The organism is Streptomyces sp. NPDC041814 (assembly GCF_055590565.1).
On record NZ_JBVJAM010000012.1, the window covers coordinates 1 to 111,922 of the forward strand.

At 72.9% G+C, this 111,922-nt stretch carries 106 protein-coding genes and 1 pseudogene (1 of these 107 cut by a window edge); 65 read left to right on the forward strand and 42 right to left on the reverse strand.

Annotation, left to right across the window (positions count from 1 at the left end):
* Positions 1 to 202 precede the first annotated feature (202 nt).
* From ACZ6C6_RS27075 to ACZ6C6_RS27085, 3 genes are read left to right on the forward strand one after another with little or no spacing between them, the layout of a single operon-like run.
* Positions 203 to 1,036: an AfsR/SARP family transcriptional regulator gene (locus ACZ6C6_RS27075; protein WP_469206159.1), complete on the forward strand. Its 834-nt coding sequence runs from the start codon at positions 203 to 205 to the stop codon at positions 1,034 to 1,036.
* Positions 1,037 to 1,067: 31 nt separating this feature from the next.
* The gene (locus tag ACZ6C6_RS27080; RefSeq protein WP_469206161.1) at positions 1,068 to 1,709 is read left to right on the forward strand and encodes a ScbR family autoregulator-binding transcription factor; all 642 of its coding nucleotides are present in this window, start codon (positions 1,068 to 1,070) and stop codon (positions 1,707 to 1,709) included.
* A 1-nt stretch (position 1,710) separates the two neighbouring features.
* Positions 1,711 to 2,232: an acyl carrier protein gene (locus ACZ6C6_RS27085; protein ID WP_469206162.1), complete on the forward strand. Its 522-nt coding sequence runs from the start codon at positions 1,711 to 1,713 to the stop codon at positions 2,230 to 2,232.
* Here ACZ6C6_RS27085 and ACZ6C6_RS27090 read toward each other — a convergent pair.
* The gene (locus ACZ6C6_RS27090) at positions 2,214 to 3,173 is read right to left on the reverse strand and encodes an AfsR/SARP family transcriptional regulator (RefSeq protein ID WP_469206165.1); all 960 of its coding nucleotides are present in this window, start codon (positions 3,171 to 3,173) and stop codon (positions 2,214 to 2,216) included. The two genes, ACZ6C6_RS27085 and ACZ6C6_RS27090, sit on opposite strands and share 19 nt — an antisense overlap.
* 305 nt (positions 3,174 to 3,478) lie before the next feature.
* Between ACZ6C6_RS27090 and ACZ6C6_RS27095 the strand changes: the two genes are divergently transcribed.
* The 6 genes from ACZ6C6_RS27095 (at position 3,479) to ACZ6C6_RS27120 (ending at position 8,864) form a co-directional block, all read left to right on the forward strand.
* A complete protein-coding gene (locus tag ACZ6C6_RS27095) occupies positions 3,479 to 4,300 on the forward strand; it encodes an AfsR/SARP family transcriptional regulator (protein ID WP_469206167.1) in 822 nt (273 codons plus the stop codon).
* 84 nt (positions 4,301 to 4,384) lie between these two features.
* On the forward strand, positions 4,385 to 5,140 hold the full coding sequence (locus ACZ6C6_RS27100; RefSeq protein WP_469206169.1) for a thioesterase II family protein: 756 nt from the start codon (positions 4,385 to 4,387) through the stop codon (positions 5,138 to 5,140).
* The gene (locus ACZ6C6_RS27105; RefSeq protein ID WP_469206171.1) at positions 5,137 to 6,402 is read left to right on the forward strand and encodes a beta-ketoacyl-[acyl-carrier-protein] synthase family protein; all 1,266 of its coding nucleotides are present in this window, start codon (positions 5,137 to 5,139) and stop codon (positions 6,400 to 6,402) included. Before ACZ6C6_RS27100 ends, ACZ6C6_RS27105 begins: the two co-directional genes overlap by 4 nt.
* Positions 6,399 to 7,643, forward strand: a complete 1,245-nt coding sequence (locus ACZ6C6_RS27110; RefSeq protein WP_469206173.1) for a beta-ketoacyl synthase N-terminal-like domain-containing protein — start codon at positions 6,399 to 6,401, stop codon at positions 7,641 to 7,643. The genes ACZ6C6_RS27105 and ACZ6C6_RS27110 overlap by 4 nt, the downstream gene beginning before the upstream one ends.
* A 57-nt stretch (positions 7,644 to 7,700) precedes the next feature.
* Positions 7,701 to 7,964: an acyl carrier protein gene (locus ACZ6C6_RS27115; protein WP_469206175.1), complete on the forward strand. Its 264-nt coding sequence runs from the start codon at positions 7,701 to 7,703 to the stop codon at positions 7,962 to 7,964.
* On the forward strand, positions 7,965 to 8,864 hold the full coding sequence (locus tag ACZ6C6_RS27120; RefSeq protein ID WP_469206177.1) for an MBL fold metallo-hydrolase: 900 nt from the start codon (positions 7,965 to 7,967) through the stop codon (positions 8,862 to 8,864).
* Positions 8,865 to 8,879: 15 nt separating this feature from the next.
* Here the strand turns inward: ACZ6C6_RS27120 and ACZ6C6_RS27125 are convergent, their stop codons facing one another.
* The gene (locus ACZ6C6_RS27125) at positions 8,880 to 9,368 is read right to left on the reverse strand and encodes a nuclear transport factor 2 family protein (protein WP_469206179.1); all 489 of its coding nucleotides are present in this window, start codon (positions 9,366 to 9,368) and stop codon (positions 8,880 to 8,882) included.
* 168 nt (positions 9,369 to 9,536) lie between these two features.
* Here ACZ6C6_RS27125 and ACZ6C6_RS27130 point away from each other — a divergent pair, with 168 nt between their 5' ends.
* From ACZ6C6_RS27130 to ACZ6C6_RS27200, 15 genes are all read left to right on the forward strand, one after another.
* The gene (locus tag ACZ6C6_RS27130) at positions 9,537 to 11,111 is read left to right on the forward strand and encodes a class I adenylate-forming enzyme family protein (protein WP_469206181.1); all 1,575 of its coding nucleotides are present in this window, start codon (positions 9,537 to 9,539) and stop codon (positions 11,109 to 11,111) included.
* 40 nt (positions 11,112 to 11,151) lie between these two features.
* A complete protein-coding gene (locus ACZ6C6_RS27135) occupies positions 11,152 to 12,867 on the forward strand; it encodes an FAD-dependent oxidoreductase (protein ID WP_469206183.1) in 1,716 nt (571 codons plus the stop codon).
* On the forward strand, positions 12,864 to 13,658 hold the full coding sequence (locus tag ACZ6C6_RS27140; RefSeq protein WP_469206185.1) for an SDR family NAD(P)-dependent oxidoreductase: 795 nt from the start codon (positions 12,864 to 12,866) through the stop codon (positions 13,656 to 13,658). Before ACZ6C6_RS27135 ends, ACZ6C6_RS27140 begins: the two co-directional genes overlap by 4 nt.
* 62 nt (positions 13,659 to 13,720) lie before the next feature.
* On the forward strand, positions 13,721 to 14,677 hold the full coding sequence (locus ACZ6C6_RS27145) for an aromatase/cyclase (RefSeq protein ID WP_469206187.1): 957 nt from the start codon (positions 13,721 to 13,723) through the stop codon (positions 14,675 to 14,677).
* A 151-nt stretch (positions 14,678 to 14,828) separates the two neighbouring features.
* Positions 14,829 to 16,595, forward strand: a complete 1,767-nt coding sequence (locus ACZ6C6_RS27150; RefSeq protein ID WP_469206189.1) for an acyl-CoA dehydrogenase — start codon at positions 14,829 to 14,831, stop codon at positions 16,593 to 16,595.
* 25 nt (positions 16,596 to 16,620) lie between these two features.
* On the forward strand, positions 16,621 to 17,451 hold the full coding sequence (locus ACZ6C6_RS27155) for a 4'-phosphopantetheinyl transferase family protein (protein WP_469206191.1): 831 nt from the start codon (positions 16,621 to 16,623) through the stop codon (positions 17,449 to 17,451).
* A 279-nt stretch (positions 17,452 to 17,730) separates the two neighbouring features.
* On the forward strand, positions 17,731 to 19,794 hold the full coding sequence (locus tag ACZ6C6_RS27160) for a condensation domain-containing protein (RefSeq protein WP_469206193.1): 2,064 nt from the start codon (positions 17,731 to 17,733) through the stop codon (positions 19,792 to 19,794).
* Between the two features lie 47 nt (positions 19,795 to 19,841).
* The gene (gene metK / locus ACZ6C6_RS27165) at positions 19,842 to 21,053 is read left to right on the forward strand and encodes a methionine adenosyltransferase (protein WP_469206195.1); all 1,212 of its coding nucleotides are present in this window, start codon (positions 19,842 to 19,844) and stop codon (positions 21,051 to 21,053) included.
* A gap of 32 nt (positions 21,054 to 21,085) precedes the next feature.
* Positions 21,086 to 22,069 carry a carbohydrate kinase family protein gene (locus ACZ6C6_RS27170; RefSeq protein WP_469206197.1) on the forward strand — a complete coding sequence of 328 codons (984 nt, stop codon included), beginning with the start codon at positions 21,086 to 21,088 and terminating at the stop codon, positions 22,067 to 22,069.
* Positions 22,066 to 25,539: a methionine synthase gene (gene metH / locus ACZ6C6_RS27175; protein ID WP_469206199.1), complete on the forward strand. Its 3,474-nt coding sequence runs from the start codon at positions 22,066 to 22,068 to the stop codon at positions 25,537 to 25,539. Before ACZ6C6_RS27170 ends, metH begins: the two co-directional genes overlap by 4 nt.
* Positions 25,539 to 26,414: a methylenetetrahydrofolate reductase [NAD(P)H] gene (metF, locus tag ACZ6C6_RS27180; RefSeq protein ID WP_469206200.1), complete on the forward strand. Its 876-nt coding sequence runs from the start codon at positions 25,539 to 25,541 to the stop codon at positions 26,412 to 26,414. Before metH ends, metF begins: the two co-directional genes overlap by 1 nt.
* Positions 26,404 to 27,855: an adenosylhomocysteinase gene (gene ahcY, locus ACZ6C6_RS27185; RefSeq protein ID WP_469206202.1), complete on the forward strand. Its 1,452-nt coding sequence runs from the start codon at positions 26,404 to 26,406 to the stop codon at positions 27,853 to 27,855. The genes metF and ahcY overlap by 11 nt, the downstream gene beginning before the upstream one ends.
* Positions 27,856 to 28,121: 266 nt before the next feature.
* A complete protein-coding gene (locus ACZ6C6_RS27190; protein ID WP_265546711.1) occupies positions 28,122 to 28,931 on the forward strand; it encodes an NmrA family NAD(P)-binding protein in 810 nt (269 codons plus the stop codon).
* 89 nt (positions 28,932 to 29,020) lie between these two features.
* Positions 29,021 to 29,698 carry a hemerythrin domain-containing protein gene (locus tag ACZ6C6_RS27195; RefSeq protein ID WP_469206204.1) on the forward strand — a complete coding sequence of 226 codons (678 nt, stop codon included), beginning with the start codon at positions 29,021 to 29,023 and terminating at the stop codon, positions 29,696 to 29,698.
* Positions 29,695 to 30,222, forward strand: a complete 528-nt coding sequence (locus tag ACZ6C6_RS27200) for an anthrone oxygenase family protein (RefSeq protein ID WP_365687127.1) — start codon at positions 29,695 to 29,697, stop codon at positions 30,220 to 30,222. The genes ACZ6C6_RS27195 and ACZ6C6_RS27200 overlap by 4 nt, the downstream gene beginning before the upstream one ends.
* 89 nt (positions 30,223 to 30,311) lie before the next feature.
* Here ACZ6C6_RS27200 and ACZ6C6_RS27205 read toward each other — a convergent pair whose 3' ends face one another.
* From ACZ6C6_RS27205 to ACZ6C6_RS27225, 5 genes are all read right to left on the reverse strand, one after another.
* Positions 30,312 to 31,160, reverse strand: a complete 849-nt coding sequence (locus ACZ6C6_RS27205) for an alpha/beta fold hydrolase (RefSeq protein ID WP_469206207.1) — start codon at positions 31,158 to 31,160, stop codon at positions 30,312 to 30,314.
* A complete protein-coding gene (locus ACZ6C6_RS27210; RefSeq protein ID WP_469206209.1) occupies positions 31,157 to 31,687 on the reverse strand; it encodes an SRPBCC family protein in 531 nt (176 codons plus the stop codon). The genes ACZ6C6_RS27205 and ACZ6C6_RS27210 overlap by 4 nt, the downstream gene beginning before the upstream one ends.
* A gap of 70 nt (positions 31,688 to 31,757) precedes the next feature.
* Complete coding sequence (locus tag ACZ6C6_RS27215) at positions 31,758 to 33,251, reverse strand: FAD-binding protein (RefSeq protein WP_469206211.1); 1,494 nt, start codon at positions 33,249 to 33,251, stop codon at positions 31,758 to 31,760.
* Positions 33,252 to 33,270: 19 nt separating this feature from the next.
* A complete protein-coding gene (locus ACZ6C6_RS27220; protein WP_469206213.1) occupies positions 33,271 to 34,827 on the reverse strand; it encodes a flavin-containing monooxygenase in 1,557 nt (518 codons plus the stop codon).
* Positions 34,828 to 34,836: 9 nt separating this feature from the next.
* On the reverse strand, positions 34,837 to 35,715 hold the full coding sequence (locus ACZ6C6_RS27225) for a class I SAM-dependent methyltransferase (protein WP_164404286.1): 879 nt from the start codon (positions 35,713 to 35,715) through the stop codon (positions 34,837 to 34,839).
* Between the two features lie 192 nt (positions 35,716 to 35,907).
* Between ACZ6C6_RS27225 and ACZ6C6_RS27230 the strand changes: the two genes are divergently transcribed.
* From ACZ6C6_RS27230 to ACZ6C6_RS27240, 3 genes are read left to right on the forward strand one after another with little or no spacing between them, the layout of a single operon-like run.
* Entirely contained in the window at positions 35,908 to 36,162 is a 255-nt protein-coding gene (locus ACZ6C6_RS27230) for a hypothetical protein (RefSeq protein ID WP_018105947.1), read from the forward strand.
* A gap of 11 nt (positions 36,163 to 36,173) precedes the next feature.
* On the forward strand, positions 36,174 to 37,160 hold the full coding sequence (locus ACZ6C6_RS27235; protein WP_469206216.1) for a 3-oxoacyl-ACP synthase III family protein: 987 nt from the start codon (positions 36,174 to 36,176) through the stop codon (positions 37,158 to 37,160).
* A complete protein-coding gene (locus ACZ6C6_RS27240; RefSeq protein WP_365687118.1) occupies positions 37,157 to 37,912 on the forward strand; it encodes an SDR family NAD(P)-dependent oxidoreductase in 756 nt (251 codons plus the stop codon). Before ACZ6C6_RS27235 ends, ACZ6C6_RS27240 begins: the two co-directional genes overlap by 4 nt.
* 130 nt (positions 37,913 to 38,042) lie before the next feature.
* Here the strand turns inward: ACZ6C6_RS27240 and ACZ6C6_RS27245 are convergent, their stop codons facing one another.
* Complete coding sequence (locus tag ACZ6C6_RS27245; protein ID WP_469206218.1) at positions 38,043 to 38,900, reverse strand: AfsR/SARP family transcriptional regulator; 858 nt, start codon at positions 38,898 to 38,900, stop codon at positions 38,043 to 38,045.
* A gap of 378 nt (positions 38,901 to 39,278) precedes the next feature.
* On the opposite strand from ACZ6C6_RS27245, the gene ACZ6C6_RS27250 reads away from it, so the two are divergent.
* The 11 genes from ACZ6C6_RS27250 to ACZ6C6_RS27300 are packed head-to-tail and all read left to right on the forward strand — an operon-like array spanning position 39,279 to position 49,332.
* Positions 39,279 to 40,496, forward strand: coding sequence for an aminotransferase class I/II-fold pyridoxal phosphate-dependent enzyme (locus ACZ6C6_RS27250; RefSeq protein WP_365687115.1), 1,218 nt, complete (start codon positions 39,279 to 39,281; stop codon positions 40,494 to 40,496).
* Between the two features lie 46 nt (positions 40,497 to 40,542).
* Positions 40,543 to 41,793 carry a beta-ketoacyl-[acyl-carrier-protein] synthase family protein gene (locus ACZ6C6_RS27255; RefSeq protein ID WP_469206220.1) on the forward strand — a complete coding sequence of 417 codons (1,251 nt, stop codon included), beginning with the start codon at positions 40,543 to 40,545 and terminating at the stop codon, positions 41,791 to 41,793.
* A complete protein-coding gene (locus ACZ6C6_RS27260; protein ID WP_469206222.1) occupies positions 41,790 to 42,644 on the forward strand; it encodes a MaoC family dehydratase in 855 nt (284 codons plus the stop codon). Before ACZ6C6_RS27255 ends, ACZ6C6_RS27260 begins: the two co-directional genes overlap by 4 nt.
* A complete protein-coding gene (locus tag ACZ6C6_RS27265; protein WP_469206224.1) occupies positions 42,641 to 44,182 on the forward strand; it encodes an AMP-binding protein in 1,542 nt (513 codons plus the stop codon). Before ACZ6C6_RS27260 ends, ACZ6C6_RS27265 begins: the two co-directional genes overlap by 4 nt.
* Positions 44,179 to 44,436: a phosphopantetheine-binding protein gene (locus tag ACZ6C6_RS27270; RefSeq protein ID WP_164404293.1), complete on the forward strand. Its 258-nt coding sequence runs from the start codon at positions 44,179 to 44,181 to the stop codon at positions 44,434 to 44,436. Before ACZ6C6_RS27265 ends, ACZ6C6_RS27270 begins: the two co-directional genes overlap by 4 nt.
* A 2-nt stretch (positions 44,437 to 44,438) precedes the next feature.
* Entirely contained in the window at positions 44,439 to 45,479 is a 1,041-nt protein-coding gene (locus ACZ6C6_RS27275) for a hypothetical protein (protein WP_469206226.1), read from the forward strand.
* Positions 45,472 to 46,308: a tryptophan synthase subunit alpha gene (trpA, locus tag ACZ6C6_RS27280; protein ID WP_469206228.1), complete on the forward strand. Its 837-nt coding sequence runs from the start codon at positions 45,472 to 45,474 to the stop codon at positions 46,306 to 46,308. The genes ACZ6C6_RS27275 and trpA overlap by 8 nt, the downstream gene beginning before the upstream one ends.
* Before the next feature lie 2 nt (positions 46,309 to 46,310).
* A complete protein-coding gene (locus ACZ6C6_RS27285) occupies positions 46,311 to 46,685 on the forward strand; it encodes an ectoine synthase (protein WP_161209518.1) in 375 nt (124 codons plus the stop codon).
* Positions 46,686 to 46,721: 36 nt separating this feature from the next.
* Positions 46,722 to 47,867, forward strand: coding sequence for an acyl-CoA dehydrogenase family protein (locus ACZ6C6_RS27290; RefSeq protein WP_469206230.1), 1,146 nt, complete (start codon positions 46,722 to 46,724; stop codon positions 47,865 to 47,867).
* The gene (locus ACZ6C6_RS27295; RefSeq protein ID WP_469206232.1) at positions 47,864 to 48,619 is read left to right on the forward strand and encodes a phosphoribosylanthranilate isomerase; all 756 of its coding nucleotides are present in this window, start codon (positions 47,864 to 47,866) and stop codon (positions 48,617 to 48,619) included. Before ACZ6C6_RS27290 ends, ACZ6C6_RS27295 begins: the two co-directional genes overlap by 4 nt.
* Positions 48,616 to 49,332 (forward strand): indole-3-glycerol-phosphate synthase, encoded by a 717-nt coding sequence (locus tag ACZ6C6_RS27300; protein ID WP_469206234.1) that lies wholly within the window; start codon positions 48,616 to 48,618, stop codon positions 49,330 to 49,332. Before ACZ6C6_RS27295 ends, ACZ6C6_RS27300 begins: the two co-directional genes overlap by 4 nt.
* Before the next feature lie 60 nt (positions 49,333 to 49,392).
* Here the strand turns inward: ACZ6C6_RS27300 and ACZ6C6_RS27305 are convergent, their stop codons facing one another.
* The 3 genes from ACZ6C6_RS27305 to ACZ6C6_RS27315 are packed head-to-tail and all read right to left on the reverse strand — an operon-like array spanning position 49,393 to position 52,087.
* Positions 49,393 to 50,028, reverse strand: a complete 636-nt coding sequence (locus ACZ6C6_RS27305; protein ID WP_469206236.1) for a DUF6875 domain-containing protein — start codon at positions 50,026 to 50,028, stop codon at positions 49,393 to 49,395.
* Entirely contained in the window at positions 50,025 to 50,666 is a 642-nt protein-coding gene (locus ACZ6C6_RS27310; protein ID WP_469206238.1) for a hypothetical protein, read from the reverse strand. Before ACZ6C6_RS27310 ends, ACZ6C6_RS27305 begins: the two co-directional genes overlap by 4 nt.
* The gene (locus ACZ6C6_RS27315; RefSeq protein ID WP_469206240.1) at positions 50,663 to 52,087 is read right to left on the reverse strand and encodes a pyridoxal phosphate-dependent decarboxylase family protein; all 1,425 of its coding nucleotides are present in this window, start codon (positions 52,085 to 52,087) and stop codon (positions 50,663 to 50,665) included. Before ACZ6C6_RS27315 ends, ACZ6C6_RS27310 begins: the two co-directional genes overlap by 4 nt.
* Positions 52,088 to 52,347: 260 nt before the next feature.
* Between ACZ6C6_RS27315 and ACZ6C6_RS27320 the strand changes: the two genes are divergently transcribed.
* Entirely contained in the window at positions 52,348 to 53,817 is a 1,470-nt protein-coding gene (locus ACZ6C6_RS27320) for a multicopper oxidase family protein (protein WP_469206242.1), read from the forward strand.
* A gap of 176 nt (positions 53,818 to 53,993) precedes the next feature.
* On the forward strand, positions 53,994 to 54,620 hold the full coding sequence (locus ACZ6C6_RS27325; protein ID WP_469206244.1) for an anthrone oxygenase family protein: 627 nt from the start codon (positions 53,994 to 53,996) through the stop codon (positions 54,618 to 54,620).
* Positions 54,621 to 54,681: 61 nt separating this feature from the next.
* Here the strand turns inward: ACZ6C6_RS27325 and ACZ6C6_RS27330 are convergent, their stop codons facing one another.
* Entirely contained in the window at positions 54,682 to 55,176 is a 495-nt protein-coding gene (locus tag ACZ6C6_RS27330; protein ID WP_469206246.1) for an anthrone oxygenase family protein, read from the reverse strand.
* Positions 55,177 to 55,320: 144 nt separating this feature from the next.
* Between ACZ6C6_RS27330 and ACZ6C6_RS27335 the strand changes: the two genes are divergently transcribed.
* A complete protein-coding gene (locus ACZ6C6_RS27335) occupies positions 55,321 to 55,911 on the forward strand; it encodes an SMI1/KNR4 family protein (RefSeq protein WP_469206248.1) in 591 nt (196 codons plus the stop codon).
* Here ACZ6C6_RS27335 and ACZ6C6_RS27340 read toward each other — a convergent pair.
* Positions 55,901 to 56,437 carry a pyridoxamine 5'-phosphate oxidase family protein gene (locus tag ACZ6C6_RS27340; protein WP_469206250.1) on the reverse strand — a complete coding sequence of 179 codons (537 nt, stop codon included), beginning with the start codon at positions 56,435 to 56,437 and terminating at the stop codon, positions 55,901 to 55,903. The genes ACZ6C6_RS27335 and ACZ6C6_RS27340 overlap by 11 nt on opposite strands.
* 132 nt (positions 56,438 to 56,569) lie before the next feature.
* Between ACZ6C6_RS27340 and ACZ6C6_RS27345 the strand changes: the two genes are divergently transcribed.
* Positions 56,570 to 57,622 (forward strand): phosphotransferase, encoded by a 1,053-nt coding sequence (locus tag ACZ6C6_RS27345; protein ID WP_469206252.1) that lies wholly within the window; start codon positions 56,570 to 56,572, stop codon positions 57,620 to 57,622.
* 99 nt (positions 57,623 to 57,721) lie between these two features.
* A complete protein-coding gene (locus ACZ6C6_RS27350) occupies positions 57,722 to 58,507 on the forward strand; it encodes a VOC family protein (RefSeq protein WP_469206542.1) in 786 nt (261 codons plus the stop codon).
* 192 nt (positions 58,508 to 58,699) lie between these two features.
* On the opposite strand, the gene ACZ6C6_RS27355 is transcribed toward ACZ6C6_RS27350, so the two are convergent.
* The 3 genes from ACZ6C6_RS27355 to ACZ6C6_RS27365 form a co-directional block, all read right to left on the reverse strand.
* Positions 58,700 to 59,110, reverse strand: a complete 411-nt coding sequence (locus ACZ6C6_RS27355) for an SgcJ/EcaC family oxidoreductase (protein ID WP_469206255.1) — start codon at positions 59,108 to 59,110, stop codon at positions 58,700 to 58,702.
* A gap of 18 nt (positions 59,111 to 59,128) precedes the next feature.
* Positions 59,129 to 60,367, reverse strand: coding sequence for an MFS transporter (locus ACZ6C6_RS27360; RefSeq protein ID WP_469206257.1), 1,239 nt, complete (start codon positions 60,365 to 60,367; stop codon positions 59,129 to 59,131).
* Between the two features lie 121 nt (positions 60,368 to 60,488).
* On the reverse strand, positions 60,489 to 61,316 hold the full coding sequence (locus ACZ6C6_RS27365; protein ID WP_469206258.1) for a MerR family transcriptional regulator: 828 nt from the start codon (positions 61,314 to 61,316) through the stop codon (positions 60,489 to 60,491).
* 167 nt (positions 61,317 to 61,483) lie between these two features.
* Here ACZ6C6_RS27365 and ACZ6C6_RS27370 point away from each other — a divergent pair, with 167 nt between their 5' ends.
* Positions 61,484 to 62,416, forward strand: a complete 933-nt coding sequence (locus ACZ6C6_RS27370; protein ID WP_469206260.1) for a LysR family transcriptional regulator — start codon at positions 61,484 to 61,486, stop codon at positions 62,414 to 62,416.
* A gap of 13 nt (positions 62,417 to 62,429) precedes the next feature.
* Here ACZ6C6_RS27370 and ACZ6C6_RS27375 read toward each other — a convergent pair whose 3' ends face one another.
* Together ACZ6C6_RS27375 and ACZ6C6_RS27380 are read right to left on the reverse strand one after the other, a co-directional pair.
* Positions 62,430 to 63,356, reverse strand: coding sequence for a hypothetical protein (locus ACZ6C6_RS27375; protein WP_469206262.1), 927 nt, complete (start codon positions 63,354 to 63,356; stop codon positions 62,430 to 62,432).
* Position 63,357: 1 nt separating this feature from the next.
* Complete coding sequence (locus tag ACZ6C6_RS27380; protein ID WP_469206264.1) at positions 63,358 to 64,728, reverse strand: vWA domain-containing protein; 1,371 nt, start codon at positions 64,726 to 64,728, stop codon at positions 63,358 to 63,360.
* A 346-nt stretch (positions 64,729 to 65,074) separates the two neighbouring features.
* On the opposite strand from ACZ6C6_RS27380, the gene ACZ6C6_RS27385 reads away from it, so the two are divergent.
* The 3 genes from ACZ6C6_RS27385 to ACZ6C6_RS27395 all read left to right on the forward strand — a co-directional run bounded on the left by ACZ6C6_RS27385 (position 65,075) and on the right by ACZ6C6_RS27395 (position 67,230).
* Positions 65,075 to 65,890, forward strand: coding sequence for an alpha/beta fold hydrolase (locus ACZ6C6_RS27385; protein WP_469206266.1), 816 nt, complete (start codon positions 65,075 to 65,077; stop codon positions 65,888 to 65,890).
* Complete coding sequence (locus ACZ6C6_RS27390) at positions 65,883 to 66,536, forward strand: hypothetical protein (protein WP_469206267.1); 654 nt, start codon at positions 65,883 to 65,885, stop codon at positions 66,534 to 66,536. Before ACZ6C6_RS27385 ends, ACZ6C6_RS27390 begins: the two co-directional genes overlap by 8 nt.
* Positions 66,537 to 66,630: 94 nt before the next feature.
* Positions 66,631 to 67,230, forward strand: coding sequence for a hypothetical protein (locus tag ACZ6C6_RS27395; RefSeq protein ID WP_469206269.1), 600 nt, complete (start codon positions 66,631 to 66,633; stop codon positions 67,228 to 67,230).
* A gap of 3 nt (positions 67,231 to 67,233) precedes the next feature.
* On the opposite strand, the gene ACZ6C6_RS27400 is transcribed toward ACZ6C6_RS27395, so the two are convergent.
* Both ACZ6C6_RS27400 and ACZ6C6_RS27405 read right to left on the reverse strand, forming a co-directional pair.
* Positions 67,234 to 68,073, reverse strand: coding sequence for a class I SAM-dependent methyltransferase (locus tag ACZ6C6_RS27400; RefSeq protein WP_469206271.1), 840 nt, complete (start codon positions 68,071 to 68,073; stop codon positions 67,234 to 67,236).
* Between the two features lie 36 nt (positions 68,074 to 68,109).
* A complete protein-coding gene (locus tag ACZ6C6_RS27405) occupies positions 68,110 to 69,252 on the reverse strand; it encodes a serine hydrolase domain-containing protein (RefSeq protein WP_469206273.1) in 1,143 nt (380 codons plus the stop codon).
* 150 nt (positions 69,253 to 69,402) lie between these two features.
* Here ACZ6C6_RS27405 and ACZ6C6_RS27410 point away from each other — a divergent pair, with 150 nt between their 5' ends.
* Complete coding sequence (locus ACZ6C6_RS27410) at positions 69,403 to 70,305, forward strand: NAD(P)/FAD-dependent oxidoreductase (RefSeq protein ID WP_469206275.1); 903 nt, start codon at positions 69,403 to 69,405, stop codon at positions 70,303 to 70,305.
* On the opposite strand, the gene ACZ6C6_RS27415 is transcribed toward ACZ6C6_RS27410, so the two are convergent.
* Both ACZ6C6_RS27415 and ACZ6C6_RS27420 read right to left on the reverse strand, forming a co-directional pair.
* Positions 70,260 to 71,585: an MFS transporter gene (locus ACZ6C6_RS27415; RefSeq protein WP_469206277.1), complete on the reverse strand. Its 1,326-nt coding sequence runs from the start codon at positions 71,583 to 71,585 to the stop codon at positions 70,260 to 70,262. The two genes, ACZ6C6_RS27410 and ACZ6C6_RS27415, sit on opposite strands and share 46 nt — an antisense overlap.
* Entirely contained in the window at positions 71,582 to 72,244 is a 663-nt protein-coding gene (locus ACZ6C6_RS27420) for an ArsR/SmtB family transcription factor (RefSeq protein WP_469206279.1), read from the reverse strand. Before ACZ6C6_RS27420 ends, ACZ6C6_RS27415 begins: the two co-directional genes overlap by 4 nt.
* Before the next feature lie 188 nt (positions 72,245 to 72,432).
* On the opposite strand from ACZ6C6_RS27420, the gene ACZ6C6_RS27425 reads away from it, so the two are divergent.
* Positions 72,433 to 73,626 (forward strand): alpha/beta hydrolase family protein, encoded by a 1,194-nt coding sequence (locus ACZ6C6_RS27425; RefSeq protein WP_469206281.1) that lies wholly within the window; start codon positions 72,433 to 72,435, stop codon positions 73,624 to 73,626.
* 67 nt (positions 73,627 to 73,693) lie between these two features.
* On the opposite strand, the gene ACZ6C6_RS27430 is transcribed toward ACZ6C6_RS27425, so the two are convergent.
* The 6 genes from ACZ6C6_RS27430 to ACZ6C6_RS27455 all read right to left on the reverse strand — a co-directional run bounded on the left by ACZ6C6_RS27430 (position 73,694) and on the right by ACZ6C6_RS27455 (position 77,880).
* Complete coding sequence (locus tag ACZ6C6_RS27430; RefSeq protein WP_469206283.1) at positions 73,694 to 74,161, reverse strand: DUF2871 domain-containing protein; 468 nt, start codon at positions 74,159 to 74,161, stop codon at positions 73,694 to 73,696.
* A gap of 183 nt (positions 74,162 to 74,344) precedes the next feature.
* Positions 74,345 to 74,836: a nucleotidyltransferase domain-containing protein gene (locus ACZ6C6_RS27435; protein WP_469206285.1), complete on the reverse strand. Its 492-nt coding sequence runs from the start codon at positions 74,834 to 74,836 to the stop codon at positions 74,345 to 74,347.
* On the reverse strand, positions 74,833 to 75,594 hold the full coding sequence (locus ACZ6C6_RS27440; protein ID WP_469206287.1) for a histidine phosphatase family protein: 762 nt from the start codon (positions 75,592 to 75,594) through the stop codon (positions 74,833 to 74,835). The genes ACZ6C6_RS27435 and ACZ6C6_RS27440 overlap by 4 nt, the downstream gene beginning before the upstream one ends.
* A 24-nt stretch (positions 75,595 to 75,618) precedes the next feature.
* Positions 75,619 to 76,680 (reverse strand): CU044_5270 family protein, encoded by a 1,062-nt coding sequence (locus ACZ6C6_RS27445; protein WP_469206289.1) that lies wholly within the window; start codon positions 76,678 to 76,680, stop codon positions 75,619 to 75,621.
* Positions 76,677 to 77,309: an RNA polymerase sigma factor gene (locus tag ACZ6C6_RS27450; protein ID WP_469206291.1), complete on the reverse strand. Its 633-nt coding sequence runs from the start codon at positions 77,307 to 77,309 to the stop codon at positions 76,677 to 76,679. Before ACZ6C6_RS27450 ends, ACZ6C6_RS27445 begins: the two co-directional genes overlap by 4 nt.
* 94 nt (positions 77,310 to 77,403) lie before the next feature.
* A complete protein-coding gene (locus ACZ6C6_RS27455; RefSeq protein ID WP_469206293.1) occupies positions 77,404 to 77,880 on the reverse strand; it encodes a nuclear transport factor 2 family protein in 477 nt (158 codons plus the stop codon).
* Positions 77,881 to 77,962: 82 nt separating this feature from the next.
* Here ACZ6C6_RS27455 and ACZ6C6_RS27460 point away from each other — a divergent pair, with 82 nt between their 5' ends.
* Positions 77,963 to 78,436, forward strand: coding sequence for a VOC family protein (locus ACZ6C6_RS27460; protein ID WP_469206295.1), 474 nt, complete (start codon positions 77,963 to 77,965; stop codon positions 78,434 to 78,436).
* A gap of 62 nt (positions 78,437 to 78,498) precedes the next feature.
* Here ACZ6C6_RS27460 and ACZ6C6_RS27465 read toward each other — a convergent pair whose 3' ends face one another.
* Together ACZ6C6_RS27465 and ACZ6C6_RS27470 are read right to left on the reverse strand one after the other, a co-directional pair.
* On the reverse strand, positions 78,499 to 79,446 hold the full coding sequence (locus tag ACZ6C6_RS27465) for an RNA polymerase sigma-70 factor (protein ID WP_469206297.1): 948 nt from the start codon (positions 79,444 to 79,446) through the stop codon (positions 78,499 to 78,501).
* Positions 79,443 to 80,663, reverse strand: coding sequence for an NAD(P)/FAD-dependent oxidoreductase (locus ACZ6C6_RS27470; protein WP_469206299.1), 1,221 nt, complete (start codon positions 80,661 to 80,663; stop codon positions 79,443 to 79,445). The genes ACZ6C6_RS27465 and ACZ6C6_RS27470 overlap by 4 nt, the downstream gene beginning before the upstream one ends.
* A 111-nt stretch (positions 80,664 to 80,774) precedes the next feature.
* Between ACZ6C6_RS27470 and ACZ6C6_RS27475 the strand changes: the two genes are divergently transcribed.
* Both ACZ6C6_RS27475 and ACZ6C6_RS27480 read left to right on the forward strand, forming a co-directional pair.
* Complete coding sequence (locus ACZ6C6_RS27475) at positions 80,775 to 81,374, forward strand: CGNR zinc finger domain-containing protein (protein WP_469206301.1); 600 nt, start codon at positions 80,775 to 80,777, stop codon at positions 81,372 to 81,374.
* A gap of 3 nt (positions 81,375 to 81,377) precedes the next feature.
* Positions 81,378 to 81,773 carry an SRPBCC family protein gene (locus ACZ6C6_RS27480; RefSeq protein ID WP_469206303.1) on the forward strand — a complete coding sequence of 132 codons (396 nt, stop codon included), beginning with the start codon at positions 81,378 to 81,380 and terminating at the stop codon, positions 81,771 to 81,773.
* Positions 81,774 to 81,797: 24 nt separating this feature from the next.
* Here ACZ6C6_RS27480 and ACZ6C6_RS27485 read toward each other — a convergent pair whose 3' ends face one another.
* Entirely contained in the window at positions 81,798 to 83,024 is a 1,227-nt protein-coding gene (locus ACZ6C6_RS27485; RefSeq protein ID WP_469206305.1) for an FAD-dependent monooxygenase, read from the reverse strand.
* A gap of 12 nt (positions 83,025 to 83,036) precedes the next feature.
* Positions 83,037 to 83,861: an alpha/beta fold hydrolase gene (locus ACZ6C6_RS27490; protein WP_469206306.1), complete on the reverse strand. Its 825-nt coding sequence runs from the start codon at positions 83,859 to 83,861 to the stop codon at positions 83,037 to 83,039.
* Positions 83,862 to 83,945: 84 nt separating this feature from the next.
* Between ACZ6C6_RS27490 and ACZ6C6_RS27495 the strand changes: the two genes are divergently transcribed.
* The 3 genes from ACZ6C6_RS27495 (at position 83,946) to ACZ6C6_RS27505 (ending at position 87,208) form a co-directional block, all read left to right on the forward strand.
* Positions 83,946 to 84,776: a helix-turn-helix domain-containing protein gene (locus ACZ6C6_RS27495; protein WP_469206309.1), complete on the forward strand. Its 831-nt coding sequence runs from the start codon at positions 83,946 to 83,948 to the stop codon at positions 84,774 to 84,776.
* 229 nt (positions 84,777 to 85,005) lie between these two features.
* Positions 85,006 to 86,523 (forward strand): ArnT family glycosyltransferase, encoded by a 1,518-nt coding sequence (locus ACZ6C6_RS27500; protein WP_469206311.1) that lies wholly within the window; start codon positions 85,006 to 85,008, stop codon positions 86,521 to 86,523.
* Positions 86,524 to 86,551: 28 nt separating this feature from the next.
* On the forward strand, positions 86,552 to 87,208 hold the full coding sequence (locus ACZ6C6_RS27505; protein WP_469206313.1) for a maleylpyruvate isomerase N-terminal domain-containing protein: 657 nt from the start codon (positions 86,552 to 86,554) through the stop codon (positions 87,206 to 87,208).
* Positions 87,209 to 87,367: 159 nt separating this feature from the next.
* Here ACZ6C6_RS27505 and ACZ6C6_RS27510 read toward each other — a convergent pair whose 3' ends face one another.
* From ACZ6C6_RS27510 to ACZ6C6_RS27525, 4 genes are all read right to left on the reverse strand, one after another.
* Complete coding sequence (locus ACZ6C6_RS27510) at positions 87,368 to 88,363, reverse strand: NAD-dependent epimerase/dehydratase family protein (protein WP_469206315.1); 996 nt, start codon at positions 88,361 to 88,363, stop codon at positions 87,368 to 87,370.
* Positions 88,360 to 89,727: a nucleotide sugar dehydrogenase gene (locus ACZ6C6_RS27515; RefSeq protein WP_469206317.1), complete on the reverse strand. Its 1,368-nt coding sequence runs from the start codon at positions 89,725 to 89,727 to the stop codon at positions 88,360 to 88,362. Before ACZ6C6_RS27515 ends, ACZ6C6_RS27510 begins: the two co-directional genes overlap by 4 nt.
* Before the next feature lie 66 nt (positions 89,728 to 89,793).
* Positions 89,794 to 90,864, reverse strand: a complete 1,071-nt coding sequence (locus tag ACZ6C6_RS27520; protein WP_469206319.1) for a glucose-1-phosphate thymidylyltransferase — start codon at positions 90,862 to 90,864, stop codon at positions 89,794 to 89,796.
* A gap of 151 nt (positions 90,865 to 91,015) precedes the next feature.
* Positions 91,016 to 93,094: an HAD-IIIC family phosphatase gene (locus tag ACZ6C6_RS27525; protein WP_469206321.1), complete on the reverse strand. Its 2,079-nt coding sequence runs from the start codon at positions 93,092 to 93,094 to the stop codon at positions 91,016 to 91,018.
* A gap of 229 nt (positions 93,095 to 93,323) precedes the next feature.
* Between ACZ6C6_RS27525 and ACZ6C6_RS27530 the strand changes: the two genes are divergently transcribed.
* Positions 93,324 to 94,133 (forward strand): thioesterase domain-containing protein, encoded by an 810-nt coding sequence (locus tag ACZ6C6_RS27530; RefSeq protein WP_469206323.1) that lies wholly within the window; start codon positions 93,324 to 93,326, stop codon positions 94,131 to 94,133.
* Here ACZ6C6_RS27530 and ACZ6C6_RS27535 read toward each other — a convergent pair.
* The 5 genes and pseudogenes from ACZ6C6_RS27535 to ACZ6C6_RS27555 all read right to left on the reverse strand — a co-directional run bounded on the left by ACZ6C6_RS27535 (position 94,111) and on the right by ACZ6C6_RS27555 (position 97,779).
* On the reverse strand, positions 94,111 to 95,307 hold the full coding sequence (locus ACZ6C6_RS27535) for a glycosyltransferase family 4 protein (protein WP_469206325.1): 1,197 nt from the start codon (positions 95,305 to 95,307) through the stop codon (positions 94,111 to 94,113). The genes ACZ6C6_RS27530 and ACZ6C6_RS27535 overlap by 23 nt on opposite strands.
* On the reverse strand, positions 95,292 to 96,512 hold the full coding sequence (locus tag ACZ6C6_RS27540) for a glycosyltransferase (protein ID WP_469206327.1): 1,221 nt from the start codon (positions 96,510 to 96,512) through the stop codon (positions 95,292 to 95,294). The genes ACZ6C6_RS27535 and ACZ6C6_RS27540 overlap by 16 nt, the downstream gene beginning before the upstream one ends.
* Positions 96,509 to 96,736 (reverse strand): acyl carrier protein, encoded by a 228-nt coding sequence (locus ACZ6C6_RS27545; protein WP_469206544.1) that lies wholly within the window; start codon positions 96,734 to 96,736, stop codon positions 96,509 to 96,511. Before ACZ6C6_RS27545 ends, ACZ6C6_RS27540 begins: the two co-directional genes overlap by 4 nt.
* A 30-nt stretch (positions 96,737 to 96,766) precedes the next feature.
* Positions 96,767 to 97,189, reverse strand: a pseudogene (locus ACZ6C6_RS27550) (pyridoxamine 5'-phosphate oxidase family protein); the annotation flags it as partial.
* Positions 97,190 to 97,215: 26 nt separating this feature from the next.
* The gene (locus ACZ6C6_RS27555; protein ID WP_469206329.1) at positions 97,216 to 97,779 is read right to left on the reverse strand and encodes a dTDP-4-dehydrorhamnose 3,5-epimerase family protein; all 564 of its coding nucleotides are present in this window, start codon (positions 97,777 to 97,779) and stop codon (positions 97,216 to 97,218) included.
* A 305-nt stretch (positions 97,780 to 98,084) separates the two neighbouring features.
* Between ACZ6C6_RS27555 and ACZ6C6_RS27560 the strand changes: the two genes are divergently transcribed.
* From ACZ6C6_RS27560 to ACZ6C6_RS27600, 9 genes are all read left to right on the forward strand, one after another.
* Entirely contained in the window at positions 98,085 to 102,299 is a 4,215-nt protein-coding gene (locus ACZ6C6_RS27560; protein ID WP_469206331.1) for a glycoside hydrolase family 38 N-terminal domain-containing protein, read from the forward strand.
* Positions 102,300 to 102,310: 11 nt separating this feature from the next.
* Positions 102,311 to 103,864, forward strand: a complete 1,554-nt coding sequence (locus tag ACZ6C6_RS27565; protein ID WP_469206333.1) for an MFS transporter — start codon at positions 102,311 to 102,313, stop codon at positions 103,862 to 103,864.
* Positions 103,865 to 103,875: 11 nt separating this feature from the next.
* On the forward strand, positions 103,876 to 105,213 hold the full coding sequence (locus tag ACZ6C6_RS27570) for a nucleotide disphospho-sugar-binding domain-containing protein (protein ID WP_469206335.1): 1,338 nt from the start codon (positions 103,876 to 103,878) through the stop codon (positions 105,211 to 105,213).
* Positions 105,214 to 105,258: 45 nt separating this feature from the next.
* Positions 105,259 to 106,641, forward strand: a complete 1,383-nt coding sequence (locus ACZ6C6_RS27575) for a condensation domain-containing protein (RefSeq protein WP_469206337.1) — start codon at positions 105,259 to 105,261, stop codon at positions 106,639 to 106,641.
* Positions 106,638 to 107,531, forward strand: a complete 894-nt coding sequence (locus tag ACZ6C6_RS27580) for a formylglycine-generating enzyme family protein (protein ID WP_469206339.1) — start codon at positions 106,638 to 106,640, stop codon at positions 107,529 to 107,531. The genes ACZ6C6_RS27575 and ACZ6C6_RS27580 overlap by 4 nt, the downstream gene beginning before the upstream one ends.
* 16 nt (positions 107,532 to 107,547) lie before the next feature.
* A complete protein-coding gene (locus ACZ6C6_RS27585; RefSeq protein WP_469206341.1) occupies positions 107,548 to 107,814 on the forward strand; it encodes a MoaD/ThiS family protein in 267 nt (88 codons plus the stop codon).
* Between the two features lie 103 nt (positions 107,815 to 107,917).
* Positions 107,918 to 109,261, forward strand: coding sequence for an FAD-dependent oxidoreductase (locus ACZ6C6_RS27590; RefSeq protein ID WP_469206546.1), 1,344 nt, complete (start codon positions 107,918 to 107,920; stop codon positions 109,259 to 109,261).
* 31 nt (positions 109,262 to 109,292) lie between these two features.
* A complete protein-coding gene (locus ACZ6C6_RS27595; RefSeq protein WP_469206343.1) occupies positions 109,293 to 110,450 on the forward strand; it encodes an epoxide hydrolase family protein in 1,158 nt (385 codons plus the stop codon).
* 126 nt (positions 110,451 to 110,576) lie between these two features.
* Entirely contained in the window at positions 110,577 to 110,963 is a 387-nt protein-coding gene (locus tag ACZ6C6_RS27600) for a YciI family protein (protein WP_469206345.1), read from the forward strand.
* Here the strand turns inward: ACZ6C6_RS27600 and ACZ6C6_RS27605 are convergent.
* On the reverse strand, positions 110,960 to 111,922 hold the 3' portion of the coding sequence (locus ACZ6C6_RS27605; RefSeq protein ID WP_469206347.1) for a hypothetical protein. Its footprint extends 390 nt past the window's final position; only the last 963 of its 1,353 coding nucleotides appear in the window; its start codon lies off the right edge, out of view; the stop codon is at positions 110,960 to 110,962. The genes ACZ6C6_RS27600 and ACZ6C6_RS27605 overlap by 4 nt on opposite strands.

Here is a 111,922-nt window from a genome sequence, read left to right on the forward strand (position 1 = left end):
CGAGACGCGCGAGGTCCTGATCGCCTCGCTCGCGATGCTCCGCACCAAGCACGCCGACCTGCCGGCCCGCAAGCACGGCAACCCCCCGCAGTAGAGGCTTCCTGGATCTCCCTTGTAAACAGGGCACGCGGTTTGGTATTGACAAACCGCGTGCCCTGTTTTTAGCTTCGCTGATGAGGCATGCGTGAAAAGGGGGAGCACCATGGACATCGAAGTACTGGGCGCGCTGGTCGTCACCGAGGGCGGGATCTCGGTCGCCCCGACGGCGCCGAAGGCCCGGCAGGTGCTGGCGCTCCTGGCCGTGCACGCCGACCGTGTCGTCTCCGTGCCCGACCTGATCGAGGAGCTGTGGGGCGAGAATCCGCCGCGCAGCGCCCGTACCACCTTGCAGACCTACGTGTTGCAGGTGCGCGAGCTCATCGCGGCGGCCCTGGCACGCGCCCCGGGTGACGCCTCGTCGCGCACCGCCAAGGAGGTCCTGGTCACCACCCCCGGCGGGTACATGCTGGACACCTCGGGCGGCACCGTCGACGTCCGCGAGTTCGAGCGGCTGGTCGGCAGCGGCTACCGCACGGGCGACGCGGGCGACTTCCGGCGCGCCGCACGCGAACTGCGGGACGCGCTCGCGCTGTGGACCGGCTCCGCCCTGGTGGACGTACGGAGGGGCCCGCGGCTGGACATGGAGATCCGGCGCCTGGAAGAGACCTGGCTGTGCGCCCTCGACCAGCGCATCGACGCCGATCTGCGCCTCGGCCGCCACCGCGAACTGCTGAGCGAACTCACGGTCCTGGTCAGCCGCTACCGCACGCACGAGAACCTGCACGCCCACTACATGGTCGCCCTGCACCGCTCCGGCCGGCGCAGCGAAGCGCTGGACGCGTATCACCGGCTGCGGACCAGGCTCGTCGGTGAGCTGGGGCTTGAGCCATCCGCAGGGCTGCAACGACTGCAGCGTTCCATTCTGAAGGCCGGGTCCGCACCGGCACCCGGGACGACGGCCGCCGACACCGGCGAGCGGCTGTCCCAGGTCGGCTGAGCGCAGGGGCCCACGGTTCTGGGAGGGTGAAATGCAGGAGAGGTCGGAACGCACCAGGCGCCGGCTCGTCGACGCGGCGGCGGAGCTGTTCACCCGGAGCGGCTACGCGAGCGCCACGCTCAGCCAGATCGCCGCCGCCGCGGGCCTGACCAAGGGCGCGCTGTACTTCCACTTCCCGTCGAAGGAGGCGCTGGCCGACGCGGTGGCGCTGCACGGCCGCACCCTGCTCGGGGAGTTCCTGGACGAGCGGCGGGCCACCGGCGACGGGCCGGTGCAGCGCCTCATCGACCTGACGCACTGGCTGACCCTGGCGCGGCGCGCGGACCCGGTCGTCCGGGCCGCGTTCCGGCTGGCCGACGACGGGGTGACCGGAGCGGCCGGCACCGGCGGCCTGCGCCGGGCGTGGCTCGCCGAGGCCCGGCGCCTGCTGGACGAGGCCGAGGCGGCCGGGCAGGTGAGCGGGGACGCCCGGGGCGACGGCGCCGAGGCGCTGCTCGCCGCCCTGTTGTACGGGACGGCGCCGCCCGGTGCGGACCAGCCCGCCGGGGCCGGGCCGGGGGACAGCGGGGCGCTGTGGCAGCTGCTGCTGCCGGTGCTCGTGGGCCCCGGGCGGACGGGCGGCTACCGCACGGCGCCGCCACGGCCCTGCGCCGAGGCCGTGCGGGCCGCGTGACATGGCCGCCGCCCCCGCCGATGTCCTGGCCACGCTGATCGGCCTGCTGGCCGACGTCACCCGGCGCGACGCGTGCACCCTGCACCCCTGGCAGCCGTTCCCGGAGATCGGCCTGGACTCGCTGCTCGGCACGGAGTTCGTGGCGACCGTCAACGCCCGCTACGGCACCGCCATCAAGGGCGCGGCCGTCCTGGACCACCCCAGCCTTGAGGCGTTCGCCCTGCACGTGGCGCGGGAGACGCGCTGCGTGGCGGCCCCCGCGCCCGTCGCCGCCCCGGCCGCTCCGCCGTGCCGCCGGCCGCCTTCGGCCGACGAGCTGCGCGAGGAGCTGGCGCAGGTGCTGGCCTGCGATCCGTGGGACCTGGACCCGTACACCCCGTTCAGTGATCTGGGCGTCGACGCCCGGGCGGGCGCGGACTTCATGACGGCGGTCAACGAGTCGTACGGGCTACGGGAGCGGGCCGTCGTCCTCCACGACCACCCGGACCTCACCGCGCTCGCCGCTCACCTCGCCACCGCCTGAGGGCCCGCCGCCGCGTTCAGCCGACGGGCCAGCTCCAGCTGCTGCCTGCCCAGCTCGTCCACCCGGCGGCGCAGCCGGTCCAGTTCGTCCAGGACGCCGGGGGCCACGGGCGCGGCCAGGCCGGGGGAGTGGGTGAGCACCGACTCCAGGCGGCCGCGCAGCGCCGGGCCCGGTTCGATGCCGAGGGCGGCGACCAGACGGCGCCGGGCCCGCTCGTACACGCCGATGGCCTCCGCCTGGCGGCCGCTGCGGTACAGGGCCACCATGAGCAGGTCGTAGAAGCGTTCGCGCAGCGGGTGGTCGGCGGTCAGCCGTTCCAGGTCGCCGATGCACTCGCCGTGCCGCTCGCAGCGCAGCCGCGCCTCGTACAGAGCCTCCAGCGTGGTGAGCCGCATCTCGTCCAGCCGGTCGGCCTCCGCCGCGCACACCGGCCCCCTGCGGCAGTCCTGCAGCGCGGGGCCGCGCCACAACTCCAGGGCGCCGTGCAGGATCTGCGCCGCCCGTGCCGGGTCGGTGGCGACGGCCGCCCGGCCCTCGGACGAGCGCCGGGTGAAGCGCTGGACGTCAGTGGAGGCGCCGCCCAGGTCGAGCAGGTAGCCCGTCGGCAGGGTGCTGATCCAGGCATGGCCGTAGTCGCCGGGCGCGGGCAGCAGCCGCCGCAGCCGAGCCACATGGGCCTGCAGGGCGTTCGCCGCGTTTCCGGGAGGCGCCCCGTCCGCCCCGTCCCACAGCTCCGCCGCCAGCCGGTCCACGTCGAGCAGCACCCCCGCGTGGGTGACGAACGCGGCGAGCAGCGCGCGCTGCTTGGAACCGGCCGGGACGATGTCCGCGCCCCCAGTGGCGTCGTGGACCATGACCGGACCCAGCAGCCGGAACTCCACGGGGCTGTTCGCGGCGGCGGACCGCGCCGCCCCCGGGCGCGGACTGGCGAGGACGCTCATCGGGTGGCACTCCCTCGGAATCCGGTCACGGCATGGACGGTAACGACCACCCGATGGCCGGGGGAGGCCCCCCGAGCGCCCCTCCAGTCGTCGTCTGCGTGTTCTTGAGGCGGCGCTTCACGGGCCGCAATCCGGCCGCAATGCCTGCTTGGAGAGCTGCTCGAACGCCGATCGAGAGAATGGGGCGCCCGGTGTGCGCGGGGCTAGCGTGCCTGGCGCCGACGGCTTTCGGCCACGGGGGCGAAGGCGCCGGCGCACGCGATCACGGCCGGGTCCACCCCCGGCCGGTCCTTGGGGAGGCCACCGTGCGAATACAGGTTCTGGGTCCGTTGAGCGCCGAGGTCAACGGGATGTCGATCGTGCCCACGGCGGGCAAGCCGCGACAGCTCCTCGCGCTGCTCGCCTTCCACCCGGGCCGAGTCGTGCCCGTGCCCACCCTCATGGAAGAGATCTGGGGCAGCAACTCGCCGCAGAGCGCCATGACCACCCTGCAGACGTACATCCTCCAGTTACGCCGCCGCCTCGGCACCGCCATGGGCCCCGACATCCCCGGCGCGGCCAAGGAGGTCCTGGCCACCCGGCACGGCGGCTATCTGCTCCAGATCCCGCCGGACGCCGTCGACGTGCACCGTTACGAGGAGCTGGTGACGGCCGGGCGCGGCGCCTTCGACCGGGGCGAGGACGCCCGGGCCTCGTCGCTGTTCGGCGAGGCGCTCGCCATGTGGCAGGGCTCCGCGCTGGTCGACGTACGGCTGGGTCCTGTCCTCGACATCGAGGTGATGCGGCTGGAGGAGTCCCGCCTGGTCACCGTCGAGCGGCGCATCGACGCGGATCTGCGCTGCGGCCGGCACACCGAGGTCCTGGCCGAGCTCACCGACCTGATCATGCGTCATCCCCAGCACGAGGGGCTGCACTCGCAGGCGATGGTCGCCCTCTACCGGTCGGGCCGGCAGGCCACCGCCCTCGACGTCTACCGCAGGCTGAGGCTCCGTCTCGTGGAGGAGCTGGGCGTGGAGCCGTCACCGCAGATGCAGCGGCTCCACCGGGCCATGCTCACCGTCGACCCCGCGCTCGACGTGCTCAGCGGGCCGCGCGGACTGTCCACGTTCGACCTGTACGCGGCCTGAGTTCAGGTCCAGCACCGTTCGAGTGGGAGTTGCCAGGCTGCGGTCGGAGAGGGCTCACACCCCTACCGCGTGAGAGGACGGCCCATGTCCGACGAACGGCCCGTACGGCTCCACTGCTTCGCACACGCCGGAGCGGGCGTCTCCGCCTTCTACGGCTGGGGCCCGCGCCTCGGTCCCGGCGTCGAGACCGTGCCGCACCTGCTGCCCGGCCGCGAACGCCGGCGCTCCGAGCCGCGCCTCACCCGCTCCGCCGACCTGCTCGCCGACCAGCTGCCCCACGTCACCGGCGAGGGCGGCGACGCCCCGTTCATCCTGTACGGGCACAGCCTCGGCGCCCTCGTCGCGTACAGCGTCACCCGGGCCCTGCACGAGGCGGGGCTCCCGGGGCCGTCGCTGCTCGTCGTCGGCGCCTGCCCCCCGCCCGACGAGCTGTCGGCACTGGCCGACCAGTGCCGGGCGGGCGACGAAGAGCTGCTGCGCCTGCTCGGCGAGGCGGGCGCGCTGCCCGCGCGCGCCCGGCCCGGAGACTTCTGGCACCAGGCCGTCCTGCCGGTGCTCCGCGACGACCTCGTCCTCGCCCACGAGCTGCGGACGGCCGCCCGCGAACCCTCCCCGGCCGGGCCGATCACGGTCCCCGTCCTCGCGGTGGCCGGTGCCGACGACCCGCTGGCGCGGCCCGAGGCCATGGCGCAGTGGCGCGCCTGGACCACCGGCCCCTTCGCCGTCCGCACCGTGCCCGGCGACCACTTCTTCCTGCGGGGCCACGACCTGCCCCGCTTGGTGGGCCGCGCCGCACGCGTGGTGCGCCGTCTCGCCCCGCAGCCGGCGGGCGTCCGATGAGGCGGGTCGTCATCACCGGTATCGGGGTGGTCGCCCCGGGCGGCACCGGCACCGCCGCGTTCTGGTCGCTGCTGACGGAGGGCCGTACCGCCACCCGCCGCATCACGCGCTTCGACGCCACGTCGTTCCGGTCCCGGATCGCCGCCGAGGCGGACTTCGATCCCGCGCACCACGGCTTCGACGCCGGGGACGCCCACCGCCTGGACCGGGTCGCGCAGTTCGCGCTCACCGCCGCCCGCGAGGCCGTCGCCGACAGCGGCCTCGACCTGGCGGCCGGGGGCGAGCGCACCGGCGTCTCCCTGGGCACCGCGGTCGGTTGCAGCAGCGGGCTCGACGAGGTGTACGCACATGTCAGCGAGGGCGGCGAGCACTGGCTGCTGGACCCGGCCCGCGCGGAGGAACGGCTCGGGGACTACCTCGTGCCGAGCTCCGTGGCCGCCGAGGTCGCCCGGGACGCCGGGGCGCTCGGCCCCGTCGCCGTCGTCTCCACCGGGTGCACCTCCGGCCTGGACTCGCTCGGGCACGCCGCGGAGCTCATCCGCGAGGGCAGCGCCGATGTGATGCTGGCCGGTGCGTCCGAGGCGCCGATCACCCCGATCACGCTGGCCTCCTTCGACGCGATCCGGGCCACCTCCGCGCGCAACGACGAGCCGGAGACCGCCTCACGCCCCTTCGACCGGACCCGGGGCGGCTTCGTGCTCGGCGAGGGCAGTGCCGTACTCGTGCTGGAGGAGTACACGCACGCGGAACGCAGAGGGGCGCACGTGTACGCGGAGATCGCGGGGTTCGCCAGCCGCTCGAACGCGTACCACATGACCGGACTGCGCCTGGACGGGCGGGAGATGGCCGAGGCCGTCCGTATCGCCCTGGACGAGGCGCGGCTCGACCCGACCGCCGTGGACTACGTCAACGCGCACGGCTCGGGCACGAAGCAGAACGACAAGCACGAGACGGCGGCCTTCAAGGCGAGCCTGGGCGAGCACGCCTACCGGGTGCCCGTCAGCTCCATCAAGTCGATGATCGGGCACTCGCTCGGTGCGATCGGCTCCCTGGAGATCGCCGCGTGCGCGCTGGCCATCGAGCACGACACGGTGCCGCCCACCGCCAATCTGCACGAGCCCGACCCGAGCTGCGACCTCGACTACGTACCGCTCGTCGCCCGCGAGCAGCGCACCGACACCGTCCTCAGCGTCGGCAGCGGATTCGGCGGCTTCCAGAGCGCGATGGTGCTCACCGCACCCCGGACGGAGACGCACCGATGACCGCCCCCGCACCCGTCCGCACCGCGACCGCTACCGCGGCCGTCACCGGCATCGGCGTCGCCGCACCCGGCGGCGTCGGCACCGAGACCTGGTGGTCGGCGGTCCTGCGCGGGCACCGCGCCATCGGTCCCGTCACCCGGTTCGACGCCTCCGGCTACCCGGCCGTCCTCGCCGGTGAGGTCACCGGCTTCGAGGACGCGGCGCACGTTCCGGGCAAGCTGCTGCCGCAGACCGACCGGGTGACGCGGCTGGCCCTCGCGGCGGCGGCCGAGGCCATCACGAACGCGGACATCGACCCGTCGGCCCTGCCCGAGTACGGCATGGGCGTCGTCACCGCCAACGGCGCGGGCGGCTTCGAATTCGGCCAGCGCGAACTGCAGGAGCTGTGGAGCAAGGGCAGCCGGTACGTCGGCGCCTTCCAGTCCTTCGCCTGGTTCTACGCCGCCAACTCCGGGCAGATCTCGATCCGGCACGGCCTGCGCGGCCCCAGCGGTGTCGTGGTGTCCGAGCAGGCGGGCGGCCTCGACGCGATGGCCCAGGCCCGGCGCCAACTGCGCAAGGGCGGCCGGGCCGTCCTCACCGGCGGCTTCGACGCGACGGTGTGTCCGTGGGGCTTCACCGCCCATCTGGCCGCCGGGGGCCTGAGCACCCGGCGCGACCCGGCCGACGCCTATCTGCCGTTCTCCGCCGATGCCTCCGGGCACGTCGTGGGGGAGGGCGGCGCCCTGCTCGTCGTGGAGGACGGCGACGCCGCGCACGCCAGGGGGGCCCGCGTCCTCGGCACCGTCGAGGGCTGCGCCGCCACCTTCGACCCCGCGCCCGGACGCGGCGCGCCCCGCCTGCTCGACGCCGCACGCCTCGCCCTCGCCGATGCCGGGGTCGACGCGGCGGACGTGGACGTGGTCTTCGCGGACGCCGCCGGGGACCGGGACGCCGACCGGGCCGAAGCCGCCGCGCTCACCGCCCTCTTCGGCCCGTACGGGGTGCCGGTGACGGCCCCGAAGTCGCTGTTCGGACGCCTCGGTTCGGGCGGATCGGCCCTCGATCTGGCGGCGGCCCTGCTCGCTCTGCGCGACCAGGTCGTCCCGCCGGGCGCACCGGTCGGACGGCTCGCCGACGACTGCCCGGTCGACCTGGTGACCGGTGCGCCACGCCCGGCACGGCTGCGGCACGCGCTGGTCCTCGCCCGGGGCCGGGGCGGCTTCAACGCGGCGGCCGTGGTGCGCGCGCCCCGCGCGTGAGCGCCGTACACCTCTGAGCACCACCCAGACGCACACCCGTACCAGGAGGGGAACACCGTGGACCGCCTGCACCTGACCGACCTTGCCGTCCTGCTGCGCGACGCCGCCGGGAGTGATGAGGGCGTGCCGCTGGACGAGGGCGCCCAGGACACCCTCTTTCTCGACCTGGGCTACGACTCGCTGGCCCTGCTCCAGGTCACCGGCGTCGTGGAGCGCGACTACGACGTGGCGCTGGACGAGGAGGCGCTGGACGAGGCGCAGACCCCGCGCGCATACCTCGACCTCGTCAACGGGGCGCTGGCCGCCCGGTCGGCGGCCTGAATGTCGGACAGCCGGCTCACCGAGATCGCCGACGGTGTCCATGCCCATGTCCAGGGCGACGGCGGCTGGTGCCTGAACAACTCGGGGCTGCTCGCCGACGGCGGCGAGAGCGCCCTGGTCGACACGGTCGCCACCCTGGACCGGGCCCGCGCCCTGCGCGCCCGGGTCCTGACGGTGACGGCCGGTCCGCCCCGCTACCTGGTCAACACGCACTTCCACGGCGATCACACCTTCGGCAACTGCGTCTTCCCGGAGGCGGTCGTCGTCGGGCAGGCGCGGGCCCGGGACGAGGCCGCCGCGGCGGGACTGCACCTGACGGGGCTCTGGCCCGAAGTGCGCTGGGGGGACCTGGAGGTCGTCGTCCCGCAGGTCACCTTCGAGGAGCGGATGACGCTGTACGTGGGGGAGCTGCGGGCCGAACTCCTGCACGTGGGTCCCGCGCACACCTGCGGCGACACCGTGGTGTGGCTGCCCGGGCCGCGCGTCCTGTTCGCCGGTGACGTGGTGATGAACGGCGTCACCCCGTTCTGCCCGATGGGCTCGGTCAGCGGTTCCCTGCGCGCCCTCGCCGCGCTGCGCGCCCTGGAACCGCTCACGGTCGTCCCCGGGCACGGTCCCGTCGGCGGCCCGGAACTCCTCGACGCCGACGCGGGATACTTCCGCCGCCTCCAGGAGCTCGCCCGCGAGGGCGTCGCCGCCGGACTGACCCCGTACGACCTCGCTCGGCAGGCGGGGCCCGGCCCCTATGCCGGGCTCCTGGACGCCGAGCGCCTGGTGCCCAATCTGCACCGGGCGTACGCGGAGGAGCGCGGCGCCCTCCCGGGCGCGCCCCTCGACATCGGGGCGCTGTTCCAGGAGATGGCGCGGTACCACGGCGGCCTGCCGGTCTGCCGCGCCTGACGCACCGCGCATCCCTCAGACGAGCACCGGGGCCGGGAAACCGGCCGTGAGGTCGTCCCGCGACACCACGCGGCTGCGGACCCGCAGCCGGCCCCGGCAGCGCACCAGTTCGTCCGCCATCACACAGAACCGGGACATCGCCGGAACGCCGCCGCGCGGCGTCGCGAAGACCAGGGCGTAGGCGCGGGTCTGCAGGACGCCGCCGGGGCGGACGTCCACGTCGAGCATGCCGATCCAGTGCCGCAGCTGCCCGCCCTCGCGTTCCTGACGGAGCCGGTTGCGGTGGACGTTGGCGGCCAGCTCCGCGCGGCCGTGCACCGGGCTGTCCAGCGTGGGCACGCTGAACACGGCGTCCTCGGTGAAGGTGGCGGCCCAGCGCTCGGCCTCGTGCCGGTCGAAGAGCTGCATCTGGTGGGCGTAGAACTGCTGCACCTCGGCGTACAGCGCACCGAAGTCCGAGGTGTCCGGCGCGTGTCCGGTGAGGTGCGTGGTGTCGGCCGTCATCGTTTCTTCCTTCTCATCCGCAGGGGTCTCCGGGCGGTTCTCCAGTCGGTTCCCCCTCACCTTCCGTGGTGCTGATCGAGCGCTCTTCAAAGATTCCTCAAGCGCACCGGCGGAGGGTGAGGGCAATCCGGAGGTAAAGGCCGCCGGTGACGACGGAAGGGGACCCCGGTGCGCGAAACCCCGTACAGCGACCTCCCGGTGGACGGACTGCTGCGGCGCGCCGCGCGGCGCGACCCCGACGGCACCGCCGTGCGCACCGCCACCCGTGTGCTGCGCTTCGCCGAACTCGACGCCTACGCGGACCGGATCGCCGGCTGGCTCTCCTCGGCGGGCGCCGGCCGCGGCACCCGGGTCGGGGTCACCCACGCCCTCACCCCGGAGTTCGCCGCCGCGTACCACGGGGTCATGCGTGCCGGGGCCACCGTCGTCCTGGTCAACCCGCTGCTCCCGCCGGAGGGGCTGCACCACGTGCTCGGCACGTCGGGCGCCGGGATCGTCCTCGCGCCCGCCGCCACCGCCGCGTCCCTCACGCGGATCGCGCCCCGGCTGCCCGCCCTGCGCACTGTCGTCGTCATGGACGGGCAGGCCCCCGCCGGAACCGCGCCCCTGCACGAGCTGATCGCCGGGGCGCAGCCGTACGCCGGGCCCGCCGCCTCGCCGGACGACGTGGCGTGCGTGCAGTTCACCACCGGGACCACCGGTGCCCCCAAGGGCGTCCTGCTGACCCATCGCAACGTGGTCGCCAACGCCTGGCAGACCGCCGACGCGCACGGCCTGACCGACGCGTCGGTGACCCTCAACCACCTGCCGCTCTACCACGTCATGCACCTCAACTCGGCCCTGTACGCGGGCGCCTGCCAGGTCCTCTGCCAGGACCCCGACCCCTTCGTGTCGCTCGGCGCCGCCGCCGACGCGGGGGCCACGCACTACTACGGGCTGCCCGCCCGCCTGCACGCCCTGGCCGCCGACGGGCGTCTCGCGGCGGGCGGCGCGCCGGACGGGCTGCGGCTCACCGCCGTGCTGTCCGGCGGGTCGGCGCTGCGACCGCAGGCGGCGCGCGTCCTGGAGGAGCGGCTCGGCGTGCCCGTCATCCAGGGCTACGGCATGGCCGAGCTGTCCCCGCTCACGCACAGCCAGCGGCCCGGCCGCTACCGCCCCGGCACCGTCGGCTCCGTCGTCGCGGACACCGAGTGCCGCGTCGTGGACCTGACGACCCGGCGCCCGCTCGGCCCCTGGTCGGTCGGCGAGGTCCTGGTGCGCGGGCCGCAGCTGATGGCCGGTTACCTGGGCGAGGCGCACCCCGCCCGCGTCGACGCGGACGGCTTCTTCGCCACCGGTGACGTCGGCCGCCTGGACGACGAGGGCAACCTGACCCTGGTCGACCGGCTCGCCGACGTCTTCAAGTACGACAACGAGATCGTCTCGCCCAGCCGCATCGAGCGGATACTCGCCGACGACCCCCGGGTCGCGGACTGCCTGGTCGCGGACTGGCCCGACGCCGAGCACGGCGCCCTGGTGTGGGCCGGGATCGTGCTGTGCGAGGACGCGGGGGCGGACGGCGACCCGTACGGCCACGGCGTCCTCGACGTGCTCGACGCGATCACCGAACGCGCCAACGACCGCCTCGGCCGCTTCGAGCAGATCCGCTTTGCCGAGGCCATCGACACCGTGCCGCGCACCCCCACCGGGAAGCCCCGGCGCCGCGCCGTACGGCAGAAGCTGCGCGCCAGCGCGGCGCTGTGACCGCCCCGCCCATCCGCCTCACCACCCCGGGAGACCGACCATGGTGAATTCCGGCACGGAGCCGGCCGCCCCGCCGCAGGTGCTGATCGCGGGGGCCGGCCCCGTCGGCCTGACCGCCGCCCACGAACTGGCCCGGCGCGGCCTGCGGGTCCGCCTGGTCGACGCGGCCCCCGGCCCCGCGCGCACCAGCCGCGCCGTCGCCACCCACCCGCGCACCCTGGAGACGTACGACCAGATGGGCGTCGTGGACGCCATGCTCGCCCGGGGCCGCCGCAACGCCGCCTTCACCATGTACGCAGAGGGCCGCCGCCTGGTCCGCCTCCAGGCCGACTACGCGTCGATGCCCACCGCGTATCCCTTCACGCTCGTCATCGGCCAGACCGACACGGAAGCGGTGCTGCGCGAGGCGGTGGCCCGGCTCGGCGTCGACATCGAGTGGGGCGTCCGGCTCACCGGCCTCGACCAGCACCCGGACGGGGTGCGCGTGACCCTGGAGGACGCCGACGGCACCCGGCACACCACGGACACCTCGTGGCTGATCGGCTGCGACGGCGGCCACAGCACCGTCCGCAAGCTCCTCGGCCTGGAACTCGCCGGGACCACCAGCGAGACATGGATGCTCGCCGACGTGCCCGTCACGATGGACCTGCCGCCCGACACCATCTACTGGGCGCACACCGGCGGACAGGCCCTGATGATGGTGCCCTACGCCCGCGAGGGCCACTGGCGCCTCCTCGACACCGTCCCGGACCACGGTGCGGAGGGCGTCGAGGAACGCCTCGGCGCGAAGCTGTCCAAGGGCCTGGGCCGCCCGGTCACCGTCGGCCCCAGCGAGTGGACGTCCGTCTTCACGTTCCAGCAGCGCAGGGTCGACCGGATGCGGGAGGGGCGGGTCTTCGTCGCGGGCGACGCCGCCCACGTGCACAGCCCCGCCTCGGGCCAGGGCATGAACACCGGCATCCAGGAGGCGTACAACCTGGCCTGGAAGCTCGCCCAGGTCGAACAGGGCCACGCGGCGGACCGGTTGCTCGACAGCTACGGCGCCGAGCGCGTGCCGATCGGCGCCGCCCTCCTCGACTCCACCCGCACCGCCACCGTCCTCGTGCAGCTGAAGAACCTGCTCGCCGCCGCCGTGCTGCCCGTCGTCTTCACCGTCGTACGCAACGTCACCCCGCTGCGCCGCGCCATACAGCGCAAGGTCCTCGGCGGGATGTCCGGACTGCGCATCGGCTACGGCGCGTCGCCGCTCACCACCGCCGGGACCGCCACCGGGCCCGCCGCCACCGGGCCCGCCCCGGGCGGACGTGCCCGGGCCGTCGCGCTGGACGGCCTGGAGCCCACGGTGCGCGAGGCGTTCGCCGACGAGCTGCGGGACGTGCGGTGGAGCCTGCTGCTCGGAGCGGGCGGCACCGGACCCGGCGACGTACCCGTGGGCGTCGCCGTCACCGCGGCCGCCCAGTACGCCGAATGGCTCTCCGTGCGCACCCTCGGCGGCCGTGCCGACGGCTCCGAAGGGCCCGCCCCGCTCGCCGACCCCGGCGCCGCGCTGCGCACCGCGCTCGGCCTGCGCCCCGGCTCCTGGCTCCTGGTGCGCCCCGACGGATACGTCGCCGCGCGCGGACCCGTGCTCAGCCGGACCGCGCTGGACCGGGCGCTCGCACCGGTCGGGCCGTCCGCCCCGCTCGCGCTGCCGGCCCGCGTGGAGCCGCGCGCCGTTTCCGTACACCCGGCCACGACGAAGGAGCACCGCTCATGACCGCCACCTCCGAGACCCGCCCCGTCGCCCTGGTGACCGGCGGCACGAGCGGCATCGGCCTGGAAGTGGTCCGGACGCTCGGCCGCGCCGGACACCGCGTCTTCCTGTGCGCCCGTACCGACGCGGCCGTCAAGGAGACCGTCGACGCCCTGCGCGACGAGGGCCTGGACGTCTCCGGGCAGGCCGCCGACGTGCGCTCCCGCGAGGACGTCGCCGCCCTGGTGCGCGCCGCCGTCACCGCGTACGGGCCGCTCACCGTCCTCGTCAACAACGCCGGGCGCAGTGGCGGAGGGGTGACCGCGGAGCTCAGCGACGAGCTCTGGTACGACGTCATCGACACCAACCTCAACAGCGTGTTCCTGGTGACCCGCGAGGCCCTGGCGAACGGCGGGCTCCAGGACGCCGCCGCCCGGGGCCGGATCATCAACATCGCCTCCACCGCCGGCAAGCAGGGCGTCCTGCTCGGCGCCCCGTACAGCGCCTCCAAGCACGGCGTCGTCGGCTTCACCAAGGCGCTCGGCCGCGAGCTGGCGCCGACCGGCGTCACCGTCAACGCCGTCTGCCCCGGCTACGTCGAGACCGCGATGGCCCAGCGGGTGCGCGCCGGATACGCCGCCGCCTGGGACACCACCGACGAGGACGTCCTCGCCCGGTTCGAGGCGAAGATCCCCCTGGGCCGCTACTCCACCCCGGAGGAGGTCGCGGCCCTGGTCGGCTACCTGGCGTCCGGGCCCGCCGCCTCCATCACGGCGCAGGCCCTCAACGTCTGCGGCGGCCTGGGCAACTTCTGACCCTCCCGGACCGCCCGCGCCGCGCGGGCGGGGACCACGAACAACCGAGAAAGAGGTGTGTGGTGTCGGACGTACGTGTGCACCGGACGAGGCACAGTGTCGACGTGGACGCCCAGCCGGGCGTCGTCTACGGGCTGATCGCGGACGCCGAGCGCTGGCCGCTGTTCTTCCCGCCCAACGTGCACGTGGAGCGCCTGGAGTTCGACGGCCGCGACGAGCGGCTGCGCATGTGGGCGACCGCCAACGGCGACGTGCGGTCCTGGCTCTCCGAGCGGACCCAGGACCCGGCGGCGCGGCGCATCACCTTCCGGCAGACCCGGCCGCAGGCACCGGTCGAGACCATGGAAGGCACCTGGATCGTCGAGGAGCGCCCCGGCGGCGGCACCCGGCTGGTCCTGCTGCACGACTTCACCGTCGCCGGGGACCGCTTCGAGGACGTGCGCTGGGTCGAGACCGCCTGCGACACCAACTCCCGTGCGGAGCTGGCCAGTCTGAAGGGGATCGCGGAGCGCTGGACCCTCCTGGACGACCTCGTCCTGTCCTTCGAGGACTCGGTACGCGTCCACGGCCCCGCCGAGCTGGTGTACGACTTCCTCTACCGCATCGGCGACTGGCCCGAGCTGGTCCCGCACGTCTCCCGCCTCGACTTCACCGAGCCCGCCCCCGGCGTCCAGGTCATGGCGATGGACACCGTCACCGCCGACGGCAGTACGCACACCACCGAGTCCGTCCGCATCTGCTTCCCGCACGCCGGGCGCATCGTCTACAAGCAGACCGCCACCCCCGCCCTCATGGAGGCGCACACCGGCGAGTGGTCCGTGGTGCCCGACGCGACCGGCGTCACCGTCGTCTCCCAGCACACCGTCGTCCTCCGCGAGAGCGCCGTCGAACAGGTGCTGGGCGAGGGCGCCGGACTGCCTCAGGCCCGCCGGTACGTACGCGAGGCGCTGGGCCGCAACTCGACGGCCACGCTCAACCTGGCGAAGCGCCACGCGGAGACCGCGATCCGCATGCTGTGACGGGTCCCCGGCTCCGCCGCAAGGCTCCCGGACCGGCCGTGGAGCGGTTCCCCAGCCGTTCTCCACCGTGTCGCGAGCGGCCGCCCGCAGGGTCGAGCCACGCCCACCCGCACCCCGTGCCCGTACGACGAAGGAGGCGGACGCCGCCGTCATGACCACCCTCGCAGAGATCCCCGGGCGCCCCGCCCCCTCCTCCTCCCCTGCCTCCGGCCGCGCAGACGCGGACGCCCTCGACCGGGCCCGACGCCTGGAAGCACGGCTCGGAGACCCCTACGACCCCGCCAACCCGCACGGGTTCGCCGCCCTGTTCGACGCCGACGCCCGCAGCACCCCGCCCGAGGCGACCGAGGAACTGCTCACCGACGAAGGGATCGGCGCCGAATTCGTGCCCGTCGCCCTCGGCGGGCGGCTGACCCGCGCCGATCTGCTGGCACGGGCCGTGCGGCCGGTGTTCCGGCGCGACCTGGGACTGGGCATGGGCCACGGCCTCATCTCCCTCTTCGCGGCGGGCGCCGTGTGGGCGGCCGGGGACGAGGAGCAGCGCCGCGAGACCGCCCGCCTGCTGCTGGGCGGCGGCCGGATCGCGATCCTGCACCACGAACTCGCCCACGCCAACGCCATCCTGCGCCACGAGTTCACCGCCCGCCCGGCCCCCGGCGGACGCCTGATCAGCGGCCGCAAGGACGTCATCCTCAACGCGTCCCGCGCCGACCTCCACGTCGTCTACGCCCGCACCGACGAGGCCCCGGGCCCACGCAGTCACTCCGTCCTGCTGCTCGACCCGGCCGGACAGGACCCGGCACACCTGCGCCACCTGCCCCGGGTGGAGAGCTCCGGGATGCGCGGGGCCCTCTTCTCCGGCCTGGAGTTCGCCGGGCTGCCCGTGCCCGAGGACGCGCTCGTCGGCCACCCCGGCGACGGGGCCGGTATCGCCCTGCGCGCCTTCCAGGTGAACCGGAGCCTGATCTGCGGGCTCGTCACCGCCGCCGCCGGAACGGTCCTGCACTCCGCCGCGCGCGCCGCGACGGAGGGCCGCGTGAGCGGGGTCGCCCGGCGCTGGCACAAGCCGCTCACCGGGGTCTTCGCCGACCTCCTGGCCTGCGACGCGATGTCCACCACCGTCCTGCGCGCCCTCAGCCTGCTGCCCGCGAGCGCCCACCTCTTCGCCGCCGCCGTCAAATACGTGGTGCCCGAACTGCTGCGGGAGAACCTGGAAGAGCTCGCCACGGTCCTCGGCGCCCGCGGCTACGACCACACGAACCCCGCGTACGGGGCGCTCGGCAAGCTCAGCCGCGACCTGCCCGTCGCCGGGCTCGGGCACGCCGGATCCGCCTCCTGCCAGTCGGTCCTGGTGCCGCAGCTGCGTGGACTCGCCGAACGCTCCTGGTTCGCCGAACCGGAGCCGCCCGCCGAACTGTTCACCACAGGCGCCGAACTGCCCCACCTGGACTACCGGCTCCTCGGCATCGCGGGCGGCGGCGACTTCATGGCCGCCTCGCTCGCCGCCACCGCCGAACGGCTCGCCCCGCTCCGCGAGGCCGGCGGTCACACCGGCGCGCTGGCCGGGCTCGCCGAGGCATTCGCCACCGAGCTGCGCGGGCTGCGCGCCCAGTGCCGCCGCATCCCGCCCGGCCCCGCCGCCCTCGCCGACCCGGCCGTCGTCCGGCTCAGCGACCGCTACAGCCGGATCGTCGGCGCCGCGGCCGTGCTCGCCGTCTGGGAGGGCCAGGACGGCACCGACCCGTTCCTCGCCGACCCCGCCTGGGCCGTGCTCGCCCTCACCCGGGCCGGGCAGCGCCTCGGCATCCCCGTGCCCGCCCTGCCCGACGGCGTCCAGGACCAGGTGCTCGCCGAGCTGATCCGCCGTCACGGCCAGGGCCTGGGCTACGACCTCGACGCGCTCCCGTACGCACCATGACCCCCGGTGCTCAGGAAGGCAGACCATGACGAGCATCCCCGCGCCCGGTGCCGGGCGGATCAGCGCACCCCTCCACGTCGCGGGGCCCGGCGCGCCCTGGCACCGGGTGCGCGAGGCCATGGACCGCCACGGCAACGCCGTCGTCCACACCACCTGGGGCGAGTGGCTCGGGGCGGCCGTCACCCGGCCGGCCCTGCGCCAACTGCTCGGCGGCGACTGGCAGCGCTACCGGCGCACCCAGGACCCCACGCTCCGCTACCGGTTCCTCGCCTCCCGCCTCGTCACCAAGTACACGGCGGCCGCCGCCCTGCGCACCGGACCGGCCGAGCTCGACCTCGCGTACCGGATCGGCGGGCGGCCGTATCTGCGCAGCCTCGACCAGATCGACGTGAGCCTCACCCACACCGAGGACATGATCGCCGTCGGCATCAGCCGCAACGGCCGGATCGGCGTCGACGTCGAACCCGCCACCCGGCCCATGTCGTACGACCTGCTCCAGGGACACGTGCTGACGCCCGCCGAGCGCGGGTCGCTGGAGCACCTCCCGGAGGGCGAGCGGGCGACGCGGCTGCTGCGGCTGTGGACGCTCAAGGAGGCGTACACCAAGGCGCTCGGACAGGGGCTGCGGCTCGACTTCACCGAGTTCGGCTTCGCCGAGGGCGGCGGCGAACTGCTCGCGCCCGACGGCCGGCCCGCCGCCGACGGCGAATGGGCCTTCGACACCCACCGGGTCCTGGGCGGGCGGTACATGCTCAGCGTCGCCTGCCACGACACCGGCCTGGCCGCCTCCGCCGACACGACGGTCCGCACCATGCTCGACACGGGCTTCGCGGGGGCGGTCACCGAACTGCTCTGAATCGTGCGGCACTCGGCCCCGCGTCCAGTCCCGCTGGAGGAAGACGCGGGGCCTTCGCATGCCCGCGTACGGTACGGAACCGGTCGCCTCCCCGACGGAAGCCTGCGGGACCACGGCGCCCCACCACCGGACCACCGCCGTGTCAGTGCCGTGTCGGTGCCGTGTGGGCGGGCCCTCGCATACTCGTTCCGCATTCGCCGACAGAGGGGAGGGAGGGGGTCTCCCGCATGCGCGCCGCAGCCGGTCCGCCGCGCTCCCGCATGCGTGCCCCGCAGGACGATGACCACCGACCACTCCTCGCACACCACCCCCGCCCCGGCCACCCCCGGCGGCCCGATGACCGTCGTCCTCGACCTCACCGGCCAGGACCCGGCCGCACCGCCCGTCCTGGAGCTGCGCGGCCCCGTGGACCCGCACCGCGTCGAGGCCGCCCTCGACCGCCTGGCCCGGCTCGGCACACGCCCCGCCCCCGCCTGGCGGCCGTGCCTGGAGCCCGCCGACGACGGGCACCACACCCTGCGCCTGACCCCGGGCGGGCCGCAGCCCGGCGACGCGCCGTTCCCCGCCGGGCTCCTCGCGGACCTGCTCACCGTCGCGGAGAGCGGCCCCGGGCCCGCGCCCCGGATCGAGCCGACGCCGCTGCAACGAGAACTCCTCGCGGACGCGGACGCGCACCCCGGCACCGAGGGCTGGTGCGAACAGCTCGCGGTCACCTGGTACGGGCCGCTCGACCCGGAACGGCTCGCCGCCGCCTGGCAGTCCGTCGCCGAACGGGAGAGCGTGCTGCGGGCCGCCTTCGAGGAGGGGCCCGAGCCGTGGATCGTCTGCCACGAGGGCGCCGGGCCCGAAGTGCTGCGCTTCCCGCACGGCACCGTCGACTGGCAGGCACTGGTCGAGGCCGACCGGCGCCGGGGTCTCGACCCGCGCCGCCCGGGACCGCTGCGCGTCACCTTCCTGGGCGGCGGCCCGGACGCGGCGGGCAGCACCCGCGTCCTGCTGAGCTTCCACCCCGCGCTCCTCGACGACTGGAGCGTGCGGCTCCTGCTGCACGAGTTCTACCGCGCCTACCTGGCGGGCGGCGAGCTGCCCGGCGGCACCCGCCGCCCCGACCTCGGCGACTACACGCGCTGGCTCGCCGCCCAGGACACCGCCCCGGCCCGCGAGTTCTGGCGCGATGCGCCGCCCGGCCCCGCCACGTATCCGCCCGCCGGCAACGGCACCGGCCAGGTCCGCGCCCGGATCACGCCCGAGGAGAGCGAACGGCTCGCCGCGTGGGCGGGCGGCCTCGGCTGCCCGGAGAGCAGCGCCCTGCACGCCGTGTGGGCGCTGGCCCTCCACCGGGCCGGCGGTCACGAGGGCGCCGCCGACATCAGCTTCAGCGCGGCGGTCTCCGGCCGGGGCATCCTCCTCGACGGCGTCGAACGGCTGCCCGCCGCCCTGCGCAACCCGCTGCCGATGACCGCGGGCGTCAACCCGTACGCCCCGCTCGCCGAACTCCCGGTCCGCCTGCGCGACCAGGCCCTGGACGTGTCCGGGTACGAATGGGTGTCGCAGGGGCGCATCCGGTCCTGGACCCGCCCCGGTGGCTCCGCGGCCCCGGCCGCCGTCCCGCGCACCGGCAGCCTCGTCGTCTTCGAGAACCGGCCGCGCCCGCCCGGCGACCTCGCACCGGCCCTCGCCGCGCTGGGTGTCCGCGTCAGCACCCCCGACACGCTGGGGGCGCGCACCGGATTCCCGCTCACGCTCGTCGCCCACCGGGACGACGAGGGGGGCCTCGTGCTCACCGCCACCTGTCTCGGGACGGGTCTCGCCCAGGCCGAGGACCTGCTCACCAGGACCGCGCACGCCCTGCGCGAACTGCCGCGCACGGCGACGCCCGAGACGACGGTCGGCGGGGCGCTCGCGCTCCTCGCGGCACCGCCGGACCGGACACCGCGCGGACGGCCCGGCACCCGGCGCGCGGCCGCCCTGACGGAGCTGCGCCCCGCCGCGCGCCCCGGCACCGGCACCGTCTGCCTGGTCCGGGCGCCGGGGACCCCGCTGTCCGCGCTGACCCGGGTCGCTTACGCCTACCGGGGGCCGGAGGCCGTGGTGCTGCTGCGGCCGCCGCCGTACGCGGACGCCTCGGCCCCGGCCGCCGATGCCGTGGCGGGGGCGCTGACCGACCTCGGCGGCCCCCTCGTGCTCGGCGCGTTCTGCGGGGGCGGCGAGCGGGCCTACGCGCTCGCCAGGCAACTCGTCGCCGCCGGTTCCAGGCCGCCCGGAGTGGTCCTCACCGGCACCGCGACCCCGGCCGGGGCCTTCGCCCACACCCTCGAAGCGGTGGTCCGCCGCATCCGGTGACCGCCGCGGTCACCGCCAACCGCCCCACCTCACATCTCAGGAGAGTCATGACGACACGTCTGTTCACCTCGGAGTCCGTGACCGAGGGACACCCCGACAAGATCGCCGACCAGATCAGCGACGCGATCCTGGACGCGCTCCTCGCCCAGGACCCCGGCTCCCGCGTCGCGGTCGAGACCCTGATCACGACCGGACAGGTCCACATCGCGGGCGAGGTGACGACGTCGGCGTACGCGGACGTGCCGGGCATCGTGCGCCGGACCATCCTCGACATCGGCTACGACTCCTCCGCCAAGGGCTTCGACGGCACCTCCTGCGGGGTCTCCGTCTCCATCGGCGCGCAGTCCCCGGACATCGCGCAGGGCGTCGACACGGCATACGAGAAGCGCGTCGACGGCTCCGGCGACGACACGCTCGACCAGCAGGGCGCCGGCGACCAGGGGCTCATGTTCGGCTACGCCTGCGACGAGACGCCCAGCCTGATGCCGCTGCCGATCGACCTGGCGCACCGGCTCTCGCGCCGCCTCACCGAGGTCCGCAAGAACGGCACCGTCCCCTACCTGCGCCCCGACGGCAAGACCCAGGTGACGATCGGCTACCTGGGCAGCCGCCCGGTGCGCCTGGACACGGTCGTCGTCTCCAGTCAGCACGCCGCGGACATCGACCTCGACGGCCTGCTGGCCCCCGACATCCGCGAGCACGTCGTGGAGCACGTCCTGAACGAGCTCGCCGACGAGGGCATCAAGCTGGAGACCGACGACTACCGGCTCCTGGTCAACCCGACCGGCCGCTTCGAGATCGGCGGCCCGATGGGCGACGCCGGCCTCACCGGCCGCAAGATCATCATCGACACGTACGGGGGCTACGCCCGGCACGGCGGCGGCGCCTTCTCCGGCAAGGACCCGTCGAAGGTGGACCGCTCGGCGGCGTACGCGACGCGCTGGGTCGCCAAGAACGTCGTCGCCGCCGGCCTCGCCACCCGCTGCGAGGTCCAGGTCGCGTACGCGATCGGCAAGGCCGAACCGGTCGGTCTCTTCGTGGAGACCTTCGGCACCGCGAAGGTCGCGCAGGCCCGGATCGAGAGCGCCATCCGCGAGGTCTTCGACCTCCGCCCGGCCGCCGTCATCCGCGACCTGGACCTGCTGCGCCCCGTCTACCGGCAGACCGCCGCCTACGGGCACTTCGGCCGCGAGCTGCCCGACTTCACCTGGGAGCGCACCGACCGCGTCGAGCAGCTCAAGGCCGCCGCCGGTCTCTGACCGGTGCCCAGTCGAGAGGGACAGGAGTTCGTATGCGTATCGCGGTGACAGGCTCCATCGCCACCGACCACCTGATGGTCTTCCCGGGCCGGTTCGCGGACCAGCTCATCGCCGACCAGCTCGCCCATGTGTCGCTCTCGTTCCTCGTGGACGACCTGGAGGTGCGGCGCGGCGGAGTGGCGGCCAACATCGCCTTCGGGCTCGGCTCGCTCGGACTGGATCCGCTGCTGGTGGGCGCCGTCGGCAGCGACTTCGCCACGTACGAGGTGTGGCTCAAGGAGCACGGCGTCGACACCGGTGCGGTGCGCGTGAGCGACGAGCGGCAGACCGCCCGTTTCTCGTGCATCACCGACCAGGACGACAACCAGATCGCGGCGTTCTACGCAGGCGCCATGGCGGAGGCCCGGGAGATCGACCTGACGGCGGAGGCGTCCCGGGCCGGGGGCGTCGGCTTCGTCCTCGTCGCCCCCGACGACCCGGCCGCCATGCTGAGGCACACCGCGGCCTGCCGGGCCCTCGGCGTCCCCTTCGCCGCAGACCCCTCCCAGCAGCTCGCCCGCCTCGGCGGCGACGAGGTGCGCGAGCTGGTCGACGGCGCCCGGTGGCTGTTCACCAACGAGTACGAGGCGGCGCTCCTGCTGGAACGCGCCTCCTGGGACCGCGACGACGTGCTGGGCCGCGTCGGCACCTGGGTCACCACGCTCGGCGCGCGGGGCGCCCGCATCGAGAGCGCCGGTTCCCCCGCCCTGACCGTGCCGGGCATCGCGGGCGTCGAGACGGCCGACCCGACCGGGGTGGGCGACGCGTTCCGCTCCGGCTTCCTCGCCGCCACCGTCCGGGGAGCCGCCCCGGAGCAGGCGGCGCAACTGGGCTGCGCGGTCGCCTCGCTGGCCCTGGCCGCCGTGGGGTCCCAGTCCTACGAGCCGGAGCGCGGGCACCTGCTGGACATCCTGCGGCGGCAGTACGGCGCCGAGGCGGCGGCCGCGCTCGCCCCCGTCCTGGGTGGTGCGTCATGACCGCGGGGGAGCGGGTCGCCGCACTCCGGGACGCGCTCGCCACCCGTGTGGTGGTGGCCGACGGCGCGATGGGCACCATGCTCCAGGCCCAGGACCCGACCCTTGAGGACTTCCAGCAGCTGGAAGGGTGCAACGAGGTCCTCAACGTGACCCGCCCCGACATCGTGCGCTCCGTCCACGACGCGTACTTCTCCGCGGGCGTGGACTGCGTCGAGACGAACACCTTCGGCGCCAACCACGCGGCGCTCGGCGAGTACGACATTCCCGAGCGGGTCCACGAGCTGTCCGAGGCCGGGGCGCGCATCGCCCGCGAGGCCGCCGACGCGTTCACCGCCTCCACCGGCGAACAGCGCTGGGTCCTCGGCTCCATGGGCCCGGGCACCAAGCTTCCGTCGCTCGGTCACATCCGGTACGCCACGATCCGGGACGGCTTCCAGGCGAACGCCGAGGGGCTGCTCGCCGGCGGCGCGGACGCGCTGATCGTGGAGACGACGCAGGACCTCCTCCAGACGAAGGCCGGGCTGGTCGGTGCGCGCCGCGCGATGGACGCGACAGGGGTCCGGGTCCCGCTGATCTGCTCGCTCGCCTTCGAGACGACCGGGACGATGCTCCTCGGTTCGGACATCGGCGCGGCGCTGACGGTCCTGGAGCCGCTGGGCATCGACCTCATCGGCCTGAACTGCTCGACAGGCCCGGCCGAGATGACCGAGCACCTGCGCCACCTGGCCCGCCACTCGGCGACCCCGCTGATGTGCATGCCCAACGCGGGTCTGCCGGTGCTGGGCGCGGACGGCGCCTACTTCCCGCTCGGGCCCGACGGCCTGGCGGACGCGCAGCAGGCGTTCGTACGGGACTACTCCCTGTCGCTGGTGGGCGGCTGTTGCGGGACGACGCCGGACCACCTGCGGGCGGTGGTGGAGCGGGTGCGGGGCGTCGTGCCGCCGGACCGGACCCCGCAGCCGGAGCCGGGCGCCGCGTCCCTCTACCAGACGGTGCCGTTCCGCCAGGACACGGCGTACCTGGCGATCGGTGAGCGTACGAACGCCAACGGGTCGAAGAAGTTCCGTGAGGCCATGCTCGAAGGCCGCTGGGACGACTGCGTGGAGATGGCCAGGGAGCAGGTCCGCGAGGGCGCGCACATGCTCGACCTGTGCGTGGACTACGTGGGCCGCGACGGGGCCGCCGACATGGACGAGCTCGCGGCGCGTCTCGGGACCGCGTCGACACTGCCGATCGTCCTGGACTCCACCGAGGTGGACGTGTTGCGCACCGGCCTGGAACGGCTGGGCGGGCGGGCCGTCGTCAACTCGGTCAACTACGAGGACGGGGACGGGCCCGAGTCCCGCTTCGCCAAGGTCACGCAGCTGGCGGCGGAGCACGGTGCCGCGTTGATCGCGCTGACCATCGACGAGGAGGGCCAGGCCCGCACCGTCGAGCACAAGGTCGCCGTCGCGGAACGGCTCATCGCGGATCTGACCGGCACCTGGGGCATCCGCGAGTCGGACATCCTCATCGACACCCTGACCTTCACGATCTGCACCGGTCAGGAGGAGTCCCGCAAGGACGGTATCGCCACCATCGGGGCCATCCGGGAGCTGAAGCGGCTCCACCCGGACGTGCAGACGACGCTGGGTCTGTCGAACATCTCCTTCGGTCTGAATCCGGCCGCGCGTGTCGTGCTGAACTCGGTCTTCCTGGACGAGTGCGTGAAGGCGGGCCTGGATTCCGCGATCGTGCACGCGTCGAAGATCCTGCCGATCGCCCGGCTTGAGGAGGAGCAGGTCGAGGTCGCCCTCGACCTGATCTACGACCGCCGCGCCGAGGGCTACGACCCCCTCCAGAAGCTCATGGAGCTCTTCGAGGGCGTCAACATGAAGTCGATGAAGGAGGGCAAGGCCGAGGAACTGGCCGCCCTGCCGCTGGACGAGCGCCTCAAGCGGCGGATCATCGACGGCGAGAAGAACGGCCTGGACGACGACCTCGCCGAGGCCCTGACCAGCCGCAAGGCCCTGGACATCGTCAACGACACGCTGCTCGACGGCATGAAGGTCGTCGGCGAGCTGTTCGGCTCCGGGCAGATGCAGCTGCCGTTCGTCCTCCAGTCCGCCGAGGTCATGAAGGCCGCGGTGGCGTACCTGGAACCGCACATGGAGCGGGCCGAGGGCGAGGAGGGCAAGGGGACCATCGTGCTGGCCACCGTCCGGGGCGACGTCCACGACATCGGCAAGAACCTGGTCGACATCATCCTCTCCAACAACGGCTACAACGTGGTCAACCTGGGCATCAAGCAGCCCGTTTCGGCCATCCTCGACGCGGCGGCCGAGCACAAGGCGGACGTCATCGGGATGTCGGGGCTGCTGGTGAAGTCCACCGTGATCATGAAGGAGAACCTGGAGGAGCTGAACCAGCGCAAGCTGGCCGCCGACTACCCGGTCATCCTCGGCGGCGCCGCGCTGACCCGCGCCTACGTCGAGCAGGACCTCCACGAGATCTACGAGGGCGAGGTGCGCTACGCGCGCGACGCCTTCGAGGGCCTGCGCCTGATGGACGCCCTCATCGCCGTCAAGCGCGGCGTCCCCGGCGCCGCACTGCCCCCGCTCAAGCAGCGCCGCGTACCCCTGAGGGAGCAGCCGAGGCTTGAGGAGCCGGCGGACGCCGGCCGGTCGGACGTCGCCGTCGACAACCCCGTCCCCGCTCCGCCGTTCTGGGGCAGCCGGGTCGTCAAGGGCATCCCGCACAAGGAGTACACCTCCTGGCTGGACGAGGCCGCCCTGTTCAAGGGGCAGTGGGGGCTGAAGGGCGACACGATCGAGGCGGAGGGCTGGCCGAGGCTGCGGATGTGGCTGGACCGGCTGCGTACGGAGAACCTGCTCGAAGCGGCCGTCGTGCACGGCTACTTCCCGTGCGTGTCCAAGGGCGACGACCTGATCATCCTGGACGAGAACGGGCACGAGCGGACCCGGTTCACCTTCCCCCGCCAGTCGCGCGGCCGCCGCCTGTGCCTGGCGGACTTCTTCCGGCCGGAGGAGTCCGGCGAGACGGACGTGGTCGGGCTCCAGATCGTGACCGTCGGTTCGAAGATCGGCGAGGCCACCGCGGAGCTCTTCGCCTCCGGCTCGTACCGCGACTACCTCGAACTCCACGGTCTCTCCGTGCAGCTGGCGGAGGCGCTGGCCGAGTACTGGCACGCGCGGGTCCGCGCCGGACTCGGGATCGCCGACCGCGAACCCGACGGCCTGGACGGCATGCTGCGCACCGAGTACCAAGGCTGCCGCTACTCGCTGGGCTACCCGGCCTGCCCGGACCTGGAGGACCGCGCCAAGATCGCGGACCTGCTGCGGCCGGAGCGGATCGGGGTGCACCTCTCCGAGGAGTTCCAGCTCCACCCGGAGCAGTCCACGGACGCCATCGTCGTCCACCACCCCGAGGCGTCGTACTTCAACGCGGGCCGGGCGGGGGGTGGCCGGTGATGGACCTGGTCACGGACCGTCCGACGTTCTCCTTCGAGTTCTTCCCGCCCCGCACCGCCCAGGGCGAACGGACCCTGTGGCAGGCCATCCGCCGCCTGGAGCCGCTGGGCCCCGACTTCGTGTCCGTGACCTATGGCGCGGGCGGGTCGTCCAGGGACCGGACCATCGACGTCACGAAGCGCCTGGTGACCGAGACGACCCTGCGGCCCGTCGCCCACCTGACCGCCGTCGGGCACTCGGTCGCCGAGCTGCGACACATCATCGGCCAGTACGCGGACGCCGGGGTGCGGGACGTACTGGTGCTGCGGGGCGACCCGCCCGGCGACCCCAAGGGGGAGTGGACCGCGCATCCGGACGGCTTCCACCACGCCTACCAGCTGGTCGAACTGGTCCGCTCGCTGGGCGACTTCACCATCGGTGTCGCCGCCTTTCCCGAGCGGCACCCGCGCTCGCCGGACTGGGACAGCGACACCCGGCACTTCGTCGCCAAGTGCCGTGCGGGGGCCGACTACGCCATCACGCAGATGTTCTTCGACGTGGAGGACTACCTGCGGCTGCGGGACCGGGTGGCGGCGGCCGGCTGCACCACCCCGATCATCCCGGAGATCATGCCGGCCACCGACGTCCGGCAGATCCGCCGCTTCGCGGAACTCTCCGACGCCGCCTTCCCCGAGGACCTGGCCCACCGCCTGGAAGCCGCGCAGCACCGTCCGGACATCGCGTACGAGATCGGCGTGGCCCACGCGACCCTGATGGCCGACCGGCTGCTCGCCGAAGGCGCGCCCGGGCTGCACTACATCACGCTGAACAAATCGACGGCGACCCTCGACATCCACCGCAACGTCATGAGCACTAGGAGCCTCCATGCCAGTTGAGACCATTGATTTCAAGGTCGCCGACCTCTCTCTCGCCGCTTTCGGGCGGAAGGAGATCACGCTTGCCGAGCATGAGATGCCCGGTCTGATGTCGATCCGCAAGGAGTACGCCGCCGCGCAGCCGCTGGCGGGTGCTCGCATCACCGGTTCGCTGCATATGACCGTGCAGACGGCGGTGTTGATCGAGACCCTGGTCGCCCTCGGCGCTGAAGTGCGCTGGGCTTCCTGCAACATCTTCTCCACGCAGGACCACGCGGCCGCGGCGATCGCGGTCGGCCCGAACGGCACTCCCGAGGCGCCCGCCGGTGTCCCCGTCTTCGCGTGGAAGGGGGAGTCGCTGGAGGAGTACTGGTGGTGCACGGAGCAGGCGCTGACCTGGCCGAACACGCCGACCGGTGGTCCGAACATGATTCTGGACGACGGTGGTGACGCCACCCTGCTGGTCCACAAGGGCGTCGAGTTCGAGAAGGCGGGTGCGGCTCCGGACCCGGCGACGGCGGACAGTGAGGAGTACGCGCACATCCTGACGCTGCTGAACCGGACGCTGGGTGAGTCGCCGCAGAAGTGGACGCAGCTGGCTTCCGAGATTCGTGGGGTGACGGAGGAGACCACGACGGGTGTGCACCGCCTGTACGAGATGCACCGTGACGGCAGCCTTCTGTTCCCCGCGATCAATGTGAACGACGCGGTGACGAAGTCGAAGTTCGACAACAAGTACGGCTGCCGGCACTCGCTGATCGATGGCATCAACCGCGCCACCGACGTCCTGATCGGCGGGAAGACCGCTGTCGTCTGCGGTTACGGGGATGTGGGCAAGGGGTGTGCGGAGTCGCTGCGGGGCCAGGGTGCCCGGGTGATCATCACGGAGATCGACCCGATCTGCGCGTTGCAGGCGGCGATGGACGGCTACCAGGTCGCCACTCTGGATGACGTGGTGGAGCAGGCGGACATCTTCGTCACGACGACGGGCAACAAGGACATCATCATGGCCTCGGACATGGCCCGGATGAAGCACCAGGCCATCGTGGGGAACATCGGTCACTTCGACAACGAGATCGACATGGCCGGTCTGGCGAGGATCGACGGCATCGTCAAGGACGAGGTCAAGCCCCAGGTCCACACCTGGACGTTCCCCGACGGCAAGGTCCTCATCGTGCTCTCCGAGGGGCGTCTGCTGAACCTGGGCAACGCGACCGGGCACCCCTCCTTCGTCATGTCGAACTCGTTCGCGGACCAGACCCTGGCCCAGATCGAGCTGTTCACCAAGCCCGAGGACTACCCGACCGACGTCTACGTGCTGCCCAAGCACCTCGACGAGAAGGTCGCCCGACTCCACCTCGACGCCCTCGGCGTCAAGCTCACGACCCTGCGCCCGGAGCAGGCGGCGTACATCGGTGTCGAGGTCGAGGGCCCGTACAAGCCAGACCACTACCGCTACTGACGCCTCAGTCCTACGAGGTGATCGCCCAGAGACCCCCTGGAGAACCGCTAGAGACGAGGCCCGGTGACGTGGCTCGTGCGGCGAGGGCCTGCCTACGCTGCGGATGAAGGCCGTACCCGACGGTCCTGCCGCTGCCACCCCCCACCGGAGAGCGCCGCCACCGCCGCCACCGTGCGGACCCCCACCACATCCGCACGCGACCACTCCCTCATGACGAGAACGACGAGCACCACACCACCACGCAGGCCACGACAGACGGGACGAACATGACGAACACGACCCTTGTGATCGGCGGCACGGGCAAGACCGGGCGGCGGGTCGCCGATCGGCTGTCCGCCAAAGGGCTCCCCGTACGCATCGGATCGCGCTCCGGCACGCCTCCCTTCGTCTGGGAGGACCCCGCCACCTGGGACGCCGCCCTCGACGGGGTGAGCGCCGTCTACATCACCTACTACCCCGACCTCGCCTTCCCGGGGGCCGCCGAGACCGTCGGCGCGTTCGCGAAGGCCGCCGTCGCCAAGGGGGCGCGCCGTCTGGTGCTGCTGTCCGGGCGCGGCGAGGAGGGCGCGGTCATCAGCGAGGACAAGGTGAAGGAGTCGGGCGCCGACTGGACCGTCGTCCGCGCCAGCTGGTTCAACCAGAACTTCAGCGAGAGCTTCTTCCACGACCTGGTCATGGCCGGCGAGATCGTCCTCCCGACCGGGGACGCGGTGGAGCCGTTCGTGGACGCCGACGACATCGCGGACGTCGCCGTCGCGGCGCTCACCGACGACAAGCACATCGGCAAGACGTACGAGCTGTCCGGCCCGCGCCTGCTCAGCTTCGGCGACATCGCCCAGGAGCTGGGCAAGGCCACCGGCCGCACCATCACGTACATCCCCGTGAGCGTGGACGAGTACCGCCAGGCCCTGGAGGAGAACGGGCTCCCCGTCGAGTTCGCCGACCTGTTCGGGCTGATCCTCGACGGCCGCAACGCCCACCTCGTGCACGGCGTCGAGGAGGCCACCGGCCGCAAGCCGAAGGACTTCGCCGACTTCGCCCGGGACGCCGCCGCCAGCGGTGTCTGGAACGCCTGACCGACACCGGGACCCGTGGGACGGGCGGCCGCACCCAGCGCGGCCGCCCGTCCCTGTCCCCGTCCCCCTCGTGTGAGGAGGCACCACCCATGACCGGTACCGAACCGATGACGAGCGAACACCTCCCGTCGCTGCCCGGGCACTTCCACGGATTCGCGCTGATGCACATCGCGATGCGCCGCGACGCCGCCCGCCTCGTGGCCGTCGCACGCTCCGGGCCCGGCGCCCGCACCGGCGGAACGGTCACCTGGTGGCACAGCCTGCGCGAAGTGATCGACTGGCACCACCACAGCGAGGACGCCGTGCTCTGGCCCGAACTCCGGCGCGCCGTCCCCGGCTTCGGCCGGGCCGCCGACGCCATCGACGGCGACCACCAACGCCTCGACGCGGCGATGGACGCCGTCGGCGCCGCGCTCCGCCCGGGCGCCGACCCCGGGGCACTGCGCCCCGCGGCCGACACCTTCGCCGCCGTCCTGCGCGACCACCTCGCCGCCGAGGAGCGCATCGCCTTCCCCGCCTTCACCGCGCTCGGCGCCACGCGCTACGCGTCCGTCGAACGGCGGTTGCTGCGGACCGCGCCGCCCGGCGTGCTCGGCCGCCTCCAGCCCTGGATGTTCGACGGGGCCGACCCGGCATCCGTGGCCCAGGTCGCCGCCACCATCCCGCCACCGGTACGGCTGCTCGGCCGGACGGTGCTGCGCCGCCGCTACGAACGCCTGCTCGCCCCCGTACTGCGCCCCGCACCACGCCCCGAGGAGAAGCCATGACCGCGCCGACCACCTCCCTCCCGGCCCGGCCGGGCGGACGCACCGAAGCGTCGCTGTACGCGGCCACCATCGCGATGGGGCTGAGCGCGGGGCTGTACTTCGCGTTCGACGTGTCCGTCATGCCGGGGCTCGACCGCACCGACGACGCGGCCTTCGCGAGCGCCATGGGCCACATCAACGACGCCATCGAGAACGGCTTCTTCGGGCTCGTCTTCTTCGGCGCGTTCCTGGCCACCGGGGTCTCCGGCGTCTCCCTGCGCCGCCTCGGCCACACCCGCGCCGCGCGCTGGACCTGGGCCGCGCTCGCCCTCTACTCGGCGGCCGTCGCCGTCACGATGAAGGTCAACATCCCCCTCAACCGGCAGCTCGCCCGGCTGACCGCGGAGGCGTCAGGACCCGAGATCGCCGTGATCCGTGACCGGTTCCGGGGCGCCTGGACGCCGGCCAACGCCGCCCGCACCCTGGCCTGCACGGCGGCCCTCGCCTGCCTGGGCCGGGCGCTCACACTGCGGGCCCGCGCCTGACCTGCGGCCTTCCGGCCGGATCATGCCGGCTCAGGGAGAGGCGGCCGGCCCCCGCCCGGGACCGGCCGCCTCTCCCTGAGCGCGCCGCGCTATCCGTGGTCCCGCGTCAGCTCGCTGACCGCGCCCACCACCGTCTGCGGCGCCTCCAGGGGCAGCATGTGCCCCACGTCCGGCACCTCCTCGAAGCGCGCCCGGGGCAGCGCCTCCGCGACGACCCGGCCGAGCCGCGGCTCGATCACCTTGTCGCGGGTGCCCGCGAGGACCACCGCCGGCACGGTCACCGACACCAGGGCCTCGCGCAGGTCCATGCCCCGCGAGGAACGGAACGCCTCCGCGCGCATCGCGGGCCCGGCGGCGGCGAACATCTGCCGGTTCACCTCGCTCAGCCGCCGGTCCGCCTTCGGGCCGAGCATGTTCTGCCCGAGGAGCTTGCGGCCCAGGGCCGGGCGCGAGACGGCCCGCTGGAACAGCGCGCTGCCCATCATGCGCACCTCGCTGTCCGGCGTGTCCTGGTCGTGCGCCGCGGTGGCCAGCAGCACCAGGCCGCTCAGCGCGCCGGCGTTCCGGTTCTCCGACGCGGCGTACGACAGGGCGGCGAACCCGCCCCCGGAGTGCCCGACGACGACGGCGTCCGGTGCCTCCACATGGGCGAGGACCGCGGCCAGGTCCGCCCCGAGCCGGGCGATCCCGAAGGGCTCGGTGCCCTGCGTGGACGCGCCGTGGCCCCGCAGGTCGTAGGAGACGACGCGGTGCCCGAGGCGGATCAGCCGGTCGGCCACCGTGCTCCACACCCGGCGCGACGCGCCCCAGCCGTGGACCAGCACCACGGTCACGCCGGTCGGGGGCGTGAGCGGCGGCAGGACGGACACCGCCAGGCGGGCCCCGTCGTCGGTGCGCACCTGCGTCTCGGTCGCCGGCGCGGCGGCCACCGTCGTCATCGGGTACTGCCCTCCAGCTTCCGGGCCTTCGCCGCCTCACCGGTCCGTGCGGCCGGAGCGGTCCCGGCCGCGAGGACCTCGCCGAGCCGGACGAACGCCTTGCTGGTGGCGGTGGAGTGCTCCGCGCCGATGTCGGCGACCTTCGCGAGGACCTTCAGGAAGCCGTTCGGCCGGCCCACGAAGTGCATGCCGACCTTGGTGCGGCCGCCGTCGAGCGGCTCCAGGTAGAAGTCGCTGGTGCCCCGGAACACCCCGGACACGTAGTCGACCGACAGCAGCCGCTGGGGCTCGACGGCCCGGGTGCGCGCGGTGAACCGCAGCTTCGGGCCGCCCTTGTCGACGCCCTTGGTGTGCACCGTGACCGCGACCTCGCCGCCCACCTCGTCCGGCGAACCGGACACGGCGGCGAAGGTGTTGGCCGGCACCCACCAGCGGCCGGCGCCTCGGAACTCGGCGATCAGCGCCTCCCACACCGCCTCCGGCGGCGCGTCCACGATCGCCTCGTCGATCAAGTCGTAAACTGTCATGCCGATTCTCCTGTCGGGGTGTTCCGGGTGGCGGTCTGGGTCTCGCCGGCCGGGGCCCTGGCGTCCCGGATCAGCCGAAGAAGCCCTGACCGGGGGTGAGGATGCCCGCCGCGTCGTAGCGCTGCTTCGCCGCGACGAGGACCTTCCAGCGGGCGCCGAAGTGGGTCCGCCAGTCCGCCGGGGTCATGTTCGGGATCGCGCCCACCAGATAGCGCTTGGCACCCAGCGCGACCGCCTTGTCGTACAGGCGGCGGTTCTGGTCCAGCATCCGCGCGATGTCCGCGCCCGGGGCGGGGAAGCGCAGCACGTCGCACAGGTACGCGGTCGGCTCGGAGGGCTGCACCGACAGCGGTCGGGTCAGCTTCGACGTCGGGTACGGGTAGTAGAGCAGGAAGCCCGCGCCCAGGTCGTCGCCGTTCAGCTCGGCGGTCAGCAGGTCCGCGAACGCCTTCGCCTTCGACGCCGGGACGAACAGGCTCAGCCACGGCTTGGGCTGGCCCCAGAAGTCGTTCTCCTTGAGCCACGCCTCGTCGCCGTCGGTGCGGAACACGGCCTCGCGGAAGGACAGGTCCTCGATCGTCGCGGACGCCCGCTCGTCGTGCAGACCGGTGAGCAGCGCGGTGCGGTCGGGGGCGGTGCCGCCCTTCCAGTACGCCTGGCCCTCCAGCTTGTACCACCAGCCGGAGTTGTCCGGGGTTCGGGCGATCTCGCCGACCTGGCCCTCGAACCGCTTCTCGGCCATGAGCTTCTCGGAGTCGGCGAGGAACGCGGACACGTCGTTGTAGTAGAGCGTGAAGACGGTCATCTTCGGCGGTGCCGGGATCAGGGCGACCTCGGCGCGCACGATGATGCCGACCTGGCCGCCGCCGCCGAGCGCCGTGTTGAACAGATCGGCGTGGCAGCTGGGGCTGGCCGTGACCAGGTCGCCGTTGCCAGTGACGATGTCGATCGACTTCACGGTGTCGATCTGCAGCCCGTAACGCGCCACGGTGGAGCCGATGCCGCCGACGCTGAGCGTGCCGCCTATCGACAGGTGCAGGTAGTCGGTGAGCGCCGGCGGGGTCAGGCCCCGGGCGAGGGCGGCGTCGGTGAGCTGGGCCCAGGTGACACCGGTTTCCACCACGGCGGACGACGAGCCGATGCGGACGATCCTCGTCAGGCCGCGCGCGTCGATCGCGATGCCGCCCTGCGGGACCTGCGCCTGCCCGTAGCAGGAGTGCGACTCCTCGTCGCCGTTCTGCCCGCCGCGGCCGTTCATCGCGATCTTCAGCCCGTTGGCCCGGGCGTAGTTGACCATCTTGACGATGTCCTGCACCGAGCCGGGACGCAGCACCGCCCAGCACGCGCCGGTCACCATGTGGCCGAAGTCGTGGTTGAACGTGGACGTGACACCCGCCGAGGTCTCCAGCGTGCCGTCGAGCGACGGCAGGCTCGCCGCCGTATGGGCGAAGGAGTCCGACTCACGTGCCCACGCCTGGTGCGAAGTGCTCCAGCCGATGACCGTGGCGGCCGCCATGCCCCCGAGGATGCTGCGCCGCGTGATGGGGGTGCTGCTGCTTCTCATTCGGTCTGTCTCCCGTCCATTACGTGTGGTTCAGGGCCGGCAGGCCGGCGCCCGCGAGGGTGGCGAGCTGGTACTCGGAGGGGGTGAATCGCTTGGTCTGGCGACGGAAGCGCCAGGTGTACGTCGGCCAGATCGACGGGTTGCGCCCGTGTGCGTCGAGGTACCAGCTCTTGCAGTTGCCTGCGTTCCACACGGTGCCATCGAGGCGGGCCTGCAGCCGTTCGTTCCAGTCGTCCTGGACCGTCTTTCGAACCTCCACCGAGGCCAGGCCCTTCTGGTCCATGACCTTCAGCGCGTCCAGCACGTAGCCGATCTGCGCCTCGATCATCACGACCTGCGAGGAGTGCCCCAGGGTGGTGTTCGGGCCGAGCAGCAGGAACAGGTTCGGGAAGCCGGCGACGGTGGTGCCGCGGTGCGCGGCCATGCCGTCCTCCTGCCACACCTCGCGCAGCGACCTGCCCCCGCGGCCGGTGATCCGCCCGGCGACCGGGCGGTCCGTGGCCTTGAAGCCCGTGCCCAGGATGATCGTGTCGATCTCCCGCTCGGCCCCGTCGGCGGTGACGATCGAGTGGGCGGTGACCTTCGCGATGCCGTCGGTGACCAGGTCCACGTTGGGCTGCTGGATCGCCGGGTACCACGTGTTGGAGAACAGCAGGCGCTTGCACGCCATCACGTAGTCCGGGGTGAGCTTCGCGCGCAGCGTCTCGTCGGCGACCGACTTCTTCAGGTGGTCGCTGGCCATCTTCTGCATCTTCCCGGCGACCTTGGGCCGCTTCATCACGAAGGCCAGGATCTCCCGGCCCCACATGTTGAAGTTGCGCCGGAAGTTCTGGTAGCCGGGGACGCCGCGCAGCAGCTTGGACTGGAGCGGGCTCGTCGCCTTGTCGTTCTTCGGGCCGATCCACGGCGGGGTGCGCTGGTAGAGGTCGAGCCGCCCCACCTCGGGCTGGATCTTCGGCACGAACTGGATGGCGGAGGCGCCGGTGCCGATCACGGCGACGTTGCGCCCGCTCAGGTCGTGGTCGTGCCGCCAGCGGGAGGAGTGGAAGACGGTGCCCGCGAAGTCGGCGAGGCCCGGGATGTCGGGGACCGCCGCCTCGCTGAGGTAGCCGGTGCCGCTCACCAGGACCTGCGCGGTGTAGTCGCCCTGCGAGGTCTCGATGTGCCAGCGCCGGGTCGTCTCGTCCCAGCGGGCCCCGAGCAGTTCGTGTCCGAAGCGGATGTGCGGACGCACCCCGAACCGGTCGGCGGTGTCCCGCAGATACGCGTACAGCTCGTCGCGCTTGCCGAAGGTGGACTTCCACTCCGGGTTCTGCGCGAACGAGAACGAATACAGGTGGGACATCACGTCGCAGGCAGCACCCGGGTAGGAGTTGTCCCGCCAGGTGCCGCCCACCTCGTCGGCGCGTTCGAAGACGAGGAAGTCGTCCACGCCCTTCTGCAGCAGCCGGATCGCCATGCCGAGGCCGGAGAACCCGCTGCCGATGACGGCGACGCGCAGATGCCGCTGCGGTCCGCCGCCGCCGGCCGGGCGGCTGTCCTCGTCGCTGCGCGGCGGCTCTAGAGTGCTCGTCACGTCAGCCTCCTAGCGGCGCGCGATGGTGACGCGGAAGTTGTTGAAGAACTTGTCCTCAAGCGTGTACGCGAAGATGTCGAGGTAGCGCTCGAAGCGGGCCACGACCTCCTCGCCCTCCATGGCGACGGCCTCGTCGCGGCGCTCGGCGAGCAGCTGCAGCCAGGCACGGCAGGCCACCGCGAACGACTCGCGCTCGTTGACGACCTCGACCACGTCGAACAGGCCCTCGGCGGCCTGCGTCAGCTCGTGCAGGTGCGGGATGTGGCAGTTCTCGAACTCCGAGCGCTGCAGGAACTTCAGGTCGTCCAGCAGCTGCCGGTTCATGGGCAGCGCCTCGGCCGTCATGGTGTGCAGCACGAAGCGGGCGCCCGGCTTCAGGGTGGCGCCGACCTTCTGGAAGAACACCCGGTACTTCTTGGTGCGCTCGCGCGGCGGCAGCGTCGAGGAGACGAAGTGCTCCAGGGCGTTGATGCAGAACGCCGCGTCGTACGGGTCGTCGGTGGTGTGGTCCTCCCAGGACTCCACCCGGGTGGTGATCCGCGGGTTGTCCAGGCCGGCGATGAACTGCTCCTGCGTGCGGCTGAGCGTCAGCCCGACCGCCTGCTCGACGCCGTGCACCGTGGTGACGCGGTTGAGCATGGTGCCCCACCCGCAGCCCACGTCCAGGACGCGGCGGGCGTTCGCCGCTCCGGCCAGCTCGACGAACTTGTCCAGCTTGCGCTCCTGGGCCTCGTCGAGGGCCTCGGTGAGACCCTCGCCCTCCTCCCAGTAACCGCCGGAGTACATCATCGTCGGGCCCAGCAGGAGGCGGTAGAAGTCGTTGCTCACCTCGTAGTGGTGCCTGATCGCGTCGACCTCGGGGACCGACTGGTTTGCGACCGTGGTCATCTTCGTCCTCAACTCCCGTCCGGCTCATGCTCATGGCGTGGTGCCTGCGATGTCATCGCGAGACGAGAAAACCCCCGCATCGCAAGAGACGTGCAACACGACGGGGGCGCCGGCTGTTGCGCGCCGGTTGCGTGCGTACGGGTTCCATGCGTTTCGACAAGGCCAAGCCCTGCGGAGGAAGGACCTCACCCCATGTCTCTGCCCACCATCGAAGAACTGGCGAGCCAGCTCGAGGCCGTGTCCGGCGCCCAGAAGGTCGACCCGGACCACCCGCTCCAGCACATCCCGGACGTGGACTCGCTGGACCTCATGGAGTGGCTGTACGGGTTCCAGAACACCTACCCGGACATCCCGGCCGACGAGTCGCTCTTCGCCGACCTGGACGACACCACGACGCTGCGCCACGTCTACGACCGCATCCTGGCGCTCGTGCCGGCGCAGGCCTGAAGCGGGCGCGCATGAACGGCTTCGACATCACCGGATGGGGCATATCCGTCCCCGAAAAGGTGGTCACCAGTGCGGAGCTCGCCGAGCGCTTCGGCGTGGACGAGCACTGGATCACCAGCCGGTGCGGGATCAGTGAACGGCGCGCCGTCGGGCCCGGCCAGACGACTGCCTCGCTGGCCGTCGAGGCCGGCCGGCGCGCCCTCGCGAAGGCGGGCCTGAGCGGCGGCGACATCGCCCATCTGATCGTCGCCACCGCCACGCCCGAGCAGCCCTCGCCGGCGACGTCCGCGTTCGTCCACCACGAACTGGGCATCGCCGGCAGCGCGCACGACGTCAACTCCGAGTGCGCGGGCTTCGTCTACGGGCTCGTCTCCGCGATGGCCCTCATCGCGATCGACCCGCGGCCGATCCTGCTCATCGGCTCCGACACCCACACGCTGACCGCGAACCCCGCCGACCGGGACCTGTCGATCCTGGTCGGGGACGGCGCGGGAGCCGTCGTGCTCGTCCCCGCGGCCGACAGCAACGTCCTGGCCTGGAACCTGGGCGCGGACGGCAGCTGCACCGGCAGCCTCAAGGTCCTCGCGGGCGGCAGCCGTATGCCGACCACCGAGGAAACGGTGCGCCAGGGTCTGCACTACGCGCAGATCAACGGGAACGAGATCTATCTGAACGCCGTGCGGTACACCGTCCGTACGGTCCGGGAGACGCTGAAGACCGCCAAGGTCGAGGCGGCCGACGTACGCCACGTCATCCCGCACCAGGCCAACATCCGCATCATCAACTCGATCCTCAGCCACACCGGACTGCGGCCCGAGGCCCTGGTCGCGAACCTGCACAAGTACGGGAACACGGCGTCCGCGTCCATCCCAATCGCCCTGGCCGAGGCGCTGGACGAGGGCCGCATCCAGAACGGCGACCTGGTCCTGTTGGCCGGCTTCGGCGCAGGCATGACCTGGGGCTCCATGCTCCTCGAATGGCGCGGAGGGACACGATGAGTACGCAGAAGCCCGCCGGCACCCGGCCCGAGCACCCCGTCGCCCTGGTGACGGGCGCCTCCGGCGGGCTCGGCCAGGCGCTGGCGATCGAACTGGACGCCCTCGGCTGCAAGGTGGCCGTCCACTACAACAGCGCGAAGGACGCCGCGCTCGCGGTGCAGGAGAAGCTCACCAACGACTCCGTCCTGGTGACCGGCGACGTCGGCTCGTACGAGGCCGTCACGGCCATGCACGCGCAGATCGCCGAGCAACTGGGCCCGGTCGACGTCCTCGTCAACAACGGCGCGATCCGCCGTGACCAGGTCATGGCGATGCAGAAGCCCGAGGACTGGGCGGCGGTGATCCAGACCAACCTCATCGGCTCCTTCCACACGGCCCGGGTGTGCGTCCCGCACATGCTGCGCAAGCGGTGGGGCCGGGTGATCAACGTGGTCTCTCCCTCGGGGCTGATCGCGACGGCCGGGCAGACGGCGTACTCCGCGTCCAAGGCCGGCCTGATCGGCTTCACCCGGACCCTGGCCGCCGAGTGCGGGCGGCGGGGTGTCACGGTCAACGCGCTCTCACCCGGATTCATGATCACGGGCATGACGCAGACCCTCCCCGACCACGTGGTGGAATCGATGGAGAAGAAGGCGCCGGTGCCCCGCTTCGTGACCGTGGAAGAGGTGGCGCGCAGCTCCGCCCTCTTCCTCGACCAGGACTGTATGACCGGTCAGGTCATCAGCATCGACAGCGGCGTCACCATCACCTGATATCCACTCCGGGGGGCTTTCCGAGGAAAGCCCCCCGGGAAAAAAATTCCGCACGAAACGTCCGCTGAATGCTCCTGCGAACCGGATTTCGCAGGAGCATTCAGCGGACGTTTCCCTGCCCGGGCGGGGCCTACGCGGCCGGCGGGAGCAGGGGCGCGTACGCGCTCATCAGGAGCGGGTCGACGCTCGCCGGGCCGCGGTACGGGGCCACCGCACGGGCCGCCTCGCGGGCCGGGTCGGGCTCTCGGAGCAGGCCCAGATAGAGCGTCTGGGTGGACGGGGCGGGCTCGATGCCGAGCTCGTCCGACAGGAGCTCGCGCAGCTGCTGGTAGACGCGCAGCGCGTCGGCCCGGTTGCCGGCGGCGGCGTGCGCCGTCATCCGGCAGCGGTGCGCGCTCTCCCGGAACGGCGCCCTGCGCACCGCCTCGTCGGCGTACCGCAGGGCGTGGTGGCTGTTGCCGAGGGCGGCGGCCGAGGCGCTGGACAGCTCCAGGGCGCTCAGGCGCACCGCCTCGATGCGCTCGCGCGTGGTGTTCACCCACTCGCCCTCGTGGGCGGGCAGGAACGCGCCGCGCAGATTGGAGACCGCGCCGGAGGCCAGTTGCAGGGCCACCGCGTGCGCGCCCTCCCGGCACGCCTGCCGGGCCTCGGAGACCGACGCCTCGGCCGTCTCCACATCGGTCAGCGCGTCGCCCGGCAGATGCAGCAGGTAGCGCCCGCTCTGGGCGACCAGCGGAGTCTCGCCGGGCCTCTGGTGCGCGCTGGTGACGAAGGACCGCACCCGGCTGACGACACTGCGCAGCGCGGACGCCCAGGTGTCGGGCAGGCCCTGTGGCCACAGCGTGTCCGCGAGCTGGTCGCGGCTGGTGCCCGCGGAGCGCTCCAGGACCAGCCGGGCGAAGGCGATTTGGGCCTGTGCGCTCGACAGGTGCCGGGGCGGTTCCGCCTCGTGCTCGATGCTGACAAGTCCTACGAGCCGGATCAACACGTCGACACTCCCCCTGCGGCAGATCAGGAACCGAGCGGGGAACACGGCGCCGTTGCTTTCTCTTTGCGCCGTTCAGTTCTCGCCATTCCCCGTGATGTCGACGTGACCTTCGCAGGGGCGTTCAGGCCGTGTCAATTGAGCCCGGGAACATACCGGGGAGAATGAGTGGAAGCCCAAGTTCCGCTGAATCGCGGGTCCATGTTTCTTCTCTTCTCCATGGATTCACCAGGGGTTTTCTAGTGAATCCCGAGTGGCTTCGAGCGTAATTCGAGAAGGGCTCCGGCTTCCTTGTTGCGGCGGCGTTGCGGAGCGCGGCGTAGAAATCCTGTCATGAATAGGCCGTTCGCCGGCCGACTGAATCAGTCTGAGGAGACCCACGTGAACGCAACCGGAGGTTGGGAACGGCTGGCGCCGAAGCTGGCCGCCACGAACAGGCGCGTGGCGGCACTGGAGTCCGAGCCGGAGCGCCGCAACAGTTTCGTCTCCTACACGGTCGAGCGGGACAGCGCCTACGCCGATCTCGACGGACAACGGCTGCTGATGATGTCCGGCTACAGCTATCTGGGTCTGGGCGGCGACGAACGCGTCGTCGCCGCCGCCAAGGCCGCCGTCGACCTTTACGGCACCGGCAACCACGGGGTCCGCGCCCTGGCCGGCACGATCCCGCTGCACGAGGAGCTGGAGGCGGAGGTCGCCAGCTTCGCGGACCGCGAGGCGTCCATGGTCTTCAGCTCGGGCTACGCGGCGAACGTGGGCACCGTCGGCGGTCTCGTCGGCGCCGGCGACACCGTCTTCATCGACAAGTACGACCACGCCTCCATCGTGGACGGCTGCCGGCTCTCCGGCGCCACCGTCACCCGCTTCCGCCACAACGACGTCGACCACCTCGACCGGCGCCTGGCCGCAGCCTCGCCCGACGGGGTGCGGCTCGTCATCGTCGACAGCGTCTACTCCATGGACGGCGACATCGCCCCGCTGCCCGAGCTGCGCAAGGTGTGCGACGAGCACAACGCGCTGCTCATGGTGGACGAGGCCCACGCGCTCGGCGTCATCGGCGCCACCGGGCGCGGCATCGAGGAGCACTTCGACCACCGGGTGAAGGCCGACGTCAAGCTCGGCACCCTGTCCAAGGGCATCCCGTCCATGGGCGGCTGGGTCACCGGACCCGCCGAGCTCATCGGCCACCTGCGCTACGCCGCCCGGCCGTTCCTCTTCTCCGCCGCCCTCGCCCCCGCCCAGGCCGGAGCCGCCCTGGAGAGCCTGCGCATCCTGCGACGCGAACCGGAGCGGGTCACCCACATCCAGCGCGAGTCCGCCCGCCTGCGCGCCCTGGTCAACGCCCAGGGGCTGCGTACGCAGGACAGCGAGACCGCGGTGCTGCCGCTGATCGCCGGCTCCGACGAGAAGGCGTACGACCTGGCCACCGCCTGCCGCCGCAACGGCGTCATCGGCATCCCCGTGGTCACCCCGGCCGTCCCCAACGACCTGGCCAGGCTGCGGATCGCGGTGACCGCGCGGCACACGCCCGAGGACATCGACTTCGCCGCCGACGCGTTCATCAAGTCCGCCCGCGAGTGCGGCATCATCCCGGCCTGACCGGCCGGTCCAGCCCCCGGGACACCGGACGGAGACGAGACCGAAGATGACAGCCGCAGCCTCCCACCGCACCCCGGTGGTGATCACCGGGATCGGTGTGGTCACCCCGGCGGGGTGCACCCCCGACGCCCTGTGGGCCGCACTCCGCGCCGGCCGTTCCACCGCGGCCCCGCTCGACCACCTGGACCTGTCCCGCCACCGGGTCCGGATCGGTTGCCGGGTCAGCGGACTCGACACGCAGGGCCCCGACGCCCTCGTGTCCGCCAAGGACGCCCGGCGCATGGACCCCTTCGCGCTGTACGGCACCACGGCCGCGCTCGCCGCCCACCGCGACGCCGGTGCACCCGTGCCCGAACCCGGGCGCACCGCGATCGTCGTCGGCAACGCGGTGGGCGGCCGCGCCACCAGCGACCGCGAGTCCGCCCACTACAGCGAGGCGGGCCCGCACCGGGTCAACCCGCTGATGCCGCTGCTGACCATGCCGAACGCGGCGGCCGCCCAGATCGCCATGCGCCTCGGCTGGACCGGGCCCGCGACCACCATCGCCACCACCTGCGCCAGCGGCGTCGACGCCATCGGGCACGCCGCCGCGCTCCTCCGGTCGGGCCAGGCGGACGTGGCGATCGCGGGCGGCTGCGAATCCACCCTGACCCCGGTCACCCTCGCCGCCTTCGGCAACCTGAACGCGGTCTCCGGGCGCAACGACGACCCGGCGCACGCCTCCCGCCCCTTCGACCGGGACCGGGACGGGTTCGTCATGGGGGAAGGGGCCGGCTTCGTCGTCCTGGAACGCCTGGACGACGCGCTCGCCCGGGGCGCCCGCACCTACGCCCGGATCGCCGGGTACGCGGCCACCTCGGACGCGTACCACCTCTCGATGCCGCTGGCCGACGGGGCCGGCGCGGTCTCCGCGATGACCGGCGCGCTCACCGCCGCCGGGCTCGCCCCCGACGAGATCACCCACATCAACGCGCACGGCACCTCGACCCCGCACAACGACCGCGCCGAGGCCACGGCCCTCACCAAGGTCTTCGGCTCCGACGGCCCGCCCGTCACCGCCTCCAAGGGCGTCATCGGCCACCTCATCGGAGCGGCCGGCGCCGTCGAGATCATCGCCGCCGTCCAGGCGATGCGCGCCCAAGAGGTGCCGCCCACCGCCAACCACGAACACCTGGAGCCAGGAATGGAGATCGACGTGGTGCACACCAGTCCACGGCCCGTCGCCCTGGGACCCGCGCTGTCGAACTCCTTCGGCTTCGGCGGCCACAACGCGAGCATGGTGGTGGCGCCGGTATGACGACCACCGCCCAGACCACCGACCGGGCCACCGCCCAGCCCCGCACCGCGATCCGCACCCTCACCGCCGACGAGGTGGCCGCCTTCAGGGCCGCCGTCCGCGCGGACCTGCCCCCGGCCGGGCAGCCCGGCGCCTCACCGGTGCACGCCTTCGTCCTCGCGCACACCCTCGCCGACGCGACCGTACGCGACCTGGCGGCGGCCGAGCCCGAGCCCGTCTCCGTCGTCCACCTCGGCCAGGACATCCGGATCGAGCAGCCCCTGCTGCCCGGTGAGCGGATCACCGTCGGCCTCGACGTGGCCGGTGCCCGCCGCGAACCGAAGGGCACCCGCGTCGCCGTCCGGGCCCGCCTCACCGGCGAGGACGGCAACCCGCGCGCCGAACTCCTCACCAGCGCCCTGCTGGTGGGCGCCGCCACCATCGAGCCCTTCGGCCAGATCCCGGCACCGGCCGCACCCGCCCCGTCCGGCGGAGCCGGTGAGCCGGCCGCCGCGGAGCACCGGCTCACCCCCGCCTGGATCCGCGGCTACGCCCACGCGTCCGGCGACCTCAACCCGATCCACCTGGACGACCGGGCGGCCAAGGACGCCGGGTTCCCCAGTGTCATCGCGCACGGGATGAGCGTGCTGGCCCTGGCCGTCGAGGAGATCGCCGACCGGTACGCGGACGGCGACGTCACTCGGGTCCTCGCCGTCAGCGGGCGGTTCTCCGCACCGGTGGTCCCGGACGTGCCGCTGCGCGTCGAACTGGCCCCTGACGCCGACCGCACCCTCGTCCGCTTCACCTGCCGCACCCCGTCGGGCATCGCCGTGAAGAGCGGCTGGGCCCGGCTGGCGGGACGGCGGCCATGACCGGCCAGGGCGCCACCGACGGACTGCTCCCCGGCTTCCTCACCCAGGTCCGCGAGCGCCCCGACGCGCCCGCCCTGGTCTGGCACGGCGAGGAGACCAGCTACCGCGAGCTGTACGAGAGCGCCGGCCGCGAACGCGAACGGCTGGCACTCCTCGGGCTGCCGACCGGTGAACCCGTCGGCATCCTCGCCGAGAAGTCACCCGACGCCATCGCGCTCGTCCTCGGCTGCCTGCTCGCCCACCGCCCGTTCCTGCTGCCCTCCCCGCACCTCGGCGAGCAACTGCTGACCCAGCTCTTCGCCCAGGCAGGCTGCCGGCACGTGCTGACCCCCGGCGGCGAACCTCGTGGTGTGCGGGTCCCGGCCCGCTCGGCGGCGTACCCGGTGCCTCCCCGTACCGCCTTCATGCTCACCACGTCCGGTTCCACCGGGCTGCCCAAGACCGTTCCGCTGGACGAGCGGGCCGTCGACCGGTTCGTCAGCTGGGCCGGGCCCGCCTTCGCCATCGCGCCGGGGACCACCGTCCTCAACTACGCGCCGCTCAACTTCGACCTCTGCTTCCTCGACGTGTGGACGACCCTCGCGCACGGCGGCCGTGTCGTCCTCGTGGACCCGGACAAGGCCGTCGACGGACGCCACCTGCTCGACCTGCTGCTCCGTCACGACGTGGAGGTCGTCCAGGCCGTGCCGATGTTCTACCGGCTCGTCCTGGACGCGGCCCGCCGGGCCGGTGTGCTGCTGCCCTCGGTGCGCCGGGCCGCCTTCACCGGCGACGTCCTGCCGGAACGCACCCTGGCCGAGCTGCGCGAGGTGCTGCCCGCCGCCCGCCTCACCAACATCTACGGCTGCACGGAGACGAACGACAGCTTCACCCACGACGTCGACCCCGCGGCCACCGTCTTCGGCCCGCTGCCCATCGGCACCCCGCTCCCCGGGGTCTCGGTCCTCGTCCTGGACGCCGAAGGCCGCGAGGTCACCGGCCCCGGCGCCGGCGAGCTGCACGTCAGGACGCCCTTCCAGACCTCCGGCTACCTCGACCCGGCCCGCAGCCAGGGCCGGTTCACCGGCCATCCGCTCGGCCACGACGACGGCACCTGGTTCCGCACCGGCGACCTCGTACGGCGCGACGCCGACGGGCTGCTGTATCTCACCGGACGCAGCGACTTCCAGGTCAAGGTGCGCGGCGTCGCCGTCAACACCGCCGAGATCGAGCAGGTGCTGCTGAGCCACCCCGCCGTCCTGGAGGCCGGTGTCGCCGCGCAGCCCGACCCGCTCACCGGCAAACGGCTCGTCGCCGGGGTGCGGCGCGCACCCGGCAGCGGCCTCAACAGCCTGGTCCTGAAGGAACACTGCGCCCGCGCCCTGCCCAGGGCCGCCGTCCCCGGCGTTCTGCGGATCACCGATGAACCGCTGCCCAAGACCGCCACCGGAAAGGTCGACCGCACCGCGCTCGACCGGCTGAGCGGACCGTCCCGGCCGCCGTCCCCGGCGCCGGACCACTCCCGCCGGCTGACCACCGTAGAAGGAAGGACGTCATGAGCAACACGGCCACCATCAAGCAGTTCCTGATCGAGGAGTTCCTGCCGGACCTCACCCAGGACCAACTCGCCGACGACCAGGACCTGCTGTCGAGCGGAGCCATCGACTCGCTCGGCCTCCTCAAGCTGATCGCCTGGGTGGAGGACCGCTTCGGCCTCGCCGTGGACGACACGGACCTCGACCCCAACAACTTCCGCAGCGTCACCGCCATCGACACCTTCGTCGTCGGCGCCCGCCAGGAGGTGAATGGCTAACCATGCACGACGCGCTCACCGGCCTGCTGGCGCGGCGCACGGTGGCCGAGCACGAGACCTGGCGGTCTCTGTGGGACCGGCTCGGCGACGGCACGCTCCCCAGGGAGCAGGCCGTCGCCCTGCTGGCCTCGCTGACCACCCGGCTCCCCGACCCCGCGACGCTTGCCGCCCTGCACGGCACACTCCTGGAACGGCGCCCCGCGCGCCCCGGGCCCGCCTGGCCCGCGACCGTCAACGTCGTGGGCACCGGAGGCGGGCCCGCCACCTTCAACGTCTCCACCGCGGCGGCCTTCGTCGCGGCCGCCGCCGGGGTGCGTGTCGTCAAGTCCGGCTCCCGGGCCTACACCTCCAGCCTCGGCTCCGTCGACCTCCTCGAACGCCTCGGGGTGCGCCTGACCTCCTCGTACGAGCAGACCGAGGAGCACCTGGAGCGGGACGGGATCGCCTTCACCGGGCCGTTCGTCTACCCGGTCGAGCTCGCCCGGCTCGCCCGCCTGATCGCGCCCGTGAGCATGAAGCCCTTCGGGCGGTTCCTCAACGCGCTCGGCCCCCTCCTCGCCGATCTGCCGGTCACCGCCCAGGTCACCGGTGTCTCGCACACCATGCCCCTGGACGACCTGCGCCGCCTCGCCGCCACCCTCACCGGCCGCACGGTGTGGCTCACCAGCAACGACCGGGGCGCCGACGAACTCCTCGGCTTCGCCCGCAACACCGTCCACATCGCCCGGGGCGAGGACCAGGTCCTGGAGCCCGGCGCGCTGATCCCGGCCGACGGCGGCTTCGATGCGCTGGCCCCCGCGCCCAAGGACGCGGCCACCGACCACTTCCTGGCCGTGCTCGCCGGACGCGCCCACCCGGCGGCCACCCACACCGTCCGCCTCAACGCCGCCGCGCTCGCCCTCGCGGCCGGCCACCACACCACCTGGCGCGACGCGCTCGACGCCACGGACGACGCCGTCACCAGCGGGGCCGCCGTGGCCCTGGTCGAGCGGCTCCGCTCCCGGCGGACCGCGGCGACGGCGGGGGCGGTCCGCCATGGCTGACTTCTTCGCCGGGCGCGGACCGGGCCGGCCCGGGCTCACGCTGTTCCTCAACGCGGGGGACCCGCCGCTGGACGAGCTCGCCGAGGTCGTGCACATGCTGGACGAGGAGGGCGTCGACTGCCTCGAACTGGCGGTGCCCTTCCCGGACTCCTTCACCGACGGTCCGGTCGTACGCCGCTCCGCCCGCCGCGCCCTGGACCGGAGCACCGGCCTGGACGACGTCCTCGGCTTCGTCGCCCGCGTCCGGCCGGGGCTCCGGCGGCTGCGGATCGCGCTGCTCGCCGACTGGAGCCACTCCCTCAAGCACCGGGACCTGGGCGCGGCCGTCAAGGAGATCACCGCGTCCGGCGCCGACGGGCTCCTGGTGCACGGCCTGCCGCCCCGGCTGCGGGACGCCTACCGCGAGGCGACCGAAGCGGCGGGCACCGCCGTCGTCACCACCTGCTACCCGACCAGCCCCGAGGAGACCCGGGCCCGGGCGGCCCGCGAGTCCTCCGCGTACGTCTATCTGGTGGCGCACTACGGCCGCAGCGGCACCGCGCCGCCCGCCGGGCACGCCGCGCTCGCCCCGGTCGTCGCCGGGCTGCGGGCCCACACGAACTCCCCGATCGCCGTCGGCTTCGGGGTCAGTACGCGCAGCCACGTCGCGGCGGTCGCCGCGAGCGGGGCCGACGCAGCGATCGTCGGCTCCGCGGGCGTGGCCCGCGTGGAGCAGGCCCTCGAAGAGGAGGGCTCCGCCACCACGGCACTGCGCGACTTCGTCCGGTCGCTCCAGCCCGGACCGGACGAGACCAGCACGGCCAATACCCCTATCCGAACAAGGAGTTGACCATGATCATCCGTGACCTGGAGACCGTCAAGAGCGTCGACTGGGGCAACGGGCTCAGCCGTCGCTTCCTCACCGAGTCCGACGGCGTCGGCTACTCGATCACCGACACCACGGTGCGCGCCGGCACCAAGTCCCGCCTGGAGTACCGCAACCACCTGGAGTCCTGCTACTGCATCGAGGGCTCCGGAGAGGTGGTCGAGCTCGACGGCACCGTGCACCCCATCACGCCGGGCCGGCTGTACTCCCTGGACGAGCACGACGCGCACTACCTCGTCGCCTCCCCGCACGAGGACCTGCGGCTCGTCTGCGTGTTCACCCCGGCGCTCCAGGGCGACGAGGTCCACAGTCTCGACGCGCACACCTCCTCCGCCTACTGATCCCACCCGGCACCCGCACCTCCGAAAGGGGTCCCAGTGATCCGCTGGAACACCGACCAGGCCGACCTCCGGGCCGGCCTGGCCCGGTGGGGCGAGGCACTCAGCGCCGACCACATCGCCCAGGACGAACGAGCGGAGTTCTCCTGGGAGAAGTGGAAGCTGGTGCGCCGGTCCGGCATCCTCGCCCTGCCCTTCGCCGAGGAGCACGGCGGCCTCGGCCAGTCCCTGCTCACCACCATGTACGTCCTGGAAGGGCTCGGCGAGCACTGCCGTGACGCGGGTCTGAACTTCTGCGTCACGACCACGCTCGCCAGCACCGGCGTCCCCCTCATGCGGTTCGGCACGCCCGCGCAGAAGGAGAGGTACCTTCCCCGGATCAGCTCCGGCGAGGCGATCGGCGCCCACGCCATCACCGAGTCGGAGTCCGGCAGCGACGCGATGGCGATGACCACGCGCGCCGAACGCGACGGCGACGACTTCGTGCTGAACGGAAGCAAGTGCTTCGTCAGCAACGGCCCCGTCGCCGACGTGTTCGTCGTGTACGCGCGCACCCACCCCGACGGCGGGGCCCTGGGCGTGACCGCGTTCCTCGTGGACCGGGACACCCCGGGCCTGACCGTCGGCAAGCCCGTCAAGAAGATGGGCCTGCGCACCTCTCCGCTGAGCGAGCTGTACTTCGACGACTGCCGCATCCCGCGCGACCGGGTCCTCGGCCGGGTGGGCGGCGGCTTCATCGTCCTCGACCACGTGATGAAGCGGGAGATCCTGCTCTCGTTCATCGTGAACGTGGGGGAGATGCAGCACCGGTTCGACCGCTGCGTCGAGTACGCCCGCACCCGCCGGTCGTTCGGGAAGACCATCGGCTCCTACCAGTCCGTCGCCAACAAGATCGTGGACGCCAAGATCGGCCTGGAGTCGGCCAGGAAGTGGCTGTACGACACCGCCGAGCGGCTGGAGGAGGGTGAGGACGTCACCGAGGACCTGGCCATCGCCAAGCTGATCACCAGCGAGGCCAACCTCGCCGGCTCGCTCACCGCCGTCCAGGTCTTCGGCGGCCACGGCTACATGAGCGAGTACGGGCTCGAAATCGACGTCCGCAACGCGGTAGGCGGCACGATCTACTCGGGCAGCAACGAGATCCAGTACAACCGCATCGCGTCCAAGCTGGGCCTGGGCCGATGACCACCCTGTCCCCACCGCGCACCCTCAAGGTCTGCGGCGCCACCAGCACCCGTGACATCGAGGTGCTGGCCGGTGCCGGAGCCGGACTCGTCGGCCTGTGGCACGGCGTCCCCGGCGGCCCAGCGGACCTGCCCGAGCACGAGGTGGCCGCCCTCGCGGCGGCCGTCCGTGCCACCGGCACCCTGCACCCCGTCCTGGTCACCTTCCTCGGTGACCCGGACGCGGTCGTGGGTGTCCTGCGCCGCACCGGCATCCGCATCGTCCAGCTCCACGCCTACCAGCCGCCCGCCACCGTCCGCGCCCTGCGTACGGCGCTGCCCGACGCCGTCATCGTCAAGGTGCTGCACGTCTCGGACGGCACCTGCCCGGAACGCCCCCTGATCGGGGCGTACGAGCGGGCCGGCACCGACCTCTTCCTCATCGACGCCACCACCGCCGACGGCCGCGTCGGCAGCACCGGGCAGCGCCTGGACGAGGGCACCGTCCTCCGGCTGGCCGAACGGTTCACCCTGCCGTTCTGGCTCGCCGGCGGACTCACCCGGACCAACCGGTCCGCGTACGAACGGGTCCTGCGCCACCCCCGGCTGCGCGGCATCGACGTCGACACCGCGGCCCGCGGCGGCGACGGCCGCTTCGGCGCACCCGAGGTGGCCGGACTGGCCCACGCCTGGGACACCGGGCCGGGCCGCCCGGACCCCCGCACTCCTTCCGCCACGGACACCCCGACCACACGGCCTACGGAGCAGCCATGAGCCTTCCCTTCATCGAGTCCCTGCTGTCGGCGCCGCAGCCCCTGGTGATGGAGGTCAAGCGGCGCGACGCGTTCGGCTTCGACCTCATCTCCGGCCACACCCCCGCAGAGATCGTCACCGCCTACGAGAAGGCCGGGGCGCCCTGCATCTCGGTCGTCACGGGACGCTGGTTCGGCGGCACCCGCGAACTGCTCCGCGATGTCGCCCGGCTGACCGAACTCCCCTTGCTCCAGAAGGACTTCATCACCCGCAAGGATCAGCTGGAGACCGCCCGGGAGCTGGGCGCCTCGGCCGTCCTGCTGACCGCCGGACTGCTGTCCGCGTCCGCGCTGCGCGGTCTCACCACCGCCGCGCTCAGCGCGGGCCTGACCCCGTTCGTGGAGACCACCACCGAGGCCGAGATCGAGTCCGTGCCGCACGCCGACGAGTGCGTCATCGCCGTCAACAACAAGGACATCAAGACCCAGGAGCGCGACCGGGGCGACCTGGCCCGCAGCTTCGAGCTGCTGCCCGCCCTGCGCGCGAGCGGCACGCCCTGCCCGGTGAGCGCCAGTGCCATCGACAGCCCGCAGACGGCGGCCAGGCTGCTCGACGCCGGCTACAAGGGGCTCCTCGTCGGCACCGCCCTGCTGCGCAGCGGCGACCCCGGCGAGTGGCTCCGCACCTTGGAGAGCAGCCGGCAGACCGCGCAGCCGGCCCTCCATCCGTCGTGAGTGTCCACACCGCGCGAAGGGGGCTCCGCGGCCGCGGAGCCCCCTTCCTCGTGTCCGCCCTCAGGACACGACGCGGTTGACCAGCTGGTCGCGCACCCGTGCCGGGATGTCGGGGGCGAACCGGCGCAGATAGTGGTCGATGTGCCGGTCCGCGCCGACCAGGAACGGCAGGTCGAAGACCAGCAGCCGGCGCACCGCGAGCAGCGGCACCGGCGAGCGCAGCGGCGCGAAGTCCTCGTTCCACAGCCCCGGCTCGGCGCACAGCGGATGGAACTGGCCGATCATCAGCCCCTGGGCCACGAAGTCGTCCTTCGCGTCCGACTGCAACAGGTCCAGGTCCGCCGGGTCCGCGTGGTCCAGGTCCGGAAGGACCATCAGTACGGTGAGGAGTTCCCGCTCGTCCTCCGCGAGCTCCGACGCCAGCCGTTCGTACCAGGTGCGCAGCGCCTCCACGGCGCCCGGCAGCGCGGCCGGGGTGCTCCGCGCGGGCACGGCGAGCAGGAACCGGCCTGCACGCAGCGAGGGCTGGGTGTACGGGCACACCGGGCCGCTGCGGCCCAGCTCGGGATGGCTCGACACCAGGAAGGTCCGGCTCCACTCCAGCACCTCGCGCAGCGGCCCGAGCTGTCCGGCCGGCACGAGGCCCCGGTCCACCTGACCCGGCGTGTAGATCTGAAGTCGGCTGTCGCCCCTCATCGCGGCTCCCGCCACAGCGGCCGGAGGCGTGGCCCGCCGTCCGGCAGCACGATGTCCTCGCCCAGCCGTACGAAGCCCTGGCCGCGCGCCGACGCCTCGCCGCCGGGCGAGCTCGCCTCCGCGTAGGCCCCGCACCCCGCCGCGTCGGCCTCCCGCAGCACCTCGGCGACCAGGGCGCCGAGCAGCCCCCGGCCGCGTGCTCCGCCGCGCACCGCGCCGAACGACGCGTAGTAGTGCGGGGCGGCCGGGTGCCGGGACGCCTGGAGCTCGGCGATCAGCGCCAGTGACGCGGCCTCGCGGACACCGAGGACGTCCTCGAAGCGCCCGGCGAACTCCTCGCCCCGCGCCTCCAGCTCCGCCTGGGCACCCGGCGGCGTCCACAGCAGCACGGCGTCCAGGTCCGGGGTGCAGGTCACCGCGTCGTACGCGAAGGACATGTCGAGGAACACCCCGAACAGGGCGGGCAGCACCCGCGCCCTGCGCTCCGGGTCCGGGGTGATCCAGCGGGTGAGCGGGTCGTCGTGGAACGCGTCCGCCAGCAGGGCCGCGAGGGCGCCGGCTTCGTCGTGTCGGGCGCGCCGCAGAACCGGCCGGGGTGCCGTCGGCAGGGGCGGCGGGAACGTGGACAGGTGGGTCACGAAGTTCTCCTCCCGTTCGATGAGGGGTGTGCCGGGCGCGGCGGTCGGGCGCGCCCGGTCGAGGCCAGCTGCTCCACCCGGGCGTGCAGCTGGTCGAGGTGCAGTTCGGCTTCGGGTTTGATCAGGACGCTGCGCATCACCCGGGCCGTCGGTGCGTCGGCCACGACACCGGGTCTGCGCCGGGCGAAGTCCGCCGCGTCGGTGCGCAGCACGCTGAGGAACACGGGGTCCCGCTCCGCGTGCATGCCGTCCGTGAGCAGCCGGCCGGACGCGGCGTCGACGGCGGACAGCGTCAGCGGCCGCGTCGCGGGGAAGTAGCTGACGATGTCCAGCTGGGGTGCCTGGTACGTCTCCAGTTCCTCGGACGCCTCGATGCGCTCCGCCCATCCGACGGCCGCGCGGCGGCTGCCGGCCAGGATCTCGCCGAAGCCGTCCCGGGTCGGGGGCAGCAGTTGCAGCGTCAGCCAGAGCGCGGCGGCCGCCGCCCCGGCCCGGGAGCACTCCAGGCTGATCTCGCCCAGGTGCAGTGCGGCTTCGGTGAAGTAGGTGTACGGCGAGTCGTGCGCGAGGTGGTTCCGGGCGGCGTCGTCGTTGAACAGCACCGCCCCGCACCCGTAGGGCTGGAGCCCGTGCTTGTGCGGGTCCACGACGACCGAGTCGCAGTCCGCGATGGCCCGCCACGGGCGTACGTCGATGCCCTCGGGCCGGTCCGAGCGCCCGAGGATCGCGTAGAACCCGCCGTACGCGGCGTCCACATGCACCCGTACGCCGTAACGCCGGGCCAGCGGCACCACCTCGTGCACCGGGTCGACCGCCCCCAGCCCCGTCGTCCCCGTGGTCACCACCACCGTGCCGACCCGGCCGGCCGCGAGCAGCCTTTCCAGGGCGTCCAGGTCGATGCGGCCGAGGCCGTCGGCGGGCACCCGGTGGCCCTCGACGCCGAGCACCCCGCACATGCGGGCGTGCGTGTAGTGGCACTCGGCGCTGTACGCGATGCCGCGTCCGGGGTGCGTCCGGCGCGCCACGTACAGCGCCTCCAGGTTGGCCATGGTCCCGCTCGTCGTGAGATGGCCCAGGTGCGAGCCCTGGAAGCCGAACATCCCGGCGAGCAGGTCCACGCACTCGCGTTCCATCTCGGTGGTGGCCGGGCCGCCCTCGGCGGCGTGGTTGTTCGGGTTGAACAGCATCGCGGTGACGTAACCGACGACCGCCGCGGGATGGGGCGGCTTGACCATCTGCCCCGCGTAGCTCGGATGGAAGAACGGATAGTTGTCGTCCAGCCGCTTGGAGAACGCGGCGAACGCGGCACCGAACTCCTCGTCCCCGACCAGGTGCGACGGGTGCTCCCGGTACGGGCCGAAGCGTTCTCCCCATTGTTCGGCCACGTCTACGGCACGCGGCAGCCAGTTACGAAGATCCACGGTCGGCCTTCCGGTGGGGGCAGGTGGGCAGGGGCGTGGGGCATCGGACGGCTCAGGTATACGGAGCGGAGCGCAAGCCGACCGCAAGCGGATTCCTGGCGGATCTGGCTCCGGCCTGGACGCGTTCTCAAGCGCGAAAACGGGACATTCGTGGCGTACGGGCCTTCCGGATGGTCGCCCTAGCAGCCCCCGAGACGCTTGCTAGCCGTCCTTGCTGCACTCGGGCGCGTCCGCCGAATCCCAGCAGCAGGAGTTCCGTGATGGTGACCAGACGCACTCTGATGACCGCCCTGAGCGTCACCGGCGCCGGGCTGTTCACCGGCGCGGCCTTCACCCCGCTGATGACGGCGGGCGCCGCCCCGCGCGAGGGCGCCGCCGCGACCGGCCAGGGCGTGCCCGTCGGCCCCGCCGTCCAGCCGTTCCAGGTGCCGCTGCCCCTGCTGCCGGTGCTGACCCCCGCCGCGACGCGCGGCGGCGCAGACGTCTACGACATGGCGATGCGCCGCACCCGCGCCGAGATCCTGCCGGGCCTGAGCACCGACGTCCTCACCTACGACGGACACTTCCCCGGCGGCATCGTCCGGGCCCGCTCCGGGCGCCCCGTGGTGATGCGCCAGCACAACCAGCTGGGCGTGGACACCTCGGTGCACCTGCACGGCGCCTCGGTGCCCGTCGACAGCGACGGCGACCCGATGAGCACCTTCGCCTCCGGGACGAGCCGCACCTACACGTATCCCAACCAGCAGCCGCACGCCTCGCTCTGGTACCACGACCACGCCCACCACTCGGAGTCCGAGAACTGCTACCGGGGCCTGTCGGGCAGCTATCTGCTCACCGACGACGTGGAGGAGGCGCTGCCGCTGCCCGCCGGGCGCTACGACGTCACCGTGGCGCTGCGCGACGCCCACTTCGACGACGACGGGCAGCTGCTGTACATCCTGGACGACGCGGCGGGCCGCTCCACGATCCTCGCGAACGGCAAGCCGTACCCGTATCTCCAGGTCGCCGCCCGCAAGTACCGCTTCCGGCTGCTGAACTCCTCCAACCTGCGGTTCTTCGCGCTGCGCCTGGCCGACGGCTCGTCCTTCACGCAGATCGGTTCCGACGGCGGCCTGCTCCCGCGCCCCTTCACCACCGACTCGCTGCTCCTGTCACCGGCCGAGCGGGCGGACGTCGTCATCGACTTCTCCCGCTACCCGGTCGGCACGCAGCTCGTCCTGGAGAACACCCTCGGCCCCGGCGATCCGGACCGGACGGGCAAGGTCATGCGCTTCGACGTGGTGCGCACGGCGCCCGACCCGAGCCGGGTGCCGCCCGTACTGCGTACACTGCCGCCGCTGCCGCCGGTGACCGGGCGGCGCTCCTTCGATCTGAACGTCGCCGTCGTCGGCGGTGAACCGCAGGGCACCATCAACGGCCGCGTCTACGACCCGGCGCGCATCGACACCGAGATCCCGTACGGCGCCAGCGAGATCTGGACCGTCACCAACACCAACACGGACGTGCCGCACAACTTCCACATGCACTTGGTGCAGTTCCGCGTCCTGGAACGCAACGGCACGTCGCCCACCGGGGCCGAGGCGGGGCTGAAGGACACCGTGTGCCTGATGCCCGGCGAGACGGTCAGACTCCAGGCCACCTTCGACTCCTACCGGGGCACCTACGTCTACCACTGCCACCTGCTCGACCACTCCGCGATGGGCATGATGGCCCGGATGCGCATCCGCTGACCCGTCGCACCCCGGCACGCCCGTTCGAGTATCGCTCGACGTCCGCTGGAGGAGCGCTCGTGATCCTGTCCAGGGCGGCCCCCGCGCCCGCGGCGGGAGCAAAGGCACCTCTATCCTCGTCAACAGCGAGCCTCGGCAACCTACTTACGAACCGGACAAGAGCGAGGACGTACCCGATGACACCCAATTCGTACCCGCAGCAGCAGGGCCCCACCGGCGCGCAGGCGCCGTACCAGCAGCCGTGGGGACAGCCCGCCGCGCCCGTGCCGCCGCGGGAGGACCGCCCGAACAAGGCCGCGGGCTGGCTGCACATGATCTCGGTCATCACGCTCGGGCTCATGGCCGGCCTGTTCTTCGCCTTCGACGTCTCGGTCATGCCCGGCCTCGCCAAGACCGACGACCGCACCTACGTGACCGCGATGCAGCAGTTCAACGCGATGATCGACGGCAATGGCCTGTTCGCGCTCATCTTCATGGGGGCCATCGTCGCGGCGGGCCTCGCCGCGTTCCTGGAGTTCCGCCGCGGACGCAGGACCATCGCCCTGTGGGCCGGCCTCGCCGCCGTCCTCTACCTCGTCGTCCTGATGCTGACGATGGGCGTCGAGATCCCGCTCAACAACCAGCTCGCCGACCTCGGCAACCCGGCCAAGATCCACGACTTCTCCCTGGTCGACAAGTTCAAGGGGACCTGGGAGACCGTCAACATCTTCCGGACGCTCCTCAACACGGCGGCCCTGGGCTGTGCGGCGTACGCCGCCAAGCTGCACGGCCGCGCGGAGGCGCTGCTGTCCGTCGGACGCTGAGCCGACGCTGCTCCGGGAGGGCGGGTACGGGCACGGGCCCCGTACCCGCCCTCCCGCGCGTTCAGCTGCCGCCGTTGAGGACGAGGGCCCAGCACAGCAGCCCGGTGGCGGCGATGCACAGCAGCGTCCGCAGCACGTTCCCCCGCGCCCAGGCCCCTTCGAATGCCGCCCGCACCGCCTCGGGCCGCGCGATCCCGTCCACCGGGCCCGCCGCCTCCAGCGCGTTGTTCAGCGGGATGTTCAGGCGGCTGGTCACCCCCATCGACGCGATGTAGCAGACGAGCGCCGCGACGGTCGGCACCACGGCGTCCCGGTCCCCGCCGCCGAACTGGAGCCCGACCGCGAGTCCGGTGAACACGAGGGCCCCGATGTAGCCGAGCACGAACCATCCGTTGAGGATGGCCACGTTGACCCGCTGCATCACATCGATGAACGTACGGTCCCCCGCACCGCGCAGCGCCGGCATGACGGAGATGGCGAAGCCGTAGAACAGCCCGCTGATCAGCCCCGTCGTCACGGTGGCCGCGATGAGCGCGAGCGTGAGTGCGATCTCCATTGCCTGACCCTTCAGCTTCTGCCGGTGCGGCGGTGCTTGCGCAAGTCAACTCTCCTCTGCGCAAAGGGAATGCAACAGGAAGGTCAAGGACCAGAGTACGGGGGCCCCGCGAGGTCGGGGTGCCATTTGTGACACCCTGCGCGGGTGGATGATCTCGTCGGCACCCAGACCCCGGTCCGCCGCCTCACCGACCTTGCCGAGGCGGTCGCGGAACTCGAACGGGTGCTGCCCGCGCTCACGGCGCACCGCCTGCCGTCCCCGCCGGGCGTCGACTGGCCCCGCCTGGAAGCCGCCCTGGGGACGGCCCTGCCCGCCGACTACAAACTCCTGCGCGACCGCTACCCGACGTTCGTGCTGAGCGACTTCCTGCACGTGGGCGGCCCCGCCCCGGGCGGCGAAACGGCCTGGGCCGAGGACACCGACGACCTGGAGACCCTGGCCGAGTGGTGCGAGGACGCCGACCTGGACGTCCCCCTGCACCCGTACCCCGCCCCCGGCGGGCTGCTGCCCTGGGCGTGCTCCAACCAGGGCGACTACTTCCTGTGGACCACGGACCCGGCCGGCCCGTCGGCCTGGACGGTGACCGTCGCCTCACGCAACGGGGGCTGGTGGCACTACACCGGGGGAGCGGTGCAGTTCCTCGCCGACCTCGCGGGCGGCGCACTGGAGTTCTGGGGGCTGCCGAGGATCCGGCCGGAGATCACCTGGATCCAGCCCCAGGACCTCACGGCCTGAAGCGGGTCTGGCTGAACGTCCCGCCCCGGCCGAACGCGAGGATCTTCGTCGGCCGGACGGCGAACACCGGGACGACCGCGCCCGGTGCCCCGGAGGTCTCCGGCTGGGGCCCCTCCGGCCGGTGCCGGAAACCGCCCTCGACCACGTCGTACGGCCACCCGATCTTCGCCATCCACAGCTCCGCGAGCCGCTCCAGCGTCACGCGCTCAAAGACGCGCAGCGCGGGCCCCTCGACCACGACGTCGAGCCCTCGCCCGTACGCGTTGTCGCCGGTCGTCAGGACGCAGTTCGGATTACGGGTGAGGTTGCGGCCCTTCTGCTCCTCAAGACCCGTCGAGAAGTGCAGCGCCCCGTCGAGCCACACCGCCGGCAAGGGCGTCACATGCGGCCGCCCGTCCGGCCGGACCGTCGAGAGCCAGAAGATCTCGGCCTGTTCGAGTACGGCCACCACCTCGGCCCACGGGGTCGCCGTGGCACCGGCGCTGCTGTAGCCGGGATGGAGCTCCGCCACGGGTTCGTTCATCATGACTCCGTCCTCGACACGGTCCTGGAAGCCCAGTCTGCGCGGCCGTCACGGCCTCCGCCCGCACGCCGGGCACATTTCCCGAGGAATACCCGGAACGGGGGCTCCGGCGAAGCCCCGGGCTACGCTCACCCCATGCCGAACCCCCTTCCGCTGACCGCGCCCCTGCTCACCGCCCTGGGCGGCATCCCCGCGCAGGCCGAGCCACTGGACAGCAGCCCCCGGTCCCGGGTGTGGCGGGTGCGGGCGGCCGACGGGCGGCCCGTGATCGTCAAGCAGATCACCGACGACGGGGACACCACCGCCGACGCGGACGCGCGCTTCGCCCGCGAGGCCGCCGGACTGCGCCTGGCGGGACGGGGCACCGTGGCCCCCGCGCTGCTCGCCGCGGACCCGGCGGCGCGGGTCATGCTCCTGGAGTACGTGGACGACCTGGGCCGGACCGAGGACTGGATGCCGGGCTACGCCGAAGCGCTGGCTCGGCTGCACGCGCTGACCGGGCCCGCCGACGCGGGCGCCCTTCCCGCCTGGTCGGGCCCCACGGCCGCCGACGCGGAGTCCTTCCTCGCCCTCGCCCGCGCGCTCGACGTGCCCGTACCGGCCGCCGTCCCGGACGAACTCGCCGGGCTCCTGGCACGGCTCGACCCCACCGGGCACCACGCCCTGCTCCACGGCGACCCCTGCCCCGGCAACGACCTCCGCACCGCCGAAGGCGTCCGCTTCGTCGACTTCGAGGGCGCCGCACTCGGCAACGGCCTCGTCGAGCTCGCGTACTTCCGCATCGGCTTCCCCACCTGCTGGTGCGCCCTGTCGGTCACGGCGGCCCCGCTCACCGAGGTGGAAGCCGTCTACCGCTCCACCTGGCGCGACCTCACGGGCCGGGACGTGCCGGGCGACCTCGCCGACGCGTGCGCGGGCTGGCTGATCCGGGGCGACGCGCTTGTCGAACGGGCGCGGCGGGGGACGGCCGACCAGCTCGCCCGGGTGCCCGCCGAGGACTTCGAGTGGGGGTACATCTCCGCCCGCGAACGCCTCGTGCACCGCCTGGGAGTGGTCGCCGACCTGACCCGTGACCACGACCACCTGCATGCCCTGGGCCGCCTCGCCTCCGCCCTGGCCACCCGCCTGCTGGAACGCTGGCCGGCCCTGCGTCCGCTGCCGGCGCCGGACGCGCGGCCCTGGTACTGAACGGCGTGTCACCCGTACGGGTCGATTCCGCTCGCGCGGGGTCCGGGTAAGGAGGGCCCGTCCGTCCCCGACAGCCTCCCGGAGGCACCCGTGCCCGAAATGAACGACCCCTACCGGCCCGGCACCCCCTGCTGGATCGACCTGATGGTCCCCGACCAGCAGGCGGCCATCGACTTCTACTGCGACCTCTTCGGCTGGCAGGGCGAGGTGGGCCCGCCGGAGCAGGGCGGCTACTCCGTCTGCACCCTCAAGGGCAAGCCGGTCGCCGGGATCATGAAGGCGATGAACCCGGACGGCACGGTGCCGGACCCGATGCCGCCGACGGCGTGGACGACGTACCTGTCGACCGACGCCATCGACGCCACGCTCACGTCCGTCACCGACGCGGGCGGCACGGTCGTCGTTCCCCCGATGGACGTCATGGACCTCGGCCGCATGGCCGTCGTCGCCGACCCGGCGGGCGCCGTCTTCGGCCTGTGGCAGCCCGGCACCTTCGGCGGCGCGGGCATCGTCAACGAGCACGGCGCGCTGGTCTGGAGCGAGCTGACCACCCCCGACCCGGACGCGGCGTCCGCGTTCTACTCCGCCGCCCTGCCGGTGACGGCGACCCCCTCCGAGATGGAGGGGGCCGACGGCTACGTCGAGTTCCAGGTCGACGGGCGGGCGGTGGGCGGCATGATGGACATGAGCAAGGTGCCGCCGGGTGTCTCGCCGCACTGGCAGCCGTACTTCGCCGTGGACAGCGTGGACGACATCCAGGCGGCCGCGGTCCGCGCCGGGGGCGCGGTCCTGGCCCCCGCCTTCGACATGGTCGCCGGCCGCATGGCGGTCCTGGCCGACCCCCAGGGCGGCGCGTTCTCGGTCATCGCGCCGAAGATGTCCTGACCTCCGCTCCCCGCCCTGAAGGACGGGGATTCCGCCACGGCCGGGTCAGGTGCACCGGCTGATGGCGGACCGCGCCGCCGGCCGCAAGGAGGGCGAGCCGCGGCCGGGCGGTGTGCCGAAGCCGTTCACGCTGCTCGAAGAGAGACGGTGACGGGCTGAGCGGTCCCCGCGCGGTCGGGGGCATGGGGCCCGTCAGCCCGTCACGACCTGCGTGTTCTGCCCGGCGGTCAGCAGCCACCGTCCGTCGTCGCCCCGGCTCATCACGTACAGCGGAGCGCCCTCGCTCTCCTCCTCGGGTGCCAGGTAGCGCTGCCGGACCTTGACCGCCGCGACGTCCGGGCGGATGAAGAGGACGTGCGCCACGTCGTAGGTGACGTGCCCGGCCCAGTCGGCGGCGGGCAGCACGGCCCGGGTGAACGCGGAGATCGCGTCGATGCCGATGAGGACCTTGCCGTGGGCCGTCGTCCAGACCGCGTCGGGCCGGAAGAGGGCCAGGAACGCGTCGGGGTCCTTGCGCTGCTGGGAGCGTTCGACGGCGGCGACGACCGCGCGGATCGCTTCGAGGTCGGCGGTGTGTTCCGGGGTGAGCGTTTCGGTATCCATGCCGGGCATCCTGCAACCTCAAGTCCGATTGAGATCAAGGGCCGCCCCGGGCGCCCGCTCCCGTCCGGGGAGCAGGAACGGCGTCCCCAGGATGAGCACCCCGGCGACCCCGAGGGCCGTGCGCGGCCCGGTGGCGTCGGCGAGCAGCCCGGCAAGCGCGGTGAGCACGGCGATGGATGCCTGCTGCCCGATCGACCAGGCGGTGAGCATACGGGCGACGAGGTGCTTGGGTGTGTGCTCCAGCCGGTACGTGGAGAGCACCGGCCCGTACAGGCTCATGTTGACGATGATGGCCAGCTCGACGGCCATCACCGTGACGAGCCCGACGACACCCGGCCGTACGAACACCAGCCCGATCAGCCACACCGCGCGCAGGGTGCCCACGGTCCGGAAGACCCGGTCGCGGCCGTAGCGGGCGACGACCCGGCGGGCCAGCCGAGAGCCGATCAGCCCGCCGAGACACGGAGCGGCGAAGGCGAGACCGTACTGCCAGGGCGGAAACCCGAGCCGGCGCAGCAGGAGCACGGCCAGCAGCGGTTCGGTGGCCATGATGAGGCCGCCGACGAGGACCTGGTTGACGTAGAGCGCGCGCAGCACGGGGTGGCCGAAGATGCGCCGCCACCCGGCGAGCAGCGCGCCCGCCTTGAGCGAGTTCCCCTCCCCGGGGCGTGGCGCCTCCTCCTCGCCCCGGATCGCGGTGATGCCGAGCGCGGAGAGCAGATAGCTGAGCGCGTCGGCCACCACGGTGGTGACCGGCCCGAAGACCCCGATCGCCGCGCCGCCGAGGGGCGGTCCGACCGCGATGGAGCTCCAGTTCGTGGACTCGAACCGCGCGTTGGCGACGAGCAGGTCCTCCTTGCGGACGAGTGCCTTCAGATACGCGCCGCTCGCCGCGCCGAACGCGATCTTCGCCGCGGCGATCACCGCCGACACCACCAGCAGCTGGACGAACCCGAGCAGCCCGAAGGCGTACGCGACAGGGATGGACGCCATGGCAGCGAACCGGACCAGGTCCATCCCGATCATGACGGGCCGCTTGCGCCGGAACTCCACCCACGGCGCGAGCGGCACGGCGATCAGCGCCCCCACGGCGGGCCCGACCGCCGACAGCGCGGACACCTGGGCGGGCCCGGCGTCCAGCACGAGCACGGCGAGCAGCGGCAGCGCCCCGAACCCGAGCCCCGACCCGTACGCGCTCACCGCGTAGGCGGCCCACAACCAGCCGAACGGCCGGCCCAGCGCTCTTCTGCCCACCACACCTCACCCGGACAACCGAAAAGGGACGGGCGAGAGCTAACCGCGTACGAGAATCCCAGGTCAAACAACCACATGCCGGTTGGTGCACAACCAAGAGTTGTGCACCAACCGGATGGGCGGGCTACCGGCTCAGCACCGCCTGCAGTTCCGTGACCCACTGGGAGCGGTCGTCCGGCGGGCAGGACAGCGAGACCTCACGGGGGTAGCCCACCTGCCCGCGGTCGTTGTCCTCAAGCCAGCGGACCAGCAGCTGCTCGGTGGCCAGCACGTCGTCCATCGGTCCTCGGTGCACGATGGTGGCGGCCTCGTCCGCCCCCGGCAGAAGGACGAGGGCGAACTCGTGGCCCTCGGGCACCGCGTCCCGGTCGACGGGCAGGGCGGCGTGCACCGTGATCGCGCCGCCGCCCTCGGGGGCGTCCTCGTAATAGGCGACGCCCGGTCCGACCGGCCGCACCCCGGCGGCGTCCGTCAGCCGGCACAGCCGCTCGAAGAGCGGACCGACCACGGGCCCGATGTGCTTCGGCTCCCAGCTCCCGGCGGTCGCCGACAGCTCCGCCACCCACTGCCCGGGCAGGCTCTTGATCACCACGTCGTTCGCGGACATCCGTCCCTCACTCTCGATCGTCCGGAGTCTCGCCTCCACCTGGCCCAGGCGTGCCTGCGCGGCCGCCCTCTCCGTCTCCAGCTCCGCCCGGCGCAGCCGGAGCATGCCGCGCAGCTCATCGGCGTTCACCTGCTCGTCGACGATGATGCCGACCTGTTCCAGGGTGAAGCCGAGTTCCTTGAGCGCGACGATGCGGTTGAGGCGGGCGAGCTGACCGGCACCGTAATAGCGGTAGCCGCTTGCCGGGTCGGTGCGCTGCGGGTGCAGCAGGCCGAGGGCGTCGTAGTGCCGCAGCATCCGGATCGACACCTGGCCGTATTTGGCGAATTCTCCGATGGTCAACATGACGACTCCAGTGCAGGGCCTCACACGGTGTCAGGGTCAACACCCCTGATCAGGATTCCACCGGCGACGCGTCCCGCTGATCGTTTCAGCACGTCGGTACGTGTCCGGAGGCGGCGGAGGCATGGTCCGGGTGGCCCCGGCCGAAACGATCAGTAGGCTCCCTCCTCGTGGACCTCCAAGCAGTGCGCACCTTCGTCGCCGTCGCGGAAGCGGGCGGCTTCCAGAAGGCCGCGGCCGACCTCTCGGTCACCCAGCAGGCCGTCTCGAAGCGGATCGCCGCGCTGGAACAGGCCCTCGGCGTGCGGCTGTTCACGCGCGCCCCGCGCGGCGCCGAGCTCACCATCGACGGCCGGGCGTTCCTGCCCCACGCCCGCGACCTGCTGCGCGCGGCCGAGCGCGCCGGCGCGTCCGTACGCCCCGGCAGCCGGCCGCTCCGCGTCGACGTGATCGCGTCCCGGACCGCGCAGTCGAGCCTGATGCGCGCCTTCCACCGCGCGCACCCCGGGATCGCCCTCGACGTGATGATGCTGGTCAGCATGGACACGGCCGTCGCCGCGCTCCGCTCGGGCGAACTCGACGCGACCTTCCGCGCGGTGGCCGCCCCCGGCCACCCCCTCCCCGACGACATCGCGTCCGCCCGTGTCCTGGACGAACCTCTCCAGCTCCTCACCGGCCCCGCCCACACCCTGGCCGACGCCCCCTCGGTGACCCTCGCCGACCTGGTGGGCCACCGCATCTGGATGCCGGGCATCGCCCCCGGCACGGAGTGGGGCGCCTACTACGACGACCTGGTCGCGGAATTCGCCCTCACGATCGAGGCGACGGGCCCGAACTTCGGCTCGGACGTCCTGCTCGACACCATCGCGGACACCCCGTCCCTGGCCACGTTCATGGGCGAGCACTCCCGCCTCATCTGGCCCACGGGCCACGACCTGCGCCGCATCCCGATCACCGCCCCGACCCCGGCCTACCCCCACTCCCTCCTCTGGCACCGCGACAACCCGCACCCGGGGCTGGGGACGCTGCGGACGTACCTGGCGGCGGCGGGGGAGTGGGGGGCGGCGGGGTCCTGGGCGCCGGGGTGGGCGACCGGGCGCTGAACGGGAGCGGGGGTCAGGGGCCCTGGAACGGGGGCCGGGGCTGGGCGGGGGGCGGTCCGGCGTAAGGGGAGGGGACAGCGGGGGCGTCGGTGCGAGGCGGCTGCTGCCGGGCACCGTACGGCGGTGGGCCGCCGGGCGTGGTCCCGGGGGCGGGCATCATCCGCTGCTGTGCCACGCGGCCCGGGCGGCGGCGTACGGCGCCGAGGGCGAGTGCGGCGATCACCCCTCCGATCAGCGCGGCGGGCATCGCCCACGGCGGCAGCCCCGTGCTCGTCGCGGCGGCGGCGGCCGGGTCCGGGTCCGGGGTCGCCGCTGTTTCGGGTGGTGTGGACGTGGCGGCGGGCTTCGGCTCTGCCGGGACGGCGCCGGCCGGAGTTCCGGGCTTCCAGGACTCGACGGGCCTGGGCGTGACACCGGTCCCGGTGGTGGCGGCCACCGTGAGCGGGAGTGTGTCCCCCTCGGTACGGGTGGCTCCGCCGATGCCGACCTGGACGTAGTAGGTTCCGGCTTGCTCGATGGGCTTGTAGTCGATGGTTCCCACGGTGCACTCGGTGGTGAAGGTGCCGCCGCTTTGGGCCGTGGCGTGACCGCGGTAGATCAGCTCGATGCCGTCGGAGGCGCCGTCGCACAGGAGGGGCCGGCGGGTGGGGTCGTAGATGCGCACACCGAGCCGCTCGTAGTGGGGTGAGGGGCCGGGGTCGTAGCCGCCGGGCACCTCGACCGACGCCTTGACGTCCAGGCGCTGGCCGGGCTTGAGGGTGATCTTCCAGAAGTGGAAGTCGCCGACCGTGAGCTGCCGTTGAGCGCCGTCGCCGAGCGGGGTGCTGCTGTTGAACGAGTAGCCCCCCGTCGTTCCCGTGTCGCCGTCGGCGGCGTTCGCGGCGCCGGTGGCGAGGAGGCTGAACGCCGCGGTGGTCATGAGTGCGGTACGTACGCGCATGTCAGGTTCTCCTGCGGCGGTTGCGGGCGACGGCGAATCGAAGGGCCAGGGTCAGCAGGAACGCGGCCGGGGCGGCGATGGCGAGGGCCACCGGGCGGTCCAGGAAAGGCGTGGCGGCCGCGGTCGTCCCGGTGGTGCCGGCGCGGCGGTCGCCGGTGCTCGGGGGCGTGCTGTCGGTGCTCGGGGGAGTGGTCGGCTGTCCGGCCTCGGCGCCCGCACCGGTGACCCGTTTGTCGGGTGTCCCGTCCGGGCGGACGGCCCGGTCGGCGATTCCGACGGCCACCTCGACCGGCTCGGCCTGTGATGTCCGGACCTCGCTGTGGATGCGGGCGCAGACCTCGGTACTGTCGGCCCCGGCGGGAATCTCGTCCCAGGACAGGCGTTCGGACTGCACGCCGATGGACATGATGTTGGACCACCGGTCCTCGACCGCCGTCTCCCTGGCCCACACTCCGGGCTGCCCGGGGAGCGACAGCTGGGCGTTGACCGATGTCGGGGTCTCCCACGTGCCGGCCGGGATGACCGAGCCGGAGAACCGTAGCGACTGTCCCGGGTGCAGCGTGACCTTGTACCAGCGGGACTCGCCCTCGCGGATCGTGTCGAGGTACTGGCCGGGGACAAGGGTGGGGGCGCTGGGGCAGTCCTTGCCCCCGCTGGTCCTGGTACCGCTCAGCGCGTACGGAGTGAGGGCGCGCTTCACGGACTGGTCCAGCCGGTCGGCCAGTTCGTCCGCGTCACCCGCGTCCACGTACCTCCCCTTGGTGGCCTTCGCGATGCACGTCAGCTCGCGCTTGGCGGCGGCGTCGACCCTCAGCCCGACGGTGTCGATGACCAGGTCGATCCCGGCCCCCTTGAGCTCACGGGCGACCTGGCACGGGCTCGGCGGAGCGCAGTTGTCCTCGCCGTCACTGACGAGGATGATCCGGCGCGGTCCGGTGTCACCGAGGTCGGCGGCCGCGGCCCGGAGGCTGCGGCCGATCGGCGTCATCCCGACCGGCTTCAGCGCCTGCACCCGGGCCAGTGCGGACGCCTTAGAGGCGGAGTCCATCGGGGCGACGGGGGCGAGGAGTTCGGTGTCCTTGCATCCGGGGCCCTTGGCCTCACCGGCGTACTCGGATCCGTACACGCGCAGCCCCATGGCCGTGCCGTCGGGTGTCCCGTCGAGGAGACGGCGCACGGCGGTCTTGGCGGCGGCGAGCCTGCTCTGCCCGCCCGCGTCCTTGGTCGCCATCGACCCGGACACATCGAGGACCGTCTCGATACGGGGCGGCGCCTTCTCCGCGGCGGGTGCGGCCCCGGCCGGGGTGCCCGCCAGTACGACGGCGGCGAGAGCCAGGGCGAATCCGGCCCGGAGGCGGGCCGGTGCGGTCATCAGGGGCCCCTCTCGGCCCGGGGCACCCGTGCGGCGACCTCCGAGCCGCCATCCCGATGCGCTGCGGCTTCCGATTTGCGAACCTCTGCGAATCGCTGCGGACGATCGAGGCATGCAGATACCCCCCCCATCTTATAGACTTGCAAGAGAACTTGACCCCCTGCCAAGTTCACGAGAGGAAACTATATCGTTGCTTTCGCAAAGGCAAGGGGGGTCGGGATCGCATGCCCCGCACGGTTCACCGTCGTCTCACCCTCGGGCGTGACGCCTCAGGTGGTCGCCATGGCCCCGCTCGGCAGGCAAAACGTTTCTGCGTCCCCGTCGATCACTCGGCTAGGGTGCCCGCATGAACGCCATGGAGCTGCGCGGGGCCACCGTCCACTACGACGACGTCGGACCTTCGGCCGGGCTGCCGGTCCTGCTGATCCACGGTCATCCGTTCAACCGCACTCTGTGGGCACCGCAGGCCAAGGCGCTGGCCGATGCCGGATACCGGGCCGTCACTCCTGATCTGCGTGGTTACGGCCACAGCAGCGTCACCCGGGGCAAGGTGTTCCTCTCCGACTTCGCCGACGACCTGGCCGCGCTCCTCGATCACCTGGGTATCGAACGGGCCGTCGTCGGTGGCGTCTCGATGGGCGGTCAGATCGCCATGGAGCTCCAACGCCGTCACCCGCACCGGGTTCGGGCGCTGGTCCTGTCCGACACCTCCGCTCCCGCAGAGACCGACGAGGGCAAAGCGTTCCGCAACCGCCTGGCCGACCGGCTCCTCGCCGAGGGGATGGCCGGGTACGCGAACGAGGTGATCGACAAGATGCTCGCCGCGTACAACGTCACCGCGATGCCCGCCGTCGCCGACCGCGTCCTGGGCATGATGTGCGCCACGGACCCCCAGGGCGCGGCCGCGGCCCTGCGTGGGCGGGCCGAACGCCCCGACTACCGGGACACGCTGGAGGCGGTCCGCGTGCCGGTGCTGATCGTCGTCGGCGCGGACGACGTCTACACCCCCGTCGCGGACGCCGAGACGATCCGCGATCTCGTCCCGCACGCGACGATGGCCGTCATCGACAAGGCCGGCCACCTGCCGGGCGCCGAACAGCCCGAATCCTTCAACACTGCCCTGCTGGACTTCCTCGCCTCCCGGGTGGCCGACCGTGACTGAGCCGCACCCGCTCCTGGCCCACTTCACCGATGCCGCCCACGGTCGTTTCCCGTCCTGCGACGGCGGCGTGACCGTGCTGCCGCCGCTGCCCGGCGGTCTGGAGGCATCGATCGCCTTCACCGGGCACGCGGTGATCGCCACCGCCCTGGACCCCGGGGGCGTGCTCGCCCTGGGCCCCGACGGCTTCGGTGCCTCCCTGGCCCCCGACTTCCTCCGCCACCTCGCGGGCCCCGACGGGACGGTCGGCGTCACCGACGCCACCCTGACGGCCCGCGGCACCGGCGGAACGCCGCGACTGGGCGAACTCGGGGACGAGGCACACGATCACCCGCGCGTCCTGCACGCCCGCGAGCTGAGGACCGGCGTCAAGGTCTACGGCGACGAGCGAGGGCTGATCACGCTGGCGGACGGGCTTGCCGGACGGCGCGAACTGAGCATCGAACTGCATGCCCCGCACCACGGCAGCCACGGCCACGGACGCGGCCTGCTCGCGGACGCCCTCACGCTCGTACCGGCGGGCGAACCGCTCTTCGCCGCCGTGTCCCCGGGCAACGCCCGCTCGCTCCGCGCCTTCCTGGCCTGCGGATTCACTCCGATCGGCAGCGAAGTGATCCTCCGGCCCCGGCGACTTCGGACCCGGGGATGAGGGCAAGCTTCTCCGGCATCCGGCGGTACGCCCAGGACACCAGTGGCGGCGGCAGCATGTGACCGCCTCTCCGGAGGGTGCGTAGGGTCGTGCCATGGGCGTCGACATCACCACACTCATCGCCGACTGGTCCTGGCTGGCCGAGGTCCCGCCCTCGGAGCGGCTGGAGCGGCTGCGGGACGCCTGGTACGACGAGGCGACCGGGTTGTGGGACACCATGTCGGTGACATACGGGTGGGAGTGGCCGCGCGGGCCGCACAGCGGGTACTTCGGCGTGTACGAGTTCCCCGGCACCCTCGGCTCGTACAAGCCGCACTTCTGGGCGGGGGAGGCATGGGAGAAGGCCCGCGACCATGTCGACGCGGGCCTGCGGGCGGAGCTGGACGCGCTGCTCGGCGGGCTGATCTGGGACGGGCCGGACTTCGACGACGAGAAGCCGGACGAAAGCTACGACTTCTTCTCCGGGGGCTCCGGTCTGCTGGTCGCGAAGTCCCCGGCGGGCGTACGGGAACTGCTCGCGACCTGGGAGCGCGTACGCCCCCGGCTCGATGAGCTCCGCGAGCCCTTCGGGGAGCGCTCCGAAGCGTCCCGGTTCAGCGACTTCGACGCCTTCGTGCGCCTCCTGGCCAACTGGGGTGAAGTCCTGGCCGAGGCCGCCCGCCGGGGCTGGGGCATCGCAGGCGTGAACGGGTAGCGGTCACCGCCTGCGGGAGACGCCCAGCTCGATCAGGTAGCGCTTCGTCACCCGGCCCCCGTACCGCCCGTCGATCAGCTCGGCGATGGAGTCCAGCAGCCCGCGCCGGGCGGCCTCCGGGAGCGCCCGGTGCCCGGAGTACGTGCGCAGCACGTCCACGTACTCGGCCGTGGTGTACGTGACGTCGTGCTCGTAGCGGCGGAAGACCGTCGGGCCGAAGCGGCCGCTGCTCGCCACCTCATCCGCGTGGTCCCCGTTGCCGACCTCGGCGGCGGTGGGAGGCCGTGTCCCGGGCTTCGTCTCCGGGTCGTAGCGCTCGTAGCAGCGCTGGACCTCCACGAAGAACTCCTCGGTGCCGCCGCGCACATGCTGGGTGCGCACCACGGCGAGCGCGCCGCCCGACCGCAGCGCGTCGGCCGCCTTGGGCACGCGTACCGCCGGGTCGATCCAGTGGAACGCTGTGACGACGAGCACGGTGTCGTACGGCTCCGCGGGCAGCGGCCAGTCCTCGAACGCGGCCGTCACCACCTCCACGTCCGCCGCCCCGGCCAGATTGCGCCGGGCGACCGCGGCCATGCCCGGCCCCACCTCGACGGCGGTGATCCGGCAGCCCCGCCGGGCCAGCGGGACCGTGGCCTGCCCGGTCCCGCAGCCCACCTCCAGAACGCGGCTGCCGGGCCGCGCACCGGCGAGCTCCGCCAGGTCGTCGTAGAGCGCCGCCGGATACCCGGGCCGGGCCCGGTCGTACAGCTCCGCGTCCTCGTCGAACGTCCGCCGCAGCAGCTCCCGTCGGGAGTCCTCGGGGGTGTCGTCGCGGGGCGCGGGTGCGGTGGTTTCGGGCATGCGGGGCAGGCTACGGGGTCCGCTCGCCGGGCGCCCTCAGTTCCGCGCCCCGCAGAGCCCCGCCTCGACGGCGTTCTGGATGTCGTCGTCCTGGGCGTCCGTGCCGCCCGGGTCGAGGTTCACCATGACCGAGGTCTGCCGACCGTCCGCGGTGGCTCCGCCGGCGGTCTGGAAGCCGAAGATGTCGCCGCCGTGGCCCCAGTAGGAGCCGCCGCAGGGCAGCCACCGGCGCTCCAGGCCCAGCCCGTACGCCCGGCCGTCGCCCACCGGGCGGGCCTTCATCATCTCCCTGAGCTGCGCCGGTTCCAGCAGCCGACCGCCCACGAGCGCCTCCAGGAACCGGTTGAGGTCGGAGGCGCTGGAGATCATCTCGCCGGAGGCGCCCGCGACCGACGGGTTGACCGCGGTGGCGTCCATCAGCGGCGCGTCCTTGCCCGGGCGTACGTACCCGCGCGGATGCGGGCCGGGTATCGCCGGGTCGTCGCCGGGCACGGTGGTCGCCGTCAGGCCGAGCGGCTGGATGACGCGGCGGCGGATCTCCTCCCCGTACGGACGGCCCGTCACCTTCTCGATGACCATCCCGGCCAGCAGGTAGTTCGTGTTGGAGTAGTCCCAGCCGTGCCCGGGCCGGAACGTACGGGGCCGGTCGAGCGCCAGGTCCACCAGGTCGCGGGCTTCGTGGTGGGCGAGCGGGTCCGTCAGGATGTCCTGCGGGCTGAGGAAGTCGAGGTAGTCGGGCAGGCCGCTGGTGTGCTGGAGCAGGCGGCGTACGGTGACGCCCCGCCAGTCGCCGGGGTGGTCGCGGACGACGTCCGGCAGGTACCGCTCCACCGGTGCGTCGAGGGCGATGCGGTGCTCGCCGACCAGTTGGAGCACCACCGTGGCCACGAAGGGCTTGGTCATGCTGCCGATCCGGAAGCGGCTGTCTCCGCGTACCGGCTCCCCGCTGACCACGTCCGCGACGCCGCTGGTCAGCACCGTGGCGCCGTTCCGGCCGCGCGCTTCGACCAGCGCCCCGGGGGCGCCGTCGACGGTGGTCAGCCGGTGCAGGATGCCGGGGAGCGGTTCGGCCGGGCGCTCCGAGGCGGCGGCCGCACCGCCGGACTGCAGGCCCGCCGCCACCCCGAACGCCACGGCCAGGGCGAGCGCGCCGGACAGCGTCCGCTTGTGCTTGATCATGGGTCTCCTCCGTCGCGCGGCACCCTCACCGCGAGGTCGTCCTCCGTGTGACCCCACGATGTCCGACGGGCACGGGCGGGCGCGATGAGGTGATCATCCGTATCGGGGGTGGGGGCAGCCCCATGCCGGAAGTTTTGCTGGAATGGCCCCATGGCCGACACGCTGCACGACACCGACCTGCTCGTCATCGGCGGCGGCCCCGCCGGCTGCGCCGCCGTCCGGATGGCCGCCGGGGTCGGCCTGCGCACGGTGCTGGTCGAGCCGGACCGGCTGTGCCGGAACCTCTATCGCATCCCCGCCCTCGGCAACGTCCTCGGCGGCCACACCAACGGCCCCGCGCTCGCCGACGCCATCACGGCGGAGGTCCTGGGCACGGAGCTGTGCCGGGCCGAACTCGGTTGCCGCGTCACCGAGTTGCGCGCCGCCGACGACCAAGTGACCGTCACACTCGACACGGGGGCCCGCCTCACCGCCCCGTACGCCGTCGTCGCCACCGGCGTCGGGCCGCTCCAGCCGCGCGACGTCCCCTGGATCACCGCACCGGACGGGCTCACCCTCCCGCCGCTGTGGCAGGCCGGAGCGGAGGAGGGCCGGACCCTCCTCGTGCTCGGCGGCGACCGCCCGATCGGGACCTTCCTGCGCGCCCACCCGGACACGGACGCCCGCCTGCTCGTGGCGTACCCGGCGGCCGACGCGTACAAGACGGACGAGATCCGCGACGACCCCCGGGTCACGCTCGTCCCCGTCGACCACCTGACGCTCTCGGAGGCGGCGGAGGTGACCGCCCCGGAGGACCTGCGCCGCACACTCGCCGCGGACGCCGTCTTCCTCAGCCTCGGCAGCGCCCCCGCCGCCCCGCCGGGCGACCTGGTCCGGGGCTCGGACGGCTACTGCGCCCCCGCCGACCAGCACCCCCGCGTCCTCGTCGCCGGCGACCTCCGCTCGGCGCGCTACCAGCGCATCATGACCGCCCTGGGCTCGGGCAGCGAGGCGGCGCTGCACGCGTATTACGCGGGGCGGGACCTGCTCGGGCCGGATGCCGTCGGCGGGTAGTCGACCGGGGCCCGCGCACGGTCCATCTCGCGCCACTCGGGCCGCAGCCCGGTCAGGCTCGTCGTCAGGAAGTACGCGGCCCCGCACGTGAGCAGCATCGGCACGAGTCCGGTAGCGGTCACCGCGGCCCCGACCAGCAGCCCGCCGAGGGGGATTCCGGCCCAGGCCAGCGAGTCACCGAGCGCGTTGACCCGGCCCAGCATCCGGCGCGGCACCCGCTCCACGAGGACGGCCCCCATCACCGGGTTGACGAAGCCGGCACCGAACCCGCTGACGGCGAAGACGGCCAGCACGCCCCACAGCGGTGCGCCTGAGGCGAGCACCAGGAACCTCGGCGCTCCGGCCAGCAGGAATCCGGCGAGCACCACCACGCGCCGCGGCAGCCTGTGCGTGACGACGGCGGCGATCAGGCTTCCGGCGACCCCTCCGGCCCCCATCACGCCGCCCATCAGGCCGATTGCGCTCGGCCCGTTGCCGGAATCCCTGGCCCAGACCGGAGCGAGGACCGAGGAGAACGCCGCGTCCAGCAGGTTGGTGACGCCGATCATGACGATGGCGGTGAGCAGGAGCGGATCGCCGCGCAGGAAGGTGAAGCCCTCACCGAAGCGCCGCCAGTAACCTGGATCCGGCTCTTCCCCAGGGCCGGGCGCATCGTTGGCGGTGCGCCCCGCGCCACGGGGCAATGCGATCCTGATGACCACCGATCCCAGGGCGAAGCAGCCCGCGTTGACGGCGAGGGCGGTCAGCGGACCGAGCAGCGCCACCAGGGAGCCGCCGAGCGCCATGCCGACCGTGGAGGCGAGCCGCTCGATCACGCCGGACAGGCCCGTGGCACGCTCCAGCGGCACCTGACCGCGCTCGGCCGCTTCCGGAACCATCACTTCCTTGGCCAGGTCGCCGGGGCCCCGGGCTGCCCCGATCAGCGCGACCAGCCCCAGCAGTAGTGGGAAGGAGAGCACGTCCAGGACGTGCAGAACGGGAACCGTCGCGGCGGCGGTCGCGCTGGCCAGGTCGGTGGTCCAGGACACGGCCCGCGGCCCGGTTCGGTCCACCAGCGGTCCGGTGAACGCCTTGACCACCACGTAGGGGGCCATCTCGCAGAAGGCGACGAGCCCGGTGCGGCCGGCGCTGCCAGTCGTGGCGAGGACGAACCAGGGCAGCGCCACGACGGAGATCCGGGTGCCGGTCAGCGACATCGCCATGGCCGTCAGCACCCCGACGAGCGGCCGTAAGGACGTCGCGGTGGGTATGCCGCCGGTCTCCGACGGGCCCTCGGTCATGCTGCGGGTCCGTCTTCCGCTTCCGGGGGCACGGGATACGGCGACGCGCCGGGCGCGTCCAGTTCGGGCAGGACATACGTGATCGCGGTGACCCTCTCGGCCCCTTCGGGGGCGCTGGCAGCGGCCTCCGGTACGTCGCGCCGGTAGCGCGAGAGGACCTCTTTCAACTCCTGCTCCAGGGAGCCGGCTTCCTCAGGTGTGAGCCGCAGCGCCCAGTCGCTCATGTCGAAGGAGTTCCGCCACGCCGGGGGCATCGTCAGGAGCTCGTTCAGCGTCTGCTGCATGCGAAGGGTGTGGATGGCGGCGACGGACTGGAGATAGGCCAGGACGGCCTCGGGCTCCCGTTCGGCCAGCTCCGGGTCGTTGAACCAGATCGTGCGGTGCACCGACCGCCACCAGCGCTCTCGCGCGTTGCCGAGGCTGGAGTCCTCCTCCACGAAGCCGGCCGCGCCCAGCTGCCGCAGGTGGTAGCTGGCCGTGCCCGAGTTCACCCCCAGGCGCTCCGCGAGCCGGGTCGCTGTCGAGGGACCGTACTTCCTTAGCAGTCCGATCAGTTGTACGCGCACCGGGTGAGCCAGGGCGCGTAGTCCCTTGGCATCCAGAACGACGGAGTCCTTGTCGACGGCCGGGTCGTCCGGCCCCTTCACCACATCAGCCATGCGGCACACGATAGACCGCAAAGGTTTCTTCGCAAAGGGTTCTTCGCGAAGAACTGTTTGCGAAGAACCCTTTGTGAGTTCCTCACCCCGTAGTACGACACGCGCCCCGCCCATGCGACCGCGGACGTACCAAAGCGCGGACTCTGGGCGGACGTTGGGGCGTCGGGGTCCCGCCTAGCGTTCGGGGCATGAGAACTCGTCACCGCGCCCTGGCCGCCTCGCTCCTCGTCCTCGCCCTGGGGGCCACCGCCGTCCCGGCCGTCGCGGCCACGCCGTCGCCCGCCGGGAACGGCCCCGCGCTCACCGCACCCGCCCAGCAACTGCGGCTGCCCGCGCCGTCCGGGCCGTACGCCGTCGGCGAGGACACCGTGCACCTGCGGGACATCGGGCGCGCCGATCCGTACGTGCCGGAGGCGGGGGCGCGTGAGCTGCTGGTGTCCGTGTTCTATCCGGCGCAGGCCGGGAGCGGAGTGCGCGCGCCGTACATGAGCACGAAGGAAGCGGAACTGCTGCTGGAGTCACGGGGGTTGGGCGGAGTCATCGCGCCCGGGGTGATCGGGGCCACCGAGACGTACGCGCGCACCGGTGCGGCGCCCGCGCGCGGGCGGTTTCCGCTCGTCGTGCTGTCGCCCGGGTTCGGGGAGAGCCGCTTCACGCTGACGTCCCTCGCGACGGACCTGGCGTCCCGGGGATACGTCGTCGCGGCGGTGGACCACGCCCACGAGTCCCTCGCCACCGTCTTCCCGGGCGGGCGCGTCCTGCCCTGCGCCGCCTGCGACTACGTGGAGCGGGTCGGTGACGCGGGGCTCGCGGAGGTCGCGCGTAACCGGGCGAAGGACGTCCCGTTCCTGCTGGACCGGCTGACGGGCGGTCACCCCGCCTGGCGCCACGCCTCGATGATCGACCGGCGGCGCATCGGCATGGCCGGGCACTCCATCGGCGGCAACTCCGCCGCGTCCACGATGGCCGCCGACCGGCGCGTGCGCGCGGGCGTGAACATGGACGGAACCTTCTACGAGCCGGTCCCCGCCGCTGGGCTCCGGGGCCGGCCGTTCATGATGATCGGCACCGAGGTCGACCACACGTCCGGCGGCACCTTCGACACCACGTGGGACCGCGACTGGGCGCGCCTCGACGGCTGGAAGAGGTGGCTCACGGTGGCCGGCTCCGGCCACTTCACGTTCACCGACCTGCCCATGCTCGCTGCGGAGTTGGGCATCACCGACCCCTCGGCCCCGCTGCCCGCCGACCGCTCCGGCGACATCACCCGCGACTACGTCGCGGCCTTCTTCGACCTCCACCTCAAGGGCGTGCCACAGCGTCTGCTGGCCGGTCCGACGCCGGGGAATCCCGAGGTGACGTTCCAGGCGCCCGCGCGGTAGCGAGCGGTTGCGCGACGCGGGGGCTTCGATTATTACGCCGTAATAATCGAAGCCCCCGGGCGCGAGATCAGACGGCGCCCGCCGTCTCCGCGGTCGGCTCGTTCGGCGTGGCAGTCGGCTTGACGTGCTCGTTGACGCGCTTGCCGAGCAGGATGAAGAGCAGGATCAGCCCCACCGTCAGGAGGATGTGGCCGAGCCCGGCGGTCAGCGGCACGGCCTCCGCGATGTGGTCCTCGTCGCGGCCGAGCACCGTCAGGATGCCGTGGACGCCCATCATCGCCGTCGAGATGGCGATGCCGATGTTGTAGAACCAGAAGAACGCGGTGAACAGCTTCGAGCCGGACAGCCCGAAGACCTTGTCCAGGGCGAGAACGATCAGGAAGACGAGCATGCCCAGCGCCAGCAGGTGCGTGTGCATGAGCGCCAGTTGCGTATCGCCGTGGAAGTCCTTGATTTTCGTGAACTCCCGGTAGAAGAGCCCCGAGATCACTCCGACGATCATGTAGACGTGTGCTGCGTAATACGACTTCCGCATGGCGGAGTTCGCCCCCCTGGGTCGAATACCGTATTGATCGCGGCCATTCAAGCACCCTGTCCCGCGCGCAAGGCGTTTCACGCAGCTCGCCGGGGGACTTCGCGAGCGGGCCTCAAGCCGCCTTCGAGCGCTTCTCGTGCGCGATTGGGCTGCCGGTCCCGCCCGACTCCAGGATCAGAAGGGTCAGAAGTGCGTGCCGATCCCGAACGCCTCGCGGATCTGCGCCATGTCGTGGAGGTCCTGGCCCCTGGGCTCGTAACCCTGGTGGAAGTAGACCTGCTGCGCGGCGGACAGACAGGGCACGGTGCGGCCCCCGACGCTGCCCGTGACGAAGCAGTCCGCGGGATAGACGAACGGTTTCCCGGGCTCCAGGGACTCCTGAAGGGCGCTGCCGTCCGGGCCGAACGAGAGCGGGTGCAGGTCGATCTGACGCCCCGTCCCGTCCGTGACGACGAACCGCGCGGGCCGCCAGTCGAGCGTTTCGGTGAACCCGGCCGCGGCGAGAGCGGCGACGACGGCCGGCTCCTGCTCCAGGCGGTGCATCAGGTCAAGATCCTGGTGCTCCCGGGTCTGCCGGCCCACCAGGGCATCGATGCCCCAGCCCCCGCCGACCCAGACGTCCGCACCTGCCTCCCGCAGCAGATCCAGGATCTCCAGCACATCGTCGGCCGTCATGCGGTCCCGTCCCTTTCGAGGTGTGCCGTCCCGCCCCAGAGCCGCAGGCTCAGGCGGCCGCCGTCGCCCTGCCAGTGGGACAGCGAGGCGTTGGGCACCGGCGGCACGTCCTCAGGGGCGGCGGCCCCGACGCCCGCCAGGGCGAAGCGGACGGCGACGACCGTCGCGTCGTGCGCGACGAGCAGCACGCGCCGCCCGGGCGCGGCCCGCTCCAGATCGGCCACGCAGCCGCGCACCCGCAGGGCGACATCGGCCAGCGATTCCCCGCCCGGCGGGCGGTGGAACCACTCGCCCAGGCGGTCGCGGCGGGCGGCCTCCTCCGGGTCCCGCGCCGCCAGCGCGGCCGGCGGATACAGCTCGAAGACGCCCATTTCCCGGTCCCGCAGCCGCTCGTCCACCAGAAGCGGAGGCGGAGCGACGCCCTCACCGGTTGCGTACCCGGCCATCAACTGCCAGGTCTGCCGGGCCCGTACGTACGGCGAGCAGACGACGAGGTCCAGCTCACCGGCGTACTCCACGAGCCAGCGCCCGAGCGCCCGCGCCTGCGCCTGCCCGAGCGCGGACAGCGGTACGTCGCGGTCGCGGCCTTCCAGGCGTGCCGCGCCCGCCTCGGCGAAGGCGACGTTGGCGGTGCTCTGCCCGTGCCGGACCGCCCACAGCCCGCCGAGCGCGTTCGGCACGGCGAGGGGCGCCCCGCCCGGTCCCCCTTCGGGACGCCAGGGCGCCGGCTCGCCGCTTTCCCGTACCGCGTCTGTCATGCCGTCAGGGTAGGGCCCGCGAGGTCAGGCCGTGGTCGACGGCTTCTCGCGGAGGGCGTCGACCACCGCGCGTTCCAGGACCGCCGAGGTGTTCGTGACGGTGCCCCTCCGGCCCATGGAGGTGTCCCGGATGAGGTAGGTCCGCTCGCCCAGGTACGCCAGGGTCTTCGCGTCGAAGATCCAGGCGGTGCGCCAGCCGGCGCGCTCGTTGTCACGGGCCACGCCGATGCCGTGCCGCCCGGCCGCGTCCACCGCGTCGGTGTCCACGCTCACACCGGGAATCCTCGCCGCGGCCTTGTACAGGGCGGCCGCGGTCCGCGGCGGCATCAGGGTCTCCCGCAGCAGATCCCCGATGGCCTCGAAGGCGTCCTGGTCCGGGTCCCGCTCGCCGGCCGGGGTGCTCCGCGCGTCCTGGTCCGCGGTGATCTCGGCGGCGAGGCGGCGGAGCAGGGCGTCGGGGTCGGTGGGCAGGGAGGCGAGCCAGGTGTACGTCGGCCGGTTGAGGCCCGCCGGACAGCCGACGGGCTTCTCGCCGTCCGGGACGCCGACCGTGATCGGGTAGTACGTGCCGTCCTGGTGGATCAGGCCCTCGTCGATCACCGGTCCGGACTTCTGCGTCATCCAGACCTCGCGCTCACCGGGCCTGCCCAGTTTCACCGGACCGCCGAACGCGCCCGTGTTCTCGGCCTGCAACGTCCTGACGTACACGTACTGGGCGTCGGTGACCTCGATGGTGTCGCTCTTCGACGCGACCGTGGCGATCCGGTCCAGCAGCACGGTCGCGCCGCGCGGGGCCGTGGCGGTGGCGGCGGTGCGGGGGGTTTCGTCCCGGCCCGTCACGGCGAGGGTCGTGAACAGGATCCCGCCCAGGGCCAGCCCGGCGGCGGGCAGCAGGACGGCGGGGCGCAGGAGGCGCGGCCGGGGGCGGGCGGTGGTGCGGTCGCCGTCCTGGTCGATCAGCTGCATCAGGGTTTCCTTGTGGTGGAGATGGCGGCCCGGGGGCAGGTCCCGTTCGGCCGGGGCCGGCAGCAGCCGGGCCAGTTCCTCGCGTTCGGCCCCGGTGGGGCCGGAGGTGCGGTCGTTCATCGGGCTTCCTCCTGGATGGGCAGGGCCACGAACGCGGCCCTGCCCTGTACCTCTCCGCGACGGGTGTGGGGTTCCGTGCCGTTGTCGTTCCGTTCCCGGGCCAGCCGCTCGTCCGTGAGCCGCCGCAGCCGTTCGCGCGCGCGGGACAGCCGCGACCGCACCGTGCCCACCGGGACGCCGAGCGCCTCGGCGGCCTTCGCGTAGTCGAGGCCCGACCAGACGCAGAGGGCCAGCACCTCGCGGTCCTGGCGGCGCAGTCCGTCCAGCGCCTGCCGTACCGCGGCGAGCCGCCGGGTGTCGTCGACCTGGCCGGCCGTGGCGTCCGCGATGTCCGCGACGGGTGCGGGGGCGGGGCGGCGGGCCAGGAAGGCGAGGCGCCGCCCGGTGCCCCGGTTGGCGTTGCGCGCCTTGTTGGTCGCGATGCCGAGCAGCCACGGCAGCAGCGATTCGCCCTCCGGCTCGACGGAGTGCCGGGTGCGCCAGGCGGCGAGGAAGGTCTCGGACATGACCTCCTCGGCCGTCGACCAGTCGCCCGTCAGCCGGTAGGCATGGTTGTAGACCGGCCGCGCGTACTCCTCGTAGAGCGCGGCGAACGCCTGGCGGTCGCCCGCCCTGATGCGTGTGCGCATGCTCTCCCGGTCTTCCTGATCATCACATCTCACACCTCTACCTCTCCGCCCGGTGCGGCGGGTTCCCGTGACCCCCGCCACACCGGGGGGTGCGTCAGACGGCGGCCGGTGCGAATTCCGCCGGAAGGCGCGGCGGAGTCCCCCGGGTCCATACGATCCGCAGCGCGGTGGCGGAGATCCGCCAGCCGTCGGCCGTCCTGACCAGCTCCGTTTCCGTGTGCCCGGCGGAGACGAAGACGTCGTCCGGGCCGCCCGCGAGGACATGGGTGCTCAGCTGGGCGCCACGAACCGTGGCCCTGTCGCCGTCGACCTCGATGACGTTGTTCGTGCCGAAATGCGCGGTCCGGTCGAACAGCGCCATTCCCTGCCGCACCCGGTCCAGCACCGCATCGCGGCCGTGGACGGTGCCCACGGGCATCTCGGCCGTGACGTCCTCGGTGTGGAAGGCGCGAGCCCACTCCTCGTCGAGGACTCCGTGGTCCAGGGAATGGAGGTAGCGGTCCAGGAGGTCGGTGATCTCGGCACGGTCGGTCAGGTTTCGCAGCTGCCGCCGCATCTCTTCGGTATCCATGGTCACAGGCTCATCCCTCAAGCGGACTTGAGGTCAAGGAGATCTTTCCGGCACTGTCAGACCCCTCTGGGATGCTCCGGTGATGGAGACCGAGACGGAGACCGGGATGACGGTTCAGCTGGTGATCGACTGTGCCGATCCGCAGCGGATGGTGGCCTTCTGGGCCGAGGCCCTGGGTTACGTTCCCGAGCCGCCGCCGGAGGGGCATGCGAGCTGGCGCGCCTACTGGGAGGACATGGGGGTGCCCGAGGAGGAGCTGCCGCAGGGAGCGGGGGACGTGCCGGAGTCGATCTTGGATCCCGGCGGGCGGGGGCCGCGGGTGTGGTTCCAGAAGGTCACGGAGGTGAAGACGCTCAAGAACCGGTGGCACTTCGACCTCAAGGTCGGCGGGGGGCGTGCCGTGCCGCTGGAGGTCCGCAAGCAGCGGGTCGACGCCGAGGTGGCGCGGCTGGTCGGGGCCGGGGCCACGGTGGCTGAGGTCAGGGAGCTGCCCGACATGGAGTTCTACGCCACCGCGATGCTGGACCCCGAGGGCAACGAGTTCGACGTGGTCTGACGGTCACCGCCGTGCGTGGACGGCGGTGACCGGTGGCGACGGCCAGCGAGGCCGCGCGACGGCTACCGTGCCCCGAGGTCGTACGCGATCCCCTCGGCGACCGCCCGCAGCTTGTCCGGGTTGGCCACGTTGTGGATCGCGGCGATGCGCCCCTGCGCGTCGAAGTCGAAGGTCACGGTGGCGACGACACGGTCCGGGCCGCTGAACACCATGCCCGGACCGCCGTTGATCTCGGCGAGCTCCGCCTTCATGTCGGCCGGTTCGACTCCCTGGTAGGCGACCGTGCCGATTGCCGAGAACCAGCCCGCCACCGTGGCAGCGCCGGTCACCGGGCGCAGCGCCTGACGGACCTTGCCGCCGCCGTCGGTCCACAGGGTGACGTCGGGGGAGAGGAGTTCGAGGAGGGCGTTGACGTCACCGCCCGTCGCGGCGGCGTGGAAACGTTCCGCCGCCTCGCGCTGCCGCGCCCGGTCCGCCTCGAAGCGCGGGCGCCGGGCCCGCACATGCTCACGGGCGCGGTGCGCGGCCTGCCGTACCGCCGCCTCGGAACGCTCCACCGCCTCGGCGATCTCGGCGTGGCTGAAGGCGAACACCTCCTTCAGCACGAACACCGCGCGCTCCAGCGGACTGAGCGTTTCGAGCACCACCAGCATGGCCATCGACACCGACTCGGCGTCCAGCGCGGCCGATTCGGCGTCCGGGACGGGTTCGGAGGGCCCGCCGGTCAGGACGGGCTCCGGCAGCCACGGCCCGACGTACGTCTCCCGCTTGTGCCGGGCGGACCGCAGCCGTTCGAGCGCCAGGTTCGTCACGATCCGGGTCAGGTACGCCTTGGGGTCGGCCACGTGCGAACGGTCCGCGGCGGACCACTTGAGCCAGGCGTCCTGGACGCAGTCCTCGGCATCGGCGGCGGTGCCGAGGACGCGGTACGCCACGGAGAACAGCAGCCGCCGGTACTCCAGGAACACCTGCTGGCCGGAATGGGCGAAACGGTCGGTGTCGCTGGTCACTTGTCTCCTCGGACGCGGGTGAAGCGGCCGCCGCGCGGCCAGAACGCGCCCGACGCGGGCATCTTCTTCATACGGCCGTACGTCGGCCAGGGCGAGGCGGTCACGGTCTCCTTGTACCGGACGGCCGCCGCCCCCACCAGGCAGATCCGGCGCGGGCTGTCGTCGGGCCGGGTGAACTGGACGACCGCGTCACCCCGGCCCAGGCTCACCGGTGTGTGGTAGTAGCCGAACCGGAAGGGCTTCGGCTGCTTGCCCCTGAGGACCCGGTCGATCGACAGGGCCGCGTGCACCCCCGTCGGCATCCCGCCCTGGCAGGTCCCGTGCATGACCCCGTAGCCCTGCCGGATCGCGGCCGCGTCGCCGACCGCGTACACCTCGGGGTGCGAAACGGAGCGCAGCGACCGGTCGGTGACGATGCGTCCGCGCTCGTCCACCTCCAGGCCCGCGGCGGCCGCCAGCGGTGCCACCCGCGTGCCGCCCGTCCACAGGACGGCGTCGGCCGCGATGCTCTCGCCGCCCTCCAGCTCCACCGAACCGGCGAGCACCTTCACCACGCCCGCGCCGCCGCGCACCCGCACCCCGAGACGGTCGAGGGCGCCCCGCACATGCGCCGCCGCCTTGTCGTTCATGGTCGCGCCGGGCTCCGCGCCGCCGAGCAGGACCACGTCGAGGCGGGGGTACCGCTCGGCGATCTCCGCCGCCGACTCGATGCCGGTGAGTCCGGTGCCGACGACGGCCACGGTGCCGCGGCCGGCGTCGCGGCCGAGGGCTTCCAGCCGCTCGGCGAGGAGTTGCGCGTCCTCGGCGCTGTCCAGCGTGTACGCGTGGTCGTCGGCGCCCGGCACCGACGAGGTGTCGGCGACCCCGCCCAGCGCGTACACCAGCGTGTCGTAGGACAGGACGCGCTCGTCGTCGACGCGTACGGTCCTCGCCCCGGCGTCCACCGCCGTCACCCAGCCCCGCGTGAACCGCGCGCCCGTGCCCTCCAGCATCTCCGGGACGCTCATCGTGCCGAGGGGGCGGCCGGTGGCGGTCATGTGCAGCCGCATCCGCTCGGTGAACCGTTCCCGCGCGTTCACCACGGTCACCCGCACGGCGTCCCGCCGCTTTCCGGTCCGGGCGGCCAGTTGCACGGCCGCGGCCATTCCCGCGTACCCGGCCCCCAGAACCACCACGTGGTGCGTGTCCTCCGTACGGGTCCTCCGCTGTGTGTTCATGACCGGCCCTTCCCTCATCGGTTGCTGACGACCAGGGGATGGGGCGGAGGCCCGGGATGTGACATGGCGCGATTGTGGCGCGCGTCATAGGTAACCTCTTATACTGGTTACATGAACGCTGCGCCCCTGGGACTGACCCTGCGGTCCGTCACCGGTGTCACCTACCGGTTCGACCCGGGCGCCCTGTGCCTGGAGCTGCTGACGACCGGCGGCCCGGGGCCCTACCAGCGGTACGAGGTGCTGCACGGGCCCGCCGACGTCACCGCCTGGGCGGAACGCTCCCGGCTGACGCCCACCCCCGAGCTGGCCGTCTCCGCGGTGGAGGTCGAGGCGCTACGGATGCTGCGCGACGCGCTGTTCCGCGTGGTCATCGCCCACACGCGCGGCGAACCGCACCCGCCCGGCGACCTGGCGGTGATCAACGAGGCCGCCGCCCGCCCGGCCCTGGCTCCCGCCATCGCCCCGGACGGCAGCCGCCGGTGGTCGGGCGCCCCCGCCGGCACGGCGCTGGCCGCCACCGTCGCGCGCGACGCCGTCGAGCTGCTGACCGGCGCCCACGCGCACCGCATCCGCACCTGCGCCGCCGAGGACTGCCACCTGATCTACGTGGACACCTCGCGCCCCGGCCGCCGCCGCTGGTGCTCGATGGAGCACTGCGGCAACCGGCACAAGGTCAGGGCGCTGCGCGCCCGTCACTCCGAGGAAGGATGACCGATGCCCACCGGACTCACCAGGGACACGGGCTGGCAGATCGGCGTGTCCCGCACGCTGCCCCATCCCCCGCCCGTCGTCTGGGACTTCATCAGCGGTCCCGAAGGACTCGCCCTGTGGCTCGGCTCGGACACGGAGCTGACCCCGGAGCGCGGCGCGCCCTACCGGACGGCCGCCGGAGTGACCGGTGAGGTGCGCGGCTACCGTCCGGCGGACCGCATCCGCGTCACCCACGGCACCACCACGCTCCAAGTGGCCATGGCCCCGGCCGCCGACGGCGCCCGCACGATGCTCCGCTTCCACCAGGAACACCTGGCGAGCGCGGAGGAACGCGAGCGGCAGCGCACCCACTGGCAGCGGGTGATGGATCAGGTGGAGGCCGCGCTGGACCGGCCGTAGGAGCTCTCGCTTCTGTGCCGGCCGTCAGTGGGCGGCGGCCGGTGTGTAGTCCTCGACGGTCATCGCGTTGTAGTGCCGCGCGCTGCCCGTCGTCAGGCGGAGCAGTGCCCGGCCCGGGGCCGCCGGGAGGGCGGAGACCAGACGGGCGCCCTGGGCCAGGCCCCAGCCGCCCAGCCGGGACGTGGGGATCAGCGTCCGCGCCGCGCTCGACGCGACCGCACGGCTGCCGCGTACGTGCTCCGCCATCACCCGCTCGTACGCGGGGAACGCCCGCTCGTGGTCGCCCCCGGCGCGGGCCAGCTCCCCGGCCAGGACGTACGCGCCGACCACGGCCAGCGTGGTGCTGCCGCCGACCGCGGGACCGGGGCAGTAGCCCGCGTCCCCGACGAGCGTCACCCGCCCCCGCGACCAACTGTCCATCCGGAGCTGGCTGATCGAGTCGAAGTAGAACGCCGGGGCACGGTCCAGCTCCCCCAGCCACCCGTCCACCTGGGCGTGCAGCCCGGCGAAGGCCCCGCGCACCAGCTCCTTCTGCCGGGGCACGTCCCGGTGGTCCCAGTCGAGTTCGCGCGCGCTCCGGAACAGGAACAGGACCCGCGCGTCGTCCAGATGGCGCGCCCCGTACGCCCCGGCGGTGCGGCCCACCCCGACGTGCATCAGCAACTCCCCGTCCAGGCCGGAGACGTCCGGCAGGCTCAGCACCGCGAAGTACGCCCCGAGGAAGGAGTCGCGGCCCGCGTCCGCGCCGAAGACGAGGCGGCGCACGGTGGAGTGCAGCCCGTCCGCGCCGACGACGAGATCGAAGCGGCGGGGAGCGGCGCGCTCGAACGTCACCTCGCAGCCCGCCCCTTCGGCGGCCGAGGTGACCGAGGTGACCGAGTCGCCGAAGACGTACTCGACGTCGTCGCGGGTCGCGGCGTGGTAGATCGTCGTGAGGTCGTCGCGCATGACCTCGACGTGCCGGTCGGAGGCACCGCCGAAGATCTTGGTGAGGTCCGCCCGGACGGGCCGCCGGGCGCCCTCCCGGAAGACGCTCAGCCGGTCCGTGCCGGTGGCCCGCTCCTCGATGCGCGGCAGCACCCCCATGCGCTCCGAGATGTCCACGGCGGGCCGGAACAGGTCGACCGCGTGGCCGCCGGTCCTGCGCGGCGCCGGGGCGCGCTCCACGACGGTGACCTCGAAGCCGTACCGGGTGAGCCAGTGGGCGAGCACCGGACCGGCGATCCCGGCCCCGGAGACGAGAATCCGCACGACGCCCTCCCCTCAGCCGTGCAGCGCGGCGAAGTCCAGCAGGGGCCCCGCGACCCGGGGCGGGTCCTCAAGGATGGGCGAGTGCCCGAGCCCCGGCAGCAGTTCCACCCGGGCACCCGGGACCGCGTGGTAGTCGGCGGCGGACGAGGAGCGCCAACGGCGGTCGTCCTCGCCGAAGAGCACCAGCAGTGGCTTCCCGGGCACCGCCAGGCGCTCCGGCAGCGCCCGCTCCTCCAGATACGCGCGGGTGGCCCGCATGGTGGCCGTGAAGGAGTGCGACGTCATGGCGCGCACCTCGCCCAGCAGCGCGTCCGGCACCCGGTAGCCGGGCCGGCTGAAGCCCGTGCTCGCGAGCTGCCGGATCTGCTCGTCGCTCGGCGGCCACTGCGCGGGACCGGCGGCGCCGGAAGCGGTGGCGATGAACGCGCCCAGGTTCGGCCCGGTGTTGACGAGCACCACCGCCGACACCAGCCCGGGGCGCTCCTCGGCGAGGGCCGTCGCGGTCACCCCGCCGCTGGAATGGCCCACCACCACGGCCCGCCCGGCACCGAGCCGGTCCAGCACCTCGCCGGTCCGCCGCGCCTGGTCCGGGATCGCGTAACGGCCGTCGTCCGGCTTGTCCGAGCCGCCGTGCCCGAGCAGGTCCACCCGTACGACGCGGTGTGTCCCGGGTGCCGTCAGCAAGGGCACCAGCGCGTCCCACGAGCGGGCCGATGATGCCGATCCGTGGATCAGCAGGAACACGGGGGCCTCGCGCGGCCCGTCCTGGCACACATGGATGGTGTCGCCGTCGTCCAGCGTGAGGAGCGACGATCCGGTGGTCCTGGAAGCAGTCATGCCCCCACTGTCGCGACCGGCCCCGCCCGCGTATTGAACGAATGTTCCGGGCGGCGGGCACGGTCCCCCTCGTAGCATGGAGGGGTGAACACGTTCACGCACGGTACGGCTGTGTGGGACGTCGCCCGTCCGCAGCGGCCGAGCCGGGTGGCCGGAGTCACGATGGCCGGGTTCGGCGTGCTCGACCTGGACGCGTTGCGCATGGTCCCGCACCCCGCGGTCACGCTGCTCCTCGAATTCGGCGCCGGCACCCCCGTTCTCGACCGCGCTGCCGGTGAGCAGCAGCGCGGGTGCCTGGCGGCCGGGCCCGGGCTCGGTGCCGGGGGAGCGGTGCGGGTGCGCGGGGAGAACGTGGAATGCGTACAGGTGCGGCTGTCCCCGGTGATCGCCCGCGCGGTCCTCGGCGTGGAGCCCTCCGAGCTCGACGGCGCCGTCGTCCCGCTGGACGCCCTGTGGGGCCGCGAGGCGTACCGGATCCGCGAACAGCTCGGCGAAGCCCCGTCCTGGCAGGCCCGCTTCGCGCTCGTGGACGCCCTGATCACCCGCCGGTACGGGGCCGGGGCTCCGGTGGACCCGGAGGTGGCGTGGGCCTGGCGGCGGCTCACGGCGGAGCACGGCCTGCCGCGGGTGGACGAACTCGCCGCCGACGTCGGCTGGAGCCGCAAGCGGTTGTGGTCCCGCTTCCGTTCCCAGCTGGGCCTGCCGCCCAAGCGCGCGGCGACCCTGATCCGCTTCGACCACGCCGCCCACCGCCTGGTCGCGGGCGAGGGCCCGGCCCGGGTGGCCGCCGACGCGGGGTACGCCGACCAGTCCCACCTGCACCGCGACGTCATGGCGTTCACGGGGGCCACCCCGGCGACGCTGGCCGCCGAACCGTTCCTCGCGGTGGACGACCTTGCCTGGCCGGGGCGCTGACGGGGGGCGTTGGAGCGGCCCGAGGACGCGGTGGGCGGGGCGAACGCCTCTTCCAGATCACCGACCCCAACGGTGTGGTCGTCCAGTTCGTGGAGTGGGCCGCCCCGCAGGAAGCCTGAGGCCCCAACGCCACTGACAGGGAAGGGGCTTAGGGTGTGGGCGGCCCGCAGCGCGCGGGGTCGCCGGGGTCACACGACGCCCCGGACACGGGCACCGGGGGGCGGACGACATGGCCGACGCGACGGACACCGCCAGTCGCCATCCCGCCCCGCCCGACCGCCGCGTCCTCCTCGTCGCCGGCGGGGTCTTCGTCCTCCTCATGGCGCTGTCCACGCGCTACGGCTTCCACATCGACGAGCTGTACTTCCTCGACTCCGCCCGGCACCTCCAGGCGGGTTACGTGGACCAGCCGGTCCTGGCCCCGCTGCTGGCGCGCCTCTCGCTGGAACTGTTCGGCGTGTCGGAGGCCGGGCTGCGGCTCTGGCCCGCGCTCGCCGCCGCCGGCACGGTCGTCGTGGGCGGGCTGACGGCGCGGGAGCTCGGCGGCGCCCGGCGGACGCAGCTCGTCGCGGCGGTCGCGACTGCCGCCATGCCCGTGCTCCTGGGCGGCGCGCACCTCGCCAACACCACGTCGTACGAGGTGCTGGCGTGGGCGGCGATCGCGCTCGTGGTCGTACGGATCGGCCGCACCGGCGACACCCGCTGGTGGCTCGCGGCCGGGGCGCTCGTCGGGATCGGGGCCGAGTTCAACCACCTCGCCGGCATCCTCGGGACCGTCCTGGTGGCCGCCGTCCTGCTCGGCCCGGCCCGGCGCACGGTGGCCGACCGGTGGCTCCTGGCGGGGGCCGTGCTCGCCGTGCTGCTCGTGCTGCCGGACCTGTGGTGGCAGGCGCACCACGACTGGGCCATGTTCGAGATGACCCGGGCGCTCAACGAGAAGAACGGCGGCCCCGGCCACATCCCCACCTGGATCGTCGGCCAGCTCGCGACGGCCGGGTTCGCCACGGCGGTCCTGTGGTTCGCGGGCCTGCGCTTCCTGTGGCGCTCCGGCCGGCCCGTGTGGCAGTGCCTGGTCGCCGCGTATGCCGTGCTGTTCGTGCTGTTCGCCGTGACCACGGGCGCCCAGATCTACTACCTGGGCGGCCTGTACGTGTGCCTGCTGGCGGCCGGTGCCGTCGGGCTCGACGGGTGGCTGCGCGCCCGCCGCGACCGCGTGCGCTCCCTCATCACCGCGACCGCCGTTTCGACCGCGCTGCTCGCCGTCATCGTCCTGCCCGTCCTGCCGGCCAGCGCGGTCGCCTGGACGTACGGCGTCAGCACGAACACGGGGGAGACCCTCGGCTGGCCCCAACTCGTCGGCACCGTCAGCCGGGTGTGGGACGGTCTCCCGCCGGAGCAGCGCGCACACGCGGTGATCTACACGGCCGACTACGGGGAGGCGGGCGCCATCAACGAACTCGGGCGCGGCACCGGCCTGCCGCATGCCGTGAGCGCCCACAACACCGACTGGTGGTGGGGCCCCGGCGACCCGGCCGCCACCACGGTCCTGGCGGTCGCCCCCGGCCCGGATCACGCCCCCGACTACGAGACCCGGCTGCGCCGGTACTTCCGGCACGTAACCGTGGCCGCCGGCCTCACCAATCCGTACGGCATGCACAACGTGGAATGGGGCGGTCATGTCTACGTCTGTACGGGGCCGCGCCGCCCCTGGGGCGAGATGTGGCCGGAGCTCCGTCACTACGGATGAGGCGCACAACACCCCCTAGCGTGGGCCCATGGATTCCTTCTCGCGTTCCTGGACGGCGCTGCTCGACGCCGTGGCCGGCCTTCCCGACGAGGACTTCGGGAAACCCTCGGGCTGTACGGGGTGGCTCGTCCGGGACCTGGTGTGCCATCTGGTCATCGACGCGCAGGACGTCCTGATCACCCTGGTCACCCCCGCCCACGAGCCCGCCACGGCCGACGCGCCCGGCTACTGGAACCTCCTGCCAGGACCTCCGACGGGTGACGACCCGCTCGACGCGCTGATCCCCCGGCTGGCGGCCGCGTACGGCGAACCGCGCTGGCTCAAGCACCACATCGACGACGTCGGCACGGCGGCCGTCCGCGCCGCCGGTCTCGCGGACCCGGCCGCCCGGGTCCGTACGCAGGACATGGTCCTCACGGTCGCCGACTACCTCTCGGCGTACGTCCTCGAAGGCACCCTGCACCACCTCGACCTCGTGGCCCACCTGCCCGCCGTCCCCGGGCCGCCCGCCGGGACCCTGTCCGTGGCCCGCACCGCGCTGGAGGCCGTCGCGGGGACCGCGTTCCCCGCCTCGTTCACGGACGCCGACGCGCTGCGGATCGGCACGGGCCGCAGCACACCGACCGCCGCGCAGACGGCGGCCCTGGGCGACCTGGCGGCGCGGCTCCCGTACATCCTCGGTTGAAGCGGGCGAAGCGTCAGGTTGTCGCGGCTGCCCTGCGCGCCCTGCGCGGGAAGGACGGGCCGACCACGGTCCCGGGGCGGGGCCGGCCGCCTGCTCGTCCTCCTGACCACCCGCCTCCTGCCCCGCCGCAGGACCCTCGCCCTGCTCGCGGGGCCCGGCTCAGAGCGCGCCGTTGTCGGGTAGGGCGAGCCACCACGGATGGGCGCGGGCCCATGCGATGGTGTCGGCCAGTCCGTCGCGCAGGGACGTTCCGCAGGTCCAGCCGAGCTCGCTCCTGGCCCTGGAGTTGTCCGGGACCCGGCGCAGCAGGTCCTCGTACGCCGGTCCGAGCCGGTCCTTCGTGTCCACCTCGATCACGGCACCCTCCGACCCGGCGAGTCCGACGACCAGGCGCACCACCTCGCCGACCGTGGTCTCGTCCATGCTGCCGATGTTGAACACGCCGCCCGCCGCCGAGGGCTTCTCCGCCGCCAGGACGGTGCCCTCGACGCAGTCGCTCACATGGGTGAAGCAACGGGTCTGGAGGCCCTGGTCGTAGACCACCGGGGCGAGGCCGTTGAGCACGCGGTGCACGGTGCGGCTCACGATGTACGCGGGGCGCTGACGGGCCCCGTACACGTTGAAGTAGCGGACGACCGTCGCCTCCAGGCCGTGCTGGCGGGCGAACGCGAAGGTCATGTGCTCGGCGAGCGCCTTGCTGGTCGAGTACGTCCAGCGGTCGGCGGTCGTGGGGCCGAGCACACGGTCCCCGTCCTCGGCCCAGGGCACGACCGGGTTCTTGCCGTAGACCTCGCTGGTGCTCGCCGCCACCACCTTCGCCCCGGCCCGGGCCGCCGCCTCCAGCACATTGCGCGTGCCGGTGAAGTTGACGTCGATCACGTCGAGCGGCCGGGCGAGGTACTGGTCCACGCCGACGACGGCGGCCAGGTGGTAGACGGCATCGGTACCGGGAGGGATCGCGGCCGTGAGCGCGTCGGCGTCCCGGATGTCGCCCCGGACGTGGAGCGCCTGCTTGCGCACGTCGTCGTCCATGTCGGCCGGGTACGGCGCGGCGTCGAAGACGGTCACCTCGTCGCCGCGGGCCACCAGGCGTTCCACCAGATGGCTTCCGACGAACCCGCAGCCGCCCGTGACGACCACACGCCGCGCGCTCATCGGCCGATCCCGAGGTAGCGGTAGCCCAGCCCACGCAGCACGGCGATCTTCTCCTTCGAGTAATAGGCGCGCCCGTCCATGACGACGCACGAGTCGGCGACGGCCAGCCCACCGAAGTCGATGTCCTCGAACTCCTTGTGCAGGGCCAGCACGGCGATGCAGTCCGCGTCGCGCACCGCCTCGTCCACCGTGGCGCTCGGCCGTACGCCCAGCAGTTCCTCCGCCTGCACGGTGTCCACCAGCGGATCGTGGACGCGTATCCGCACCCCCGCCGCCGCGAGCGCCCGGACCACCGCCCGGGCGGGGCTGCTGCGCAGGTCGCTGGTGTTGTTCTTGAAGGCGACGCCCAGGACCGCGACCGTCGAAGCGGCCGGGTCCTTGCCGAGCGCGGTCAGCTCGTCGGTGATCAGCCGCGCGGTGTGCTCGGGCATGCCGTCATTGACCGCGCGGCCCGCCGGTACGGTGAGGAGGTCCACGTCGTGGCCGCGTGCCGCCCGCCACACCATCCACGGGTCCTTGGTGAGGCAGGAGCCGCCGACACCGGCGCTCGGGCGCAGGATGTTGACGTGGCCGCTGCCCTTGGGGATGGAGTTGGCCGCGTCGATGACGTCGAGGACGTCCACCCCGTACAGCGCGCAGAACTTGGCGAGTTCGTTGGCGAGGGCGATGTTGAGATCGATCCACCAGTTGTCGGCCAGCTTCACGATCTCGGCCGCTTCGAGGGAGTCCTGCTCGATCACCTTGACGCCCAGGGCGCGCCGCCAGAAGTCCGCCGCCGCCCGGGTGCTCGGCGCGTCGAGCCCGCCGACCACGATGGGGAACGCGCGCAGCTCGGCGAGCGCGGTGGACTCGGCGAGCCGTTCGGGGCTGTAGGCCAGCAGGAAGTCGGCGCCCGCGCGCAGACCACCGCTGCCGAGCGACGAGGCCACCAGGCTCCTGGTGGTGCCGGGTGTGACCGTGCTCTTGACCACGATCAGCTGCCCCTCGCGGAGGTGGCCGCCCAGGGCCAGACACGCGCCGCGCAACTGCCGGTCGTCCAGCGAGCCGTCGTCGTGGGCCGGGGTGCCGACGGCGATGACCACGACGTCGGCGGCGGTGACCGCGGTGAAGTCCGTCGTGACCCGGAGCCGCCCCGCCGAGACGGTACGACCCACCATGTCCTTCAGCCCCTGCTCGGCAAAGCGGACGACCCCCGCGCCGAGTTCGTCCACGAGGGCGGTGTCGACGTCCACCCCCACCACGTGCGAGCCCCGGTCGGCCAGCGTCGCGGCCAGGCAGGAGCCCACGTATCCCAGTCCGACCACGGCCACGGTGGGCCCGTCCGGTGATCCGTGGTCCTCGGGCGGTATCCGGTCGTCAGCCATGGCAGTCTCCTGATCGGGGGGCGGTTCTTCGGAACGCGCGGGCCGGCGCATCGCAGGGGCCGGTCCTCATGCCGCGATGATTTCGACGCGCGCGTGGTCGCCGACCACGAGGCGGTGGGCCGGTTCGTCCGGCTCCGCCTGGCCGACGGTGGCGTACCGGCCGACGAGGGACCCGTACAAACCGCGCGGGGTGTGGACGCGGGCACCCTGGAGGACGATCGAGTCGGACAGGTGCGTGGCGCGCACAACGCAGTCGCGCCCGACGGAGGTCCCCGGGCCGATCCAGCTGTCCTCGACGAGGGTGCCGGCGCCGATGACCGCGGGGCCGTGGACGCGGGAGCGGACCACCCGGGCGCCGGGCTCGATGACGACCCGGCCGCGGATCTCGCTCGCCGCGTCGATGTGCCCGTCGACGGCCGGGACGAGGTCGTCCAGGAGCCGGCGGTTGCACGCGAGGACGTCGTCGGCGCGGCCGATGTCCTTCCAGAAGCCGCTGTACCGCCTCGCCTCGACCGTGCGTCCCCGGTCGATGAGCCACTGGATCGCGTCCGTGATCTCCAGCTCGCCCCGGGCGCTCGGCGCGATGGAGCCGATCGCCTCGTGGACGGCGGAGGTGAGGTAGTACAGGCCGAGCACGGCGAGGTCGGTACGCGGCTGCGCCGGTTTCTCCGTGACCCGCAGCACCGCGCCGTCCGCCGCCACCTCCGCCACTCCGTACGCGCGCGGGTCCGCGACCTGCTGCACCACGAGCCCCGCGGCCGGGCGGGCCCGCCGGAACTCCTCGATGAGGGAGGCCGCGCCGTTCGGGAACACGTTGTCCCCGAGATGCAGCAGGAAGTCGTCGTCGCGCAGGAACGGGCGGGCCGTGCGCACCGCGTGGGCCAGGCCCAGCGGCCGCTCCTGCCGCAGACAGGTGAGGCGCACCCCGAAGCGGGATCCGTCGCCCATCGCCTCCGCGATGGCGTCCGCCCAGTCGCCGACGACCAGACCGATGTCCCGCGCGCCGAGATCGCGGAGATGGGCGACGACATATTCGAGGGCCGGTTTGTTCGCGAGGGGAATGAGCGCTTTCGGGGTCGAGTAGGTGAAGGGCCGGAGGCGAACTCCGGAACCGCCCGCCAATACCAGTGCCTTCACGATCCGCTGCCTTCCGTAGTCGCTTCCGGTGCCGGACCGGAATGCGTCCGGATGGGCAGAGGCCGCCCACCGAACGCCTATCCCATCCCACGCGGGCGGGCGGGTCATCTCTTGGATTGCCGTGCTCCGGAGCGGGGAAGCACCGCAGGGTTCAGGAGGCCGGGACGGCCGCCGGGTGCAGCGCCTCCTCGATCGCCGCCGCCGCGTCGGCCGCCGTCAGCGAGCCCACGGACCAGGCGCCGACGGGGAGTTCGACGCCGAACTCCTCGTACACCCAGCCCAGGAACTGGACGACCTTCAACGAGTCGCCGTCGAGTTCGAAGAAGTCGTCGTGCACCGAGACCGGCCGGGGCGAGAGCAGTTCCTCCCAGCGCCGCAGCACGCGCGCTTCGAGCGGTGTGCGCGGCGGTACGGCGCCGGACCCGGCCACCGCGTGCCGGCCGCCGTCCATCCGCCGGGCCCGCATCGCGGCGACCACCTGGGCCGGGGTCGCCAGCTCCTCGGCGGTGCGGTGGACCAGCTCCGCCGCGTCCCGGCGTGCCGCCCGGCCGCCCGGGGAGGAGCGGTCCGGTGCCTTGCCGGCCGTCGCCTCCCGCCGGGGCGCCCCCCGGTCCGGCGTGTGCCGGGCGGCCGCGGCCCGTCCGGCGGAGAGCACACGGACGCGGCGCCCGTCCTCGTACGCCTCCTCGCTCTCCCCGGCCTCCCAGCTGCCCCCGGCCTCCTCCAGGAAGTCGGCGGCCGGGACGTTGCGGGCGGTGGGCACGTACGGCAGCCGGAGCTCGGCCAGCCCGCGTTCCTCGGCGAGCCGTCCCAGGTGGGCGAGCATCCGGTGCTCGACGCCGCGGCCGGTCGAACGGCAGCTCAGCAGGAACGTGTCCACGCACAGCGCCGCGTCACGGGCGCCGAAGAGCATGAGGCCCACCACGCCGTAGGTGCCGAAGCGGTCGCGGACATCGACCACCAGGCACTCCGTGCCCCGGTCGGTGAGGGCGGCGATCTCCCCGGCCGTGCGCCGGACGCCGCTGAGGTTGAACTGGGTGGTGCGCTGGGTCAGCTGGGCCGCCCGGTCCAGCTCGGGCGCGGCGAGGGGGCGCACGGTCACGACGAGTTCGAGGCGGTCCAGGAAGTCCGCGAGCGTCGCCGACTGCCGGCGTACCTCCTCGCGGCGGTGGTTGTCCCGGTAGCTGGCGGTCCGGCGGGCGTCCTCGGCGGTCACCTGCGGAGCGTCGAGCGGCCAGCAGCGGGTCAGGAACGCGGCCGCCGCTCCGGCGTCGGCGGGCAGGTGCAGCGCGGTGACCTCGGGGGCCGCGGCGCGCACCTCCGCCACCTGCAGCGGATCGTCGTCCACGAACACGAAGGTGTCGAGGCCCAGGTCCAGTTCGCCGGCGAGCGAGCGCAGGTTCTCCGACTTGGGCCGCCAGTTGGCCCGGACCGCGATCACGTGCTCGGGCCGCAGGACCATGCCGGGGTGGTCCCGGAGCACGCCGAGGACGTCCGCCTCGTCGTTGCGGGTGCACAGACAGACCAGGCGGCCGGCGCGCGTCTGGTCCACCAGCATCCGTTGCAGCTCCCGGCGGGCGGGCGGCACGGTGATGCCGCCCTCGGCGATCTCGCCGTCCCAGAGGGTGTTGTCGCAGTCCACCGCGATCACCTTCGGCCGGGGCGCCACCCAGGCGTGGACCGCCCGCGCGACCACCGTCCCGAGCGCGGCGAACGCCGCCCCGGTGTAGGGGACCGCGCCGAGCCGGTCGGTGTACGGGGCGTGCCAGCCGCACTCCGGGAAGCCGGCCAGGACCCGGGCCGAGGGGACGACCTGGACCCGTGGCACCCCGCTCAGGGCGGCGACGAGCTGGTCCTCGGCGGCCCGTACGGCGTCGGGCCCGTCCGGCGGGGAGGGGCACAGCAGTACGACGACCGGGCTGCCGCCGTGCGTGGCCGTCGTGCGCACGGCCGCCGCCAGGTCGGCCACCGACTCGGAGAGGCGGGTGCCCTCGTCGAGCCAGTCGTCCAGGCGCAGGAGGAGCACCCGCGCGGCCGGGCGGGGGGATGCCGGTTCGTCCCGGGCGGTCAGGAGCTCCTGGAACACCTGCCCGTAGGGCGCGAATGCGGCTTCCAGCTCCCATCCCAGTTCGTCGCCCCAGAATTCCAGTACATCGGCGAGCGGGTCGGCGGTGAAAGTGGACGCGAGCCTGATCCGGATCGGCTCGGGGGAGCGATTCGCGGGGTACACAAAGCCTCCTTTGCCGGCGCCTCGGCGTCGCGAGCGGCGAAGGGCGGGCCAACCGGCGCGATTTCTGCGCACCCAGAATTCGCGTCGGCGCCGTGCGTGTCATCTTCCCGGTTGCGCGCCCTTTTCCCGGCCCGCGCGGAATGCGCCGGGGGCGCGCGTCCGCAATCGGGAGGATGACATCCGGAAACACCGGCGAGGAGCCTTGGGGGACTTTTCCCGGGGAGACGAGATGACGGCACCCACTCAACGGCCCACCGCCGACCGGAACGTGATGCTGCCGCTGCGGCGCGGCGGCGGCGACGCCCCGTTGTTCTGCGTCCACCCCGGCAGCGGCTTCGGACTGCCGTACGCCGGCCTGCTGCCGCACCTCGACGCGCGGGTGCCGGTCCACGCCGTCCAGGCGCGCGGCCTGGTGACGGCGGCCGGGCTGCCGTCCTCCCTCGACGAGATGGCGGAGGACTACACCGAGCAGATCCGCCGCGTCCGGCCCGAAGGGCCGTACCGGCTGCTCGGCTGGTGCGTGGGCGGCCGGCTGGCCTTCGAGATCGCGTGCCGGCTCCGCGAACAGGGCGATCACGTCAGCCTCCTGGCCCTCGTCAGCACCTCGCCGCCCGTGCCCGAGCCGCTGCCCGGCCCCGAGGAGATCCTGCGGGCCATGCTGCTGCCGCCCGGCACGGACGAACTGGACGCAGGACTGGCGCGCCTGTGCCGCCTCCCCCTGGACCACGTGTCCCTCAGCGCCCATCTCGTGCGGACCGGGCACCCCATGCGCCGTCTGACGGAACAGGCGCTGAACGCGGTGTACGAGGTCTACCGCACCAACGAGCACCTGTACCGGACCCCGGTCACCAGGGTGTTCGACGGCGACGCGCTCAGCCTCGAACCCTCCGCGCCGGGCGGCCCCGCCCGGCGGTCCTGGCAGCCGTTCGTCGGCGGCCGCGTCCTCGCCCGCCGCGTCGACGGCCGTCACACGGAGATGATGGAGCCGGGACCCGCCCGGGCCATCGCCGCCGCCGTCAACGAGGCGCTGGGGTACTGAGCCGCGTCAGGTACGCCTCGATCGCGTCCGGGTCCAGACCCGCCACGAACCCGCGCGCCGCCCGGCGGGACTCCCGGGACAGCCGCCCGTAGCCCTCCTCGTCCTCCAGCAGGCCCCGCAGCGCGTCCAGCCACGGCCCCACGTCCTGCGCGGGGATCTCGGCATCCGGAAGGGCCACCGGCCCGGCGCCCGGATAGCGCGTGATGGGCCGCACGGGAAGGAGACGGCCCACCCCGAGCTTCGCCTCACGCAATCCGCCGACGTCGGCCGCCAGCACCGGGATGCCCCGCAACATGGCCTCCACACTGCAATATCCGAAGGTCTCGTCCCACAGCGACGGCATGAGCAGCACCTTGGTGCGCCCGTACACCTCTTCCATGTCGTCGGCGCCCGGGTGCACGACGACGTTTGCCCGCGCGGCGAGCGCCGCACGGTCCCGGTCGGTCATGCCCCAGCTCTCCACGGCGAGGAAGGGCACGCGCGGCAGCGCGTCCGCCAGGGCGAGGAAGACGTCGATCCCCTTGTAACCGCACGGATTGACGAGGGTGACGTACTTCTGCGCGGCGGGCCGCGGTTCGCGGACCGGTGCGCAGGAGTAGATGTCGGGGTAGATCAGCTCGGAGCCCAGACCCGCCCACCGCTCCACGTACTCCTGCGCCGCCCGGCTCACCGACACCAGCCCGGCCGACCGCCCGATCATCGCCGTCGCCGCCCTGCTGGGCCGGAACGAACGCGGCCCGAACGGCAGCTGCTGAAGTGTGTGTACGAGATAGAGGACGCGCTCCGTCGACCGCAGCGCCGCCGAGAGCATCATCATGCCCGGGTCGTCGGAGGGGACGAGCGTCCAGTCGGCCCGCAGGTCCCCCGCCACGTCCATCACCGTGCGCGGCAGGTCCCGGGCGCGCAGGACACCGTGCACGGTGACGCCCTCGTGCCGGTACCGGAGCACCCGGTCGGTGTGTTCGAGGACTTCGCCGCCGCGTTCCGCGAGGTAGCCGGGCATCCGGTCCGGGCCGATGTGGCTCAGCCGCCCCGTCATCGGAGCCACCACATGGCACGCGTGGCCGCGCCCGGCGAGCCGCTCCAAGATGAGCCGGTTCGACTTGTTGGCCCCGCCGTGCGACGGCAGGTAGTACATGTTCTGCGCCAGCAGCACCTTCACCGGACCGCCCACCGTTCCGCGTTCTTCGCCCGCGCCCCGCCGGCGAGCGCCACGACCCGGTCCGTCAGCAGCTCCACGGGGTCCGGACCGCTCATCAGATCCTGCGCGCCCGCCGGGCCCAGCCGGGCGATCTCGCGTCCGACCGTCCCGGCGGACCAGTCGCGCGCTTCGAGGCTCCGGGCGAGGCCCAGCCGTTCCAGCCGGGCGCCGTTGTCCGGCCGGTCCGCGCCGTCCGCGAGCAGCAGTTGGGGGGTGCCCGAGGCTAGGGCTCGCGCGAGGGTGCCCATCCCGCCGTGGTGCACGACACCGGCCACGCGCGGAAGGACGTCCGCGAAGGGCATCGAGGTCCGGTGCACCACCCCGGGCGGCAGTACGCGGGGGACCAGGTCCGTGTGCGGGGTGACGACGATGCCACGCCGTCCGGCCGCGGCCAGTCCGGCGACGGCCGAGGAGTAGAAGGCGGGATGCAGCATCCGGCCCGTGCCGCCGGTGACCACGACGACGTCCTCCCGGCCGGCGTCCGGGACCGGGACCCGCCGGGTCTCCCCGGCGGACCGGTCCCCGAGCGGGAAGCCGGTCAGCACCGGCGGACCGGGGGAAGCCGGTCCCGCCGCGTCGAACCACCGGGGCCACATACCGACGGTCAGGTCCGCCCGCAGGAGCCACCGCGACCAGCCGGTGACCGGGGGGAGTCCGAGTCCGGCCCGGACGGCGTTGAGCCCGGCCCCGGCCGATCGCGCCAGGTGCAGCGCGGTCATCGGGGCGGTCATCGACTGGAAGGGGGACAGCGAGACCTGGCAGACCGGGCTGCCCGTCAGCTCGGCCGCCATCAGCCCGGACAGGCAGGAGGCCAGCCGGCCGACCAGCACGGTGTCGTCGCCGGCGTCGGCGATCACCTCGGCCTCGCGCCGGATCTGCCCGAAGCCGCCGGCCACGGACACCCGGTCGAAGAACAGGTCCGCGTCGCCGTAGTAGTCGGCGACGCGGGTGCGGTGCCGCCCGCCCAGCAGGTCCCGGGCGCGACGCAGATGGCGCGCGTAGCCCGCCGCATCGTCCACCGCTCGGAAGTCCGCCCCCGTGGCCGCGACGGCCTCCTCGTACGGGGCGTGGGTGAGGACGGTGACGTCCTGGCCCCGCCGCACGAGCGCGCCGGCCAGCGCGACGAACGGATCGACGTCACCGCGCGTACCGTGGGCGAGCAGCAGGAACCTGGTCACCGAGGCGCGTCCAGGGCACGGACGACGGCGGCCACGCTCGCGCCGAACGTGAACTCGTCCGTGAAGAGCTCGTCCATCGACATGTTCACCCCGAGCCGGTCCTCCACCGCCATGAGCAGCATGACCAGCTCCATGGACCCGCCGCCCAGACCGAAGAAGTCGTCCTCGTCGCGCGGGCGTACGCCCACCGCGTCGAACCAGACATCGCCGAGCGCGGCACGCACCTCCTCGGCGGACAACTGCGCCCCCTGGCCCCCGAAGTCGGCGGAGAGCCAGCGCTCCGGGCGTATCCGGATCTGGACGCTGGCGGAGTACACCTCGCGGGCCATGGCGAGGTAGCCCTCCACCTGGTCGGCGGGGAGATAGCGCTTGGCCAGCTCCCGCCGCAGCTCCTCCTCCTTGCCCGGCACCACGTCGACGACGGGCCCCTCCACCGTGACGTAACGGGTCGTCGGCTCGGTGCGCTGCACCATGAGCGAGAACCGTCCGGACGCCTCGATCGCCCGGTGCTTGGGGCAGTCGGTGGCCGTGAGGATCCACAGCTCCCCGCCGGGCTCGTAGGCGTACCAGATCGGGACCGTGAGCGGCGCCCGCCCCGGTTCGAGGGCGGCGACGGACAGGGCGCCGATGTGCGGCTCGGCGAGAAACGCTTCACGCTCGTGCGGGGGCAGTGCCATGGGGCCCTCCTGGGGTCGCTCGTTGCTCAATCGGAGTGGACGGGGAGCAGCCCGAGTTCTCGGGCGCGGGCCAGGCTCGGTGCGCTCGCGTCCCGGTCGGAGACGACGGGCGCGATGTCCGCGGGCCACTGGATGCCCAGCTCCGGATCGAGCGGGTCCAGCCCGTGTTCCCGCTTCGGGTCGTACGTGGCGGAGCTGAGGTAGATGACCGTCGCCTCCTCGCTGACGGCCATGAAGCCGAAGCCCAGGCCCTCGGAGACGTACAGCGCGGCGCAGTTGCTGTCGTCCAGTTCCGCCGTACGCCACTGGCCGAAGGTCGGGGAGCCGACCCTGATGTCCACGACCGCGCCGACCACCGCGCCCCGCAGACAGGTGACGTACTTGGCCTGGCCCGGCGGGCTGTCGGTGAAGTGGATGCCGCGCAGGACGCCCTTCCGCGACACCGCGCAGTTGGCCTGACGGACGTCCATCTCCCGGCCGGCCGCGGTGTGGAGCGCGTCGTTCCGGAACCACTCGTGGAAGCTGCCGCGGTCGTCGCGGAACAGCTTCTTCTCCTCGGTCCAGGCACCTGGGATTCCCAGCGGCTTCATCGTCCGACCCTTCTGTTGGCGGCCGTGAGGCCGTGGCACCCGTGGATGACGTCCGGCCGTCACCGTGCCCGGCCGCCCGGGCGCGCGCATCTTCCTGGTTGCCGGCCGGGGCGGCCGATGCAGGGGAACGGCCTGCGGGGGCGGGCAGCGCAACCGGGGAGATGACATCCGGCGGCGCCGCCGAGGACGTTGGACGACCGAGCTCGACGGGGCGTGAAGGCCGGAGATTTTTCGTGGACATCGACCAGGTGGTTTCGACCGAACTCTTCGTGGGTTCGGAGCGGCATCCGCTACAGGTGCAGCGCGTGACCCTGACCAACCGCGGGGCGGAGTCCGTACGCGAGGGGGAGCCGGTCACCGTCCGGATCGAGGGCGCCGGCGTGACCACGCCCCGGCCGGTCGTCGTGACGGCGCCGCGGCCCGGCGAGGAACGCGTCCTCGACGTGCCGGTCGCCGTCCGCCCCGGCACCGAGGAGGGAACACGCCTCGCCGTGACGGTGTCCGCCGAGGCGGCGGGCCGGCGCCGGGAGACGGCCGCCGAACTCGTCGCGGCCGCCCCGGGGTGGACGATGTTCATGGTCCCGCACTTCCACTACGACCCCTTCTGGTGGAACACCCAGGCCGGCTATCTCTCCGAGTGGGACTCCCAGCCGGCCGAGGCGCAGAAGCTCCGCAAGCCCCACCAGGCCGCCGCCTTCGACCTCGTACGGGCCCATCTCGACTTCGCCCGCCGGGACCCGGACTACAAGTTCGTCCTCGCCGAGTTCGACTACCTCAAGCCGTACTGGGACGTCCGCCCGGAGGACCGGGCGGACCTGCGCCGGTTCATCGCCGAGGGGCGGATCGAGCTGGTGGGCGGCATGTACAACGAGCCGAACACCAACCTGACGAGCCTGGAAGCCACCATCCGCAACATCGCCCACGGGGTGCGCTTCCAGCGCGGCCTGATCGGCGGCGAACCGCGCACCGGATGGATGCTCGACGTGTTCGGGCACGACCCGGCGTTCCCGTCCCTGATGGCCGGTGCCGGGCTCACCGAACTGGCCTTCGCGCGCGGCCCGTTCCACCAGTGGGGGCCGCAGGTGACCGGCGGCGACGACACCGGGATGCAGTTCGCCAGCGAGATCGAGTGGATCGGGCCGGACGGCACGGGGCTGCCGGCCTGCTACCTCGCCCACCACTACCCCGCCGGATGGCGGCTCAACGAGGTGGACACCCTCGCCGAGGCGGAGGAGGAGGCCTACCACCAGTTCCGGACCCTGAAGCGGGTGGCGTCCACCCGCAACGTGCTCCTCCCGGTCGGCTACAACCACGTGGCCCCCGGCCGCTGGACGACCGAGATCCACCGCCACTGGAACGAGCGGTACGTGTGGCCCCGGTTCGTCGTCGCGCTGCCCGGCGAGTTCTTCACCCGGGTACGCGAGGACGCGGACCGGGACCGGATCGCGTTCACCCCGCAGTCCCGCGACATGAACCCGGTCTACCCCGGCAAGGACGTCTCGTACATCGACATCAAGCAGGCCCAGCGCGCCGCCGAGACGGCGGTCCTGGAAGCGGAGAAGCTGTCCACGCTGGCCACCGTCCTCGGCGCGCCCTACCCCGAAGGGGCCCTGGACAAGGCCTGGCGGCAGCTGTTCTTCGGCGCCCACCACGACGGGATCACCGGCGTCACCTCCGACCAGGTCTACCTCGACCTCGCGGCCGGCTGGCGGGAGGCGTACGAGCTGGGGGCCGGGGCGCGCGACGAGGCCCTGGCCCACCTGGCCGGGCGCACGGACACCCGGGGCGCCGGGCGCCCGCTGCTGGTCGTGAACACCCAGTCCTGGGAGCGCACCGACCTCGCCACCGTCACCGTCGGCCTCCCCGAGGACGGCCCGGCCGGAGTGCGGGTGCTCGACGCCGAGGGCCAGGAGGTCCCCGCCGTCGCCACGGGCGTCTCCCGGCACCCCGGTGGCGCACTCGCCACCGTCACCCTGTCGTTCGTGGCCGCCCGCGTCCCCGCCACCGGCCACCGGGTGTTCCGCCTCGTGGACGCGGCGGCCCCGGCCGAGGAGGGCTGGCAACGGACCGAGGGCCACCGCGCGGAGAACGACGTCTTCCTCGTGGAGGCGGACCCGGCGCGCGGCGGCGCGCTGACCCGCGTCCTGGACAAGCGCACCGGCAAGGAGCTGCTGCGGCCCGGCGAGGCGGCCGGGCCGGTCCTGGACGACGAGTACCCCGACCACCCGGCGTTCGGAAAGGGGCCGTGGCACATCGTCCCGACCGGTCGCCGCCGCACCCCGTCCGGAGCACCGGCCGAGGTGCACGTCGAGACGTCCCCGGCCGGCCTGCGCCTGGTCTCGGCCTGCCGCATCGAGGACCTCCGCATCACCACCGAGATCACGCTCCTCCACGGGCTCGACCGCCTGGAGTTCCGGACCCGGGTGGACGGCGCGACCGGTCAGGACCGGCTGCTGCGCGTCCGCTTCCCGCTGGACATCACGGGCGCCCGGCCGGTGTACGAGGTGGGCAACGCGGTCATCGGGCGCACCTTCGGCTCGTCCCGGCTGGACGTCGCCGAGCATCCGTACGCGCTCGACAGCCCCGCGTACAACTGGGCGGGCCTCTCCTCCGCCGCACGCGTCGTCCTCGAAAGCCACGGCGTGCCCGTCGCCACGCAGGCGATCGGTGTCGCCGAGGTCGTCGCACACCACGGGCGCGGCGAGGACCGGGACGCGGCGGTGCGCGCCCTGGTCGCCGCCCTCGCCCAGCAGGGCGTCACGGCGACCACCTCGCGCCCGGACGGCTCCCGGTACGGCTCGCTCGACGTCGACTCCAACCTCCCCGACGTCCGGGTGAGCGTGGGCGGGCCCGCCGAGAACGCCTTCACGGCCCGCGTCCTCGCGGCGGCCGGTGACTGGTACACCACCCGGCTCGACGCCCTGCTCAAGGAGCACGGCACGGCCCGCCTCTGGGTCCCGGCGACCCGTTCCCGTACGGAGATGTGGGCGCCGGGCACCGACCTGCGCGGCGCACGGGACCTGCCCGTCCTCGTCGTCGCCGGGCACGACGGCCCGGCCCTCGCGGGCGCCGTCACGGACCTCGCCGCCGGGCTGTCCGGCGCGGAGATCCGGATCGAGCAGCCCGGGGCTCCCGACGCCGTCCCCGCCGATGAGGTGCTGGAGGACCACTCGGCGGCGGTGCTTCACCGGGGCACCCCCGGAGTCGTGGTCGAGCCCGACGGGACGCTCTGCCTGTCCCTCCTGCGGGCGTGCAGCGGCTGGCCGGCCGGGAGCTGGATCGAACCGCCGCAGCGCACCGCCCCCGACGGATCGAGCTTCGCCCTCCAGCACTGGAGCCACACCTTCGAATACGCCCTCGTCAGCGGCGCCGGGGACTGGCGGGACGCCGGCTTCGTACGGGCCGGCCACGCGTACAACAGCCGCTTCCTGACCAGGCTCACCGACTCCCACGACGGCGAGCTGCCCGCCTCGGCGAGCCTGCTCCGGGCCGAACCGGACAACGTCGTGGTCACGGCGCTCAAGCCCCGGCACGGCGACCCGGGTGCGGGCATCACCCTGCGCTGCTACGAGACCCGCGGCCGCGCCACGCAGGCCCGCGTCCACTCCTTCGTCCCGCTCCACGACGGAGCCGAGGCCGACCTCCACGAACAGCCCCGCGCACCCCTGGACACCGGCGACGGCACACTCCGCCTCGCCCTCGGCCCGGCGGCGACCGTCACCGCGACGGCCGTGCCCGACGCCCCGGCCCCTGGCCCCGGACCCGGCACCGCGCCGGAGGAACCGGTGTTCGCCCGGTACTGGCTCCACAACAAGGGCGCCGCACCGCTGGGCCACCAGCCGGCCACCGTGTACGTGGAGCCCCGGGACATCGACCTCACCGGACCGGTGTCCGTGCGGGTGACGGTCTCCGCCGTCGGCAAGGCGTCCGGCATCGTGGAACTGGCCGTCCCGCCGGGCGTCACCGCGAGCGCGCCGGACGAGCTGCGCTTCGACCTGGACGACGACCACCGGTGCTTCGACGTGCTGCTGCGCCCCGAGGAGGGCGCGCCCCCGGGCATCCGGCACCTCACGGCCCGGCTGGCCGGGGAGGGCTGCCCGCCGGTCGAGGACGTCGCCACCGTCCGGACGGGCGCCCCCGGCGAGGAGGGGCGGCTCACCGTCGAGACGGTGACGCCGGAGCTGGTGGTCGATGCCGGGGGAGACGGTGAACTGAGGGTCCGGCTGACCAACCACAGCCTGGACGAGGTGCGCGGCGAGGCCCAGCTCATCACCCCGTACGGCACCTGGGACTTCACCGGTCCGTGGACGCGGGCGTTCGCCCTCGGCCCCGGCGCCCGGGCCGAACTCGCCTACCCGGTGCGCGTGCCGCACGGCACGGACCCGGCCGCGTCCTGGGCGCTGGTCAAGGTCATGGCGTACGGCGACATCCACTACACCCCGGCCGTCCCCCTGACGATCCGCGCGCACGAGCCCGCCCGGCCGGGCAACCACCACGAGCCCTTGAGTACAGGAGCATGATGAGCATTTCCGTGAGTCAGAAACCCGCGAGGGGGGAGACCGGGCCGTCCGGAAGGAAGGCGTGGCTCGGTCTCGTCGTACTCCTGCTGCCGATGATGCTGGTGATGCTGGACCTCGGCGTCATCTTCCTGGCGATCCCCTACATGGTCAGCGACCTGTCCCTCAGCAACCTCGAAGCGCTGTGGATCATCGACATCTACGGCTTCTTCGTCGTCGGGTTCATGGTCACCATCGGACGCCTGGGCGACCGGATCGGCCGCCGGAAGCTGCTGCTGATCGGTGCCGCCGCGTTCGCGGTCCTGTCGGTGCTCGCGGCGCTCTCGCACAGTCCGGCGGTCCTCATCGTGGTGCGTGCCCTGCTGGGCATCGCCGGGGCGACCATCGGCCCGGCCGTCATGGCCCTGATCAAGGAGATGTTCCCCGACCCCAAGAAGATGGCCACCGCCTTCTCGATGATGGCGACCGCGGCGATGCTCGGTGTGCTGCTCGGCCCCACCGTCGGAGGCTTCCTGCTGGGCGTCTTCTGGTGGGGATCCACCTTCCTCATCGCCGTGCCGGTGATGGTGCTGCTGCTGGTGGTGGGGCCGTTCGTGCTGCCCGAGTCCCGGGACGACTCCGCGCAGCCGCTCGACCTCGTCAGCGTGGGCCTGTCGCTGGCGACGATGCTCCCGGCCATCTGGGGCCTGACCGCCCTGGCCCGCAGCCTGTCCGTGCTCCCCCTGGTGGCCATCGCGGTCGGGCTGGCGTTCGGCGTCGCCTTCGCGCGCCGCCAGCGCCGGCTTGCCGACCCGCTGGTCGACATGGGGTTCTTCCGGGTCCGCACGGTCGGCCCGACGCTGCTGGTGTTCCTGCTCGTCGGGATCGTGCAGAGCGGCAACGGCCTGGTGCTCAACCAGCACCTCCAACTCGTGGATGGCTACTCGGCGTTCGAGACTGCCCTGTGGATGACGCTGCCGGTCTCGATGGCGATCCTCGGGGTGCATCTGTCCACGATGCTCGCGAAGCGCTTCCCACCCGGCGCGGTGCTCACCGGCGGCTTGCTGCTCGCCGCCACCGGCGAGGCCGTGCTGACGCGGATGACCGCGGTGAGCGGGGTGGCCACACTGATCGGCGGGCTGTGCGTCGTGATGCTGGGGACCAGCCCCGTCGGCGTGCTGAGCGGCCAGCTGGTCATGCAGGCGGTGCCGCAGGAGCGGGCGGGTTCGGCCGGTTCTCTGAGCGGGATCAGCGGTGAATTCGGCTCCGCGCTCGGCGTCGCCGTCTTCGGCAGCCTCATGACGGCCTTCTACGCCGGACATGTGAACGTCCCCGAATCCGTCACCGGAAAGACCGCCTCCGCGATCAACGAGACCCTTCCCCACGCGATCGACGCCGCCGGCCGGCTCCCGGCCCGGGCCGGCGGTCAGGTCCTGGCGGCCGCGCGCGACACCTTCAACACCGGAGCCACCTCCGTGGCGCTGCTGGCCATGCTGCTCTTCCTCGGGCTGGCGTTCGTCGCCCACAAGACCCTGCGCGGCGTCCGGCCGATCGGCTCCTCGCCCGAACCGTCCGAAGACAACGAGTAAGGAGCCCTCCCATGCGTGTCGCCTTCGCGGTCTGGCCCGCGGCCGCCCACCTCTACCCCTTCGTCCCTCTGGCCTGGGCGCTGCGCGCCGCGGGACATGACGTCGTCGTCGTCTCCCACCCCACGCTCGGCCCCGCGGTCACGGCGTCCGGCCTCACCTTCAAGGAGATGTGCGGCGCGGACGAGATGCCCGAACCCACCGGACCGACCGGGGCCTGGCCGCAGGCCCGTAAGGAAGTCACCCGCATCACCGAGGCACTGGGGGTCCCGGAAGAGAACGAAATGGAGTGGGGCACCATCTGCCACGGCTTCCTGCCGGCGATGTGGGACTTCACCCCCTTCCAGGGCTCGCCCGACGAACCCCTGCCCGCCATGGACGGGATGGTGGACTTCTTCCGCAGCTGGCAGCCCGACCTGGTCATCTGGGACCCCTGCATGCCCGGCGCGGCCATCGCCGCGCGCGCGGTCGGTGCCCGGCACGCCCGGCAGTCCGGGACGGACTACAACGGCTGGTTCCTCGACCTGTACGAGAAGCTGACCGAGGGACCGGACGCGCCCGACGAGCCCAACCCCATGGTCGAGACGATCCGGGCGATGGCCGAGCGGTACGACGTCCCGATCGACCACGACACCCTCTACGGGCAGTGGACGATCGACGTGGTGCCCAGCGGCATGAACTTCGACGTGGACACCCGACGGCTCCCCATGCGGTGGATACCCCACACCGCCCAGACGGCCATGCCCGACTGGCTGTACCCCGTCCCGGAACGGCCGCGCGTCGCGCTCTCGCTCGGGCTCTCGGTACGCAAGTACGTACCGGCCACGGACTGGGGGTACGTCCGGACGCTGCTGGACGCGCTGGGCGGTCTGGACATCGAGGTCGTCGCGACACTGGACGCCGGTCAGCTCGCGGACGTCGGCGAACTCCCCGCGAACATCCGGGTGGTCGACTACCTGCCGCTCGACAACCTGATGCAGACCTGCCAACTCCTCATCCACCACGGCGGTATCGGCACCATGGCCGCCGCCGGCTGCGTGGGGGTCCCGCAGATCGTCGTGGACTTCCCGGAGAGCGACGGGAAGAAGAAGGACGAGCCGCCGTCCGAGCGGATCGCCTATCCCCGGTACAAGCTCGCGCCGGTGACCGGCGCCTACATCACCGGATTCGGCGCGGGCGAGGTGATGGACCTCGGCAGCCCGTCCGTGGAGGTCATACGCGAACAGGTCACCCGGATCCTGACCGACCCGGCGTTCCGCGGCGGTGCCGAGCGGCTGCGGATGGACCTGATGGCGTCGCCGAGCCCCAGCGACATCGTCCCGACCCTCGAAAAGCTCGCCCTCGCCCGCTGAGCCCGCCCGCAAGCCCGCACGTCACAGGAGTAGGAGTACGCAGGCATGACCGCATCCAGCGCCGCGGACGGGCCGACCCGGCTGCCGCTGTCGTTCAACCAGGAGTTCCTCCGCATGTTCGACTCGGGCGACGAGTCGGGCCCCTTCGGACCCCGGTTCCACATGGTCGGCGTCTGGCGGCTGACCGGTCCGGTCGACCCGGACCACCTGCGCGGATCCCTGACCGACGTGGTGGAACGGCACGAACCGCTGCGCAGCCAGATCGTCCGCGAGGCGGGCGCCGGCCACCAGCGGGTCTTCCCCGCCACCCCGCCCCGCCTCGACATCCGGGAGTGCCCCGGCGTCCCGGTGGCGGAACGGGCGCGGCGGGCACAGGAGCTGCGCCGCGAGATCGAGGCCGGGACGCTCGACATCAACGAGCTGCCCCACCTGCGGGCCGTGCTCCTCCGCTTCGACACGCGCGACGCGGTGCTCCTCCTCCAGACCCATCACACCGCGACCGACGGCATGTCGATGCGCCTGCTCGCCCGGGACCTCGCCGCGTACTACACCGCCCGCAAGAACGGCACCGAGGCCGAGCTGCCGCCCGTACGGCCGTACCACGAGTTCGTCGCCTGGGAGCGGGAGCAGGCGAGGAGCGCGGCGACGGCCAGATCGCTGGACCACTGGCGGCGGAAGCTGCGCGACGCCCGGCTGACCGCACTCAGGACCGACCACCTCAAGTCCGCCGGGCTGCCGTCCGTCACCGCCGCCTACCGGTTCACGGTCGGCGCGGACCTCGTCTCCGGGGCGACCGCGCTGGCCAAGGACGCCTGCTGCTCACCGTTCATGGTGCTGCTCGCCGCGTACTACCGGCTCGTCCACCGGATCACCGGCGCCACCGACGTCGTGGTGTCGACGCACACCCCCGGGCGCGCCAACGGGAAGTTCAACGACACCGTGGGCTCGTTCTTCAACTTCCTGCCGCTCCGGGTCGACCTGGCCGGGTGCGCGGACGTCGGGGAGCTGCTGCGCCGCACCCGTGCCACCTGCCTGGACGCCTACGCGCACGACATCCCCGCGATCCAGCTCTTCGAGGCGCTGCCCGATCTCATGTCCCTCGCGATGCGGGACGACCACGCGCCGGTCACCTTCCAGGTGTTCCCGCGCGCCAACGCCCTGGAGGAGGACGAGGGCGACCCCGACGCCGGTGTCCCGGCGTTCTCCGAGATCCCCTGGCAGCCGCAGTCGGCCCCGGTGGTCTCCGAGCTCCCGGACGGCGCCCTGTGGACACTCAGCTTCGAGCCCTCCGGCGAGGCCATGGGCAACCTGATGTACCGCACCGACCGCTTCGACCGGGAGACGGTGGTGAGGATGGCCGACGAGTACCGGGAGGTCCTGCGGGAGCTGCTGGCCGAGGCCGCCGCCCCCGTGGCGCGTGCGGCATGAGCGCGACGGGGACCACGATCGCGACCGGCCGGATGGTCCGGGTCCCGGGCGGCGAGTTCCTCCAGGGCTCGCCGGAGCGGGTGCTCGACCTCCTGGAGGAGGCGGACCAGCCGTTCCCGCGCCTGTGGTTCGCCGACGAGACCCCGGTCGTCGCGCGCACCGTCGCCCCCTACCTGATCGACCAGTACCCGGTGACGGTCGGCGAGTTCGGCAGGTTCGTCGCGGAGACCGGCTACCGGACCGACGCGGAGGAGCGCGGCTTCAGCCTCGTCTACGGGGCGGGGGGCTGGGTGGAACAGCCCGGCGCCCGCTGGGACGCGCCCGGCGGCCCCGGGCTCACGGTGAGCGGATACGAGGACCACCCGGTCGTCCACGTCTCGTGGGGCGACGCGAGCGCGTACGCCCGGTGGGCCGGCAAGCGGCTGCCGACCGAGGCGGAGTGGGAGTTCGCGGCGCGCGGGACCGGGTTCAGGATCTGGCCGTGGGGCGACAGCTGGGACGCGGGGAACGCCAACACCACGGAGTTCCACGCGCGTTCGTTCACCTCGTACGCGGCATGGCAGGAGTGGTGGGCCGCGGAGTGCGCCCGCCGCGGGGCGCTGCCGCGTACGACGCCGGTGGGCGCCTTCTCGGGCCGGGGCGACAGCCCGTTCGGCTGCGCCGACATGGCCGGCAACGTCTACGAGTGGACGTCGACGCTCTCGCACCTCTACGACGACGCGGTGGACTGCGACCCGACCGTGCGCATGGCCCTGGGCCGGTACCGCGTCATCCGCGGCGGCTCCTGGATGAATCTCCGGTACCAGGTGCGCTGCGCCGAAAGAATGCACGGCGACCCCAGCGGATGGGCCAGTTTCGCGCACGGATTCCGGTGCGCGAAAGACGATTGATGTAAAGGAGGATTCCATGGTGAAGGTCGTTCTTCCCTCGGTTTGGGCCGCCGACGGGCAAACGGAGTTCGAAGTGCCCGCCGGGCTGCTGCACGAGGTCATCAAGCGATTCGTCGCCGACCACCCTTCCTACGCACGCCGGCTTCTCGGTACCGACCGCGAACCCGCCGGCTATATCAATATGTGCGTGGGTGACACGCTCATACCACGCACATCCCGGGCCACCACCGAGGTGCCCGAGGGAAGCACCGTCGTCCTGATCCCTCCGATGGCCGGCGGCTGAACCGTAGAAGCCATTCAGCGCACATGGGAAGATGCCGCCCGAACTGCTGAGGACGACCATTCGAACATCGCAGTGACACCTATGAATTGAGGAGGCGCTGGTGGTGACCAGCCTCGTCGGAGATCGTGCGGTCGTCCTGGGCGGGAGTATGGCGGGAATGCTCGCCGCCCGGGTCCTCGCGGAATTCTTCACAGACGTGACGATCGTGGAACGCGACGAACTCCCGAGCACCGTGGAGTACCGTCGCGGGGTTCCGCACGCCCGCCACGCCCACGGCCTGGTGGCCAGGGGCCAGCAGATTCTGGAGGCGCACTTCCCCGGCCTCACGGACGAGCTGACGGCCGCCGGCATCACCTCCGGCGACTTCAACGGCGACAACCGGTGGTGCTTCAACGGCCGCCGGATGCGCCCGGGGCACTCGGGGCTCCTCTGCGTCCCGGCGACCAGACCGGTGCTCGAATACCACGTGCGCGAGCGCGTCCGGAAGATCCCCCACATCACCTTCCTGGACGGCCACGACATCACTGGCCTGGAGACCAGCCCCGACCGCGCCCGCGTCACCGGCGCCCGCGTCCAGCCCCGGACCCCCGGCGGTGTCGAGCGGACCCTCCACGCCGACCTGGTGATCGACACCACCGGGCGCGGCTCGCGCACCCCGGCATGGCTGCGCGAGCTGGGGTACGCGGCCCCCCGCGAGGAGCACGTCAAGGTCGACCTGGCCTACACGACGCGCCACTACCAGCTGGCCGAGGACCCGCTGGGTACCGACCTCGCGATCATCCCCGCGCCCACCCCGGCACACCCGCGCGGCGCGTTCTTCTACCGGCTGCCCGGCGACGGAAACCGCTTCGAACTCTCCCTGACCGGAATGCTGGGGGACCATCCGCCGACCGACCCGGAGGGCTTCCTCGCCTTCGCGAAATCCCTTCCGGTCCCGGAGATTTACGAGGCCATTCGTACGGCGGAACCCCTGGACGATCCGGTGACCTTCCGATTCCCGGCCAGTGTGCGCCGCCATTACGAAGGACTTGCCGCATTCCCCGAGCGGCTGCTCGTCATGGGCGACGCCTTCTGCAGTTTCAACCCGATCTACGCCCAGGGCATGACCGTGTCCGCCCTGGAATCGCTGACCCTGCTCCGGCACCTGCGAAACGGTGTTCCACCGCAGCCGCTCTCCTTCTTCCGCGACATCTCCCAGGACGTCGACGCGCCCTGGGAGATGTCTGCAGGATCCGATCTCGGATTCCCCGGCGTCGCGGGAAGGCGCACGGTGAAGACCCGCCTGGTGAACGCCTACGTGGCGCGGCTCCAGAAAGCGGCGGAGCACGATGCCGAGATATCCAACGCCTTCATCAGGGCGGCAGGACTCATCGATCCTCCCCAGGCGCTCATGCGCCCCCGCATTCTTCTCCGGGTGCTCCGGCATTCCCTGAGACCGGCCTCGTGATATCGGCCCGTGGCCGATGAAAGGTGAAACCATGCGCCCGTTCCGCATAGACATTCCTCAGGCCGCCCTGGACGACCTGGACCGCCGGATCGCCGACGCGCGGTGGCCGGCCGAACTGCCCGGCGTCCAGTGGGACCGCGGTGTCCCCCTGGAATACCTGAAGGACCTGGCGGACCACTGGCGCACCAAGTTCGACTGGCGCGCCGTCGAGGACCGGCTGAACCAGGTGCCCCAGTACGTCACCGAGATCGACGGCGTCGACGTGCACTTCCTCCACGTGCGTTCGCCCGAACCGGCGGCGGTACCGCTGATCCTCACCCACGGCTGGCCCGGTTCGGTGACCGAGTTCCTCGACGTCATCGGGCCGCTGACCGACCCGGCCGCCCACGGCGGGGACCCGGGCGACGCCTTCCACGTGGTCATCCCGTCCCTGCCCGGCTACGGATTCTCCGGCGCGCCCGCCGAAGCCGGCTGGGGGGTGAAGCGGGTCGCGCGGGCATGGGCACAGCTCATGGCGTCCCTGGGCTACGACCGGTACATCGCCCAGGGCGGAGACTGGGGCTCCTCCATCTCCCTGCACCTCGGCCTCGCCGACCCGGAGCACGTCGCCGGGGTGCACGTGAACATGCTGGTGACGATCCCGCCGGAGGACCCCGCCGCGATGGCCGGCCTCAGCGAGACCGACGCGGCACGGCTCGCGCACGCGGTCGCCTTCGAGGAGGACGGCACGGGATGGCGGAAGATCCAGTCCACCCGCCCGCAGACCCTCGCGTACGCGCTCACCGACTCACCGGTGGGCCAGCTGGCCTGGATCGCGGAGAAGTACAAGGAGTGGACGTCCTCGAAGGACGCCCCCGAGGAGGCGGTGGAGCGGGACCAGTTGCTGGCCGTGGCCTCGGTGTACTGGCTCACCGCGTCCGCCGGGACCAGCGCCCAGCTGTACTACGAGTCCAACCGCACCGTCGAGGACTTCCTGGAGACCTGGGCCGGTCCGTGGCCGCTCACCATGCCGGTCGGTGTGACGTACTTCGCCGGGGACATCGTCCGGCCTGTCCGCAGCTTCGCCGAGCGCATCCTGCCGACCCTCGCGCACTGGACGGAGCACGACCGGGGAGGCCACTTCGCCGCCCTGGAACAGCCCGGACCGTTCGTGCAGGACGTACGGGAGTTCGCCCGCAAGCTGCGCTGACCCGGGTCCGGGCCCCCGCCGAAAAGATTCTCGACGTTTTCCCGGGGGATGTCGGGAACGGCTCGCCCGCTCCGACCCCGGGGTGAGAAAGTGCACCGGCGCACCACCACGACACGAGGAGTTTCCATGCCGAAGTTCATGCTGATGGTCAACCACGACGGCGGCGTCTTCGAGCAGCCCATGGACGAGTGGGACCCCAGCGACATCGCTGCGCACTTCCAGTACTACGAGGTCCTGACCAAGGAACTCACCGAGAGCGGCGAGATGATCCAGTTCACCGCGCTCGCCGACCCCCAGCTCACCAAGATCGTGCGCGCGGACGGGGTGGCGGCACCGAAGGTGGCCGACAGCCCTGACCCCAAGGCCAAGGCGCACCTCGCCGGCTTCAACATCTTCGACGTCGCCTCCGAGGCCCGCGCCCTGGAGATCGCGGCCCGCATCTCCGCCGTCCCCGGCCCCGGCGGCGTCCCCACGCAGCAGCCGGTCGAGGTGCGCCGGGTGACGAACGACTAGTCCGGCCCGTGCCCGTGTTCCGCCGCGCAGGACGGGCACAGCTGGTCGGCGGGGCGCGGGCCCTTGACGGGGGTCCGGCAGTCCGGCCGGCGGCATTCCCACATCGTGCCCGGCCGCGCCGTCGCGGCGGGGGGCTCCGGCGGGGCCTTCACGGGGCGGGCCGACGGGTGGGAGCGGCGCTCCGAGCAGCGCGGGCACGCCCTGCCGGTGTCGATGTCCACCCCGTCCTCGCAGCGCGGCGCCCCGCAGTCCCCGTCGCCGACGAGGCGGACCGCGATGCCCACGGGACGCTCCAGCCGGCCGTGCGCCGCGTCGTCGCAGAAGCCCCAGGTGTACCAGCGGCGGCCTACCCGCTCGGCGATCTCCTCGGCCGCCCGCCACTTGAGCGCGGCGAGAATCGCGTCGCGCAGCACCTTCGGACGGTAGCCCGGCAGCCCTGCCCTGAGCTCGGAAGGGAAGGCCGCCTCCACCGTGCGCACCGCGCGGCTCTGCTCCGCGCTCATCCGGAAGGACCGCTCCCCGGTGAGGGCCGGACGCGGTTTCGCGGCCCTACTACGGTGAGTTGGCCTACGGCCGTCACCGGCGCTGCGCGCCGCAGGCGCATCGCGGTCTCGTTGATGTTGGTCTGCTTCACCTTCGTCTTCTTCCACCCCTCCCGGAGGGGGTACGGAACCCCTTCGCGCAGGGGCGCGTACCCCCTCGGAGGGGGGTACGCGCCCGAGGTCGGACGGCTGTGCCGACTGCTCCGTACCCCCTCCCAGGGGGGTACGGAAATCCTCGATGGCCGGGGCGCGGAACGCGGTCAGCGGGGGAGGCCGTTCCCTGTCCCGGCGGGCCCGGGTGCGCTCGGCCGCGACCCGCGCGCAGTGCTCCTTGAGCCCCTTCCGGACGGCCTCCAGCCAGCGGTCGAACTCCGTCTCGCGGAGCCGCCGCTGCTCGTCCGTCTCGGATTGCGGCCC

Bases quoted from the DNA above. Each gene is read 5' to 3' on its own strand.
- ACZ6C6_RS27080 (WP_469206161.1), top strand. From the start codon at position 1,068: ATGCAGGAGAGGTCGGAACGCACCAGGCGCCGGCTCGTCGACGCGGCG.
- metF (WP_469206200.1), top strand. From the start codon at position 25,539: ATGGACCTGGTCACGGACCGTCCGACGTTCTCCTTCGAGTTCTTCCCG.
- metH (WP_469206199.1), top strand. From the start codon at position 22,066: ATGACCGCGGGGGAGCGGGTCGCCGCACTCCGGGACGCGCTCGCCACC.
- ACZ6C6_RS27305 (WP_469206236.1), bottom strand. From the start codon at position 50,028: ATGAGGGGCGACAGCCGACTTCAGATCTACACGCCGGGTCAGGTGGAC.
- ACZ6C6_RS27445 (WP_469206289.1), bottom strand. From the start codon at position 76,680: ATGAACGACCGCACCTCCGGCCCCACCGGGGCCGAACGCGAGGAACTG.
- ACZ6C6_RS27470 (WP_469206299.1), bottom strand. From the start codon at position 80,663: ATGAACACACAGCGGAGGACCCGTACGGAGGACACGCACCACGTGGTG.
- ACZ6C6_RS27075 (WP_469206159.1), top strand. From the start codon at position 203: ATGGACATCGAAGTACTGGGCGCGCTGGTCGTCACCGAGGGCGGGATC.
- ACZ6C6_RS27190 (WP_265546711.1), top strand. From the start codon at position 28,122: ATGACGAACACGACCCTTGTGATCGGCGGCACGGGCAAGACCGGGCGG.
- ACZ6C6_RS27410 (WP_469206275.1), top strand. From the start codon at position 69,403: ATGGCCGACACGCTGCACGACACCGACCTGCTCGTCATCGGCGGCGGC.
- ACZ6C6_RS27440 (WP_469206287.1), bottom strand. From the start codon at position 75,594: ATGACAGACGCGGTACGGGAAAGCGGCGAGCCGGCGCCCTGGCGTCCC.
- ACZ6C6_RS27460 (WP_469206295.1), top strand. From the start codon at position 77,963: ATGGAGACCGAGACGGAGACCGGGATGACGGTTCAGCTGGTGATCGAC.
- ACZ6C6_RS27585 (WP_469206341.1), top strand. From the start codon at position 107,548: ATGGTGAAGGTCGTTCTTCCCTCGGTTTGGGCCGCCGACGGGCAAACG.
- ACZ6C6_RS27215 (WP_469206211.1), bottom strand. From the start codon at position 33,251: ATGAGAAGCAGCAGCACCCCCATCACGCGGCGCAGCATCCTCGGGGGC.
- ACZ6C6_RS27395 (WP_469206269.1), top strand. From the start codon at position 66,631: ATGGGCGTCGACATCACCACACTCATCGCCGACTGGTCCTGGCTGGCC.
- ACZ6C6_RS27380 (WP_469206264.1), bottom strand. From the start codon at position 64,728: ATGACCGCACCGGCCCGCCTCCGGGCCGGATTCGCCCTGGCTCTCGCC.
- ACZ6C6_RS27135 (WP_469206183.1), top strand. From the start codon at position 11,152: ATGGTGAATTCCGGCACGGAGCCGGCCGCCCCGCCGCAGGTGCTGATC.
- ACZ6C6_RS27480 (WP_469206303.1), top strand. From the start codon at position 81,378: ATGCCCACCGGACTCACCAGGGACACGGGCTGGCAGATCGGCGTGTCC.
- ACZ6C6_RS27240 (WP_365687118.1), top strand. From the start codon at position 37,157: ATGAGTACGCAGAAGCCCGCCGGCACCCGGCCCGAGCACCCCGTCGCC.
- ACZ6C6_RS27500 (WP_469206311.1), top strand. From the start codon at position 85,006: ATGGCCGACGCGACGGACACCGCCAGTCGCCATCCCGCCCCGCCCGAC.
- ACZ6C6_RS27435 (WP_469206285.1), bottom strand. From the start codon at position 74,836: ATGACGGCCGACGATGTGCTGGAGATCCTGGATCTGCTGCGGGAGGCA.
- ACZ6C6_RS27260 (WP_469206222.1), top strand. From the start codon at position 41,790: ATGACGACCACCGCCCAGACCACCGACCGGGCCACCGCCCAGCCCCGC.
- ACZ6C6_RS27330 (WP_469206246.1), bottom strand. From the start codon at position 55,176: ATGGAGATCGCACTCACGCTCGCGCTCATCGCGGCCACCGTGACGACG.
- ACZ6C6_RS27170 (WP_469206197.1), top strand. From the start codon at position 21,086: ATGCGTATCGCGGTGACAGGCTCCATCGCCACCGACCACCTGATGGTC.
- ACZ6C6_RS27430 (WP_469206283.1), bottom strand. From the start codon at position 74,161: ATGCGGAAGTCGTATTACGCAGCACACGTCTACATGATCGTCGGAGTG.
- ACZ6C6_RS27205 (WP_469206207.1), bottom strand. From the start codon at position 31,160: ATGACGACGGTGGCCGCCGCGCCGGCGACCGAGACGCAGGTGCGCACC.
- ACZ6C6_RS27090 (WP_469206165.1), bottom strand. From the start codon at position 3,173: ATGAGCGTCCTCGCCAGTCCGCGCCCGGGGGCGGCGCGGTCCGCCGCC.
- ACZ6C6_RS27100 (WP_469206169.1), top strand. From the start codon at position 4,385: ATGTCCGACGAACGGCCCGTACGGCTCCACTGCTTCGCACACGCCGGA.
- ACZ6C6_RS27505 (WP_469206313.1), top strand. From the start codon at position 86,552: ATGGATTCCTTCTCGCGTTCCTGGACGGCGCTGCTCGACGCCGTGGCC.
- ACZ6C6_RS27365 (WP_469206258.1), bottom strand. From the start codon at position 61,316: ATGTTGACCATCGGAGAATTCGCCAAATACGGCCAGGTGTCGATCCGG.
- ACZ6C6_RS27300 (WP_469206234.1), top strand. From the start codon at position 48,616: ATGAGCCTTCCCTTCATCGAGTCCCTGCTGTCGGCGCCGCAGCCCCTG.
- ACZ6C6_RS27580 (WP_469206339.1), top strand. From the start codon at position 106,638: ATGAGCGCGACGGGGACCACGATCGCGACCGGCCGGATGGTCCGGGTC.
- ACZ6C6_RS27555 (WP_469206329.1), bottom strand. From the start codon at position 97,779: ATGAAGCCGCTGGGAATCCCAGGTGCCTGGACCGAGGAGAAGAAGCTG.
- ahcY (WP_469206202.1), top strand. From the start codon at position 26,404: ATGCCAGTTGAGACCATTGATTTCAAGGTCGCCGACCTCTCTCTCGCC.
- ACZ6C6_RS27475 (WP_469206301.1), top strand. From the start codon at position 80,775: ATGAACGCTGCGCCCCTGGGACTGACCCTGCGGTCCGTCACCGGTGTC.
- ACZ6C6_RS27420 (WP_469206279.1), bottom strand. From the start codon at position 72,244: ATGGCTGATGTGGTGAAGGGGCCGGACGACCCGGCCGTCGACAAGGAC.
- ACZ6C6_RS27085 (WP_469206162.1), top strand. From the start codon at position 1,711: ATGGCCGCCGCCCCCGCCGATGTCCTGGCCACGCTGATCGGCCTGCTG.
- ACZ6C6_RS27425 (WP_469206281.1), top strand. From the start codon at position 72,433: ATGAGAACTCGTCACCGCGCCCTGGCCGCCTCGCTCCTCGTCCTCGCC.
- ACZ6C6_RS27385 (WP_469206266.1), top strand. From the start codon at position 65,075: ATGAACGCCATGGAGCTGCGCGGGGCCACCGTCCACTACGACGACGTC.
- ACZ6C6_RS27195 (WP_469206204.1), top strand. From the start codon at position 29,021: ATGACCGGTACCGAACCGATGACGAGCGAACACCTCCCGTCGCTGCCC.
- ACZ6C6_RS27340 (WP_469206250.1), bottom strand. From the start codon at position 56,437: ATGATGAACGAACCCGTGGCGGAGCTCCATCCCGGCTACAGCAGCGCC.
- ACZ6C6_RS27350 (WP_469206542.1), top strand. From the start codon at position 57,722: ATGAACGACCCCTACCGGCCCGGCACCCCCTGCTGGATCGACCTGATG.
- ACZ6C6_RS27120 (WP_469206177.1), top strand. From the start codon at position 7,965: ATGTCGGACAGCCGGCTCACCGAGATCGCCGACGGTGTCCATGCCCAT.
- ACZ6C6_RS27320 (WP_469206242.1), top strand. From the start codon at position 52,348: ATGGTGACCAGACGCACTCTGATGACCGCCCTGAGCGTCACCGGCGCC.
- ACZ6C6_RS27235 (WP_469206216.1), top strand. From the start codon at position 36,174: ATGAACGGCTTCGACATCACCGGATGGGGCATATCCGTCCCCGAAAAG.
- ACZ6C6_RS27265 (WP_469206224.1), top strand. From the start codon at position 42,641: ATGACCGGCCAGGGCGCCACCGACGGACTGCTCCCCGGCTTCCTCACC.
- ACZ6C6_RS27375 (WP_469206262.1), bottom strand. From the start codon at position 63,356: ATGCGCGTACGTACCGCACTCATGACCACCGCGGCGTTCAGCCTCCTC.
- ACZ6C6_RS27570 (WP_469206335.1), top strand. From the start codon at position 103,876: ATGCGTGTCGCCTTCGCGGTCTGGCCCGCGGCCGCCCACCTCTACCCC.
- ACZ6C6_RS27200 (WP_365687127.1), top strand. From the start codon at position 29,695: ATGACCGCGCCGACCACCTCCCTCCCGGCCCGGCCGGGCGGACGCACC.
- ACZ6C6_RS27150 (WP_469206189.1), top strand. From the start codon at position 14,829: ATGACCACCCTCGCAGAGATCCCCGGGCGCCCCGCCCCCTCCTCCTCC.
- ACZ6C6_RS27415 (WP_469206277.1), bottom strand. From the start codon at position 71,585: ATGACCGAGGGCCCGTCGGAGACCGGCGGCATACCCACCGCGACGTCC.
- ACZ6C6_RS27125 (WP_469206179.1), bottom strand. From the start codon at position 9,368: ATGACGGCCGACACCACGCACCTCACCGGACACGCGCCGGACACCTCG.
- ACZ6C6_RS27400 (WP_469206271.1), bottom strand. From the start codon at position 68,073: ATGCCCGAAACCACCGCACCCGCGCCCCGCGACGACACCCCCGAGGAC.
- ACZ6C6_RS27155 (WP_469206191.1), top strand. From the start codon at position 16,621: ATGACGAGCATCCCCGCGCCCGGTGCCGGGCGGATCAGCGCACCCCTC.
- ACZ6C6_RS27510 (WP_469206315.1), bottom strand. From the start codon at position 88,363: ATGAGCGCGCGGCGTGTGGTCGTCACGGGCGGCTGCGGGTTCGTCGGA.
- ACZ6C6_RS27450 (WP_469206291.1), bottom strand. From the start codon at position 77,309: ATGCGCACACGCATCAGGGCGGGCGACCGCCAGGCGTTCGCCGCGCTC.
- ACZ6C6_RS27295 (WP_469206232.1), top strand. From the start codon at position 47,864: ATGACCACCCTGTCCCCACCGCGCACCCTCAAGGTCTGCGGCGCCACC.
- ACZ6C6_RS27515 (WP_469206317.1), bottom strand. From the start codon at position 89,727: ATGGCTGACGACCGGATACCGCCCGAGGACCACGGATCACCGGACGGG.
- ACZ6C6_RS27230 (WP_018105947.1), top strand. From the start codon at position 35,908: ATGTCTCTGCCCACCATCGAAGAACTGGCGAGCCAGCTCGAGGCCGTG.
- ACZ6C6_RS27600 (WP_469206345.1), top strand. From the start codon at position 110,577: ATGCCGAAGTTCATGCTGATGGTCAACCACGACGGCGGCGTCTTCGAG.
- ACZ6C6_RS27405 (WP_469206273.1), bottom strand. From the start codon at position 69,252: ATGATCAAGCACAAGCGGACGCTGTCCGGCGCGCTCGCCCTGGCCGTG.
- ACZ6C6_RS27160 (WP_469206193.1), top strand. From the start codon at position 17,731: ATGACCACCGACCACTCCTCGCACACCACCCCCGCCCCGGCCACCCCC.
- ACZ6C6_RS27575 (WP_469206337.1), top strand. From the start codon at position 105,259: ATGACCGCATCCAGCGCCGCGGACGGGCCGACCCGGCTGCCGCTGTCG.
- ACZ6C6_RS27275 (WP_469206226.1), top strand. From the start codon at position 44,439: ATGCACGACGCGCTCACCGGCCTGCTGGCGCGGCGCACGGTGGCCGAG.
- ACZ6C6_RS27285 (WP_161209518.1), top strand. From the start codon at position 46,311: ATGATCATCCGTGACCTGGAGACCGTCAAGAGCGTCGACTGGGGCAAC.
- ACZ6C6_RS27140 (WP_469206185.1), top strand. From the start codon at position 12,864: ATGACCGCCACCTCCGAGACCCGCCCCGTCGCCCTGGTGACCGGCGGC.
- ACZ6C6_RS27455 (WP_469206293.1), bottom strand. From the start codon at position 77,880: ATGGATACCGAAGAGATGCGGCGGCAGCTGCGAAACCTGACCGACCGT.
- ACZ6C6_RS27595 (WP_469206343.1), top strand. From the start codon at position 109,293: ATGCGCCCGTTCCGCATAGACATTCCTCAGGCCGCCCTGGACGACCTG.
- ACZ6C6_RS27105 (WP_469206171.1), top strand. From the start codon at position 5,137: ATGAGGCGGGTCGTCATCACCGGTATCGGGGTGGTCGCCCCGGGCGGC.
- ACZ6C6_RS27355 (WP_469206255.1), bottom strand. From the start codon at position 59,110: ATGGATACCGAAACGCTCACCCCGGAACACACCGCCGACCTCGAAGCG.
- ACZ6C6_RS27225 (WP_164404286.1), bottom strand. From the start codon at position 35,715: ATGACCACGGTCGCAAACCAGTCGGTCCCCGAGGTCGACGCGATCAGG.
- trpA (WP_469206228.1), top strand. From the start codon at position 45,472: ATGGCTGACTTCTTCGCCGGGCGCGGACCGGGCCGGCCCGGGCTCACG.
- ACZ6C6_RS27270 (WP_164404293.1), top strand. From the start codon at position 44,179: ATGAGCAACACGGCCACCATCAAGCAGTTCCTGATCGAGGAGTTCCTG.
- ACZ6C6_RS27210 (WP_469206209.1), bottom strand. From the start codon at position 31,687: ATGACAGTTTACGACTTGATCGACGAGGCGATCGTGGACGCGCCGCCG.
- ACZ6C6_RS27490 (WP_469206306.1), bottom strand. From the start codon at position 83,861: ATGACTGCTTCCAGGACCACCGGATCGTCGCTCCTCACGCTGGACGAC.
- ACZ6C6_RS27325 (WP_469206244.1), top strand. From the start codon at position 53,994: ATGACACCCAATTCGTACCCGCAGCAGCAGGGCCCCACCGGCGCGCAG.
- ACZ6C6_RS27255 (WP_469206220.1), top strand. From the start codon at position 40,543: ATGACAGCCGCAGCCTCCCACCGCACCCCGGTGGTGATCACCGGGATC.
- ACZ6C6_RS27345 (WP_469206252.1), top strand. From the start codon at position 56,570: ATGCCGAACCCCCTTCCGCTGACCGCGCCCCTGCTCACCGCCCTGGGC.
- ACZ6C6_RS27530 (WP_469206323.1), top strand. From the start codon at position 93,324: ATGACGGCACCCACTCAACGGCCCACCGCCGACCGGAACGTGATGCTG.
- metK (WP_469206195.1), top strand. From the start codon at position 19,842: ATGACGACACGTCTGTTCACCTCGGAGTCCGTGACCGAGGGACACCCC.
- ACZ6C6_RS27110 (WP_469206173.1), top strand. From the start codon at position 6,399: ATGACCGCCCCCGCACCCGTCCGCACCGCGACCGCTACCGCGGCCGTC.